Annotated in this window: 99 protein-coding genes and 4 pseudogenes (1 of these 103 running past the window's edge); 64 read left to right on the top strand and 39 right to left on the bottom strand. The window is 45.6% G+C overall.

The annotated features are described in order from the left end of the window. Window positions 1-496: pseudogene (locus tag L5M29_RS09835) on the bottom strand (transposase); the annotation flags it as partial. 456 nt (window positions 497-952) lie between these two features. Continuing rightward, window positions 953-1,390: a hypothetical protein gene (locus L5M29_RS09840; protein WP_113940113.1), complete on the bottom strand. Its 438-nt coding sequence runs from the start codon at window positions 1,388-1,390 to the stop codon at window positions 953-955. Window positions 1,391-1,608: 218 nt separating this feature from the next. On the opposite strand from L5M29_RS09840, the pseudogene L5M29_RS09845 reads away from it, so the two are divergent. The 3 genes and pseudogenes from L5M29_RS09845 to L5M29_RS09855 all read left to right on the top strand — a co-directional run. Beyond that, window positions 1,609-2,071: pseudogene (locus tag L5M29_RS09845) on the top strand (transposase); the annotation flags it as partial. 34 nt (window positions 2,072-2,105) lie between these two features. Beyond that, window positions 2,106-2,264, top strand: a complete 159-nt coding sequence (locus L5M29_RS09850; RefSeq protein ID WP_263167632.1) for a hypothetical protein — start codon at window positions 2,106-2,108, stop codon at window positions 2,262-2,264. A 98-nt stretch (window positions 2,265-2,362) separates the two neighbouring features. Then, window positions 2,363-2,839: a hypothetical protein gene (locus L5M29_RS09855; RefSeq protein WP_263167633.1), complete on the top strand. Its 477-nt coding sequence runs from the start codon at window positions 2,363-2,365 to the stop codon at window positions 2,837-2,839. A 34-nt stretch (window positions 2,840-2,873) separates the two neighbouring features. Here L5M29_RS09855 and L5M29_RS09860 read toward each other — a convergent pair whose 3' ends face one another. From L5M29_RS09860 to L5M29_RS09900, 9 genes are all read right to left on the bottom strand, one after another. Next, window positions 2,874-3,458: a DMP19 family protein gene (locus L5M29_RS09860; protein ID WP_263167635.1), complete on the bottom strand. Its 585-nt coding sequence runs from the start codon at window positions 3,456-3,458 to the stop codon at window positions 2,874-2,876. Between the two features lie 119 nt (window positions 3,459-3,577). Then, a complete protein-coding gene (locus L5M29_RS09865; protein ID WP_063883307.1) occupies window positions 3,578-3,964 on the bottom strand; it encodes a gamma-butyrobetaine hydroxylase-like domain-containing protein in 387 nt (128 codons plus the stop codon). A gap of 194 nt (window positions 3,965-4,158) precedes the next feature. Further along, window positions 4,159-5,487 carry an HslU--HslV peptidase ATPase subunit gene (hslU, locus tag L5M29_RS09870; RefSeq protein ID WP_263167637.1) on the bottom strand — a complete coding sequence of 443 codons (1,329 nt, stop codon included), beginning with the start codon at window positions 5,485-5,487 and terminating at the stop codon, window positions 4,159-4,161. A 19-nt stretch (window positions 5,488-5,506) separates the two neighbouring features. Beyond that, window positions 5,507-6,031 carry an ATP-dependent protease subunit HslV gene (hslV, locus tag L5M29_RS09875; RefSeq protein WP_006083300.1) on the bottom strand — a complete coding sequence of 175 codons (525 nt, stop codon included), beginning with the start codon at window positions 6,029-6,031 and terminating at the stop codon, window positions 5,507-5,509. 144 nt (window positions 6,032-6,175) lie between these two features. Beyond that, on the bottom strand, window positions 6,176-6,751 hold the full coding sequence (locus tag L5M29_RS09880) for a type II secretion system protein (RefSeq protein ID WP_113940110.1): 576 nt from the start codon (window positions 6,749-6,751) through the stop codon (window positions 6,176-6,178). A 180-nt stretch (window positions 6,752-6,931) separates the two neighbouring features. Beyond that, window positions 6,932-7,483 (bottom strand): dihydrofolate reductase family protein, encoded by a 552-nt coding sequence (locus tag L5M29_RS09885; protein WP_263167638.1) that lies wholly within the window; start codon window positions 7,481-7,483, stop codon window positions 6,932-6,934. 15 nt (window positions 7,484-7,498) lie between these two features. Continuing rightward, window positions 7,499-7,774: a hypothetical protein gene (locus L5M29_RS09890; RefSeq protein ID WP_113940108.1), complete on the bottom strand. Its 276-nt coding sequence runs from the start codon at window positions 7,772-7,774 to the stop codon at window positions 7,499-7,501. A gap of 430 nt (window positions 7,775-8,204) precedes the next feature. Then, window positions 8,205-9,389, bottom strand: a complete 1,185-nt coding sequence (gene fliB / locus L5M29_RS09895; RefSeq protein WP_263167640.1) for a flagellin lysine-N-methylase — start codon at window positions 9,387-9,389, stop codon at window positions 8,205-8,207. A gap of 212 nt (window positions 9,390-9,601) precedes the next feature. Further along, entirely contained in the window at window positions 9,602-10,204 is a 603-nt protein-coding gene (locus L5M29_RS09900; protein ID WP_105251242.1) for a response regulator transcription factor, read from the bottom strand. Window positions 10,205-10,416: 212 nt separating this feature from the next. Here L5M29_RS09900 and L5M29_RS09905 point away from each other — a divergent pair, with 212 nt between their 5' ends. Continuing rightward, the gene (locus tag L5M29_RS09905; protein ID WP_263167641.1) at window positions 10,417-12,228 is read left to right on the top strand and encodes a PhnD/SsuA/transferrin family substrate-binding protein; all 1,812 of its coding nucleotides are present in this window, start codon (window positions 10,417-10,419) and stop codon (window positions 12,226-12,228) included. Window positions 12,229-12,235: 7 nt separating this feature from the next. On the opposite strand, the gene L5M29_RS09910 is transcribed toward L5M29_RS09905, so the two are convergent. Beyond that, window positions 12,236-13,147, bottom strand: coding sequence for a LysR family transcriptional regulator (locus L5M29_RS09910; protein WP_219234490.1), 912 nt, complete (start codon window positions 13,145-13,147; stop codon window positions 12,236-12,238). A gap of 111 nt (window positions 13,148-13,258) precedes the next feature. On the opposite strand from L5M29_RS09910, the gene L5M29_RS09915 reads away from it, so the two are divergent. Genes L5M29_RS09915 through L5M29_RS09925 form a run of 3 tightly spaced genes read left to right on the top strand, consistent with a single transcriptional unit; the run spans window position 13,259 to window position 16,022 of the window. Then, window positions 13,259-14,395 (top strand): alkene reductase, encoded by a 1,137-nt coding sequence (locus L5M29_RS09915; protein ID WP_263167644.1) that lies wholly within the window; start codon window positions 13,259-13,261, stop codon window positions 14,393-14,395. Next, complete coding sequence (locus tag L5M29_RS09920) at window positions 14,395-15,033, top strand: ester cyclase (protein WP_198573044.1); 639 nt, start codon at window positions 14,395-14,397, stop codon at window positions 15,031-15,033. The genes L5M29_RS09915 and L5M29_RS09920 overlap by 1 nt, the downstream gene beginning before the upstream one ends. Further along, on the top strand, window positions 15,030-16,022 hold the full coding sequence (locus L5M29_RS09925) for a polysaccharide deacetylase family protein (RefSeq protein ID WP_263167646.1): 993 nt from the start codon (window positions 15,030-15,032) through the stop codon (window positions 16,020-16,022). Before L5M29_RS09920 ends, L5M29_RS09925 begins: the two co-directional genes overlap by 4 nt. A gap of 104 nt (window positions 16,023-16,126) precedes the next feature. On the opposite strand, the gene L5M29_RS09930 is transcribed toward L5M29_RS09925, so the two are convergent. The 5 genes from L5M29_RS09930 to L5M29_RS09950 form a co-directional block, all read right to left on the bottom strand. Continuing rightward, on the bottom strand, window positions 16,127-17,287 hold the full coding sequence (locus L5M29_RS09930; protein WP_263167648.1) for a putative sulfate/molybdate transporter: 1,161 nt from the start codon (window positions 17,285-17,287) through the stop codon (window positions 16,127-16,129). A gap of 314 nt (window positions 17,288-17,601) precedes the next feature. After that, on the bottom strand, window positions 17,602-18,990 hold the full coding sequence (locus L5M29_RS09935; RefSeq protein ID WP_263167649.1) for a tetrathionate reductase family octaheme c-type cytochrome: 1,389 nt from the start codon (window positions 18,988-18,990) through the stop codon (window positions 17,602-17,604). A gap of 55 nt (window positions 18,991-19,045) precedes the next feature. Continuing rightward, window positions 19,046-20,770, bottom strand: a complete 1,725-nt coding sequence (locus tag L5M29_RS09940; RefSeq protein WP_263167650.1) for a DUF3373 domain-containing protein — start codon at window positions 20,768-20,770, stop codon at window positions 19,046-19,048. A 191-nt stretch (window positions 20,771-20,961) separates the two neighbouring features. Next, complete coding sequence (locus L5M29_RS09945) at window positions 20,962-21,291, bottom strand: c-type cytochrome (protein WP_105251249.1); 330 nt, start codon at window positions 21,289-21,291, stop codon at window positions 20,962-20,964. A 482-nt stretch (window positions 21,292-21,773) separates the two neighbouring features. Continuing rightward, the gene (locus tag L5M29_RS09950) at window positions 21,774-22,505 is read right to left on the bottom strand and encodes an SDR family oxidoreductase (RefSeq protein ID WP_263167651.1); all 732 of its coding nucleotides are present in this window, start codon (window positions 22,503-22,505) and stop codon (window positions 21,774-21,776) included. 191 nt (window positions 22,506-22,696) lie between these two features. On the opposite strand from L5M29_RS09950, the gene L5M29_RS09955 reads away from it, so the two are divergent. Further along, window positions 22,697-23,536 (top strand): LysR family transcriptional regulator, encoded by an 840-nt coding sequence (locus L5M29_RS09955; RefSeq protein WP_263167652.1) that lies wholly within the window; start codon window positions 22,697-22,699, stop codon window positions 23,534-23,536. 33 nt (window positions 23,537-23,569) lie between these two features. Here the strand turns inward: L5M29_RS09955 and L5M29_RS09960 are convergent, their stop codons facing one another. The 3 genes from L5M29_RS09960 to L5M29_RS09970 all read right to left on the bottom strand — a co-directional run bounded on the left by L5M29_RS09960 (window position 23,570) and on the right by L5M29_RS09970 (window position 27,072). Beyond that, window positions 23,570-24,346 carry a substrate-binding periplasmic protein gene (locus tag L5M29_RS09960; protein WP_263167654.1) on the bottom strand — a complete coding sequence of 259 codons (777 nt, stop codon included), beginning with the start codon at window positions 24,344-24,346 and terminating at the stop codon, window positions 23,570-23,572. Window positions 24,347-24,578: 232 nt separating this feature from the next. Continuing rightward, a complete protein-coding gene (locus L5M29_RS09965; protein WP_263167656.1) occupies window positions 24,579-26,117 on the bottom strand; it encodes a tetratricopeptide repeat protein in 1,539 nt (512 codons plus the stop codon). A gap of 118 nt (window positions 26,118-26,235) precedes the next feature. Further along, window positions 26,236-27,072 (bottom strand): mechanosensitive ion channel family protein, encoded by an 837-nt coding sequence (locus L5M29_RS09970; protein ID WP_105251254.1) that lies wholly within the window; start codon window positions 27,070-27,072, stop codon window positions 26,236-26,238. A 169-nt stretch (window positions 27,073-27,241) separates the two neighbouring features. Here L5M29_RS09970 and L5M29_RS09975 point away from each other — a divergent pair, with 169 nt between their 5' ends. Together L5M29_RS09975 and L5M29_RS09980 are read left to right on the top strand one after the other, a co-directional pair. Beyond that, window positions 27,242-27,721, top strand: a complete 480-nt coding sequence (locus L5M29_RS09975; protein WP_105251255.1) for a hypothetical protein — start codon at window positions 27,242-27,244, stop codon at window positions 27,719-27,721. A 377-nt stretch (window positions 27,722-28,098) separates the two neighbouring features. Beyond that, window positions 28,099-29,274: a type III PLP-dependent enzyme gene (locus tag L5M29_RS09980; protein ID WP_105251256.1), complete on the top strand. Its 1,176-nt coding sequence runs from the start codon at window positions 28,099-28,101 to the stop codon at window positions 29,272-29,274. A gap of 65 nt (window positions 29,275-29,339) precedes the next feature. On the opposite strand, the gene L5M29_RS09985 is transcribed toward L5M29_RS09980, so the two are convergent. Further along, window positions 29,340-29,552: a YdcH family protein gene (locus L5M29_RS09985; RefSeq protein WP_263167657.1), complete on the bottom strand. Its 213-nt coding sequence runs from the start codon at window positions 29,550-29,552 to the stop codon at window positions 29,340-29,342. 413 nt (window positions 29,553-29,965) lie between these two features. Here L5M29_RS09985 and udp point away from each other — a divergent pair, with 413 nt between their 5' ends. After that, complete coding sequence (udp, locus tag L5M29_RS09990; protein WP_105251257.1) at window positions 29,966-30,724, top strand: uridine phosphorylase; 759 nt, start codon at window positions 29,966-29,968, stop codon at window positions 30,722-30,724. A 102-nt stretch (window positions 30,725-30,826) separates the two neighbouring features. On the opposite strand, the gene L5M29_RS09995 is transcribed toward udp, so the two are convergent. Next, entirely contained in the window at window positions 30,827-31,579 is a 753-nt protein-coding gene (locus tag L5M29_RS09995) for an outer membrane protein OmpK (protein ID WP_263167658.1), read from the bottom strand. 476 nt (window positions 31,580-32,055) lie between these two features. Here L5M29_RS09995 and L5M29_RS10000 point away from each other — a divergent pair, with 476 nt between their 5' ends. From L5M29_RS10000 to L5M29_RS10010, 3 genes are read left to right on the top strand one after another with little or no spacing between them, the layout of a single operon-like run. Continuing rightward, window positions 32,056-32,526 carry an NfeD family protein gene (locus L5M29_RS10000; RefSeq protein ID WP_113940097.1) on the top strand — a complete coding sequence of 157 codons (471 nt, stop codon included), beginning with the start codon at window positions 32,056-32,058 and terminating at the stop codon, window positions 32,524-32,526. Window positions 32,527-32,538: 12 nt separating this feature from the next. Next, window positions 32,539-33,474: an SPFH domain-containing protein gene (locus tag L5M29_RS10005; protein ID WP_105251260.1), complete on the top strand. Its 936-nt coding sequence runs from the start codon at window positions 32,539-32,541 to the stop codon at window positions 33,472-33,474. Continuing rightward, window positions 33,474-34,412, top strand: a complete 939-nt coding sequence (locus L5M29_RS10010) for an SPFH domain-containing protein (protein ID WP_263167660.1) — start codon at window positions 33,474-33,476, stop codon at window positions 34,410-34,412. Before L5M29_RS10005 ends, L5M29_RS10010 begins: the two co-directional genes overlap by 1 nt. A gap of 181 nt (window positions 34,413-34,593) precedes the next feature. Here the strand turns inward: L5M29_RS10010 and L5M29_RS10015 are convergent, their stop codons facing one another. From L5M29_RS10015 to priA, 4 genes are all read right to left on the bottom strand, one after another. Beyond that, window positions 34,594-34,818, bottom strand: coding sequence for a hypothetical protein (locus tag L5M29_RS10015; RefSeq protein ID WP_006083282.1), 225 nt, complete (start codon window positions 34,816-34,818; stop codon window positions 34,594-34,596). A gap of 315 nt (window positions 34,819-35,133) precedes the next feature. Then, window positions 35,134-35,850 carry an SPOR domain-containing protein gene (locus tag L5M29_RS10020; protein WP_168825699.1) on the bottom strand — a complete coding sequence of 239 codons (717 nt, stop codon included), beginning with the start codon at window positions 35,848-35,850 and terminating at the stop codon, window positions 35,134-35,136. A 3-nt stretch (window positions 35,851-35,853) separates the two neighbouring features. Further along, complete coding sequence (argS, locus tag L5M29_RS10025) at window positions 35,854-37,599, bottom strand: arginine--tRNA ligase (RefSeq protein WP_105251263.1); 1,746 nt, start codon at window positions 37,597-37,599, stop codon at window positions 35,854-35,856. Window positions 37,600-37,722: 123 nt separating this feature from the next. Beyond that, complete coding sequence (gene priA / locus L5M29_RS10030) at window positions 37,723-39,918, bottom strand: primosomal protein N' (RefSeq protein WP_263167661.1); 2,196 nt, start codon at window positions 39,916-39,918, stop codon at window positions 37,723-37,725. A gap of 102 nt (window positions 39,919-40,020) precedes the next feature. Between priA and L5M29_RS10035 the strand changes: the two genes are divergently transcribed. The 35 genes from L5M29_RS10035 to L5M29_RS10205 all read left to right on the top strand — a co-directional run bounded on the left by L5M29_RS10035 (window position 40,021) and on the right by L5M29_RS10205 (window position 82,751). After that, a complete protein-coding gene (locus L5M29_RS10035; protein ID WP_263167663.1) occupies window positions 40,021-41,034 on the top strand; it encodes a FimV/HubP family polar landmark protein in 1,014 nt (337 codons plus the stop codon). 181 nt (window positions 41,035-41,215) lie between these two features. After that, on the top strand, window positions 41,216-41,428 hold the full coding sequence (gene rpmE, locus L5M29_RS10040; protein ID WP_063883331.1) for a 50S ribosomal protein L31: 213 nt from the start codon (window positions 41,216-41,218) through the stop codon (window positions 41,426-41,428). A gap of 522 nt (window positions 41,429-41,950) precedes the next feature. Next, window positions 41,951-43,195 (top strand): malic enzyme-like NAD(P)-binding protein, encoded by a 1,245-nt coding sequence (locus L5M29_RS10045; protein ID WP_263167665.1) that lies wholly within the window; start codon window positions 41,951-41,953, stop codon window positions 43,193-43,195. A gap of 186 nt (window positions 43,196-43,381) precedes the next feature. Further along, complete coding sequence (gene csrD / locus L5M29_RS10050) at window positions 43,382-45,325, top strand: RNase E specificity factor CsrD (RefSeq protein WP_263167666.1); 1,944 nt, start codon at window positions 43,382-43,384, stop codon at window positions 45,323-45,325. A 245-nt stretch (window positions 45,326-45,570) separates the two neighbouring features. Continuing rightward, window positions 45,571-46,449, top strand: a complete 879-nt coding sequence (locus L5M29_RS10055) for an MSHA biogenesis protein MshI (RefSeq protein WP_263167668.1) — start codon at window positions 45,571-45,573, stop codon at window positions 46,447-46,449. Then, the gene (locus L5M29_RS10060; RefSeq protein WP_263167670.1) at window positions 46,446-47,048 is read left to right on the top strand and encodes a fimbrial assembly protein; all 603 of its coding nucleotides are present in this window, start codon (window positions 46,446-46,448) and stop codon (window positions 47,046-47,048) included. Before L5M29_RS10055 ends, L5M29_RS10060 begins: the two co-directional genes overlap by 4 nt. Then, window positions 47,045-47,695: an MSHA biogenesis protein MshJ gene (locus L5M29_RS10065; RefSeq protein ID WP_263167671.1), complete on the top strand. Its 651-nt coding sequence runs from the start codon at window positions 47,045-47,047 to the stop codon at window positions 47,693-47,695. The genes L5M29_RS10060 and L5M29_RS10065 overlap by 4 nt, the downstream gene beginning before the upstream one ends. Next, the gene (locus L5M29_RS10070; RefSeq protein ID WP_105251271.1) at window positions 47,682-48,002 is read left to right on the top strand and encodes an MSHA biogenesis protein MshK; all 321 of its coding nucleotides are present in this window, start codon (window positions 47,682-47,684) and stop codon (window positions 48,000-48,002) included. The genes L5M29_RS10065 and L5M29_RS10070 overlap by 14 nt, the downstream gene beginning before the upstream one ends. Before the next feature lie 14 nt (window positions 48,003-48,016). Continuing rightward, entirely contained in the window at window positions 48,017-49,699 is a 1,683-nt protein-coding gene (gene mshL / locus L5M29_RS10075) for a pilus (MSHA type) biogenesis protein MshL (protein WP_263167673.1), read from the top strand. Between the two features lie 6 nt (window positions 49,700-49,705). Further along, window positions 49,706-50,614, top strand: coding sequence for an ExeA family protein (locus tag L5M29_RS10080; RefSeq protein WP_263167674.1), 909 nt, complete (start codon window positions 49,706-49,708; stop codon window positions 50,612-50,614). Next, window positions 50,611-51,924: a tetratricopeptide repeat protein gene (locus L5M29_RS10085; protein ID WP_263167676.1), complete on the top strand. Its 1,314-nt coding sequence runs from the start codon at window positions 50,611-50,613 to the stop codon at window positions 51,922-51,924. The genes L5M29_RS10080 and L5M29_RS10085 overlap by 4 nt, the downstream gene beginning before the upstream one ends. Next, window positions 51,921-53,681: a GspE/PulE family protein gene (locus tag L5M29_RS10090; protein ID WP_113940085.1), complete on the top strand. Its 1,761-nt coding sequence runs from the start codon at window positions 51,921-51,923 to the stop codon at window positions 53,679-53,681. Before L5M29_RS10085 ends, L5M29_RS10090 begins: the two co-directional genes overlap by 4 nt. Window positions 53,682-53,683: 2 nt before the next feature. Further along, the gene (locus L5M29_RS10095) at window positions 53,684-54,904 is read left to right on the top strand and encodes a type II secretion system F family protein (protein ID WP_126491075.1); all 1,221 of its coding nucleotides are present in this window, start codon (window positions 53,684-53,686) and stop codon (window positions 54,902-54,904) included. A gap of 50 nt (window positions 54,905-54,954) precedes the next feature. Beyond that, window positions 54,955-55,449, top strand: a complete 495-nt coding sequence (locus tag L5M29_RS10100) for an MSHA biogenesis protein MshF (RefSeq protein ID WP_263167678.1) — start codon at window positions 54,955-54,957, stop codon at window positions 55,447-55,449. Between the two features lie 76 nt (window positions 55,450-55,525). Then, a complete protein-coding gene (locus tag L5M29_RS10105) occupies window positions 55,526-56,143 on the top strand; it encodes a prepilin-type N-terminal cleavage/methylation domain-containing protein (protein WP_263167680.1) in 618 nt (205 codons plus the stop codon). A gap of 111 nt (window positions 56,144-56,254) precedes the next feature. Next, window positions 56,255-56,785 carry a prepilin-type N-terminal cleavage/methylation domain-containing protein gene (locus L5M29_RS10110; protein ID WP_263167681.1) on the top strand — a complete coding sequence of 177 codons (531 nt, stop codon included), beginning with the start codon at window positions 56,255-56,257 and terminating at the stop codon, window positions 56,783-56,785. A gap of 187 nt (window positions 56,786-56,972) precedes the next feature. Then, the gene (locus L5M29_RS10115) at window positions 56,973-57,470 is read left to right on the top strand and encodes a Tfp pilus assembly protein FimT/FimU (protein WP_263167683.1); all 498 of its coding nucleotides are present in this window, start codon (window positions 56,973-56,975) and stop codon (window positions 57,468-57,470) included. Further along, window positions 57,460-58,014: a type II secretion system protein gene (locus tag L5M29_RS10120; protein ID WP_263167685.1), complete on the top strand. Its 555-nt coding sequence runs from the start codon at window positions 57,460-57,462 to the stop codon at window positions 58,012-58,014. Before L5M29_RS10115 ends, L5M29_RS10120 begins: the two co-directional genes overlap by 11 nt. Further along, entirely contained in the window at window positions 58,014-58,865 is an 852-nt protein-coding gene (locus L5M29_RS10125; RefSeq protein ID WP_263148052.1) for a PilW family protein, read from the top strand. Before L5M29_RS10120 ends, L5M29_RS10125 begins: the two co-directional genes overlap by 1 nt. Then, on the top strand, window positions 58,855-59,334 hold the full coding sequence (locus L5M29_RS10130; RefSeq protein ID WP_263148054.1) for an MSHA biogenesis protein MshP: 480 nt from the start codon (window positions 58,855-58,857) through the stop codon (window positions 59,332-59,334). Before L5M29_RS10125 ends, L5M29_RS10130 begins: the two co-directional genes overlap by 11 nt. Then, window positions 59,324-63,058, top strand: coding sequence for a DUF6701 domain-containing protein (locus tag L5M29_RS10135; protein ID WP_263167687.1), 3,735 nt, complete (start codon window positions 59,324-59,326; stop codon window positions 63,056-63,058). The genes L5M29_RS10130 and L5M29_RS10135 overlap by 11 nt, the downstream gene beginning before the upstream one ends. A 340-nt stretch (window positions 63,059-63,398) precedes the next feature. Further along, window positions 63,399-64,448 (top strand): rod shape-determining protein, encoded by a 1,050-nt coding sequence (locus L5M29_RS10140; RefSeq protein ID WP_105251284.1) that lies wholly within the window; start codon window positions 63,399-63,401, stop codon window positions 64,446-64,448. A gap of 44 nt (window positions 64,449-64,492) precedes the next feature. Then, on the top strand, window positions 64,493-65,497 hold the full coding sequence (gene mreC / locus L5M29_RS10145; RefSeq protein ID WP_219250668.1) for a rod shape-determining protein MreC: 1,005 nt from the start codon (window positions 64,493-64,495) through the stop codon (window positions 65,495-65,497). After that, window positions 65,497-65,985 (top strand): rod shape-determining protein MreD, encoded by a 489-nt coding sequence (mreD, locus tag L5M29_RS10150; RefSeq protein WP_105251286.1) that lies wholly within the window; start codon window positions 65,497-65,499, stop codon window positions 65,983-65,985. The genes mreC and mreD overlap by 1 nt, the downstream gene beginning before the upstream one ends. 2 nt (window positions 65,986-65,987) lie before the next feature. Beyond that, window positions 65,988-66,593, top strand: a complete 606-nt coding sequence (locus L5M29_RS10155; RefSeq protein WP_263167690.1) for a Maf family protein — start codon at window positions 65,988-65,990, stop codon at window positions 66,591-66,593. A 218-nt stretch (window positions 66,594-66,811) separates the two neighbouring features. Beyond that, the gene (gene rng / locus L5M29_RS10160; RefSeq protein ID WP_168825804.1) at window positions 66,812-68,278 is read left to right on the top strand and encodes a ribonuclease G; all 1,467 of its coding nucleotides are present in this window, start codon (window positions 66,812-66,814) and stop codon (window positions 68,276-68,278) included. After that, a complete protein-coding gene (locus L5M29_RS10165; protein WP_263167692.1) occupies window positions 68,278-72,624 on the top strand; it encodes a YhdP family protein in 4,347 nt (1,448 codons plus the stop codon). Before rng ends, L5M29_RS10165 begins: the two co-directional genes overlap by 1 nt. Next, window positions 72,548-73,378 (top strand): carbon-nitrogen hydrolase family protein, encoded by an 831-nt coding sequence (locus L5M29_RS10170; RefSeq protein WP_173247154.1) that lies wholly within the window; start codon window positions 72,548-72,550, stop codon window positions 73,376-73,378. Before L5M29_RS10165 ends, L5M29_RS10170 begins: the two co-directional genes overlap by 77 nt. Window positions 73,379-73,511: 133 nt before the next feature. After that, a complete protein-coding gene (gene tldD / locus L5M29_RS10175; RefSeq protein ID WP_113940074.1) occupies window positions 73,512-74,960 on the top strand; it encodes a metalloprotease TldD in 1,449 nt (482 codons plus the stop codon). Between the two features lie 94 nt (window positions 74,961-75,054). Next, on the top strand, window positions 75,055-76,437 hold the full coding sequence (locus tag L5M29_RS10180; RefSeq protein WP_263167694.1) for a TolC family protein: 1,383 nt from the start codon (window positions 75,055-75,057) through the stop codon (window positions 76,435-76,437). Further along, on the top strand, window positions 76,427-77,401 hold the full coding sequence (locus tag L5M29_RS10185; RefSeq protein WP_173247150.1) for an HlyD family secretion protein: 975 nt from the start codon (window positions 76,427-76,429) through the stop codon (window positions 77,399-77,401). The genes L5M29_RS10180 and L5M29_RS10185 overlap by 11 nt, the downstream gene beginning before the upstream one ends. Before the next feature lie 80 nt (window positions 77,402-77,481). Next, window positions 77,482-78,699, top strand: coding sequence for an ABC transporter permease (locus L5M29_RS10190; protein ID WP_263167769.1), 1,218 nt, complete (start codon window positions 77,482-77,484; stop codon window positions 78,697-78,699). A gap of 1 nt (window position 78,700) precedes the next feature. Next, window positions 78,701-79,891 carry an ABC transporter permease gene (locus L5M29_RS10195; RefSeq protein WP_219253730.1) on the top strand — a complete coding sequence of 397 codons (1,191 nt, stop codon included), beginning with the start codon at window positions 78,701-78,703 and terminating at the stop codon, window positions 79,889-79,891. A 222-nt stretch (window positions 79,892-80,113) separates the two neighbouring features. Next, complete coding sequence (locus L5M29_RS10200) at window positions 80,114-81,001, top strand: ion transporter (protein WP_263167697.1); 888 nt, start codon at window positions 80,114-80,116, stop codon at window positions 80,999-81,001. A 424-nt stretch (window positions 81,002-81,425) separates the two neighbouring features. Next, the gene (locus L5M29_RS10205; protein ID WP_263167699.1) at window positions 81,426-82,751 is read left to right on the top strand and encodes an APC family permease; all 1,326 of its coding nucleotides are present in this window, start codon (window positions 81,426-81,428) and stop codon (window positions 82,749-82,751) included. Window positions 82,752-82,912: 161 nt separating this feature from the next. Here the strand turns inward: L5M29_RS10205 and L5M29_RS10210 are convergent, their stop codons facing one another. After that, a complete protein-coding gene (locus tag L5M29_RS10210; RefSeq protein ID WP_263167702.1) occupies window positions 82,913-85,426 on the bottom strand; it encodes an Ig-like domain-containing protein in 2,514 nt (837 codons plus the stop codon). A gap of 29 nt (window positions 85,427-85,455) precedes the next feature. After that, on the bottom strand, window positions 85,456-85,992 hold the full coding sequence (gene yjgA, locus L5M29_RS10215; protein ID WP_105251298.1) for a ribosome biogenesis factor YjgA: 537 nt from the start codon (window positions 85,990-85,992) through the stop codon (window positions 85,456-85,458). A 437-nt stretch (window positions 85,993-86,429) separates the two neighbouring features. Here yjgA and pmbA point away from each other — a divergent pair, with 437 nt between their 5' ends. After that, window positions 86,430-87,773 (top strand): metalloprotease PmbA, encoded by a 1,344-nt coding sequence (gene pmbA / locus L5M29_RS10220; protein WP_105251299.1) that lies wholly within the window; start codon window positions 86,430-86,432, stop codon window positions 87,771-87,773. A gap of 251 nt (window positions 87,774-88,024) precedes the next feature. Here the strand turns inward: pmbA and L5M29_RS10225 are convergent, their stop codons facing one another. Next, window positions 88,025-90,151 carry a TonB-dependent receptor gene (locus tag L5M29_RS10225; RefSeq protein WP_263167704.1) on the bottom strand — a complete coding sequence of 709 codons (2,127 nt, stop codon included), beginning with the start codon at window positions 90,149-90,151 and terminating at the stop codon, window positions 88,025-88,027. A 245-nt stretch (window positions 90,152-90,396) separates the two neighbouring features. Next, window positions 90,397-91,245, bottom strand: a complete 849-nt coding sequence (locus L5M29_RS10230; RefSeq protein WP_317633248.1) for a substrate-binding periplasmic protein — start codon at window positions 91,243-91,245, stop codon at window positions 90,397-90,399. Window positions 91,246-91,511: 266 nt separating this feature from the next. Here L5M29_RS10230 and L5M29_RS10235 point away from each other — a divergent pair, with 266 nt between their 5' ends. Then, window positions 91,512-91,736, top strand: a complete 225-nt coding sequence (locus L5M29_RS10235) for a ribosome alternative rescue factor ArfA (protein ID WP_131523432.1) — start codon at window positions 91,512-91,514, stop codon at window positions 91,734-91,736. 208 nt (window positions 91,737-91,944) lie between these two features. After that, the gene (gene fumC / locus L5M29_RS10240; RefSeq protein WP_263167706.1) at window positions 91,945-93,348 is read left to right on the top strand and encodes a class II fumarate hydratase; all 1,404 of its coding nucleotides are present in this window, start codon (window positions 91,945-91,947) and stop codon (window positions 93,346-93,348) included. 210 nt (window positions 93,349-93,558) lie between these two features. Here the strand turns inward: fumC and rimO are convergent, their stop codons facing one another. Continuing rightward, complete coding sequence (rimO, locus tag L5M29_RS10245; RefSeq protein ID WP_198573078.1) at window positions 93,559-94,977, bottom strand: 30S ribosomal protein S12 methylthiotransferase RimO; 1,419 nt, start codon at window positions 94,975-94,977, stop codon at window positions 93,559-93,561. 400 nt (window positions 94,978-95,377) lie between these two features. Here rimO and L5M29_RS10250 point away from each other — a divergent pair, with 400 nt between their 5' ends. The 3 genes from L5M29_RS10250 to L5M29_RS10260 all read left to right on the top strand — a co-directional run bounded on the left by L5M29_RS10250 (window position 95,378) and on the right by L5M29_RS10260 (window position 98,088). Then, window positions 95,378-96,094 carry an oxidative stress defense protein gene (locus tag L5M29_RS10250; RefSeq protein ID WP_263167708.1) on the top strand — a complete coding sequence of 239 codons (717 nt, stop codon included), beginning with the start codon at window positions 95,378-95,380 and terminating at the stop codon, window positions 96,092-96,094. A 204-nt stretch (window positions 96,095-96,298) separates the two neighbouring features. Beyond that, a complete protein-coding gene (locus L5M29_RS10255) occupies window positions 96,299-97,072 on the top strand; it encodes an EAL domain-containing protein (protein WP_263167710.1) in 774 nt (257 codons plus the stop codon). A gap of 224 nt (window positions 97,073-97,296) precedes the next feature. Beyond that, entirely contained in the window at window positions 97,297-98,088 is a 792-nt protein-coding gene (locus tag L5M29_RS10260; protein WP_263167712.1) for a class I SAM-dependent DNA methyltransferase, read from the top strand. Between the two features lie 49 nt (window positions 98,089-98,137). Here L5M29_RS10260 and L5M29_RS10265 read toward each other — a convergent pair whose 3' ends face one another. The 3 genes from L5M29_RS10265 to L5M29_RS10275 all read right to left on the bottom strand — a co-directional run bounded on the left by L5M29_RS10265 (window position 98,138) and on the right by L5M29_RS10275 (window position 100,949). Next, a complete protein-coding gene (locus L5M29_RS10265) occupies window positions 98,138-98,995 on the bottom strand; it encodes a hypothetical protein (RefSeq protein ID WP_263167714.1) in 858 nt (285 codons plus the stop codon). A gap of 79 nt (window positions 98,996-99,074) precedes the next feature. Continuing rightward, the gene (locus L5M29_RS10270; protein WP_263167716.1) at window positions 99,075-99,482 is read right to left on the bottom strand and encodes a hypothetical protein; all 408 of its coding nucleotides are present in this window, start codon (window positions 99,480-99,482) and stop codon (window positions 99,075-99,077) included. Between the two features lie 489 nt (window positions 99,483-99,971). Beyond that, complete coding sequence (locus L5M29_RS10275; RefSeq protein WP_263167718.1) at window positions 99,972-100,949, bottom strand: transposase; 978 nt, start codon at window positions 100,947-100,949, stop codon at window positions 99,972-99,974. Window positions 100,950-101,573: 624 nt separating this feature from the next. On the opposite strand from L5M29_RS10275, the gene L5M29_RS10280 reads away from it, so the two are divergent. Further along, window positions 101,574-102,152, top strand: coding sequence for a porin family protein (locus L5M29_RS10280; protein WP_105251308.1), 579 nt, complete (start codon window positions 101,574-101,576; stop codon window positions 102,150-102,152). A 583-nt stretch (window positions 102,153-102,735) separates the two neighbouring features. Beyond that, window positions 102,736-103,611, top strand: coding sequence for a toxin-antitoxin system YwqK family antitoxin (locus L5M29_RS10285; protein ID WP_263167719.1), 876 nt, complete (start codon window positions 102,736-102,738; stop codon window positions 103,609-103,611). A 313-nt stretch (window positions 103,612-103,924) separates the two neighbouring features. On the opposite strand, the pseudogene L5M29_RS10290 reads toward L5M29_RS10285, so the two are convergent. After that, window positions 103,925-104,893, bottom strand: a pseudogene (locus L5M29_RS10290) (transposase). A 401-nt stretch (window positions 104,894-105,294) separates the two neighbouring features. Between L5M29_RS10290 and L5M29_RS10295 the strand changes: the two are divergent. Next, a complete protein-coding gene (locus L5M29_RS10295; RefSeq protein WP_263167720.1) occupies window positions 105,295-105,801 on the top strand; it encodes an Imm26 family immunity protein in 507 nt (168 codons plus the stop codon). 386 nt (window positions 105,802-106,187) lie between these two features. Here the strand turns inward: L5M29_RS10295 and L5M29_RS10300 are convergent, their stop codons facing one another. Together L5M29_RS10300 and L5M29_RS10305 are read right to left on the bottom strand one after the other, a co-directional pair. Next, window positions 106,188-107,291: a phosphoribosylaminoimidazolesuccinocarboxamide synthase gene (locus L5M29_RS10300; RefSeq protein ID WP_263148715.1), complete on the bottom strand. Its 1,104-nt coding sequence runs from the start codon at window positions 107,289-107,291 to the stop codon at window positions 106,188-106,190. Beyond that, window positions 107,278-107,706, bottom strand: coding sequence for a hypothetical protein (locus L5M29_RS10305; protein WP_317633249.1), 429 nt, complete (start codon window positions 107,704-107,706; stop codon window positions 107,278-107,280). Before L5M29_RS10305 ends, L5M29_RS10300 begins: the two co-directional genes overlap by 14 nt. A 234-nt stretch (window positions 107,707-107,940) precedes the next feature. Between L5M29_RS10305 and L5M29_RS10310 the strand changes: the two genes are divergently transcribed. The 5 genes and pseudogenes from L5M29_RS10310 (at window position 107,941) to nrfD (ending at window position 113,455) form a co-directional block, all read left to right on the top strand. Then, entirely contained in the window at window positions 107,941-108,423 is a 483-nt protein-coding gene (locus L5M29_RS10310) for an SRPBCC family protein (RefSeq protein WP_198573395.1), read from the top strand. 104 nt (window positions 108,424-108,527) lie between these two features. Then, on the top strand, window positions 108,528-109,190 hold the full coding sequence (locus L5M29_RS10315; RefSeq protein ID WP_168825635.1) for a pentapeptide repeat-containing protein: 663 nt from the start codon (window positions 108,528-108,530) through the stop codon (window positions 109,188-109,190). Between the two features lie 442 nt (window positions 109,191-109,632). Beyond that, window positions 109,633-111,926, top strand: a pseudogene (phsA, locus tag L5M29_RS10320) (thiosulfate reductase PhsA). Between the two features lie 12 nt (window positions 111,927-111,938). Then, window positions 111,939-112,505: a 4Fe-4S dicluster domain-containing protein gene (locus L5M29_RS10325; protein WP_198573398.1), complete on the top strand. Its 567-nt coding sequence runs from the start codon at window positions 111,939-111,941 to the stop codon at window positions 112,503-112,505. Between the two features lie 2 nt (window positions 112,506-112,507). Then, on the top strand, window positions 112,508-113,455 hold the full coding sequence (gene nrfD, locus L5M29_RS10330; RefSeq protein ID WP_105251317.1) for an NrfD/PsrC family molybdoenzyme membrane anchor subunit: 948 nt from the start codon (window positions 112,508-112,510) through the stop codon (window positions 113,453-113,455). A 106-nt stretch (window positions 113,456-113,561) separates the two neighbouring features. On the opposite strand, the gene L5M29_RS10335 is transcribed toward nrfD, so the two are convergent. After that, the gene (locus L5M29_RS10335; RefSeq protein ID WP_263167722.1) at window positions 113,562-114,305 is read right to left on the bottom strand and encodes a sulfite exporter TauE/SafE family protein; all 744 of its coding nucleotides are present in this window, start codon (window positions 114,303-114,305) and stop codon (window positions 113,562-113,564) included. A 134-nt stretch (window positions 114,306-114,439) separates the two neighbouring features. Next, window positions 114,440-114,754: a met regulon transcriptional regulator MetJ gene (gene metJ, locus L5M29_RS10340; protein ID WP_105251319.1), complete on the bottom strand. Its 315-nt coding sequence runs from the start codon at window positions 114,752-114,754 to the stop codon at window positions 114,440-114,442. Between the two features lie 212 nt (window positions 114,755-114,966). Between metJ and metB the strand changes: the two genes are divergently transcribed. Next, on the top strand, window positions 114,967-115,343 hold the 5' end (the start) of the coding sequence (gene metB / locus L5M29_RS10345) for a cystathionine gamma-synthase (protein ID WP_212600086.1). It continues 787 nt past the right edge of the window; only the first 377 of its 1,164 coding nucleotides appear in the window; it begins with the start codon at window positions 114,967-114,969; its stop codon lies off the right edge, out of view.

The raw sequence follows: 115,343 nt of genomic DNA on the forward strand, positions 1-115,343 counted from the left end.
CTTCTCGCCCCTGCAGATTGCTTGCTTTCAGCATGTATTGCTTTAATTTCACATTCTAAACGCCGCTGCTCAGGTGTCACCACAAGCTCACAGCTTGCCCAATAACGGTAGCTACTCCGGTTCACGTTGAATACGTGGCATAACACTGAAATAGGATATTTATTGCTCTGATTGAGTTTCTCGATTATCGAGAATTGTTCAGCGAGTCCGATATCAATAGAGCGGTAGCCTTTTTTAGGATTTCTTTCTCGAGATTAATTCGTTCAATTTCGCGTTTTAGCGCCCTGATTTCAATCTGCTCAGGTGTCATGGGGGAGGCTTTAGGTGCAAGCCCTTGGCGCTCAATCTGAAACTGTGTTACCCACTTACTGACCGTCGATTTCCCCACGTTCATGGCTTTTGCCGCCGCTTCTTGTGTGTAACCTTGATCAACGACTAATTGAGCGGTTTCGAGCTTAATGGCTGCGCTATATCGAGCACGTTTACTTTTATTCATGTTGTCACCTAAATGGGTTATGAGAGGATCATAACATTTCTTATTAGGTGGCCAAATTCACTATGCCACTACACTTCGTGCTTATTCAAAATCGCTAACGCTTACGGTGGTACATCCCTATTAATTAAATAAAGAATCCGAAAGCTAACTCGGCATCCATGTCTTGCTCACGCGATTTTCTTCAACGCCCTTCAGCAACTTCGCAGGGGAAGGTGAACTTCTGAAGTTTTAGGGTTGTTTGTTAGTATTTAAAAAGAGTACTAACACTCCATTTTTAAAATTTAACAATGGGAGTCTAAATAACAAGAGCTAATTCATATAATAAGGCTGGTGGAGCACGTTTTATATTACAAAAATGAGATTGGGTATCCTTAGATATAAAAACATCGGCCTAGACCGATGTTTTGGGGTTGTCTGATGCAATAAAATTCACATAAACAGTGAGATAGCTAACCACTAATCCCAATATACTGTATAGACATGATAGCCAGCATACGGCTTAGGGGATAGTTGATGTTCGCCATAGGGCCAGCCTGTCCCCATTCCATCTGCTGCGATTCCTTCAATCCATTCTTCCACTTCCGCCAGAGGCGCACAGGTAAGAATATGAATGTTCTCAGCTGCAGGCCATAGCTCATCATCCTCAAGTGCTTCGGACCATTCATCGTGCATCCCAACATAAACACCTTGCACATCTGACCTATGTTCGATTTCTTTCAAGCAACGATAGATTTCTTTGATGGATGGTCGACCATAACCCCAATTATTGGGTGCGATAGACTCTTCATCTTCGTTTTCTAAAAAGTACTCATTTAATGTCACTACCGGACAGTGCTCTGGATCGGCGGTCGATAAGGCGCTTAATTTATTGAGTAATTCCGTTCTCGTTGTCACTGACAATACTCCATTTCTAAGATTTGTTTCCAGCGAAGGTTTAACTGTTTTATCACATATGCAGGGCTAATAATAAATCTGGCCATCCATTTTAGAGCAACAATATAATGCACTTTCAGGTTGCCTACAAAGAAGCTGTTTTCAAGGCACCCAGCTTAAATGGTGTGGTAGTTAACCTCCGACTATGTTTTGATTAAGCATTAAACAAGGAGGTTTATATGCCGCGTCCTCTCAGAACTCAGATAAGCCTTGAAGACACTCTCTGTTACCATTGCTATAGCCGCGTTGTGCGGCGTGCTTTTTAATGTGGCGATAATACCTATTCTGGGAAAAATTATGACCATCGCCGTAGTTGGGTTGAGTCAATACTGTTTGAACTTGAAGCCGTTTTTGCTATCGATGTTGCAGCCTTTGCGGTGATGTCGAATCATCTGCATGTGGTGTTGCCAGCCGATATCGACAGTGCCAATCGTTGGACTGACCGCGAAGTACTTGAGCTGTGGCATAAGTTGTTTAAAGGCGATGAGTTAACGCAAAAATCCGTTTAAGGAGAGCTAGTTGAGGCGCATGAGGTCAGCCGATTATGCGATATTTCATGCCTAAGTTTTCAAAAGAGTGCGATGTTTGAATGAGCTAATAGCAAGACAAGCAAATCAAGAAGATAACTGTACAGGCCGCTTTTAGGAGAGACGGTTTAAATCACAGGCCTTACTTGATGAAGTTGCTGATTTTAAATGGTAGGCCTGATAATTTTCATTCCATTATCCTTGACCATGTGATCGCGGTGTTCGCGCTTCCTTATGCCGCAAATGGCGCCATCGAGCGCTCAGGGATAACTCATTTTTACATCAAAGTCGGCGAGTCACTGGCGTAATAGTCTTAATCGTTGGGTACATTGATCAAAAAGTTATTATTTTATAGTATGTTACTCAATTTTAATGCGTCATTTAACGCAGCAGGAGCTTAGTTCGTATGCGGGAATATGATGGGATTGAAAAGCGTTACCAAAGGCCAGATGCCGATTTAGCTAAAAGTTTGATGATTATCGAAAATTTATTGGGTTTTACGCCGCTAGAGGATAGGTTGGAATTTGATTTGTCTTTTTGGGCTGGCGGTTCAGGTGTATTCGATAAGTTGGCGGTTTCATGTTCAGTGACTCCAGAGCAAATGGTACTCGCTCAAGATAAGTTGAGACTCTATTCCCCAGAGGCAGCGATAGTACTGGATGAATGGCGTGATGATTTTATTTGGCTAGTGGAGGATGAAGACGTTTGTACCGATGTGCTGGTTAGGTCGGCGCATTTTATTAATCAGAATAAAGCGCCATTTCAAGATGTTTGTCTTAAAACGCAGTCCATTTATTTCGCTTACATGAGTGATGTGAATGGCTGGACTGCGGTATGGGGTCAGCAAGATAGGCTCAATTATGCTTATTTCTGCCAAGGATAGCTTTTATCTGTAAGTGATTACCGACAATCGCCAGTTAAGTGTTATTTACCAGTCCGTAATCAAGGGCGTAGCTTTCAAGCTTGGCATCGAGATCATCTAGATCTTTATAAAACTCGTCATCGAGCTTATCGAGTACGCTGTACAGGTCTTGGTTATCGGTTGCGGCTAAACGACGATCTCTGTCGATTGGTACTGGCTTTTCGCCAAACACGGCCTGTTTTGCTTGGTGCAATAAGTTTAACGAGTGGCTTGCTCCCATTTGGATAAGTCCACGTTTAGCGAAGGCGTAATGCTCACCTGAAGAGTTGTCGAAATACTGAATAAATCCACCATTATAGACCTCGCCAGATAAGCAGTTCACCGCATAGTAGTTTTGTTCCTCTGGTCTAAGCGTATAAAAACCTTGATTTTTGTTATGTACCTTTACAACAAGATCTCGCCAAAAGGCTCGAAAGGGACAGGTTTTATCGAGTTCACGCTCTTGTTGGTAGTATTCCTTCGCACGCTCGAGGTTTGCACGTATGCCATTTTTGCAGGGCATGCATAAACCCTCATTTTTTTCGGCGGTACTCGGAAGGATTAAGGTGTTACATTCTTGGCAGGGGATTTTTTCCGACATGGTCTTTCCTTTGATACTCAAGTCAGTAAGAGAACTCACAGCTTCACAAGCTACCCATTGTTAAATTCTCTGTTTCTAGAGTTTACATCGCACAATTAAGCGTCTATGTACCTAACGTACTAGTTGTACTTTATATTCATCGCGATCAGCGGTTCGCGTGAGGCTTTTTCGGCGCGTAGGCGGGCGAGGTATTTTTCCCATAGATCCACTTGGTGGGTGGCGAGATCGTAGAGTACTTTCCACGAGAATAGGCCTGTGTCGTGGCCGTCATCGAAGACGATTTTCACTGCGTAATTGCCGACGGGTTCTATGGCACTGATGTTGACGTTTTTCTTGTGGGTGACCAGCTTTGGATTACCGTGACCATGCACTTCGGCTGAGGGCGAGTAGACTCTGAGCATCTCGCAGCTGAGCTGATATTGCTCACCATTGTCGAAACTGATTTCTAGAATGCGCGATTTACGTTTCAGTTTAAGATCGGTGACATTGGGCGTTGCTGTGGTCATAGGTTGGCTACCAAGAAAATGCTAAGGATAGGATAACGACTCATTAAAGTAACACCTGACTAATGTAACCACTCGCGGCCAAGGATACAAAGGGTAAGCGAGAGCCTTGGTCAGGCTTTTTCGTTTAAGTCACACTTTTGCAGTTGAGTCGTTTACCGCCAAGTTGTTTGGGCTTGGCGGTGAACAGTTTAGTACTAGAGGATAAAGCGGCTGAGATCTTCGTCTTGGACTAAGTTGTCTAAGTGGGCACTGACATAGTCGGCGTCGATAACAAAGGCGGAGCCCGATTTTTCCGATGCCTCGTAGGAGATATCTTCCATCAGCCTTTCCATCACAGTGTGTAAACGACGGGCGCCGATGTTTTCGGTGCGCTCGTTCACTTGCCATGCGGCTTTCGCAATGCTGTCGATACCCGATTCGCTGAATTCAACTTTCACGCCTTCTGTGCCCATCAGCGCGATATATTGCTCGGTGAGCGAGGCGTGTGGCTCGGTTAGAATGCGTTTAAAATCATTGGCTGATAGCGCATCTAGCTCGACACGGATCGGTAAACGACCCTGTAATTCAGGAATTAAATCCGACGGTTTAGACATCTGGAATGCGCCAGAGGCGATAAATAGTATGTGGTCGGTTTTTACCATGCCGTGTTTTGTGGTGACTGTGCAGCCTTCGATCAGCGGCAGTAAGTCACGTTGTACGCCTTCACGGGAAACGTCTGGGCCGGAGGTTTCACCACGCTTACAGATTTTGTCGATTTCGTCGAGGAACACTATGCCGTGTTGCTCAACCATTTCAATGGCTTGTTCTTTTAAATCTTCTTGATTGACCAGTTTGGCTGCTTCTTCTTCGATCAATAGCTTAAAGGCTTCTTTGATCTTCATCTTGCGACGTTTTGCTGGTGCTTGGCCCATGTTTTTAAACAGACTTTGCAGCTGGTTGGTCATTTCTTCCATGCCTGGAGGCGACATTATTTCGACACCAATTTGCGGTTGGGCCACATCGATATCGATTTCTTTATCGTCTAATTGGCCTTCGCGTAGCTTTTTGCGGAAGACTTGACGGGTATTTGAGTTGGGATCGGTTTCAGTGCTTTCCCAGTCGTTTTTCGGCTTAGGCAACAGGGCATCGAGAATGCGCTCTTCGGCATTTTCTTCAGCGCGTTGGCGACATTTGCCCATTTGCTGTTCACGGGTCAGCTTGATGGCGATATCGGTCAAGTCGCGGATGATTTGCTCGACTTCCTTACCGACATAACCCACTTCTGTGTATTTAGTGGCTTCGACCTTGATAAAAGGCGCGTTCGCCAGCTTGGCTAAACGGCGGGCAATTTCAGTTTTACCAACGCCTGTTGGGCCAATCATCAGAATATTTTTTGGGGTGACTTCTTGACGGAAATCCGCGTCAAGTTGCATCCGGCGCCAGCGATTGCGCAGGGCGACAGCAACAGAACGTTTGGCCTTTTGTTGGCCAATAATGTGTGCATCCAGCTCGTGGACAATCTCACGGGGGGTCATTTCAGACATAATATTCCTCACGGGCTGTTTAGTAATTGAGTTCTTCAATCGTTTTGAATTGATTGGTGAATACGCAGATATCCGCAGCAATAGTCAGGGATTTTTCGGCGATTTCTAAGGCTGACAGCTCAGTATTTTGCAATAGTGCAAGGGCCGCCGCTTGGGCATAGTTGCCGCCTGAACCAATGGCGACTAAGTCGTGTTCTGGCTGAACGACATCACCATTACCTGTGATGATAAGCGAGGTTTCCGCATCGGCCACGACTAATAGGGCTTCGAGTTTACGCAGCATACGGTCGGTACGCCAATCTTTGGCGAGCTCAACGGCCGAGCGCAATAAATGGCCTTGGTGCATTTCAAGTTTGGCCTCAAAACGCTCGAATAGGGTGAAAGCATCGGCGGTGCCGCCTGCAAAACCTGCCAGTACCTTGTTGTGATATAAGCGACGCACTTTTTTGGCGTTACCTTTCATAACGGTATTGCCTAGGGAGACTTGGCCATCGCCGGCGATGACAACTTGATTATTACGGCGTACTGATACGATAGTGGTCACAATGAATCCTCTTCTGGCCCGCAGCAAAAGTTGCGGTGGATGATGGGATATATATGGGGATGGATGACAATAATTCAAGTAATCGCGGCAAATGCCAAAGGAGTTTGCGATCTTTCGCGCTCCTTTAGCAATAAAAATAAGCGCTTATTGGGAAAGGGTGGATCGACCTACAATAGTGCGGCCATCGAAGGGATAGTATTTAAGATCCCAGTTTTCACTGCCGAAGCTGCGATCGTCCGAGACATAATTGAAAATGCAGTAAGCATTGGGATCTTTTATGTCGACGGCACCATACCAGTAAACAATGTCGACATTGGGAACTGTGCGCCAAGAGTATTGATCGGCAATGACAAATTCATTATTAGCCAAAAGACCTTGCCATAACTGACCACAATAATCGCCCTGCAATTTAGCACCGGCATCAGCGGTTGCAGTCTCTATTCCTAGTGGAAATCCTGTGGTGGTCGAGTCGAGTTTTCCGTCACCATAACAGGCGAGATCTTGGGTATAACCAGAGTTACCGCCCGCAAGCCAGCAACTGTGATAAAGCTTAACACCAGAGGCAAAGGCCGCAAATGCGGTTTTGGCTCTGGCATCGTGAGCATCTTGGCCTAGGTTTAAAAACCGTGGTGCTGCGACGACGGCCAAGATCCCAAGGATGATAATGACCACAACCAGCTCAATTAATGTAAAACCTTTCGATGACTGCAAACGACTCATATTGCTCACCTATCTGTTAGAGGACAATATTCTAACGGAACTTTGATTTGCAATCAGTAAGTCATTGATAATATTTAGTTGTTTAACATTGTTGTTACATGGCTCTACAGTAAGATGGCAAGCCGCAAAATGGCAAGCCATCACTTCATCTTTCAATGCCATCTGCCGAATGTAAACGGCTTATAAAGCCATTTTGTCTATAACACGATAGCAGGTTTGTACGTAGCCATTGTCGTACTGCTGCGTGTGAATTGGCATTAATTGAATCGCTTGAGCTAAGTCGCCAAAGAGGGGAATACCTTTACCCAGTAAAGTGGGGATGCGAGTGAGCGTGAGTTCCTGAATTAGCCCTGCCGCTAAAAAGCATTGGATTGTTTGGCCGCCATCGATATAGAGATGTTTGAAGCCACGCTCTCTGAGTTGTTTGCTGATATTTACCGCATCGCCATTAAGCACTTGCACGTGCTCACTTAACGCCGACGGTACTGTTACACCGCTGCGACTTAATACAAACACTGGGATATTTACATAGGGCCAATCGCAATCGAAGGAGAGGACTTTTTCAAAGCTTTTTCGTCCCATTACAATCGCATCGATAGTGTCGATAAAGGCATGATAACCAAAGTCTTCATCGGGATTAGTACTGGGATGCAGGTTTAAAAAGTCGATATCCCCATCGGGTGTTGCGATATAACCATCGAGGGTCGTGGCAATAAAAACGGAGGCTTTCATTCATCTTCCTTAATGCTATTTTCGAGCGTGTTTCTCTAATGATTCTTTCAGTGATTGTTGTTGAGCGAGGCAGTCCTGTTTTGCTTTGCCCGACATATCGTTACACGTTTGACCTTTATCTGGGCCTTCCAATATAGCCGCCGCAACATAAACTGCGGCGTCGGCTGCATTGCATTCTTGTTTGCTGTAGGGGGAATTTGTATCACATTTTGAATTAAGTGGCCCAACGCAGCCACTCATACTGGCCAAGACTAAGGTGCTAAAGCTGAGTAATATTAAAGGTTTGAACATTCGCTCTTCCATGATTCTTATTATTTGAGACGGTTGGAAAGTATATAACTGCTTTGCAGACGGAACTAGAATTGGATCGTTCCATTTCCACTTTAGTTGTTATTTAGGAGGAAGGCATTCGCGGATGGAAGCAAAAAATCCCCGAGGGCATAGTTACCCTCGGGTGGAGGTTCAAAAAGCAGTGGATTTCTTGAGCGCCTGCGGGGCACAAAGGAAGGAACCTATGGCTTGATTGTGCGGGCTGATACGATATTTAACAAAGCCAAATGCACAAACTGCGACAGCTTGTCGCAGGCAGGGTGAATTTGTTATGCACTAAGCCCACACGACAGGGTAAATCTATATTGCAAAGTGAAGCTTTACACCTGTGGTATTGCTTTACTTCGTTATATGTTCTCTTCTTGCTATTGTGTTATAGCTGTTTATACGTTTAGATATTTGTTTTTAAAAGGCAAATTGCAGCTGGCACACTGTCTATTCCGCATTCCTCTAATGTTTTGCTCATACTTTCTACAAATTCAGTTTTATGCTGTCGAGCAACCTGGTAAATCTGAAAACACAACACAATATCACTTTCAGATAGTCCTTTATTTTTAAAGGCCATTGCAGATAAATAGCAGCGGATCATAAAACAATCGAGTACGAGTAAACGGAATGCTTCCCAAGATAATTGTTGTGAGTCCGTTAAGGGGAAATGGTGGTGGTAAATTGAATATAAAATGTATCGTTCAAAAAGATCCGTATGATTAATCAGTGCAGGTACTGCATGCTCAGTCCAAGCTTGATTTATTCCATCAATTTGATAATTATTTTCCTCATTACACAATAGACCAACTGCTTGGTTTAGTGAGGTAAATCGTGCGCGTGTACCTCTGGAATGAGTTTTACACAACTCATTGTGGACTGTCATGAAGGCATGCATCTGTGGCTGTGGTGTATAAGGTAAATTTTTATATTGCTCCGTCAGTTCACCTGATTGGGCATATAGTTTCAATTGCTGTAGGCGCTTATCTAGCTCTTCTATTGGTAAGATGTTTTGACGCACCTGGTCACTGGCCTTGATTAATAGCCCTATGGCTAGCAGTACTTGTTCCCAATTAACGTCCATACTGACCAATAGGTCAAGACTGTACTCATGGGTTTTTTCTAGCCACATAGGACTTGGCGTTGAATGTTGTTTTACACCACTGATGCTAGAGTGAAATTGAAATGAGTCAGGGCTAAATAACACCAAACGAGCGACTTCTGGGCAAGATAAATAGAGGCTTTCATATTTATTACCGCCAATGACTTTGTGGATCCTTGGATAAGTTTTACATGTGTGACTTAAGGCCTGTTCACCCGCTTTTGCATGTATATCACAAAGTTTATGTTTGTTAATAAATGGGCATGCACCTTGCGCATTAAGTCTAATGTCGGCCCAATCGCTTGTACTTTTCTTTGTTTCAATAAAAGCGGTCTTTGCAGTTGTTGCGAGCAATGGGTGTTTAATTGTGTTTTTATAGCTCTTTTTATCGAATGAAATTTGCCAATCGTAACAGCAACTGTCTTCGCATTCAGGTCCAACACATTGGAATAGAGTGACATAACTGGGTTTTATAATGAGATTGTCCATCGATAATTTCGTTAAATTCACAGTGATTTAGAACAAATGTAGCAAATCAAGCTCGCTCATGCCAGTTTTGTTAAGTTGAGGTTGGATGTAAGTCAGTTTGGGTAAATTAATATTGAGACCTCATCTAAACAGTGTCGCAGAAATATTTTTTAATTAGATCTTACCTCTTATTAGGATGACTTTTTATTACGCACTTGATATTGGTTCATTATTTATAAGACAGAATTCAGATTGCCTAAGTGCTGCACTAGCTCTGCCATATTGTTCACTTCGAGCTTTTTCATGATTTTTGCGCGGTGTACTTCAATCGTGCGCAGGGATAAAAACATCGCCTCCGATATTTGCTTGTTAGTCATGCCTTGGATCACATGGGCTAACACTTGCTGTTCGCGCTCGGTCAGTTGGTCAAACTTATGTTGCAGACTTTGCTGCTCGAAGGCCGCTTGGCTTTCACGCTGCGCCTTTTCAATCGCTTGTACTAATGCCTTACCCGATACGGGTTTTTGAAAAAAATCGCAGGCCCCCTTTCGAAAGGCGCTTAACGCCATAGGTAAATCGCCGTGGCCAGTGAGAAATATCACGCCTAGCGGGCTGTGGGTTTCCAATAATTTTTGCTGCACTTCTTGGCCGGTGATTTCTGGCATTCGACTATCTAAAATCACGCAGCCCGCCTGTGATAATGCACAGTGCTCAAGGAAGTCGCGGCCGCTGTTGAAGGTTTGCACTTGATAGCCAAATTGTCCGAGCATAAAGCCCAGTGAATCCAGAATCGCTTCATCGTCATCGACTAGATAGAGTGGCAATTTTATTGACATGGTGTTCCTTGTGGGGCGGTAAGCATGCTATCAGCTTAAGCTGGGTACAGAGTGGGCTCAATTTTAAGCCTAGGTCTTGGGAGATACATCACTAAATTAGCCGATTCCCTCTGGGCATAAACCAGAGTTTGGCGGCATTTCACAGCTTGATTTTTATCTGCGAGCTAAAGTCGTTCCATGACAATGGCATATAAGAGTGGGTAATAGAGGCGATGACGATTGACTCTTGGTGTAAAGCGATATTGATGGGATTCTTGCTGAGTATCATTGGGCTTAATCCGTCCTATGCCAACGAAGCGACAGAAGTTAACCATTTTAGAGTCGGAGTGCTGGCAAATCATGGCGTGTTACAGGCCAAGCAGCGTTGGCAACCTATGATGGATTACCTCAGTGAGCAAGTGCCTAATAGTCATTTTGAAGTCGTGCCTGTGGATTTTAATGGCATGCGTAGTCAGTTACTTGAGCATGATTTGCAGTTTATCGTCACTAACCCTGGGCAATATCTGCATCTAAGTAACAATTTCCCGTTGTCTTGGCTTGCGACAATGAAGAGTCGTAAGCATCAAGGCAGTACTTTTACCATAGGTGCGACCATTATTGTCCGCGCCGACAGCCCTATCCGTACCTTGCAGGATTTGCGCGGGCGCAATGTGGTCGCCAGTGATCCGCAGGCCTTGGGGGGGTATCAAGCGGCAATGGGGTTACTGCATAAAATGGGTTTTTTACCCGAACAGTTTTTTGGGCAAGTGCGCTTCCTCGGGTTCCCGTTAGAACCGCTTATCTATCAAGTCAGAGATGGCAGTGCCGACGCCGCAATAGCGCCTTTTTGTACCTTAGAGGAAATGATCGCAACGGGTCTTGTTAATCAGGTCGATTATCGGGTTATCCATCCTGCCACGCCTGCAGGATATGATTGCGAGGTGAGCACTCAGTTATACCCAAACTGGTCATTCGCTGCGGCGGATACGGTTTCTCCTAAGTTGACGATGGCGATTACCCGTGCCTTATTCGATTTACCCGCCGATCATATTGCAGCAATTACCGCCGATACTTTGGGCTGGACTGCGCCCGTGAGTCAGTTAAAAGTGATTGAGTTATTTAAAGAATTACAACTACAGGGAGCATCACCACCACTTTATCAAACCGTATACAAATGGATGGCAAAAAATAAAGAATGGGGTGGTGCACTGTTGTTAATTTTCATTATTTCCACCATTTATCACCTGTGGCTTGAATATAAGTTTCGCCAGAAAAGTGAGTTTTTAGTCAGCACTGAGCGCCAATTAAAGGACAAGGCACTGCAGCTTGAGCGACTGCAAAGTGCGGCGATTCTTGGGGAAATAGGTGCAGGACTTGCCCATGAACTCAATCAACCCATAGCCGCCATTACCCAATACAGCGAAGGTGCCATGCTACAACTGGAAAGGCTTGGGCAAGATAATCCGGAACTCTATGATGTACTCGGTAAAATTAATGCGCAGTCGATTCGCGCCGGAGCGGTTGTGCATCGTATTCGCGGTTTACTCAAGCGGCGTCAGGCCAAGACCGAACCTTTAGATATAGTGCCAGTGGTGAAAGAAGCTTTAGCTCTGTTGCGGCGCGAGCTAGACCGAGCGAATGTACAAGTGAATGTGCGAGTGCAGGGTGAGCCCTTTGAACTGATGGGCGATAGCGTTGGTTTAAGTCAAATGTGGGTCAATTTAGTAAAAAATAGCTTAGATGCGTTAGAAACCTGCGGCGATAATCGTGTGCGTCAATTATGGATCGATATCTATTATTATCCAAATGAAATCAAAGTGTTAGTTATTGATAATGGCGAAGGGCTACAGGGGCAGGCGAGTGAGTTGATGGCATCTTTTGCCTCAACCAAAGATGCGGGATTAGGGCTTGGCTTAGCCATCTGTAAGGATGTGGTCACCCGCCATCACGGCAGCATTCAAATCGAAAACTGTCAGCAATCCACGCAAGCGTTACTCCCTTGGCAACAGGGCTGTGTGGTGACAGTCGTGCTTCCCAAGGAATAAATTACCATTAGGGCAGTGGATAGTTTTGGGAAAACTGGCTGAGCTTTTCTACTAAAAACTCTATGGTGCGACGGACCTTATGGCTGGGATAATCGGTTTGTAGGTATACCAATTGCAGCGGGATCGGCGGGGCTATTTTATCGGCTAGCACTAAGTGGAGTCTGCCTTCGGTCACATCTTGCGCCACATCTAGCCAACTCTTATAGGCAATTCCACGACCTGAGAGTGCCCAGTCGCGGATCACTGCGCCATCGTTACAGAAACGTTGGCCCCTGACTTCGATTTCAACAGGCGCGCCGTTATGACTTAACTTCCATTTCTGCCACGGCTCACCGCCGCGATTTAAGATCAGTACTGCGTGTTGGCTCAGTTCATTTAGCGTGCTTGGTGTGCCGTGTTGTGCCAGATAAGCGGGTGAGGCGACCAGTACCCTTGGGGTCATGGCGAGCTGACGCCTTTTAAGGTTTGAGTCGTCAAGTTGGCCATAGCGCAAAGCCAAATGGATATTTTGGTCGATTAAGTCTGTCATATGATCGCCAAAATACAGCTGCACTGTCAGTTCTGGGGCGCTGTCCATCAATTCATCGAGCCAAGCACGGATCTGGCTGCGACCAATATCCGAAGGTAACGCGAGGCGTACTTCACCCTTAAGCTCACCCCTGTGTTCGGCTAAATTGGCGCTGGCGGTTTCGAGAATCGCCAGTGCGGGTTTCGCCGAATCGAGAAAAATCCGCCCTTCTTCTGTGAGCTGTAAGCGCCGCGTCGAGCGAGCAAATAGCTGACATCCTAGCTTTTTCTCTAATCTTTGCAGCGCGGCACTTGCCGCTGCCGGCGTCATGCCTATTTCTTTACTGGCTGCCGAGAGACTTTCTAAGGCTGCGATACGCAGCGCTAATTGCAGATCGTTTAAATGATACATATCAAATTATTTTTGAAAATGATTTTAATAATAGCCTGATTATCAATATAGATTAACTAATGCACAATTGCACCACTGATGTTTCATCTTAATTTCTGGTTCGGAGTGTGTATGAGTCTATTCATGTCTTACAAATTAGCGTCACTGGCATTAAACAATCGCATTGTGATGGCCCCTATGACTCAGGCGCGTACTACGCAGCCAGGCAATATTCCTAATGATCTGATGGCGCAATATTATGCCCAGCGCGCCTCGGCGGGGTTAATCATCACAGAAGCGACACAAATCTCCGATGACAGTCAAGGCTATTCATTTACGCCGGGCGTGTATACCGCTGAGCAAATTGAGGGCTGGAAAAAAGTCACTGCGGCAGTGCATCAGGCTGGCGGTAAAATCTTTAATCAAATTTGGCATGTTGGCCGTGTATCGCACCCGATTTTTCAGCAGGGTAATGCCCCGATTGCGCCATCAGCTATTGCGCCCGTTGGCACTAAAGTATGGATTGTGGATGAAGCGCATCCTGAAGGGCAAATGGTGGATTGCCCAGAACCTAAGGCTATGGTGCAAGCGGATATCGACCGCGTTGTGGCCGATTTTGCACAGGCGGGAGTGAATGCGGTTGCGGCGGGTTTTGATGGCATCGAAATTCACGGCGGCAATGGTTATCTGATTGACCAGTTTTTACGCACCAATTCAAACCACAGAACTGATGCCTACGGCGGTTCTCAGGAAAATCGCATTCGTTTTTTACTCGAAATTGTCCAAGCCGTGAGTGCGAAAATTGGTGCCAATAAAGTCGGGGTTCGCCTCGCTCCTTACGTGACGTTTAAAGATATGGCGTGTCCTGAAATTGTAGACACTATTCTGTTAGCGGCTAAGCATTTATCGGCATTAGGCGTGGCATATGTACATCTTTCAGAGGCGGATTGGGATGATGCGCCACAGGTGCCAGAATCCTTTAGAGTCGAGCTGCGTAAAGTCTTTAAGGGCAGCATTATTGTTGCGGGTCGCTATGATGTGGCGCGTGCCAATGAAGTGATTGATAACGGTTATGCAGACTTAGTTGCCTTCGGTCGACCTTTTATTGCGAATCCTGATTTGCCTTACCGTTTAATGCATCAATTGCCTTTATCTGCATTCGACAAAGGCCCCTTGTTTGGCGGTAGTGCGGCGGGTTATACCGATTATCCTACACACAACGAAGCATTGAGAGCCGTCATCCGATCCGCTGACGATGAGGTGGCATAATGGATCGGGTTAACACTTTGTATGTTCAGCGCTTACCCGCTTGGCTCAGTTTAAGTCTATGGTTTTCAGGCTTTATAGGTATCGCTATTGTGGGTTTTAGCTTAGCAAGTCTGAGCATGGATGCGTTAGCCGCTCAAGGGGCAACAACACAGGATAGTGCTAAAGTGCGAGCGGCGTTAGTGCCAAAAGTAGCGGCAATGGAAACGATTTCTGATCAATCACCGCAGGCACAAGCTATCGCCCGCGCCGCTTTGTTATATGCCAGTTTTTGGCACACGGGCGATGCAAGTTTTGCCCACGGCGCATTGGCGACTGGTTTTATCGACCGTACTCTGCCCGCTGGCCGCGCACAGGGAATCACGGGTCCACTCGAAGCCTCAAAGGCATTTAGGGCAGCGGTCCCCGATCTCTCTGTTTCAGTTGAGCATTTGCTAGTAGTTGGCGATCGTGCAGTGGTACGTCTGCGTTTTAATGGCCGCTTTACTGGTGTCTTTGGTGAGCAAAAAGGCCAAGGGCAGAAAATCGATTTTCGTGCTGTTGACATGTATCGAGTACGGGATGGTTTCATCACAGATAACTGGCACCTCGAAGATTATCAAACGCTATTTTCTCAATTAGCTGCAGGGACTCAATCATGAATCAACGTCGACGATTTTTAATGGCAGGTGGCGCCATCGCTGCTGGGTTCGGCCTAAGCCAAACGGCGCTTGCTATTGGTTTACCATCATTAGATACCTTAGAAAATGACTCCAAAAGTTCAGGTGGCAGTGGGATGAACAAAATATTTTGGCCAAGTGGTGAGCAGTTAGTGATTTCAATCTCAATGCAGTTTGAAGCAGGTGCTCAAGATAAAAATGCCGAAGGGCCGTTTCCGCCGATGGAAAAGGGCTATCCAGATACCATCACCCCGACTTGGTACGACTACGGTATGAACGAAGGCATTCCAAGGCTGCTGCGCTTGTGGCGTAAGCACAATATCAAGGTGACTTCTCACATGGTTGGGCGCGCCGCTGAGTTACATCCTCAACTTGCCAAACAAGTTGCAGATGAGGGGCATGAGATTTCGGGCCACGGACAAACGTGGACGCCACAGTACAGCATGTCGCCAGCAGAGGAACGCGCCTCCTATGTGGCGAGTATTGAGACGCTGCAAAGGATCACTGGTCAGCGCCCCTTAGGTTTTAATGCCTTTTGGATGCGCCATAGTACTCAAACCCTCAATATTTTGCAGGACTTAGGTTTTATTTATCACATCGATGACCTATCGCGGGACGAACCTTCAATTATCCCAGTAGGAAATAAGCCTTTTGCGGTTGTGCCTTACACTTTACGTAACAATGATATCGGACGTTTTGGTGGCAACACTGCCATGACGGCCGCGGCCTTTTTGCAGGAACTAAAGGATGAGTTCGATATGCTCTATCAAGAAGGTTCGACACAGCGACGGATGATGTCGATCAGTGTGCACGACCGTATTTGTGGCGCTCCTGGACTTGTGACCGCTTTAGATAAGTTTATTCAGTACGCTAAAGGTCACACTAACGTAGGCTTTATGCGTAAAGATGACATTGCTAAATGGGCGCTGGCGCAAAAGGACACACCGACCAATCCTGCAAGAGCATTTTAGCCTGCTGTAGCTGTGTTGGAAGAGGTTTGAATGGTTAACAAAAAGCGCGTTGTTTAACGCGCTTTTTGTTTTTGGGAACCCTTATTACTGCGAGTCGAAAGTGATTAACGCATGGCCAACATGGCCCAAGTGCGGCGACCTTGCTCCAGAATTATCCCCACGGCAAGTCCCGCAGCGGCGTTGATGGCGAGGCAAGTCACCGCGGTTGATAAAATCACAAAGATACAGAAGGGCTTACCATCGATTAAGCGTTTCGACCACGCCAGTTGTAGCCCCGCAGTGGTCAGTAAACTGCCGAGGATTGCCATAGGAATAAGGCTTAATAGCCAAGCGATATTAGTACCCCAGCACAGGGCTATCATTAAGCACGTACTACCAAAAATTAACGGCGCCAGATAAGTGCGGGCGCCAAAATGGTATTGCACCGCAAGTCCGCCCGCACCGTGGCACATGGCCGAGGCACCAAAGGGCGCGAGCAATAAGTTGGCAAGACCTGAGCTAATGGCGAAGTTTTTGGGCGTGAGTTTGGCGGCATCTTCAGGGAATTTCTCCTGTGCCATTACAGACGTGGCAATGACCGCATTGGTTAAGGTTAATGCCAGTTGTGGCAAAACCAACAAAACGGCGGCAGAGGTCCATTCAACTGATGTCGGCCACGCTAATTGAAATGGCGCTGTCATTGCTTGAATATCAAAGTTAGTGGCTAAATTAGTTTGTGTACTTGCTTGCCAAATCATCCCCGCTGCTATGACTAAGGGCATGGCAAGGTAGCGCAGCGGCAAAAATTTACTGATAAATAACAGTACAAATGCCCCCACGCCAACCAGCCAAAATTCACTCATCATCTTAGTGCCCATCCACATCAGTTGCAGACCTATGGCGAGTTGAATGCCAACACTCACAGCTTGTGATAACTGTTTGGCTAACCAAGTGATGGCGCCGCTAAAGGCGAGAATTAACAGGATAATGCCCATTAACATGGCGCTTGCCTGCAACATGCCTGGGGTTAAGCCCTGAGCGATCACCAGTGCAGCGATGACTTTCATCGGTTGTACCGGAATCGGGCGACGGTAAAACAGCGCGCTGAGAATAGCGAATAGACCAAACCCCAAAAATATCCCTTGGGGCGAAAATTGATTGAGGGCAATTAGCCCTAGCACTAAAGGTAAAAAAGTGCCTAAGTCGGCAAAAGCGCCACTGGTTTCACCGAGTAAACGGTTGAATGAAGGATTGGATACTGTTTGGGAAATTTTGCCCGAGGTCATACTGATTGCCGTAATTGAACACGCTATGACTACGCAAAATAAATGCCATAAAAATCAGATGATTTTGGGGGTAAAAAGAGTCAAACTACCGTATTGAGTCACTCAATGAGACAAACTGGGGCAAGGCCGAAGAATGGCTGAGTCTAATTGTCTTTTTGGGTGAGAGTAACAAGATAATAAAAAAAGAGATCTTAGTAAAAACTAAGATCTCAAAGGGTATTACCGGGAACTCGATTTGGTTCATCAGTTGTGTTCACTTCGATGCCTTACTAAAAGTAAGATATCTGTGATGCTCAAATCAGTGAACGATTCAATCAAGGCTGTTTGTGTTTTGGCCCTTGTTTATTTTTCATCGGGTCACCTTGATAACCTAGGGCTTGCCAATCGAGTTTTGTGCCTTTGTTATGGCAGTCGTTACAATTTAATGCTTGCTCCTTTGGTGACACCATATGGTTTATCCGCCACCACATTTCAGTGGCTGCAAAGTCATATTCACCACTATATTTGATACCTTTCTCAAGCATAGTCGTGTTCGCTTCCATTCCTAGTTTTGCCGCTAAGTTCCAATCAAACTCGCTCCAGAATCCCCCATTGCCATAGGTTTTCGGTGTGATAAAAATATTGAGTTTTTTATCGTAAATCTGTTTACCCGTGTGCACCTTGAAAGGATAGATTTTTGCTTTGGCATCATTTATATCCCCAATGGGATAGGTCAATTTAGTGACTGTACTCGGATCCATTTTATCTCCTGCCATATAAGCATTGGCTGTGCCGTTGTACCAAGCGTATTGGGGTTTGACCATTTTTTCCCAAACAAAATCTCCTTTTTTCTTTTGGTAGGTATGCTTACCGTATTGGTCGAGTGTTTCTTTTTTATCATCTCCAGCTGTTGACCAGTCCCAGCGCATTTTTGTCGGTTCGTTTTTAGCAAAATACGGAATATGACAGGTTTGACAGGCAACTGCCGCTGTATGAGTATTGAGTTTTTTGTTCGCGTGCGGCGCTGATTCGTGGCAGTTTTCACAGCCAATATGGTCGACACCACCGGGTGAAACCCCCATAGCATTACCTGAGATCATGTGTTTCTCAGTGGTGTGGCAGTTCTGACATTGAAAGTCATTACCGTCGCTATCCATATGCACATCCGTCGCTTTGTCTGGATAAGACATGGATGAGTCTAAGTCCCCATGTTTTACCGCGTCACCACCGCCACCATAGAAGTGGCAACTACCGCAGTTATCCCGTACAGGTTCGCCAACGTTTTGAGCTATTTTAGTCAGATCGAGTTTTGCCATAGGTTCACCTGCGCCAGCGGGATCTTTAACATAAGTTCCTGTGGTGTCGTGACAAACTAGGCAGTCGACTTTGGTTTTATCTTTAAAGTCAAAGTTACTGTCTTTCCAACCATAACCCGCGTGACAACTGGTACAGCGGGGTTCATTGCTGGAAATGGCAACGCAGAAGTTATTAATGCTGTTTTTCTTACCTCTTACGACTGTCCTATCGGGAAGTTTTTGTTCTAACTCCCAAGTCCAATGGGAGGTTTTCATCACGTCAGTCGCTTGATTTTCATGGCAGACTAAACATTGTGTGGTCACCTGTGAGCCTGTGGTAAACGGGCCTTTAAGTGCCTCTTTATGGGGATTAGCGGCGTAGGCATTTAATGTCATGCCCGCTAAGGCAATGAGGATGAGCTTATTCATTTTGTACTCCCGCCCTCGATGTAACCGAGGGCTGATAGTTGTTATCAATGACGGATTAGAAGTTGATGGTGAGTGAGGCGTTGACATCAAACGCGGTATCAACCACTGGCAACATGGAATAAGCAGAGCCAGCTAGCACATCGTCGATTTTTTGTGGAGCACCCACAGGTGTACCGCTGCCTGTGTACTCGTAGTCGTAATAGAGGCCAGCAAGTTTGATAAACATTTTGGGGTTAATATCAAAGATGTAATAGGCTTCTGCTACATGTCCTCGGGTAGCTAACTTACTACCAATAGGGTCATCCTGTGCCTGGGTAAAAGGCGTCCAATATTCGGAGCCATAGTTATATTCCAGACCCAATTTGCCGTAGGGAGCAGGAATTTGTACGCCGACATAAATACCATAACCGTCTTTGGCTTCGGTATCGTCACTGGTTTTTGGCACCATAATAATCTCAGTACCAGTGCTGTTTAGCTCGGCTTCAAATATGGCATCGGATAACATGCCGCCAAACATGCCTGCGTTACCGTTAGGCTCGGCGCGAGTCCAGCCGAATGATGCAAACCATTTGATATCGTTTGCTTCTTCGCGCGCAAAACCAATTCCTCCTAGATACATGTCGCCGATAACCCCGCTGGGTTGTACTCGGGTAACAAAGTTAAAGTTGTCGAACTTTTGCATATCTTGATACATGGTGGGGGCGAAAATGCCTGCAAGCTGGGTAGGGAAGGCCATGGTGCCTTTAAAGCCGTCATTAACATCTTTGGCGCCAAACAGGGTGAACTGGAGGAAGTTGGTGCCATCGTTGATCGCATCGATATTAAAGCCACCAAGGTGAGTATCCTTGGTGACAATATCACCAAACATTTCGCCATTTCCCCATTGTGATTCAAAGCCTTGGCCGTAACAGAAACGGACGACTTGGCCTTCGATACCTGTGATTTCGCCTAGGTTGTAGCCTAACGTGGCGCCATCGAAGTTGAAGTTGACTAAATGTCCTGAAGGTGTGCCGCCACGCATTTCATTCTCGCGGTAGTGACTGGGTGGACCATAGGTGGAAGGGCGACGACCTATGGAAAGATAAAACTCTGATCCATTAATGTTTTTCCAATCGAAATAGGCGCGTTCAACCCGCAACCAGTCACCACTGGTATTGCCGCTACTGGTACCATCCATAGTGAAAGACCGCCAAGAATCAAATACTTGAACTCCGGTAGAATCACCCCAGTTTTTATACATACTGAGGCGGCCAGCAAAACTGACGTTATTCCATACCTTAGCTTTCAGATTTAACCGCAGGCGAGTGGTGTAAAAAATATCGTTATCTATGTCCTGTACACTTTTGGGCGCGAGCACATAGGGCATCACGCCCTGTAACATGCCATTTTGGAAGGCTGCAGCAAGGTCTGGATTAGCTTGCATCATTTTCCCTAGTGGGGAGTTGAGATCGTTGGGCATACCGAAAGCGCCGGACATGGCTTTGGCACCAAAGTCGTTGAAATTGACTTTGATGGCAGGATTCCAGACAACATCGCGGTAATGTAGTGAATGAGCTTTAGTGCGGAAATCACCTGTAATTTCAAGGCGGTCTAACGATGTGTGTCGCTCGGTTTTGTCGACGCGATTATTGAGATCATCCAATTGCTCGGTAATATCGGCAAGCTTCTGTTTTAACTCGGTAATTTTTTGATTTTCCTGTTGCACATCATTAGGTGTAGCAAAAGATTGGCCTGACATAAACAAGGCATTGGCAACGAGGATTGAGATAAGAGTACGCATAAGGTTTCTCCCAGAGTTGTTCTGTTGGCATGATTGCGCTAAGTGCATTTCGCCAAATTTACCCAATAGGAGTCCCTGAGGTGTGTTCCCCATTTTTCTCGAATTGGGTTTTTAATTTTTAATTCAATGTGTTAGTGAGCAGTTGCAGGGGGGCTCTCTACCATTGTCTTAGGCCATAACGTTGGCAGAGATCAACCGCAGGTTTGGGGTTGGTCCGAGTCGGCGGCGTGGTCATACAAAAATTGCTGTATATCCTTGAGGTCTTGCTCCGAGAGGCCATTGAATACCTCTGGTTTGAATTTGTGCTTATCTTTATCAAAGAAGCGATCCCACTGGCTCATCGTTTTGGCCATTGGCGTGAGTTCACCACCTTCACCGCCTTGGCTATGGCAGGCTTTGCATTCTTTTTTGTACAAATGTTTACCTTTCTTTGGATTACCTCCCTCTGCGGCATACGCATTAATACTCAAGCTGCCGATCACTGCCATGGCAATTGCTATCTTAGTTGACGTTTTCATCATCTCATTCCTTACTTTTTGTGATCATTTACATTTATTTGTTGGTTAACTGCTTTTATTGATTCCACTTTGTAAATTAATTTATCAAATCCTACGGTGTGTAAATTTGAGGTATATCACTTTCATTAAAAAAATCTAATTGATAAAAAGTTCATTGATAAAAATCTAATTAATAATGTTATAGAAGGGTGTGATTATTTTTTTTATTATTTAAAAACAATGAACTAGTCAACGTGCTAAATTAGCGCTGATAACTTTGAGTTTCGAGTTTTGCGCCTAAAGCACAAAAAATGGACTGTGATTAAGCTAACACTTTGTAAAATTTGCACTCATTAAAGTAGTGATGTTGAAACTTAGCAGCTGTTTGGCAGGCTTTATTGGGAAGTAAATAATGCCAGAGTTGACTCTGGCATTATTGATTTTGGGGATAGGTTTGGTTGTCTTTCGAAGCAAGATAACTTAGATAAAAGTAGACTCAGAACGGATTAAGGTTGCTGGCGCGTTGGTGCTAGAACGATTTCGCGTACGCACACATTTTGCGGTTGTTGCCATGCAAACAGCGCAGCAGCGGCGACATTTTCAGGGGCGATAACGCCGCCCATTTCTTCTTTCCAGTCATGGTAACCCGCTTTAATGTCATCGCTGGTGGTATGGCTCAACAACTCGGTTTCTACCGCGCCTGGGGCGATAGTGATAAGGCGTACGTCATCCATGGCGACTTCTTCACGAATGTTTTCTGTTAAGGCGTGCACGGCAAATTTAGTGGCGCAGTAAGCGGCGTGGTTTAGAAAGGTTTTACGCCCCGCCACTGAGCTGACATTAATGATAGTGCCAGTTTTGCGAGCTTTCATGTCGGCTAATACCGCATGAATACCATTAAGCACGCCCATCACATTGATATTGAGCATGCGGCTCCATTCGTTGGGATCTTGCACATCGATTTGGCCCAGTAGCATGACTCCCGCGTTATTGATAAGACAGCCGACCGGGCCAAATTGCGCTTCTGCTTGGGTTATGGCTGTTTTAATAGCTGCGCCGTCGGTGACATCGACGCTGATAGAAAGGCTGTTTGGTAATTCAAGCGCTTGCATTGCTTCAACTCGGCGTGCCAGTAATAGCAGCGGATGGCCTGCAGCGCTAAAGCTTTTAGCCATAGCGGCGCCAATACCCGATGAGGCGCCTGTGATGACAACCAGTGATTTAGTAACTTGATTCATTAGTATTTCCTATTAATTGGAGCCAATGTAAGCCGTAAACAAACTGTTGTTCGGCGTCTTGAACCTGTTAACCAGTATAGGCTGGGGATTTTCAGTCGAAAAATACTTATTCCAGCTGGATATGATAGGCTCAGCCTATGGCACTATTGTTGAAATTTTTGCTGAACTCGTCGGTTGTCGGAGAAGATTAAATGGTCGATTTGCGTTTGCTGCGTTTCTTTATCGCAATTTTTGAAGAGAACAATATTACCTCGGCGGCTAACCGTTGCTTTGTGAGCCAGCCTTCACTGTCTGCTGGGTTAAAGCAACTCGAAGAAGAGCTTGGTGGTCAGTTATTTGAGCGCAGCAAAAAAGGCGTTAAACCTTTGGACAGCGCGCACTATCTATACCCTTTGGCGGTTAAATTAGTCGAGGAGGCGAGTAAGTTACCAGGCTTGTTTATGGCGAAGGCAAGCCGGCAAAAGCTACGTTTGGCTGTGATGCCAGACTTAAGCCAGCGGCGTTTGGCAGGATTTTTACAACAGGTGAATCAAGCCATTGATAAGTTAGATCTTGAACTGGTGGACTATCAAAGCCCTGCAGATTGCCGTTTAAGCATCGACAGCTTGCGCCATGAAGATGAAGTATTTTTTCCGCTGTGGGAGGAGGATTATGTGCTCTGCTTCCCCAAGGATCATACCCTCGCCCAAGTCGATAGCCTACGTCCCGAGCAGCTCAATGGCTTTGACTTTATTGAGTGCCCACCCTGTGAAGCCCATCAGCAAACAATAGGTTTATTGGCGTGCAGCAATATGTCGCTTAATTTGGTCGCTAAGGCTGAGTCAAAATCTCTAGTGATGTCGCTAGTGTTAGCCGGATTTGGCGTGAGTTTTTTACCCGATGGTTTGATTGAAGATGAGCCTAGGCTCAAGCAAGTGAAATTTGATGGTCCGAGAATGTTCCGTCGTATTGGTTTGTGTTATCCCTCCCATCAGGCAGTTGCGCCAACATTGGCGACCTTGTTACGGTATTTAGCCGCTCGACCGAATTAATTCCAAGTTAGTTTTGGGTTATCAGCATTCAGATTAGTGAGTCGCTAAGGGCGATTCAGTGAGATTAAGTGGAGGCTCGACGCCGTAGGATTTAAATAGTTGAGTAATTTCACCTGAGGTGCGCATGTCGTCGACTATCTGGTGAACTTGCTTGGCATATTGATGCTGCGGCGACATGAGCGGAATACTAAAATAGCGGCCATTTTTGCTGATATCTACGTATGCCATCTGTTTGAGTTGGGGATCTTTGGCAAAAAATTGCATCTCATGCTGTTCGGAGGTGATGGCTAAATCGATACGCTCAGCCTTCAACATATTGATTAACTGACCGTTATCATTAACAAAAGACACTTTTAGTTGGTTTTGATTGTCATTAAACTGCGGACAGTAAAAAGCGCCTCTAAGTGCGCCAATGATATGAGGTTTTAGTTCATCGAAATGTTTGACTTCAATTTGTCTATTCGCAAGGGCAAAGTAATAGACGTAGCGCTTGTCGTATCCCAGTAGCATAGGGTCTAGAAAATCGTTGCGCTCTGGTGTCATCGAATGGACAGGGATTAGGTCGACTTGTCCCATTTCTGCCACTTTAATTGTGCGTGCCCAAGGCACATTACTCCAATTTATCTTGTGACCTAGGCGGGCGATGACTTCATTGATGACAGCTGCACCTGGGCCTTTGCACTCACCATTTTCGACATAAATAACAGGATGCCTATCGCGGCAGTGTGCTTGCCAGACAACAGCAGAGGTTTCTGCCCTTGCTTGGGACAGAAATAAGCATGAAATGACAATGATCAGTATCAGCCTCATTCATCTTGCCTATTAAAATGCTCAGTTTTAATTATCGGGCTGGACAGTTAATTCGACTAGGTTTTATTTTTGAGTCGTTTAGCTGCGCAGGTTTGGTCAATAATTGATTGTAGTGCTTATACATCCACTGTGCTTTTTAAGTAATTATAAATTCACTCTATTTTGTAACCAAACGGTTTGGCCTGTTAAATCTGACCAAACCTTTTCTGGGGCTCATTCGCTGCTAGGAAACTTACCTATCCGACTCAAGATAGGGCGTTAATTGGGTTTCAATAGCCTCAATTTGAGTTTCGGCGTAGGCAAGTTCGGATTCGGTTAAACATGATTTTGCGGTGTTTTGATGGAGTCGTTGAGCGCTATTCATCCCGTATTTACCAAAATGACGTAGCAATAAACTAGACCAAATAAACATTTGTATAGGCTTATTTAATTGTTCTGCGCCGTAAATATTGACCAGTTCCCGCATAGCAATTTCATGACCTAGCTCTGCCGATTTGACGTACCAAGCTTCTGCCGCTTGTAGAGCCTCTTGAGTGGGTTTTTCACCACTTAAAAATGATTCAGCCTTATAGAAATAAAAATATTGTTGTTGCTCAGCGGGGATTGGATGCTGATGCAAGAAACTGTCACGTAGACGCTCAGCCTCTCTTATCTCTAAGGTACCTAGTTGCTGACTGAATCTGGCTAATTCTTTTAGATGATCGGCTCTATTGCTCATGGCCGCGAGCTGGTAATACATTAACGCTTTAATCGGTTGGCGACTCACGCCTAAACCTTGCTCATAAATCTTGCCTAAGCCTAGCAGTGCGTCTTCATTCCACTTAAGTGCGAATTCTTCAAAGTCAATTTTAGCCTGTTGGTAATCACTCTCATTTTGTGGCGCTTTCAGTAAAAGATGAGCAAATTCAATCTTAGCGAAGTCATTACCTCTAGCGACAGATTGGCTTAACCAATGGCGCGCCTTGTCATAGTCGACAGCAAAATCTTCACCGTAGAGGAAACGTTTACCAAGATAATACTGGCGGAAATCATCGTCTGCGGCGCGCTCGCTAAGTAATGCCTCTGCACGCGCTAAATCTTTAGGTCCACCTTGGCCAGCAGCAAGCATATGTCCTAGATCATCTTTTGCTAATTCATCACCAGCGGCGGCGGATTTCTCAAAGTATTCCCGTGCTTTGGAATAGTCCGAAGTAACGCGTTCATCATGCCAGTAGAGTGTGGCTAAATGGTAATAGGCTCTTTGGTTTTCTTGTGCGGCGGCTTTTTCGAACCAGTAAATTGCTTGGCTAGCATCGGGATCGAGAAAGGGCTGGCTTAGATACAAGTAAGCAAGCTCATATTGAAACTCGGCTTGCCCCGCTTCGGCATTAGGTTTGAGCTGTTCTGCCTGTGCGATTAACTCATCGAGTGTTTGCGACTCAGAAGAGAGCAAATTAGGTAGTGTGAGCATGGGTAAATATTGAGGCTCTATTTCGGCGGCTTTTTTATACCAATCGTTAGATGCCTTGGGATCGGCGGGAACTTGTGGGAATCGACCGGAATAAAGTTCGGCCATAGCAATGGCGGCAACGGCTAAGCCTTTATCGACTGCCTGCTGAATATAATCTAGGCCAGAGTTGACTTCGCCTTGGTTAATCAGTGTTAAGCCATGATTGAGTAGCGCAGTAGGATCACCTGCGGCAAGTGCTTTAGCTTGCACTTGTTTTTTTTGATATTTAGCGAAAAAAATAAACAGTACAATAAAGGCAATAATTATGAGTATCAACAACATAGTAGTCCATCACTATCGATATTTGGGAGTATAGTAAACGTAAATTTTTACAAGAATGCAAGTTTACAATTTGGGCTAGGCTGATCGACTAAGCCTACCAATCCCATGGGCATTAGCGTTATTTATCTTGCAGATGGATCTCCCTAATGGGGCAGGCAATCTCGATTCCCGCCTGCTTAAGGGTGTTATAAAGAGCGAGGTTCACCTTATATTTATGCTGAAAATAGCTTTGTGTGGGCACCCAGTAACGAACCCCCATTTCAATTCCATTAGCATTAAAACCATTGATGCCAATATTAGGTGTGGTCTCTTGATAAACATAGGGATTATTGCTCAATAACTCAGTAATCACACTAATGGCTCGTTCGGGATCTGTGTTGTAACTGAGATTGAACTGGGTTTCGACTAGCTTATTGCTGAAGGAGTTGTGCAGAATTTCGCCGACGATATGCTTATTAGGAATGCTGATTTGCTCACCTTCCTCATTGGTCAGTATGGTCATGCCTAAGTGGATACGTTTAACAACGCCGCTTTCCCCTTTAATTTCAATAGTATTGCCTACCACAAAAGGGCGGGTGACGATAATAGTCACGCCTGCGGCATAGTTCGCTAGCATACCTTGTAAGGCTAAACCTGCGCCGAGGGAGGCGGCACCAATTGCTGCAACCATAGGGGTAATACTGATGCCGATTTTGCCGAGGGCGATAATCCCGACCATGACTATGATCAGAATGCGGATAAGATTGCTGACAAAATTGCTTAGGGTGATATCGATATTGTGTTTGTCGAATTGCTTAGCGACTAAGCGTGATACTTTACTGGCTACCCATAAACCTAACAAAAAGATCAGCAAAGCACCTACGAGTTGAAAGCTGTAGGTGACTAGAAACTCGGTGATGAGTTGATAAACGCCTTGTAGTTGCTGCAATTCTTGATCGAGTCCAGGTGTTATCATTATGATATCCTTGTAATAAAATTAACTGTGCGATTATAGCGTAGAAATTTCACCAAATACTTTTCGCCCTTCATGTGTGAAGCGTATCATGTAATCGTGGTTGGTTTAATGAGTCGATAGGGGGAGTCAGGTATGCTGTTCGCCTATCCAATAATGGAGTCGAGTGTTTATGAAAACGCTGTTGTTATGTTTGTCTTGTCTGTTAACCCCAATCTGGGCGTATGCTGCGAGTTATGTTGCCGGAGATGCGATAAATCCCATTTCACTTCTCGACCAAAATGATAAAACCATTAATGTGACTGATGAGACTCAAGTGCTGCTCTTTAGTCGCAGCATGAAAGGCGGTGATGTGATTAAGGATGCACTTACCCCCTTGAGCGCGACTCAAATGCCAACGGGTTTAGTTTATGTTGCCGATATCAGTGGTATGCCTTCTTTGATCGCTAAATTTGTAGCTGTGCCACAGATGCAAGATTTACCTTTTGCGATTGGGTTAGATAGGGATGGTGAGATCAGTCGTTTATTACCTGATAACAAAGATATGGCCACTATGATATTGCTCAAGCAGCGTAACATTTTGGACATTGCCTATTTTGATTCCAGTGAAGCCTTGAACCAAGCCCTCGCAAAACTCAATCAGCCGCAGTAACAACTCGATTTAACGGACGTATTTTAAGGCATCCATTAGTCTTCTTTTCGCTGTGTGATTGTTACTTCAAGATAACTGTTTTTAGATGGATATTTTGGCTCCAGCCAGTCTATCCATCTCCCTTCCGATAACGTCGTAAAAAATTCACTTTTTATTCTGATAATGAACACAAATTTACCTTAGGGTTTGTGTGCATAATTATTTGTTTTATAGCGCCTTTTTTTGATGGTTCAGTTCCTTAAAGAGTTGGGGAATAAAAAGTTATTAATTCAGCATAAAAATTCGTTGCGTAAAGCGAAAAAATATCGTTTACTGCGCACGTTTTTAATACATCACTCTTACTGTTATCTATCTGACCCAAAGGAGACTCTGGCCCAATGAGCCAATTTCAATCTATTGATGTTGCTGACTATTATGATATGGACACATTCAAGCGTATTGAAGCGTTTGCCAAAGACAAAGCAACCCCGTTCGTAGTGATCGATACCAGTATCATAGCGAAACAATACGATGACATGGTTAATAGTTTTCCTTACGCCAATGTTTATTATGCAGTTAAGGCAAACCCCGCGGCCGAGATCTTATCTTTACTAAAAGATAAAGGGTCAAACTTTGATATTGCCTCGATTTATGAGCTAGATATGGTCATGAATGTCGGTGTGACAACCGATCGAGTCAGCTATGGTAATACGATTAAAAAGCGTCAAGATGTGCGTGCATTTTATGAGCGTGGCGTGCGTATGTATGCATCTGACTCAGAAGCCGATCTGCGAATGATCGCTGAAGAAGCGCCGGGTTCACGTATTTATGTGCGCATTCTGACCGAAGGTACAGATACCGCGGATTGGCCGTTATCCCGTAAATTCGGCTGCCAAAACGAAATGGCCTATGAGCTATTAGTATTGGCACAGGAATTAGGCTTAGAGCCTTTTGGTATTTCTTTCCATGTGGGTTCTCAGCAACGTGACATAGGTGCTTGGGATTCCGCTATTGGTAAAGTGAAAAGTATTTTTGACCGTTTGCGTGATGAGCACAATATCACCTTGAAGATGATCAATATGGGCGGCGGTTTCCCTGCTAACTATATTGATAAAACCAATCAATTGGGTGTGTATGCCGAGCAAATAACTCACTTCCTGAAGGAAGATTTTGGTGATGATTTACCACAAATTATTTTGGAACCAGGTCGTTCGTTGATCTCTAACGCGGGGATTTTAGTGTCTGAAGTGGTACTGATCAGCAAAAAATCTTACACGGCTTTAGAGCGTTGGGTGTTTACCGATGTGGGTAAATTCTCTGGCTTGATTGAAACGATGGACGAGGCGATTAAGTTCCCGATTTATACTGAGCGTCAAGGCGAGCTGGATAAATGCGTGATTGCCGGCCCAACCTGTGACAGTGCAGATATCATGTATGAGCACTATAGCTATGGCTTACCAAATGACTTAGCCATTGGCGATCGTATGTATTGGTTAACCGCAGGGGCTTATACGACGACGTATTCAGCAGTATGCTTTAACGGTTTCCCACCGCTGAAGGATTACTATCTGTAAGCGATTGTGGTGATATTAATAAGGGCGCTTAGGCGCCCTTATTTGTCTTTAGAGTAATAGTGGGATTACTCGTGGGATTTGAGGATCTGATAAATTTCCTCTTTTAAGTGTAACTTTCTGCTTTTGAGTTCTTTCACAGTGGGGTTGAAATCACTGGCGACACGTTTTTCCAGTTGTTTGATTTCCTCATCTAACTGATTATGCTCTTTAAACTTACGTTGAAAATGAGCATCTTGGGTTTTCAGGGTGGAAATTAATTCTCTGTACTCTGGAAACATCGGCATTCTCCTTGTCGTCATTTACTACACTTCAGGTTACGCCTTAACCCTAACCTTATACTAAGTCGTTAAACGTGACTTAGATCACTTTTAGCGGTCACTTAGATTAATACTAATGGATGATTTATTTTAATCTATTTTAAATCAGTGCTTTAGGCATTTGTTGCCACAGACTCTGGCATGAGTTTAGGATCTGGTTCACACTTTGTTTGGTATAAATCAGACTGACATTCGAAATATGGGCAAATTTGCTATCTTGTGAGCAGATGCTGGTGTAGTTGGTAATTTCATTACGACTAAACAATTACTTCTTGCCGATAATTCTGTGATCAAGTTAACCTTCACCGCTTCGATACTAGGTTAAAGTCGATTTTATAAGAATTTAATTATCAAAAATGAAAGGGGTTTTCACAATGGCTGATGTATTTCATTTAGGTTTGACCAAAGCGATGCTCGATGGTGCAACCTTAGCAATCGTTCCTGGTGATCCAGAGCGTGTAAAACGTATTGCCGAACTAATGGACAATGCGACGTTCCTTGCTAGCCACCGCGAGTATACAAGTTATTTAGCGTATGCCGATGGCAAGCCAGTAGTAGTGTGTTCAACCGGTATCGGTGGTCCATCTACTTCTATCGCAGTAGAAGAACTTGCACAATTAGGTGTGAATACCTTCCTGCGCGTAGGGACTACAGGCGCAATCCAACCTCATGTAAATGTGGGCGATGTGATTGTGACTCAAGCTTCAGTGCGTTTAGATGGCGCGAGCTTACATTTTGCACCTATGGAATATCCAGCGGTTGCAAACTTTGAATGTACCACTGCTATGGTTGCGGCGTGTCGCGATGCTGGCGTTGAGCCACACATTGGCGTAACAGCTTCTTCTGATACTTTCTACCCAGGCCAAGAGCGTTATGACACTGTCACAGGCCGTGTAACGCGTCGTTTCGCGGGTTCAATGAAAGAATGGCAAGATATGGGCGTACTGAACTATGAGATGGAGTCTTCCACTTTGTTCACTATGTGTGCTACTCAAGGTTGGCGTGCAGCCTGCGTTGCTGGTGTGATTGTAAACCGCACCCAACAAGAAATTCCTAATGAAGCCACAATGAAGAAAACTGAAGTGAGTGCGGTTTCTATCGTGGTTGCAGCAGCGAAAAAATTGTTAGCTTAATTTTTAGTAAGCTAAGCAACACTCCCCTGCAAAGTGAGTGCTCAGAATAGAAAAGGTGCCAATGGCACCTTTTTTGTTGTTTTAAAACTATGCCGATACCGATTAGAAATGGTATTGAGCAATCACAGAGTAAGTGTCTTGATCGACGCCTTTCACACCGTATTTATTGGTCCACAGATCGTATTCGATACCCACCAATAATTTATTGGCTTGATGATCCCCGAACAGACTCTTACCGAGATCGTATTTTAGCTGTGGGTTGAAATGGAAGTTTTCCTCGTAGCCGTTATCGTCGGTGGCAAATACCCAGTCGATAAAGCCATCGAGTACTATGTTGGCAGATCCAACAGGGATATCGATACGAAATACAGGAGTGAACTGCCAGCCGTCACTATTGTTACCAGTGCTCATACCATCGCGGCGATAGGTATTAAAGTTAAGATAAGTGAAGTATGGTACTGCTACATCAACCCCTAGACCGTAAAGTAGGCTATGGACTGGGCCTTCACCTTCTTCATAGGTTAACGCTAGAGACAAGTCTGTTATTGGGCCAAAGGCTATTTTTTCGCCAAGAATTTTACTGGCACTAAAACGTGGCGAAATTTCACCATAGGTAGTGCTTTCCATGTCCGTGTCATTACCTTTGAAATAGATAAAATCTTGGAAGGCAAACCAATCACCGTATTTCCAGCCGCCAGCCGTTTCCAAGGTGATAGTGGCTTGTTTGTCCGATGGCGCTAAATCGTAGTCTTCGCCATAGAGGGCTGTTGCACTGAAATCCCACCACTGTACTAAGTCACCCGCAAATGCTTGAGGAGAAAGCATTAGTGCTAGGCATAGGCATGTTTTTTTCATTGTTATTTCCTGTTGTATAGGTCGAAGTTAATTCGTGTCTTACTCAATCCGCTCTCTGACCTATGGCATGGTTTGATGGGTAAGTTCAAACCTAGCGCGAGTGTACGTCAAAGGACTTGCTCAAAAGTGGGGGCAATATATGCAAAAATTTACATTTATTCAAAGTTTTTATCGAATGTTGTTGTCAAAATCACATAATCATTAGTGAGGAATTTTATTTTTAGATAATTGATTTTTAATGTTTTTTATTGTTATTGCGCGGCTTGTGGATTGGGGGCTTGCTATCTTTTTGAATTGATTATGCTTAATTTTAAAACAACCTAACGGCTTTCGTGGGCGGATATGGGAGAATGAGGATTAAGTCATAGGTGATTGAGTGTGCGTTTTGACAGGGTAAATTTTGACATATTATGTCGATTATCCGAAACTCTGCTGTTATAGTGCAGTAAAGGACACTCTCATTTCAGGGGGGAAATATGGAGTTTTCAAATCCGATTTTAGTGTGGGCAGTGATTGGTTTAGTGTTAATGCTCGCCGAAATAGTGGTTCCAGGTGGCATAATAGTGTTGCTGGGTGCGGCTTGTTTAGTCGTGGCAGGTGCGTTAGGCATAGGACTGGTCGAAGGTGTCGTGCAGAGCATGACCCTGTGGTTTATCTCTGCCATTGTGTTGTTATTGGCTTTCAGACAAGTCACTCAGAGGCTCGTTGGTGGTGATTCCCATGTGGATAACACGGATGAAGCAATCGAACTATACAATCAAATTGTTCGCGTAAAGCAGACCATAGGTCCTGGGCAAACACCTGGGCGGGTGGAGTTTCAAGGTAGTGAATGGCCAGCGCTTGGCGATGGCAGCATTATCGAGGCGGGTACCGAAGTCAGAATTATTTGTCGTGAAAATATCGCTCTAGTCGTTGAGCCTATTTCAATAGAAGCTTCCAAAAACTAAAGGATGGAATCTATGTTTGTATTTACCTTAGTCATTTTATTTATCTTTTTTATTCTTTATAAGTTGATGTTAATTGTGCCGATGCGTGAAGTGCATGTCATTGAGCGTCTTGGCAAATTCCGCGCAGTATTAAGCCCTGGATTTCATTTTTTGATCCCTTTTTTCGATCGCGTCTCCTACCGTCACGATACCCGTGAGCAAGTATTAGATGTGCCGCCACAGAGTTGTATCTCCAAAGATAACACTCAACTTGAAGTGGACGGCTTGGTCTACCTAAAAGTGATGGATGGCAAATTGGCGAGTTATGGTATTGAAAACTACCGTAAAGCAGCGGTGAATTTAGCCCAGACCACTATGCGATCTGAAATCGGTAAGCTGAGTTTGAGTGAGACTTTCTCTGAGCGTGATAGCTTAAATGAATCAATCGTGCGGGAAATAGATAAGGCTTCCGAGCCATGGGGAATCAAGGTATTGCGCTATGAAATTCGTAATATCACGCCTTCACGCCATGTGATCCACACTCTTGAGAAGCAGATGGAAGCTGAGCGTCGTAAACGTGCCGAAATTACCTTAGCGAATGCCGAAAAAGCCGCGATGATCAATATGTCTGAAGGTGAGCGCCAAGAGGCCATTAACCTGTCAGAAGGTCAAAAACAGAAACGGATTAATGAAGCTAAAGGTACAGGTCAGGAGATCGCTATCATAGCCAAAGCAAAATCCGAAGGTATGGCAATGATCTCGCAAGCATTAGCCGTCAATGGCGGTACAGATGCGATGAATATGCTATTAAAAGAACAGTTTATTGCTCAAGTTGGCAAGATCCTCAATGATGCACAAGTCTCTGTTGTTCCCGCTGAAATGGCAAAACTTGAAGGTTTCTTCGAAGGCATGGAGCAAGTCACTCAGACTATGAGTGGCCAGAATAATCTTGGCAAAGGAGCGCGATAATGAATATTCCAGTAGATACAGATTTGATTGTGATGGCGATTTGGGGCCTGATATTTGCCATTTTTGTGATTAAACTATTTCAATCGATCTGCCTAGTACCCACTAAATCGGCTTTTATTGTTGAGCGTTTAGGTAAGTATCACAGTACGTTAGATGCAGGGTTCCATACCTTGATCCCCTTTGTGGATAAAGTGGCTTTTATTCATGATTTGAAAGAAGAAACCATTGACGTACCACCGCAGGAATGTTTCTCGAGCGACGAAGTAAACGTTGAAGTGGATGGGGTGATTTATATCTCTGTGACTGACCCAGTGAAGGCCAGCTATGGTATTACTGATTATCGTTATGCAGCAATTCAGTTGGCGCAAACGACGACGCGCTCTGTCATCGGGACACTTGATCTTGATCGTACGTTTGAAGAGCGTGATGTGATTTCAGCCAAGGTAGTGCAAGTCTTAGATCAAGCGGGTGCCATGTGGGGAATACGCGTGCATCGTTATGAAATTAAAAATATTACACCACCTGAAACCGTTAAAAATGCCATGGAAATGCAAGTAAATGCCGAGCGTGAGCGCCGTGCATTATTGGCTAAGAGTGAAGGTGACAAACAGAGTAAAATTAACCGTTCTGAAGGGGTTAAAGCTGAAACGGTAAACCGTTCTGAAGGTGAGATGCAGCGCCGGATTAACGAAGCCGAAGGTAAGGCTGAGGAAATTTTAACCATTTCTCGTGCGACGGCAGAATCGATTGAACGTCTCGCCTCTGTTATTGCCGCACCGGGTGGTCACAATGCCCTGCGGATGCAACTCGGTGAGCAATACTTTAAACAGCTCGATGGCTTAAGCCAGAAGAATAGTCGAGTCGTATTGCCGGGTAATATGGTGGATTTCGATTACTGGATGAATAGCATAGGCTTAACGGAAGAAAAACCGAGCTAAGGCTGTGGTTAAAATCTGAAACTAGCTAGTTCATTAAGGTCAAATACTCAGGTGTTTGGCCTTATTTTTTGGCTGTAATTGGATACTGAGTTATGAAGAGTGGGTGGGTTAGACAGCTTCTGTTGAATGAACCGCCAGAAGCTGCAGTTGGGCATAGATAAATTTTTCATTGAATGGAAGGCTAATAAGCTAGGCGTTCATGAATTTGGGAATGGGCGTGGGTTTCAATGAGCTTGGCAATTTGGTTTTGTTCTAATTGCTGAAGCGCAGAAATTTCGTCATAAATCTTGTCTTGAACATCCAGCGGCATGCGCACATGTTCCATAAACATCCTAATTCCCAGCATGTCGCCACTCTTGAACAGTTGGCTGAATTCGGTGGCCTCTATCTCGATTAATGCATTCATAATACTTCACCCTGAGGTTGGATTTGACACAGATACAGCGGTCTTGCTGTTAATTAAGAGATACGCCTAAGTTTGATCTAGGTCAATTAAACTGCATATTAATCTTTCTTAATAAAGGATTTTGTTGTTTGTAAATAATAGGTTATAAATTTAGTAGATCAACAAGTTTGAAATGAGTTGTTGTTTAAAACTGAGTTTTTATGGGCGGACAGAGTCAATGAGTGAGCCATGTCATACGGATAAAAAAATAGCGACGAGCGATAAAACGCTGGCCGCTATTTATTCTTAATAGTCTATCAGGAGTAGGCTAAAGCCTTATTTAGGAATCGCCAGAATCTGGCAACCATTAATCCCCGCTTTTTGCAGTGTATGACGTTTACGCTCTGCATCACGTTTACGCTCGAAGGGGCCTAAAGCAACCTTGTACCATACGCCGGTTGTACCTTCGACTTGTCTCACTTGCGCCTCTAAACCTTGGAAAGCGATGACAGCTTTCATCTCGTTCGCCTGTGATTCTTGGCGGAAAGAAGCACACTGCAACTGATATTGCATCGGTGTTCTGCTCGCAACAATATCGGGAATATCGACCTCAACATGCTTATTTTCAAGCTCGTTGAGATAGGTCCATTCTTCCTTTGGTTGTGGTGGCAGAGCATTTGGATCTTTCTTTGGCGGAACAATAAGCTCAGCAGTTTCAGTTGTCTCTACTGGGATAACGACCGCTTGGCGTTCAGGTTCTTTGACCTTAGGAGTAAGCACTGCTGTCTCTTGAGGCTTAACTTGTACTTCCGTTTTCTTGGCTGGAGCGGGTATCGGCTTCACTTCTTGCTTAGCATTATCTTTAATGCTTGACAGGAAATAGACGAAACAACCCACAGCGAGTATGACAAAGCCTATCAAGGTCAGCGGCAGCTTCTTACGCGGCGCCGATTTAGATTGTGAAGGCTTTGCTCGAGTTGGGCGAGTCGCGCGGATTGGGCGCGGTTTAGCGCCCGACTGCGGCCTTCTATTGGCATAATCGCGATTACTCATGGCTTACATCCGCTCTAAGGTTTCAATACCGAGTAGATTTAGGCCTTTTTGTAACGTACGAGCCGTCAGTTGCGCGAGTAATAAACGGCTGTTCTTTTGCGCGTCATTATCGGCGGCAAGCACTGGACAAGCTTCGTAGAAGCTAGAGAAAGCACCCGCTAATTCATATAAATAAGCACACAGTACGTGCGGCTGACCTTTATCAACAACACGATTGAGGATCTCACCGAACTGCGCCAACTTATTACCGAGATCTTTCTCTTTTTCATGCTCAAGCACGATTTTCGCTTGGCTGAGATCCAGATCGGTTACTCGCTTGAATATGCCCGCAACACGGGTGTAAGCGTACAGCAGGTAAGGTGCGGTATTGCCTTCGAAGCTGAGCATTTGTTCAAAGCTGAAAATGTAATCACTGGTACGGTTTTTCGACAAATCAGCATATTTAACGGCGCTGATCCCAACGACACGGGCGATTTCAGTCAGCGTGGCTTCATCCATATCAGGATTTTTGCTACGAACGAGTTCTAGCGCGCGCACATTGGCTTCTTCTAACAGGTCAACTAACTTAACGACACCGCCGCTACGGGTTTTGAATGGACGGCCATCTTCGCCGTTCATAGTGCCAAAACCTAAGTGTTCTAATGACATATCTTCACGGACAAACTTAGCCAGCTTGGCTAGGCTAAAGACTTGTTGGAAATGCAGTGCCTGACGTAGGTCAACAAAATACAGTACGCGATCGGCTTTTAACACGTTCGAGCGGTAGCGCATTGCCGCCAGATCTGAGGTGGCATACAAGTAGCCGCCATCTGCTTTTTGGATGATAACAGGCAGTGGCTCACCTTCTTTGTTGCGGAAGGCTTCTTGGAACACCACTTTGGCACCGTTGCTTTCGGTTAATAAGCCTTGGGCATCTAAATCTTTAACTACTTGTTCTAGATCGGCGTTATAGGCACTTTCACCGTGCACGTCGGCGCGGGTCAGGCTTACACCTAAACGGGCGTAGACTTCATGGCAGTGGCTCAACGAAATGTCGTTAAATTCGCGCCACAGTTTGTTGCAATATTCGTCGCCAGATTGCAGTTCAACCACTAACTGACGAGCGCGGGTCGCAAACTCTGCCGATTCGTCGAAGCGCAGTTTAGCAGCGCGGTAAAAGTTTTCTAAATCAGACAGTTCAAGTTGAGCTTCTTCGCCATTTTTGGCGCGTAGCTCTTCCATATAGGCCAGCAACATACCAAATTGTGTGCCCCAGTCGCCCACATGGTTTTGACGGATAACCTTGTGGCCTAAAAACTCCAATGCACGCACAACACTGTCACCAATGATGGTTGAACGCAGATGGCCTACATGCATTTCTTTGGCGAGGTTGGGTGAAGAGTAATCGACAACAACGGTTTGTGGTGTCGGTAACTTAATGCCTAAATGCTCATCGTTGACGGCATTTTGCAGTTGATCTGCTAAGGCGCTGTCGTTGATGAAAAAGTTGATAAAGCCTGGTCCTGCAATTTCAACCTTAGCCACAAAAGCCGAAGCCGGTAAGGTATCTATGATCAGTTGGGCTAATTCACGTGGATTCTTGCCTGCGACCTTGGTTAGCATCATGGCTAAGTTGGTTGCCAAGTCGCCATGACTCTTATCCTTGGTTCGATCTACCTGAATGCGTGCTTCAAAGTCAGCAGGCACAATACCTTGTTGTTTAAAGGATTCTAGAGTTTGTTCAAGTAATGATTGGATATGTGATTTCATGGGTTCTAATCGGCACTAACTTTAAGAGTGAATACAGGGAATAACCGCATATTTTAGCCGTTTGTGGTTAACAATTGCTATCTTCCCGATGATTTTTTATCAAATGATTGTCAAATACTCGACTCAGAGGAGATCCTGCGGATCTCTGTCTAAGCTCCATCGGCAGCGTTTAGCTTCGATAAGTTGTTCTACAAGCGGATGAATACGTTCAAACTCTTGTTGCAAGCGATTGCGGTTTTTAGCTTGGAATAAGAGTTGGCGGCGGAACTTGCCAGCTTTTTTATCTAAAGGTGCAGGCATAGGGCCAATCACCTCAAATTCTTTATCTTGGGGCAAGAGCGCGGCGAAGGCGTTGAGAAAATTATCGGCATCACTGGCTAAATGCGCTTCGGCGCGCACCAACACCATGTGCCATGCTGGCGGCAGCAGTGCCTGTTGACGTTCTTTGAGTTGGCTGCGAGCAAACTCGCCATAACCGCGGTGCAGCAAATCCCGCAAAATGGGATTGTCGCTCTGGTGAGTTTGCAATAATACCGTGCCGGGTTTATTGGCGCGCCCTGCACGACCTGCAACTTGGGTATAGAGTTGCCCAAAACGTTCGGGCGCGCGGAAGTCGGCGCTAAATAAAGCACCATCGACATCAAGTAGCCCAACAAGCGTCACATCAGGGAAGTGGTGACCCTTAGCTAGCATTTGCGTGCCGACGAGGATTTTATATTCCCCCTTATGAATCGCATTTAAGTGGGTTTCTAATGAGCCTTTTAGGCGGGTCGTATCACGGTCGATGCGCACCACGGGATGTTTCGGAAACTCCTGTTGCAGCGCTTCTGCGAGCTGTTCTGTGCCTATGCCTTGGCCCATCAACATAGTGCTGCCACATTTGTGACACTGCTTGGGGATAGCGTATTGATTGCCACAATGGTGACAGCAAATTTCGCCAAGGGATTGATGTACAGTGAAAAACGCGTCGCAGCGGTCGCATTCGTGTAAATGCCCACACTCGTGGCAAAGCAGGGCTGGTGCGAAGCCGCGGCGATTGAGAAACAACAAGACTTGGTTGCCTGCGTCTAAATGCAGGCGGATTTCGTTCAGTAGCGGTACTGACATACCGGCTTTCAGCGGCATATTTTTAATATCGATAATGCCTTGGCGCACTTTTTTAGCTGCACCTGCGCGTTCACCCAGTTGTAAATGATGGTAACGTCCGCTTAAGGCATTTTGTAGACTTTCGAGTGAGGGCGTCGCTGTGCCCAAAATCACCGGAATCGCTTCTAAATGGCCACGCATAACTGCCAAGTCGCGGGCATGATAACCAACACCTTCCTGTTGCTTGAAGCTACTGTCGTGTTCTTCATCGAGTATGATGATGCCGGGATACGCCATAGGTGTGAACAAGGCTGAGCGGGTGCCGATAATGATTGCAGCCTGACCACAGCGGGCTTGGCGCCATGCTTCGAGTCTCTGATTGTCGGTTAACCCTGAATGCAAAATGGCAACATTGACTTTGAAGCGGCGCTTAAAGCGATTGATTGTCTGGGGTGTTAAGCCGATTTCAGGCACTAAAATTAACGCTTGTTTGCCTTGCTTGAGGATTTCTTCGAGTACAGCAAGATAGACTTCCGTTTTACCCGAACCGGTAATGCCTTCTAATAAAGTACAGTGATATCCTTGTTGCAGATTTAAAGTGGCAACGGCGACGGCTTGTTCTTTATTGAGTTTATGTGGCGTTTCGTCCATTTCGAGTGTGGTGCGCCAGTCGAGGTTAAGCTCGGCAATTTTTTCATGGCGTGCCACCCAGCCTTTATCTTCTAGGGCTTTAAGCGCCGCTTTACTGATGTCTAAGCTGATAACCTCTTCTTGGGTTAAGCTGGCGGTTTTGAGTAACTCGAGTAGTTTTTTCTGTGCGGGTGCGCGTTTAACCACTTCGGGCGCAATATTTTGGCCTATTTCAGTTAATTGCCAGAATTGGATCTTTTGTGGCGCGGCATCTAGCCCTTTACGCAGGGCCACAGGTAAGGCTTGGGTTAGCATCTGCCCTTGGCTGCAAAAATAGTATCTCGCAGCCCAAAGAGTTAATTTATAAAGTGATTCAGGCAGTAAAGGTTTATCGTCGATAAACTCGAGCACAGACTTAATTTGCTTTGGGGCTAAGCTGCAAGACTCAGTGATACCTGTGACTAACCCGATCAATTGTTGACGACCGAAGGGAACTTTAACGCGCACACCTATTTGCGGTGTACTAGGATAGGATTCGGGTACGCGGTAGCTAAAGGTTTGCCGCATAGGCACAGGTAACGCAACTTCGACAAACAATGACATATGCAGGCAAGTCTTAGACAAGAATGTGGTTTAGTGTACTCAGCGCGGCTGGCTAGGGCTAGCCCTAATGATGGTTTACCAAGGATAGTTGAGAGTAAATAAATGGCTAATATAGTGAAATCATTAGGTCTACTCGCGTTAGTGTGTAGCGCACCGAGCATGGCACAAGTCTCCCATGTGAGTGTTAACAGCCGCATGTTTGAGTTAGGCGGTTATCCAAAACTCAGGGTGAATGTGATTGCGGACAATCAAGACATGTCGCGCTTAGAGTTTGTGGTGCAGCAAGCTGGCGGCGAAGAAAAGTTAATGGTTGAGGAGCTTAATCGCTTTTTAGTTTTGCTCACTGGCGTTGAAGATGTGAAGGATAGCAGCGCTAAACTCTTAGTGAGAGAGTATCGCCTTGACCGATGGTATGACGTCAAAAGTATTAATTTATTCGGCGCGGCTAAACCGGCCTCTGCCGCGTTAACGACAAAAGCGGTTCCGGACACTAAAAATACCACCACAGCGGGCACCCCCAAAAGTGCGGATAAAGTGGGCATTAAGCCTGTAACAGTGGTGACAGAATCAAAGCCACATGTAGAGGTAACGCCCGCAGCGACTGTTGTTACTGCTGCAAATACTCAATCCAAAGTACCAACGGTAGAAGTGGTGACTGGCTTTAAATTTCCTGAAGCCGCGAATAAACAAAATACGTCGGCTACTGAGATAAACGCCTTCGCTAAAACCTCTGAGACGATTGCTGTTGAAAAAGGGGCTGTTGAAAACGCTGCAACTGAAACAGTGGTTCCACAAATAGTGAAAACGGCAAATAATGAGCAAAAACAGAATATTGCTGAAACGGCCTCACAGACGCCCGAACATTGCCAGTTAACGTATCTTGCTGGCGAGACGTTGTGGCGTATCGCCAATCGATATGCCAAGGATTGGGATGTGAGTGTATATGGCGCTATGTTGGCGATTTACGAGGCAAATCCTGTGGCTTTCTCGAAGAATAGAATCAATGCACTCAAGAGTAATGCGGTGCTATCTTGTCCTTCGAAAATGATTTTGGATCAGCATTCTGATGCTAAAGAAGCGCGGGCGGTATTTGAGGCTAAAGAAGCGGGAAAATAAGCCGCTTAACTAAAGTCAAAATAGACACAGATTAACCGGCAAACGCTCAGATAATCTACTTGTATCCCTTGTAGGTATGCTGTACCATTCTGCGCCCTAAACATATTGTTATTAACATGCATGTGGTGTCCGACTACGGGTTGGAAGAGCGACATGGCCTTACACTTTTGAGGTAACCCCAATGAAACCAGGTATCCACCCAACATACGCTATCATCACTGCAAACTGTACTTGTGGTAACGTTATCAAAGTAAACTCTACTGCTGGTAAAGATCTGCATTTAGACGTATGTGGTGCTTGTCACCCATTCTACACTGGTACACAAAAAGTTGTTGATACCGGCGGTCGTATCGACAAATTCAACAAGCGCTTCGCAGTGCTTGCAAAGAAATAATTGCGATTGCATTGTTTCTAGAAAAGGCGCCTATGGCGCCTTTTTGCTTTTTGTTATTCGTCAATTTTCTTTATTCTGCTTATTCTACATATCTAGCTGGTACGACTTCACTCAATAAATAGTCAACTTATTTTGTATTGAGAGTTCAAGTGTATAATTCGACTTATTTATAGCAATTAACTATAAGATAAATATGCTAGTCGCCATATATTGTAATTTAACCAACATTTTTGAGATTAAGTCGCTACAACTAGCGCATTAACTACAAAATATATGTTTGTTTCCTACAAAAAATATTAAGAAATGCAGCTTTATTATAGGAGATAAGTTTATAAAACTAAGCTTAGAGGGTCTATTTGGCGGCTAAAGTGAAATTTATGAATCTCTTATTTATAAATTCCCCTTATTGGCGTATCTTACCCCGACCAGCCAGACTATTAACATCACCCTTTGGTGAGACTAGATGTGTGTTGGTAGGTCTTACTCTCATAAATTATAAATGTCGCATTTCAGGATTTTAAAATGTCAGATATTCGTCAACAAGCACTCGATTATCATGAATTTCCCATACCAGGCAAAACCGCAGTTTGCCTTACCAAACCCGCCGAAACGAGTCACGATCTCGCCCTAGCTTATAGCCCAGGTGTGGCTGAGCCAGTACGCGAAATCGCTGCAGATCCTGACAATGCGTATCGTTATACCAATAAAGGTAATACGGTTGCCGTGATTACCAATGGTACGGCTATCTTAGGTTTAGGGAATTTGGGCCCTTTGGCTTCTAAACCTGTAATGGAAGGTAAAGCATTATTGTTCAAGCATTTTGCGAATATCGATTCGACAGATATTGAGATTACGCATAATACGCCTGAGGAATTTATCAATACTGTTGCTGCGATTGCTGACACTTTTGGTGGTATCAATCTTGAAGATATTAAAGCGCCCGAATGCTTTGTTATCGAACGTGAATTGATTGCTCGTTGTAAAGTGCCAGTATTCCATGACGATCAACACGGCACCGCAATCGTGACTGCGGCGGGTATGATCAATGCGCTGGAAATTCAAGGCAAGTTGATAAGCGACGCGACTTTTGTGTGTATGGGTGCGGGTGCTGCTGCCATCGCTTGTATGACTATGCTGGTAAAATGCGGTGCGAATCGCGCCAACATTTACATGCTAGACACTAAAGGTGTTATTCATTCTGGCCGTACAGATCTTAATGAATATAAAGCACTATTTGCGAATGATACCGAGAAACGCACGCTTCTTGATGTTATTAAAGGCGCAGACGTATTTTTAGGTCTATCAGGTCCTGACGTCATTGGTGCAGAAGAAGTCGCGCTGATGGCCGATAAGCCAGTGATTTTTGCGTGTTCTAACCCAGATCCTGAAATCAAACCTGCACTTGCTCATGCAACGCGTAGTGATTTGATCATGGGTACGGGTCGTAGCGACTATCCAAACCAAGTCAATAATGTATTGTGTTTCCCATTTATTTTCCGTGGTGCATTGGATGTGCGTGCGTCTTGCATTAATGATGAGATGAAAATTGCGGCAGTTCATGCAATTGCATCACTGGCAAAAGAGTTAGTGCCTGCGAGTGTATTGAAGGCTTACCCTAATGTGACGTCGCTGAGTTTTGGCCCTGAATATGTGCTGCCAAAACCTATGGACCCACGTTTATTGCCTAATGTTGCCCGTGCTGTTGCACAAGCGGCTATCGACTCTGGTGTGGCAGCGATCACCACTTTACCTAAATACGCCGACTAGGCTAAAAGTGGTAAAAACATTAAAAAGAGGCTAATTAGCCTCTTTTTTGTTTTTAAGTGGACATTAAAGTCACAGCGTCTTAGTTGCCTTTTAGGTTATGCTACTGAATAATCAACGGACAACTTTTGTTGAACTTCTGTTAAAATCGCACAAATAATTATAATAATCCTGCAGGATAGCGGATAGATGAAATTCACCCGAATGTTAACTACAAAATTAACCAGCTTTTGGTTAATGTCATTAGCCGCTATCGCCTTCGTATTTTTGCTGAGCGCTATGATGAGTTTCGTGCAGCTGACCTATAAATTTCAGCAGCAAAAAGTCGCTGAACTCGAAACTATGTTAGTGGATCAGTTCCAACACCAACCTGATTGGGAGCTAGAGGCTTGGCTACCGCCCATGCTGCTTGCTTACAATGCCGTTAATTTTCGGTTGACCTTGAAAGATGAAGTATTATTTGCCTATGAAGGCAACCTTTCTACGCAAAATGCGATGGTGTATGACCATGTGCTAGAGCCGACATCAGGCTTGCGTATGCAGTTAACCTTGACTCAGCCCTTTGAACATTACACTTTCAGTTGGTATGAAATTCTGATTTTGTTGGTCGGTATCTTAGCCGTGGCTGCCTTAGTGCGTTTTGGTTATTTATGGTTTTCACAGCAGCTCGATGGCATTGAAGAATTAGCCTTACGCAGTCGATTGATTCTGCAAGGTAAGCATGAACAAGCACTCGCTACCCCCGGAAATGGTAAACCAAGGCTGATTAACCGTGCTTTGACTAAGTTGTTAGAAGAGTTACAGGACGCACAAAAGGAGCGGGGGCGTTTCGACAAATTCATCCGTTCTAATACCTTTCTTGATGCGGAAACTCGCATTGGTAACCGACTCTTTTTGAATAATCGTCTCGACGCCCTTAGTCATAATCAGGCTATGCTTGCCCACGGGGTGATCTATTTATTAGAAATGGATGATCTGGATTTATTGCAGCAATCCCAAGGTGAAGCAGTGACGAAAGAGCTATTAAACTCGACAGTTAATGCGATAAGTCAATTGCTGCAAACTCAAGCTAATAGTATTTTTGCCCGTCGCTCCCATAATCAATTTGCCATAGTCGTGCCGCAAATCTCCTTAATTGAAGCGGATCAATTTGCCAGCAAATTACTCAAGATATGTCTAAGCCAGCCTTTGCCTGATGTTGAGAATCGCGATAACTTTTTCCACCTCGGATGCGCTTATTTTACCGCAGGCGATAATGCGGCTCAGTTAATTGAAGAAGCCGATATGGCTTTGAGGGCGGCACAATTACAGGGGAATAGTAATTGGTTTATGTATGATAAAGGCGCGATTGATGAAGAATTTGCCAAAGGCTCAGTGCGTTGGCGAAGCTTTTTAGAAAACGCATTAGTGCAAAGGCGATTTTTCCCCTTTAGCCAGCCGATAATTGATTCAGATGGTAATGAGCACCATAAAGAGATATTTACGCGGGCTCGGGATAATCAGGGGGCGTTAATCCGTGCCACACTGTTTATTCCTATGGCGAATAAATGTGGCTTAATGCCACAGGTCGAACGGCAAATTATTGAGCGGGTATTGTTATTATTGTCGAATGAATTAGCAGACGGCATATCGAATGCTCAAACAGTTAAGACATCAGCGCCGCAGATATACAGTATTAATCTGAGTTTGGATTCGCTAATGAGCCGAGCCTTCACTCAATGGCTAAAAACGACGCTATTAGAATATCGCCATCTAACCACGCGACTGATTTTCGAAGTGTCTGAAGATATCGTTATTCAACATCAAGAAAAGTTGCAGCCTAAATTAGATATGATCCGTAAAATGGGCGCGAGATTATGTGTCGATCATGTGGGTCAGCAGGTTGTCGGTACTTATTACATTCGAGAATGCCATTTTGATTTAATTAAGTTACACAGATCCATCGTGCGTCATATTCATTTACGACCAGAAAACCAATTATTTATTCGCAGTTTGATTGGCGGTTTATATCGAACGGAAGTACAAGTCTGCGCCGAAGGGGTAGAAGTCTTTGAAGAGTGGCAGACACTGCAAATCCTCGGTGTTGGCGCAGCGCAAGGAATGTATTTCAGTGAACCCATAGAGGCTAAGTAAGGGAAGTTCAGTGTTTGGGTGATTAATGTCGTCTTAGAGACAAATAGATCCTATTATTCACGTATTTATCTATAAAATACGAGCATTTGCGGCTAAACTAGCCAGTGCCAAAAATATGACGTTTGCGGTTTTTATTCTGTATCGAGCAGGTCATAGGTCAAGGAGCACTGGAGAGTGGAGTGACAGGAAGTTTGTGCAAAAGAGACTACTCAAGCTTTTAAATTCAGTTGGTTATAGGCATCTTTATGGAAAAAAGTCTTATAGGTCGATTAGCCTTTTGGCAGAAGAGAACAGAACCGACTAGCCTTGGTGTCTATGTCTGCGCCGATAAATTATGGGTTTACGCACCTGCCCAAAAAGAAAATGCTGAGCAGTGGCTACCCTTTGAGCTGAAAGATGATCACTGGTCATTGGCGTTTGCTGCTGTGGCTAAATCCTTTCCTAATGCACAGTTACAGCTGATTTTGGCTTCAGGCCTTTATCAATTACTGCTGACCGATAAACCGAATGTCGATACTATCGAGTTATCCCAAGCCTTGTTGTGGTCAATTAAAGACATGGTCACGCTACCTGTACCGCAAATCCATTTGGATTACTTTGAGTCACCCATTCCGAGTAATAAAATCAATGTTGTGGTGGTGGATAAAGCTAAGCTAGTGAGTATGGTGCAGGCCATTCATGAACAAGATTTACAACTTTTCGGTATTAGTATCGAAGAGTTAGCCGTGACTAACCTATTTAATGATGACAACCAAGCGCGTCTGGTGGTAAGCCATAATCCCGGTCAAGAATTGCTACTGACTGTGGTTAAGCAAGGTCAGCTGTATATGCAGCGTCGCGTACGCGGATTTACTCAATTGGATAAGACTCAAGCGGATGAGTTAAGTTATGGCATGGCAGACAATTTAAGCTTAGAAATTCAGCGCTCTATGGATTATTTTGAAAGTCAATTGAGACAGGCTCCGGTATCTTCTATCGAACTCCTCGCCGATGGTGCCGTGGATACTTTAGCTAAGTTAGTCTCGGCAAACTTCAATCAAGCTGTGAATGTCATTGATAAAAGCTGTGTTGGCGCGCGAATGGCGGGATTAGCCTTTGCTGAATTTTATCGAGGTACAGAGTGATTAAATACCGAGTCAATCTTTACACTCCTTCATTATTGCCCCCGAAGCAAAGATTAACCTTTGCGCGTTTAAGTGCTTACGCCTTGGTTTTTGCGATCTTATTTGCTGTTTTAGGTGGTTATAGCTATTGGCAAGTCAGTGAGTTACAACAGGCCCAGCAGTTGGCTGCCCAACAAAAGCAGCAATTCGATACCCAAAAACAGGCATTAGAAGCACAAATTGCTGCGCGTAAACCCGATGCCGATCTTGTTGCGCGAGTCGATTTAGCGGCACAACAGTTAGAGCTGAAGCAATTACTCATGGGAGAATTGAGTCTTAGGACTTCTTTAACTAGCCGTGGTTTTGCGCCAGTTCTTAAAGATTTAGCCGTCGTGTCGGATGCGAGTGTTTGGCTTAGTTATATCGTCATTAATGAGCAAGATTTTATGTTCGAAGGTTTTGCCGACCATCCTCAAAGCATTCCGCAGTGGATTGGCAAACTTAAAACTACGCAGACTTTAAAGGGGCAAGCTTTCTCGTCGATGAGCATGGATCGCGGTGAAGATAAACCTTTGGCCTTTACCTTGAAAAGCGATAACAAGGAGGAAGCCGCGCAATGAAGCAAAAGTTAGCCCAATTAGGACAACAGTTTGATGCGCTAAGTCGCCGTGAGCGAGTGTTGATCTCAGTCGCCATTCTGGCCGTGGTCGGCATGCTGAGTTATTTACCTTTAGAGTCCCTGTGGAAAACCCATGTGGCTGTTTCACAACAGCTAAAAGCCTTAGAGCAGGAAAACGCGATTTCGGCTCAGCAGGTTGACTTGTATCAGCAACGTTTAGCGTTAGATCCCAATCAAGATTACCAACAGCGTTTAGTGTTGTTGCAGCAACAAAATCAAGCCCTAGATGCCCAGCTCGATGAGCAGATGGTGGATATGGTACCGGCAGACTATATGCCGCAGTTGCTGGGTAATTTACTAGGACAAGTGCAAGGGATTAAATTAATTAAGTTTATGTCGATAGCGCCCATCCCTTTGTTACCCGTGGGTAAAGAGAAAAAACTCAATCTATATAGCCATGGTATTCGCTTGAGTCTAGAGGGCGATTATTTTTCTGTGTTGCGCTTTGTTGAAGCCGTTGAGGCCATGCCAGATAAACTTTATTGGAAGCGTCTCGACTATAAAGTCGCAGAATATCCAAAAGCGACCGTTGAGATTGAACTTTATACCTTGAGTATTAATAAGGACTTTATCAGTGTTTCTAAATAAGTCTTATATTATCAGTGTGTTGTTATTGGTTAGTAGCCCTATGGTATCTGCTGAATCGCTGCGCGACCCGACTTTGCCCGGTAAAGGCTTTGCTGTGCAGGGTCATGCGAGTCAAACGCAGGATCAGGCGCTTGTACTTAACAGCATAGTAAGCTCAGGAAACACGGCTTATGCTGTGATAAATAACAAGATATTGTCAGTTGGTGACAGCGTTCAGGGGCTGAGTATCGTTAAAATTACCCCCACTTATGTATCGCTGTCTGATGGACGGAAATTGACATTGTTTCAAGCAATAACAGAGAGATAGGGAATACACCTCAGATGAAAGCGATTAAATACTTTACACCTCTGCTCTCACTTTGCCTTGTGGCGTGTCAGACCACAAATAGGCCACAGCCGGAGGCGAGTAAGGCGGAATTAGCGGCCTCAATGGCGACGGCAACGGCATCAACTACGCCACCGCCTGCGACTATGCCGGACGCGGTTCAGCGCGAATTGAATTCAGGCGCATTGCTATCAGGTTTGACCCCCACGTTGGAAACTGAGCGTCGTTTCGATGTATCAGCCCACGATGTTGATGCTAAAGTATTTTTTCCAAGCTTAGTCCAAGGTACACCGCTGAGTGTTGCCGTACATCCCGACGTGCAAGGTACGATTTCATTATCCCTTAAAGGTGTGACGTTAACTGAAGCAATTCAAGTGGTTGAAGATATCTACGGCTACGAAGTCAGTCGCGAAGGGCGCATCCTAAGAGTGTTTCCTGCTGGGATGCGTACCGAGACGTTTCCGCTGAATTATCTCTATATGGAACGCGATGGCTTATCTGTGACGTCAGTGAGTTCAGGACGGATTTCGGATAGCAATAATTCCAATAGTAATTCGAACAATAACAATTCAAACAATAGCGGCTCGAATAATAACAATAATTCGAACAGCAGTAATGGCAATAACTCGAGCAGTAATGGCGGTAGCGATAGTAGCAACGGTACTTTTATCCGTTCGCGTACTAAGACAGATTTTTGGGGGGAGTTGAAAGAGACATTATCCTCGATAATCGGCGAAACAGGTGGCGGTCGTCAGGTTGTTGTTACGCCGCAGGCGGGTTTAGTGACCATTCGTGCTTTTCCTAGTGAATTACGTCAAGTGCGTACTTTCTTAAATTCCGCAGAAAGTCATTTGCAGCGCCAAGTGATTTTAGAAGCGAAGATCCTCGAAGTCACCTTATCCGATGGTTATCAGCAAGGTATCCAATGGGATAATGTGCTGGGACATGTTGGCAATACGAATGTGAATTTTGGAACATCAGCGGGCCCTGGTTTAAACGATAAAATCACCTCGGCGATTGGTGGTGTGACCTCGCTGAGTATTAAAGGTTCTGACTTTACGACCATGATCAATCTGTTAGATACCCAAGGCGATGTGGATGTATTGTCTAGCCCAAGGGTGACTGCATCGAATAACCAAAAAGCGGTGATCAAAGTCGGTACTGATGAGTACTTTGTCACCGACGTTTCATCGACCACAGTTGCGGGTACAACGCCTGTGACCACTCCACAAGTCGAGCTTACGCCATTTTTCTCGGGCATTGCCTTAGACGTTACGCCGCAAATTGATAGTGACGGTAATGTGTTATTGCACGTGCATCCATCCGTTATCGATGTGAAAGAGCAGACTAAAGACATCAAAGTGAGTGACGCTTCGTTGGAGCTACCTTTAGCGCAGAGTGAAATTCGTGAGTCTGATACTGTCATCCGCGCCGCCTCCGGTGACGTAGTCATCATCGGTGGCTTGATGAAGAGTGAAAACATTGAAGTGGTATCGCAAGTGCCTTTGTTGGGTGATATTCCTTTCCTAGGTGAATTGTTTAAAAATCGTAGTAAGCAGAAGAAGAAAACTGAGCTGATTATTCTGTTAAAACCTACGGTAGTTGGCGTTGATACCTGGAAAACTGAGCTACAACGTTCTAAGACCTTATTAGATCGTTGGTATCCGGAGACAAAGTAAGCTTCTATGTATCAGAAGCATTTTGGCCTAAGCCAAGCCCCATTTTCACTGACACCCAATACCGGATTTTTTTTCGGCCTGTCGCCACATGTGGAAGCCTTGCAAGTGTTGCAAACCGCGCTGCAAACGGGCGAAGGCTTTATCAAGGTGACAGGGGAAGTGGGGACTGGCAAAACGTTGATTTGCCGCAAGCTTATCAACGAGTTGCCGAGTCAGTTTCATTGCGCATATTTGCCTAATCCTTATCTCACTCCTACTGAATTACGTTGGGCGGTAGCGAGTGAGCTGGGCCTTAAATACACCAGCAATATCGACCAGCAGCAACTCACTGGACTTATTCAACAGCAGCTTTTAGCCTTGAGCGCCCACGGGCACGCCATCGTATTGGTACTCGATGAAGCGCAGGCATTGCCGGACGACAGTCTTGAGGCGCTGCGGTTATTCACTAATCTGGAAACCGAGACACGCAAATTATTACAGGTAGTGTTATTTGGGCAACCCGAGCTCGATGACAGGCTTAAACGCCAAGAATTTAGGCAATTAAGACAGCGTATTACTTTTAGCTACAACCTTCGCCCACTGACATGGGATGAAACCGACGCTTATATTCGCCACCGATTAGCTATCGCTGGGCGTGCGGGCGAATCACTCTTTACATCACGGGAAACACGTCAGATAGCCTATGCGTCCCGAGGGATCCCCAGATTGATCAATATTCTTGCCCATAAAGCCTTGTTATTGAGTTTCGGCGAAGGCGCTACTCGTGTGCAAACCTCCCACGTTAAAGCCGCAATTCAAGACACCGAAGATGCAAGTGTTCGCCGATTATTATCGTGGAAATGGTTGCCTTTTTTCACGTTGATGACAGTGGCTTTCGGTTTGGGATTACAACACTTTTTCAGGGGTGTTGTATGAGCGTGATCAACAAGATGCTGCAGGATCTCGACAAGCGTCAGCAGGGGCATGAGCTCAGCAACGTGGCTCAGCCACAGGTGCAATATTTAGCTCGCAGGCGGACTCCGTTTAATGGGCTGCTGCTCTGTGGTGTGTCATTGCTATTCGGTGGCGGCGCGGTTTATGGCTGGCAACTTTTCATGGCAAAGCCTGCTGAAGCGACTATTTCGGCTCAAACAAATGGGCAAAATGAATCTACTCAGACTCAAATCGAGCCTGTGCAGGTAGACAAGATTACTTCGAGGCAGCCTCCAGCAAGCGTCGTTGTCGTCGAAGAACCGCTTAACGTTGCGACTACACAGGAGTTTACGACTAAGAGTGAAGAGCTTGAACCCAGTGTCGACGACGTTGTACTTAATCAGCCGCAAGAATTTGAATCAGAAAACGAGGTTGAACAAGAGTCACAACGGCAACAAGATGAGAGCTCAGCACTCGCAGATGACCTAGTCGATACGGCAAGCGAGCCAAGCCATTCACAGTCAAATCGTGTGACATCGAGTGTGCGAAGCGCCGAGGTCACTGCTGCCGCACCCTCTGCATTAATGATGTCAGAACGTGCCAGTGTTGCCGCCGATAATGACCGTAACGCGAGCAATGAGCTTAAAGTACAAGAAGTTAAAGCAGATGCTGGCGCTAATCGACTCATGCCCCAAGAGCAAGGGCAAATGGCGATTACTGAGGTGAAGTTGACCCCAAAGCAGCTGGCGCAGAAGCGGTTCACATTAGCGAATGAGGCTGAAAGGGATGGCAAACTCAAAGATGCCATTAGTTATTATGAGCAAACATTAGGCTTTGATCCCAGTATGCATGAAGCGCGCAAGCAGTTAGCTGCGCTGCATTATGGGCAAGGTCAATTAGCCAAAGCCAGTGAAGTGTTACAGCAAGGCATGCTGTTATTCCCACAGCAGTTAGACTTTGCCTTATTGCTTGCTCGGGTTCAGCAAGCCTCTGGCCAGGCTGATCTCGCATTAGTGACGTTAGCTAACATACCTGACACGCATCCACTGGCGAGACAAAAGTGGATGGCACAATCGGATTTGGCGCAAAAGTTAGGACAGTTTTCGTTGTCAGAACAAGCCTATAGACAATTATTGCAACAAGAACCTCAACAGGCTAAATGGTGGATGGGGCTGGCCTATGCGCTCGATTCGCAGCAGCAATTTCCCCAAGCACGCCAAGCCTATCGGACTGCTTTAGGCCATAGAGGCTTATCGGCGCAGGCGAGTGCCTTTATTGAACAACGTTTGACTCAGCTAGGAGATAGCCAATGAAACCCAGATTAAAAATGCGTTTGGGCGATCTGTTAGTTCAAGAAGCCATTATTACTGAAGCGCAGTTGCAACAGGCGTTGGCCGAGCAGCGCAATACGGGCAAAAAACTGGGCCGAACCCTCATTGATCTACAATCAATTACCGAACATCAGTTACTGCAGTTCTTGTCGCAACAATTGAATGTGCCTTTGCTGGATATCAGTAAAATGCCAATCCCTGCGGAAGTGGTGCATCTTATTCCTGAGGTGCAAGCACGACGTTTCCGCGCTTTAGCGGTTGAAGACCGGGGCGATAGCGTATTGGTTGCAATGAGCGACCCCGCGGATTTGCAGGCGCTCGATCACCTCGAAATGCTTATCGCACCTAAGCGTTTGAAGTTAGCGGTAGCGCCCGAGCAGCAACTGCTGCAAGCGTTTGATAACTTATATCGCCGTACAGACCAAATTGCACAGATCGCCGGTAAGCTCGAAGAAGAATACGCCGCCGATGAGATGTTCGATTTAGCCAGCCTCACGTCGGGTGACAGTGACAATGAAACCACAGTGGTTAAGTTGCTGCAGTCGATTTTTGAGGATGCGGTGCAAATGCGCGCCTCGGATATTCATATCGAACCCGGTGATAAAGCCTTACGTATTCGCCAGCGTATCGATGGTCAGCTACATGAAACGATTCTGAATGAAGTTAATATTGCCGCGGCTTTAGTATTACGACTTAAGTTGATGGCGGGTCTCGATATTTCCGAGAAACGTTTGCCGCAGGATGGTCGTTTTCATATGGAAATCAAAGGTCATCATATCGATGTGCGTATGTCGACTATGCCGATTTACCACGGCGAATCTGTGGTGATGCGTTTACTCGATCAATCGGCGGGTTTATTGACCTTAAACGAAACCGGTATGCCGCCTGCTATTTTGGCGCGTATTCGTAAACAGATTAAACGTCCCCACGGCATGCTACTGGTCACAGGTCCAACGGGTAGCGGCAAAACGACCACCTTGTACGGTATTTTGAGTGAGCTCAATACCGCCGACCGTAAGATCATCACGGTCGAAGATCCGGTCGAATATCAATTGCCGCGGATCAACCAAGTACAAGTTAACCATAAGATTGGCTTAAACTTTTCAAATGTATTACGCACCACCTTACGTCAAGACCCCGATATCATTATGGTGGGGGAAATGCGTGACCAAGAAACCGTGGAGATTGGCCTTAGGGGCGCATTAACGGGTCACTTTGTGCTATCGACCTTGCATACCAACGATGCGGTCACCAGTGCGCTGCGTTTACTCGATATGGGCGCTGCGAGTTATTTAGTTGCTAGTGCCTTAAGGGTGATTATTGCCCAGCGTTTAGTGCGCCGTGTCTGCCATAACTGTGGGGTAGAGTATCAACCGACACCGCAGGAAAAAGCCTGGCTGAGTAGTGTGAGCCGTAAAGATTTTACCCATGCGAATTTTAGAATTGGCACGGGTTGCCAGAGTTGTAATGGCAGTGGTTATCGTGGCCGTATTGGTATTTTTGAAATTCTCGAGCTAGATGAAAAGATGATCGATGCTATGCGTACTGGTAATCCGCAGGATTTTGCCAGAGCCGCGTTGCAGAGCCCTAACTTCACCCCACTCGCTGAGTCAGCTTTGCAATATCTGAGCGAAGGCATGACGACGATTGAAGAGGTTGCTAAGTTGGTGGAAGACGTGAGTGAATCTCAGATACCTTTGTCGAAGGATATTATCAGCCAACAAGGCGTTGAGGCGTAATTATGCCAATTTATCAATACCGTGGACGCAGTGGTCAAGGTCAATCCGTTACGGGACAATTGGATGCCGCGTCGGAAAGTGCCGCTGCTGACATGCTATTGGCGCGTGGCATTATCCCCCTTGAAGTCAAAGTCGCCAAAGTGGCTAAGTCGTTCTCATTGACTAAGTTATTTGGTGGCAAAGTCGCGTTAGAAGAATTACAGATTTTTACCCGACAAATGTACTCCTTGACCCGTTCTGGCATTCCTATTTTGCGGGCGATTGCAGGCTTATCTGAAACGGCGCATTCCCAGCGAATGAAAGATGCGCTTAATGATATTTCAGAGCAGCTCACCGCAGGGCGACCCTTGTCATCATCTATGAATCAACATCCTGATGTGTTTGATTCTTTGTTTGTTTCTATGGTGCACGTGGGGGAGAACACGGGTAAGTTAGAAGATGCCTTCATTCAACTTTCAGGTTATATCGAGCGTGAGCAAGAGACGCGGCGACGAATTAAATCGGCCATGCGTTATCCCATGTTTGTATTGATTGCGATTGCGCTCGCTATGGTGATCCTCAATATCATGGTGATCCCTAAGTTTGCCGAGATGTTTTCTCGCTTTGGCGCCGACTTGCCGTGGGCGACAAAAGTGTTGATTGGTACATCAAATCTATTCGTGAATTATTGGGCGCTGATGTTGGTGGCGCTGATTGGCACTATTATTGGTATTCGTTACTGGCACCATACGGAAAAAGGCGAGAAGCAGTGGGATAAGTGGAAGTTACACATTCCCGCTGTCGGGTCGATTATTGAGCGTTCGACTTTAGCCCGTTATTGTCGCAGTTTCTCTATGATGCTCAGTGCGGGCGTACCGATGACGCAGGCCTTAAGTTTAGTGGCCGACGCGGTAGATAATGCCTACATGCACGACAAGATAGTCGGTATGCGCCGTGGCATAGAGTCTGGCGACTCTATGCTGAGGGTATCGAATCAGAGCAAGTTATTTACGCCACTAGTGCTGCAAATGGTGGCTGTGGGTGAAGAAACGGGGCAAATCGATCAATTACTCAATGATGCGGCAGATTTCTATGAGGGCGAAGTAGACTATGATTTAAAGAACCTCACCGCGAAATTGGAGCCAATTTTGATCGGTTTTGTGGCCGTGATTGTCTTAGTGTTGGCCTTGGGGATATACCTGCCAATGTGGGATATGCTCAATGTGGTCAAAGGCGGTAAGTAAGCGATATGGATAATATTTATTTCCTATCTTATACGTGGGACTGAGGTTAAATGCAGACTCAGCAAAAGGCTGAAAGCGATCTATTACGTATCTATGGACGTATGATCGCCATTGGAATTGTGTTGGTTATCATGGCGGTGATCGGAGCTAAGTACTTTTTTACGCTACCGCAAATAGCGGCTCGTGGATTGGAAGTGGAACACGCCCGTTTTTTAAATGTGCTAGTGATGGTGCGTTCCCAGTGGTTGTCTTTGGGTAAGCCGGCGCAATTGCAGTTGAACTGGGAGGTGTTTGATAATCTCTCCCCAGAAACTGAGTCGAGTGTTGTCGATATCAATGATTTAGGATGGCCACAACCTAAGCACCTAAATGATCAAGGCTGCCAAGATTTGTGGCAAGAGTTAATGGGCGCTGAAACTGATAATTTGGGTCTAGAGGCGGATTATTTGGCTAAGGATAATAGCTGCCACTATCGATCTAAAAATGGCGATAGTTTAGGCTATCAACTGAACTCTGGCAGGGTCATTTTTTTGACTGCTCCGTAAAATATTGTTAACTCAATGGCTTTTTAAAATTGATTTAACTGTTAGAATAAAATTTCTGAGGTCTGGGGACATATATATGAAAACTAAGCAAACAGGGTTCTCATTAATCGAACTTGTGATTGTGATTGTGATTTTGGGTTTACTCGCCGCAACGGCGATCCCACGATTCTTAAATGTCACCGATGATGCTGAAGATGCCAGTGTTGACGGTGTTGCGGGTGGTTTATCGACTGCAGTTAGCTTTGTGCGTTCTCAGTGGGAAGTTGATGGGCGTCAAAATAGCAGCGTTATCCTCGACGGTACGTCAGTTTCTCTCGATCCACGTTTTGGTTATCCTACAGGGACTTCCGTGACGGATGTGACAGCGATGACGGATGCGAGTTGCCAACAAGTATTTAATACCGTGCTGCAGAGCGCTCCTCGTAATGTGATCTACACTCAAGATGCGCGTAATCAACGTTATACCGTGCGCGTGATTGATGGTGCAGGTGGTAGCGCTAATTCGATTACAGGCACTGTCGTTGCTGGTTTAGATTTATGCGTTTATCACCAAGTGGCTTCACTGGTGCTAAATCAAACGAATGGTGTACCCACTCCTGCCCCTGATTTAACAACGGTAGGTGCTAAGGGAATTGTGTATAACCCAGGCACAGGCAGAGTGTTAAGCTTCACTCAAACACCATTTGTACCATAGGCCGTAATTAATAGTTTTATTTTGTTCATGTTTTAAGTAGCTTAGTTCAGAAGTGACTTAACTTAATTAGTACTCACACGAGTACTCACTGATAAAGAAAGGTAGTTTGATATGAAAAGACAACAAGGTTTTACCTTAATTGAATTAGTCGTAGTGATCATTATCTTAGGTATTCTTGCTGTCACAGCGGCACCTAAGTTTATTAATCTGCAAGGTGATGCACGTGCTTCAACTATTCAAGGAATGAAAGGGGCTATTCAAGGTGCCAATAGCTTAGTTTATTCAAAAGCTGCACTAGCAGGTAAAGAGACAAAAGCAACTGATACATTGGATATCGCAGGTACTAGCGCAACTACCGATCATGTCGCCATTGTTTATGGCTACATGGACGCTACTCAAGCAGCCCTAGAAGCAGGTATGGATGTTAAATTTGATCTTGCCACTGCGACCTCAGGTACCAATGATTGGATTATCGATGCAACTACAGGTACCCCTAACACAGCAACCATTCGTCAACGTGGCGCTCCTGCTGATGTAGCTGCTGCTGGCTCTGAACCAGCGAAAAGCTGTAAGATTGTTTACACTGCAGCAGCAAGTGCAGGTGCCTTGCCAACGATTACTGTTACAGATAATGGTTGTTAATTTGAATTACTGGAAAAGGCCTGCCTAGCAGGCCTTTTTTTTAGGTAAAATGCAGTTGTTACATGATTTTAAAGAAATGAGTTTGCCAATAATTTGCCGACATTTATTTGCGTTAATCAGATAGTTGGCAGAAACTGAAGCTAGATTCTAGCGCCTAGATTCTCACCATCAGCAACCAAAGCGAGTGATGCTTAAATTCTCTATGTCAAAACAGGCCGGATTTACTTTAGTAGAATTAGTAACGACCATCATCTTGATTTCAATTCTTGCTGTGGTTGTACTGCCACGCCTGTTTACTCAGTCTTCCTACAGTGTGTATAGTTTACGTAACGAGTTCATTAGCGAGCTGCGTCAAGTACAGCAAAAAGCGCTCAATAATACCGACAGGTGTTTTCGTGTAACCGTTTCTGGCACTGGCTATCAAGTGAGTCAATTCTCTACCCGAAATGGGGCGGTTTGTTCTGGTCCCGCATTATCGCCAAACCCGCTTTATACCCAAGCTTTTCAAGGTGGTGCTCAATTAGTGCTAGTAGGCCCTAACAGTACTAATATCAGCAACTTCAGCCTCGATTTCGATATCGATGGTAGCACTTCGTTGGCTTGTAATGGGCCATGCATTAATGTGATTGCTAATGACACTGTGATGATTAACGTCTCCTCCGAGGGCTATATTTATGCGAATTAATCCTCGGTTGCTATTGGGCAAAGCATCAGTAAAAGCATCCCAAAAAGCCAAACCACAGCAGGGTTTTACCCTTATCGAATTAGTGATTGGCATGTTGGTGATTGCCATTGCGATAGTGATGCTAACCAGTATGTTATTCCCCCAAGCTGATCGTGCGGCCAGTACCTTACATAGAGTACGCAGTGCTGAGCTTGCACATTCGGTGATGAATGAAATCTGGGGCAAGCGTTACGATCAAAACACCAATGCCAATGGCGGCACGCCCGCCTGTGGTAGTCCGCTCGGTAGTAATTGTTCAACGTCATTAGGCCCTGAGTTCGGTGAGAGTCGCAATAACTTTAACGATGTGGACGATTACAACGGCTTAAATGAAACCGCGACTATGCTCAACTCAACCCAAACCTATGCAAATGCTTATCCTAACTATCGCTTAAGCGTCACCGTTGCTTATGGCGCAGTGTCCAATACTAAGCTAGTGACGATTAATGTGACTACGCCCGACAACGAAGTGATTACTTACAATATGGTGAGGAGTAATTACTGATGGCCTCACCTTTATCTACGGTTAATAAAAAATCCACACTAGGTTTTACCTTGGTCGAGATGGTCACCGTTATCTTGATTCTGGGGATTCTCGTGGTCGGGGTGAGTAGCTTTATTATTTTTGGTACGCGGATTTTTGTGGAGTCGAGTTCAGTCGATCAGGTACTCAGTCAGAGCCGTTTTGCCGTTGAGCGAATGACCCGTGAGCTACGTAGTGCTTTGCCCAACAGTGTGCGTCTTAATAGCGATTCGCTGACCTATCAATGTGTTGAATTTGTACCGATCGAGGCCAGCACGACTTATCTTGCTATGCCAATTATCCCCGCTGCGGCCGCGAGTACTGGCATAGTTATTCTAGATAATACCGCGAGTGCGATTCGCGTGAATCAATTCGCTTGGATCTATCCCTTGGTTGACGCCGATGTGTATAGCAGCGCGAGACAAAAACGAGCACAGATTAAAACACCTCCTCTGACCTTGGCTAATCAAGTGACACTGACTTTTACTGCGCCAACACGTTTTGCCGAAGCATCACCACGACAAAGGATCTATTTTGGTTCGAGTCCTGTGAGCTATTGCTTTGAAAAGGGGGCAAGCGGTAATGATTTGCAAATAGTGCGTTATGCTGGTTATAACTTTAATACCGTTCAACCAAATCCAGCCACTATGGGCACGGGCGTGCTAATGGCGCAAAGTGTGGCAAATGTTTTAAATAATGGTGCTGATTTACCGCTGATTTTAACGCCATCTAGCCTAGTGAATAATGCCATGGTGCATTTACAACCGCGGTTTAATGTAAATGGTGAGACGTTCCAATATCGACATCAAGTGCAGGTGATCAATGTCCCTTAATTCACATTGTCGCTCGGTAGGGCGTAACTCAGCATCCAGATCATCACTATCAAGATCGTCCTCTCACGCTCTGCCTGCGCGTCAACACGGCAGTGCATTGATTATTGGCGTATTTGTGATCACTGTGATGTTTCTACTGGCGTCAGCCCTGATCAATATTGTGCAGGATGGGGATACTGGATTAACCCAAGAGGTGTGGGGGACTCGTGCCTTTGCTGCCGCGAACAGTGGCGCCGATGCCGCATTGGCAACATTGTTCCCATTAAATGGTTTAGTTGGCATTTGCCCTGCAACGAGCACTTGGAATCCACCTAATGTAACTGGTTTCCATGCCTGCACTGTGACCTTGACGTGCAAAGCCTATGCGGTAGGTACCACCACCCAATATCGAATCAACAGTAAAGCAGTATGTGAAAGCGGCGAGACCCGTGTTAGCCGACAAGTTGAGGTAGAAGCTCGTGGGAATTAATCTTTTTTATCGTGCCATATTGGCAGCACTTATCTTGAGTTTTCCCTCGTCAGTGATGGCATTCGACCCTATTGACCAGACTGTTATTTTTGCCAAGGTTGCTCAAGGACACCATGGTGATAATTCTAATGTATGCCATCAAATATCATCGGCACAGCTGATGATAAACGGTAATGGCATCATTAATGGTACTGGTGGTGCTAGATTAGATTATTGTTCGAGTAACGATGGCAGCGGGCTTGCTGATAACAGTTGTGATAACGGGTCTGGTGGAGTGCGAAAATGTACTATTGATGGCAGTGATATTCGAGGGTTAAATTTAACTGGGAACAACGCTTTTTTATCGAGTAGCGGCGCTGGTGGCGGTTATGGTTCTTGTAATACTGGCGAGCAATTAACGCTTGGTGGTAATGGGCAAAGTCAGTTTAGCAATGTTTCGCTTTATTCTGCTTGTACTCTGACTCTATCGGCAACTCAAAATGAGTATCGATTTAACGCTATCGCTATTGGGGGTGGCGCGACACTCGTTTTACCTGAAGGGGACTATTGGGTAGATAGTTTTACTTTGAATCAAGATGCTAAGGTGATTTTGCAAGGCAATGTCCGCATTTTTATAAAGCAACAGTTTGAATTAAATGGCAGTAAATTCAATGAAAATAATGCTGCTTCTGCTCTTATTATCGGTTATAGCAATATTCAGCTAAATAGTGATGCTGTACTCAATGGGCGAGTTTATAGCGATGCAACATTAAGTCTAAATAATAACTCGATTATCAATGGCCGAGTCACCAGCCGTTATTTGGTTATGAGTAGTGGTCGTATTAATGATTATGTACCGGTATTACAGTGTTTTAATGACACTTTCTCCCAAAGTGCATTAAGTAGTGATTGGGTCGTTTCCCGTAGCAGCGGCACTTTTACTCCATCTATTCGGAGTGGTCGATTACGCTTAACCGAAGCTAAATCTGACCAATCTACGGCATCTACCTATCAAAGACTCTTTCCTGGAAAAGCTAACTTAGTGGAGATCCAGTTTGATCACTATGCCTATGGTGGCAATGGTGCCGACGGCATTGCGGTAGTGTTATCGGATGCTTCTATAACGCCGCAGCCTGGCGCCTTTGGCGGTCCATTGGGTTACGGTTATAAACCTGGTATTAATGGGTTCGCGGGTGGTTGGCTTGGGTTTGGTATTGATGAGTTCGGTAACTTCTCTGGTGAAGGCGGTAGTTCTAATGTCGGCCAGCGACGCCAGTCCGTTGCGGTTCGCGGTTCGGGTGTCGGCACGTCAGGGTATAATTATTTACGCGGCGCTTGTAGTAATGGCACTACTAATACGAACGGTAGTTGCTTATCGCCTGCGGTAGACGGCAATAATGTGTCGCCTGCGCACAGGTATAAAATCACAATTGATTCGCAAGCCGCGAATCAATCTATTGTGAAAATTGAGCGTAATACAGGTTCTGGTTTTGTGACTTTAGTTCCCGCATTTAACGCCGCAGCACAAAATGGTCAGGCGGCCATTCCAAGTGATTTTTTATTGTCTTTAACGGGCTCAACGGGGGGCTCAAATAACAACCACGAAATCGATAACGTGCAAATTTGTGCGTTAAAATCGAATCCTATTGGTGCTCAGATCGATCATTTTGAGTTTGATCATACGGGTCAAGGTCTGACCTGTAATGCTGAGACGGTAACGATTAGAGCCTGTGCAAATGCGAGTTGTAGTCAACTCTTTACTGCACCTCTTAGCGCAATCTTATTACCTGATTCTGCGGCAGATGGCGTATGGGTTGGCGGTAATCAAGTGAGTTTTAGCGGTGGCACGGCGCAACTGCAACTGAGGCGAAATACTCCCGGTGTAGTGACTTTAGGCGTGAAGGGCTCTAATCCCACCACTAAACCATTAAGCAAAACCCTTTGCCGTATTGGTAATGGTGGTTTGAGTGAAAACAATTGTTCACTCACCTTTGCCGACAGTGGTTTTGTATTCGATGTACCCGATAAGCGTGCGAATCGCCCCGAGCAAGCGTTAGTCAAAGCGGTGAAAAAATCCGATGTGACGAAGCAGTGTGTCCCAAGCTTCCAAAGCCAGACCAAAACGCTGAATTTCTGGAGCAGTTACCAAACGCCAAGCGCGCCTATCTCGCCTAAAGCCGTCACCATCAACAATACGGCAATTGGCACCTCGAGTGCCTCGCCTACGGCGGTGAATCTGCTGTTTGATAGCAACGGACAAGCAAGCATTTCAGTCAATTACCCTGATGCAGGTAAATTACAATTAGATGCAAAATATACAGGTACTGGTGATGAACAGGGCTTAGTCATGGCAGGTTCAGACCAATTTGTCAGCGTACCAGCGGGATTGTGTGTTAAGTCTGTAGATGCCAATGCTAGCTGCTCAAGCGCGAATATGACGTGTAATGTTTATCGTAAAGCGGGTCAAACCTTTGGCATGACGGTGCAAGCGATGGCATGGGAAAAAGATGGCGATCCGGACTTTTGTTCGGGCAACTTACCCACGCCTAACTTTAGTGATGCGCAGATGAAGCTTGCCAGTAAAGTCGTTGCGCCAAGCATTGCCAACGGCGGACTTGATGGGGCGTTAGGCGTGGCATCCTACAGCCACTCGGTGCAGGCCAATAATCTCAATACCATCAGCAATCAGACCATCAGCGAAGTTGGAGTATTCCAAATTGCAGCGCAGGCTAGCCCAAATTATTTAGGGACGGCAAGCAGCTTAAATATTCCAATTGGATATTCAGCTAATATTGGCCGTTTTGTGCCCGATAGATTTTTAATCAGTAACGTATCGGTCATACCTGCCTGTGGCGGCTTTAGCTATATGGATCAGCTGTTCCCTATGTCGATGGAGCTCAGTGCTTTAAATATCGCGGGGGATATAACGAAAAACTATTTCCCGCCATTTTCCCTCGCCACTGCCAAATTAGTGGGAGAAAACAACAATAATGGTGTCGATTTACAGAGTCGCTTAAGTGCCTTACCTATAAAGGCTGATAGTTGGAATCAAGGTGTGGCGACGGTCGATGCTTCTTACCAAGCTAACTTTAGTCGGGTGACCCCAAATGTGGCGACGAATCTGTATCAGGATGGCCCCTTCGAGCTGCTCGATATTGGCGTGCAATTGATGGATAACGATCCTCGGCCGAATGGGCTTTACAGCTATGTGGCCTCACCAGACATGGATGCGGCATCAACAGGTACTTGCACTAACTGTAATGCTAAGAAAATCAGCACTCAAACCCTTCGTCATGGCCGTGTGGTGATGGATAACACCTATGGTCCTGAGACAGAAATACTGCGTATGCCGACTCGAGCCGAATATTGGAATGGCAGCAGCTGGGCCTTAAATACTGCCGATAACTGCACAACGGCAGTGTATGCCTTGGGTTCGCAGGTTGATCATTCCGCTCTGGGTTACAATTTTGATCCCGACTTAGTGGCGGGACAAAGTGTTGTGCGTTCTGGCGGGACTGCAGCATTCCGAGCTGGCCAATTTGAGTTGCTCTGGCAAGCCGTTACAACAAGTGGGTTGCCATACCGCGGCCAAGTGACGGCGCCCTTGGATGTGCCGACATGGCTAGAATGGTACTGGAATTGGAATGGCGTATCGCCAACAGCGGTCACTGAACCGCGGGCAAGTGCGTATTTTGGTCGTTATCGAGGGCATGACAAAATAATCTATTGGCGTGAGGTAAACTAATCTGAGTTATTTCTCTTATTAAATTGAACTCAGGCTTTCCCTTGAAATGGGCTGCCATTTTACTTATTGGAAGTCGACGAAAACGCTTGTAACAGATTCTAAATGCAATGCCTTAGTTTGATATTTGTTGCTGAATTGTATGTTTACTCGTTTTTTGTTGCTGATATTTTCGTCAATAAACAGTATTTTCCGCTTAAATACTGTTTTTTACGTGGCGATTTGAAAAAAAATCACTTCATTAGCGATTGTTAACCTCCTCGGTCTTGTGGAATCAGGGTGGCATTGATAAAGTTAGCTGATTTTTCTTTTCTTCTGACTCCACAGAATACAGGCTAGTTACATGTTTAAGAAGCTACGCGGCATTTTTTCTAATGATCTATCGATCGATTTGGGTACAGCTAACACATTAATTTATGTTCGTGGCGAAGGCATAGTCCTCAATGAGCCTTCTGTTGTTGCTATACGTGGTGAGCGTAGTGGCTCCGGTCAGAAATCTGTTGCCGCGGTCGGCACAGAAGCTAAACAAATGCTAGGCAGAACGCCTGGCAATATCCAAGCTATCCGCCCAATGAAGGACGGTGTTATTGCAGATTTTTATGTGACGGAGAAAATGTTGCAGCACTTTATTAAACAAGTGCACAACAATAGCTTTTTTCGTCCAAGTCCACGCGTGCTTGTGTGTGTGCCCGTTGGTGCCACTCAAGTAGAACGCCGTGCTATTCGTGAATCAGCCATGGGCGCTGGTGCTCGCGAAGTGTATTTAATTGAAGAACCAATGGCAGCTGCGATTGGTGCGGGTTTACCCGTATCTGAAGCGACCGGCTCTATGGTGGTGGATATTGGTGGTGGTACCACTGAAGTCGCGATTATTTCACTTAATGGTGTAGTGTATTCGTCTTCGGTACGTATCGGCGGTGATAAGTTTGATGATGCGATCATCAACTATGTCCGCCGTAATTACGGGAGTTTGATTGGTGAAGCTACGGCTGAGCGTATCAAGCACACTATCGGCACTGCTTATCCTGGCGATGAAGTACTTGAGATCGAAGTCCGTGGCCGTAATTTGGCAGAAGGTGTACCTCGTAGCTTTACACTGAACAGCAATGAAATTTTAGAAGCCTTACAAGAGCCATTATCTGGCATCGTAAGTGCTGTGATGGTGGCGTTAGAACAATCTCCACCAGAATTAGCTTCAGATATTTCTGAGCGCGGTATGGTGTTAACTGGCGGCGGCGCTTTATTGCGTGATTTAGACCGTTTATTAATGCAAGAAACCGGAATTCCTGTAATGGTGGCGGACGATCCATTGACCTGCGTAGCACGTGGCGGTGGTAAAGCCCTCGAAATGATTGATATGCACGGCGGCGATCTGTTCTCCGAAGAAACCTAATTTAACTTCGGTATGGGGCGGTTAATCACCGCCTTAGCTTTCCTATGAAGCCAATTTTTGTTCGTGGTATTTCAAACCAATTCCGTCTGACACTGGCAATTATTTTGTCGGTGGCTTTGCTCGTGGCTAATCATCGCCTCGATCCTGTACGGCAATCGTTATCCTCTTTTTTTAGTCCATTGCAGTATTTAGCGAGCGTACCCGGTGTTGCGCTTGACTGGTCGTCTGAAAGTTTTGCCACCCGCAATATGTTAGCGTTGCAGAATAAAGAGCTGCTCAGGCAGCAATTGCTGATGAGTGAACGCTTACAGCGTTTCGAACACTTACGCCAAGAAAATGAACGTTTACGCGCACTGTTGGGCTCACCAGCCTACCTTGATTCGCGCAAAATGGTGGCTGAAGTATTGGAGGTTGCTAGCGATCCTTTCCATCACTATGCGGTGCTAAACCATGGTTCACGCAGTGGTGTATTTGTTGGGCAGCCTGTGGTCGACGCCCAAGGGGTTGTTGGCCAAGTGGTACAAGTCAGTGAAATGACCAGTAGGGTGTTATTGCTCTCCGATGTATCACACGGATTACCTGTGCGTATCACCCGTAATGATGTGCGCCTTGTTGCCAATGGTACGGGTGAGCTAGATGAAATAGAGCTGCGCCATGTGGCCAAGAGTACCGATATTCGTGTCGGCGATTTGCTGGTCACCTCAGGTTTAGGGAATCGTTTCCCGGAAGGTTATCCGGTCGCGCGGGTTATGGAAGTGTTGACTGAAGATGGTCAAAGTTACGCTCGAGTCACCGCCCAGCCTTTAGCGGCGTTAGATCGTATTCGTTATTTATTGTTGATTTGGCCATCCCCCGATTCTGGTGTGACTTTACCGAGTCAGCCTACCGTGCCTGCTGCGGATCATTCATCGAGCGATAATGTACCAAAAGCAGATAGCGCTGTTCCTGCTGGCGGAAGTGTCACGCCAGCAGAGGCTTCTAAACCTGTGACCGCGCCTGCGACCAAACCGTCAACGGAAACCACTCCTCCTATGGCTGAGGTGCATTAATGAGTTTTCAGGCCGCCAATGGGCGCTTTATTGTTTGGGTGACATTATTTATCGGCGTGATCAGCCAGATCATGCCTTTGCCAAGTGCTGTTGATGCTTGGCGTCCAGACTGGCTATTAATGATTGTTCTCTATTGGTCTATCGCATTACCCCACAGATACAACATCTTAACCGCATGGGTTTTAGGCCTAGTATTAGATATTTTATTGGGAGCCACCTTAGGAGTGCGCTCTTTAGCCATGTCTTTGGTTATTTATATCGCTATCTTGCATTGCCAGCGTTTGCGAAACTTCCCTCAATGGCAGCAGTCGTTAGTGATCATGCTACTGATTTGTATTTATCACTTAGTGATTTACTGGGTGGAATTTGTGATGCAAGAGGCTGTTTTCAAAACAGATCTATTTTTACCTGCGATTTCAGGATTAGTGATCTGGCCTTGGATATTTTGGATTTTACGTCGGGTTCGACGTCATTATAAGGTTCGTTAACTGTGGATTTAGTTTTAGCTTCAACTTCGCCACGTCGTAAAGAATTATTGGCACAGATTGGATTCGGTCGTCCTGAGTTTAGTTTCACGCAAGTGGCACCGGATATTGATGAAACTGTGCAACAGGGCGAAGCGCCAAGGGATTATGTACGACGTTTAGCCGCTGAAAAAGCCCAAGCTGGACTGGCATTATGCGCAGATATGTCACAGCCTGTTGTATTAGGTTCTGATACTATCGTAGTGCTTGAAAATCAAATATTAGGTAAACCGCTAGATGTGGCCGATGCTAAGCAAACGCTCAGTGAACTGTCTGGCCGAACGCATACTGTGATGACGGCTGTGGCACTGACCTACAAAGCAGGCGAGTCTGACTCAACCTTAAAAACCTCAGTGCGCTTAGTTGAAACACAAGTGCGTTTTTGCGCTTTATCGACAGCTGACATTGAGGCTTATGTGGCTTCAAAAGAGCCTATGGATAAGGCGGGCAGTTATGGCATTCAAGGGCTCGGCGGTTGCTTTGTGGCTGCAATTGAAGGCAGTTATTCTGGCGTTGTAGGTTTACCTCTGGTTGAAACGCGTGAGTTGTTAGCCGAAGTTGGCTTTATTTAACAGCTGCTGGTTGCTTATATTGCGATTTTAGCTTGAGGTTAGAATGAACCTTATTGGCGTTTAGGGCTCTGAATCGAGTACTCCAATGACGTTGACCTTGTTCCTTTGTTCGGTTTTCATGCTTAGAGAGTTTGTAACTTCGATTAATTAATCTAGTTTCCCGAATGGGGTGAGTCGTGAATACCAGTCGCTTAAATCCAAATAAAATACAGCGCAAGATGGGTTCAGAATTACTGATCAACGTAACTCCATCTGAGGCGCGCGTTGCTTTAGTTGAGCATGGTGTGCTGCAAGAAGTCCATATTGAACGCCGGATGAAACGGGGTTTAGTGGGTAATATTTACAAAGGTAAAATCAGCCGTGTGTTACCCGGTATGCAAGCCGCCTTTGTCGATATTGGCTTAGATAAAGCGGCTTTTTTACATGCGTCCGACATAGTACCGCACACTGAGTGTGTCGCCGATGTTGAGAAAGGTCATTTCGTTGTTCGTGATATCGCCGAGTTAGTCCGTCAAGGGCAAGACATTATGGTGCAAGTGGTTAAAGATCCGCTGGGCACTAAGGGCGCACGTCTAACGACCGATATTACGCTGCCTTCCCGTTATTTAGTCTTTATGCCAGGTTCTAGCCATGTTGGTGTTTCCCAGCGTATTGAACTTGAAGAAGAACGCAGTCGTCTCAAACAAATTACTTTGCCCTATGTTGATGATGACGGTGGTTTTATTATCCGCACTGCCGCCGAAGGTGTAGGGGAAGATGAGTTATCCCAAGATGCGGCATTTTTACGCCGAGTTTGGTCAAAGGTGAGTGAACGACGTAAACGTAGTGGTGTGTCGCTCCTGTATCAAGATTTAGCCTTACCTGTGCGTATTGTGCGTGATTTTGTCGGTACTGAGCTGGACCGTATTCAAGTGGATTCTCGCCGCACTTTTGCCGAGTTGCAGTCTTTTGCGCAGGAGTTTATGCCAGAGATTGCCGATAAGATTGAGCACTATTCAGGACCTGCGCCTATTTTTGATCTCTACGATGTGGAGAACGAAATTCAACGTGCACTCGGCCGTAAAGTCGAGCTCAAGTCTGGTGGCTATTTGATCATAGATCAAACCGAAGCCATGACGACTGTGGATATCAATACCGGCGCCTTTGTGGGGCACAGGAATCTTGAAGAAACCATCTTTAATACCAACCTCGAAGCGACCCAAGCGATAGCGAGGCAGTTACGTCTGCGTAATCTCGGCGGCATCATTATTATCGATTTTATCGACATGATGACGGCGGATCATAAGGCTCGTGTTCTTAGTAGCTTAACCAGCGCTTTGTCTAAGGATAGGGTGAAAACCAATGTGAGTGGTTTTTCGGGGTTAGGTCTAGTCGAAATGACCCGTAAGCGTACCCGCGAAAGTTTAGAGCATGTCGTCTGCGGCGAATGTCCGGCCTGCCATGGCACGGGGAGCATGAAGACAGTCGAGACGGTTTCCTATGAGGTCTTTCGCGAAATAATCCGTTTAAACCGTGCCTACGATGCTGATGAGTTCCTGTTGTATTGTTCGCCTGCCGTGTATCAAAGTCTGCATACCGATGATAATCATCTTATTGCTGAACTTGAGGTTTACATAGGTAAGCGCATCCGTTTGCAAAATGAGCCTATGTACTCACAGCACAAATACGATGTGGTGATGATGTAGTGGCTACGCTTTTTACTGCAAAAAAATTTAGCCGTTTTTGTTGGCAATTTCTGGCGCTTATTTTGGTCTTGTTTGCGCTTGCCGTCAGTTTGATCCGTGGCTTATTACCGCAGGTTGATGAAGTTCGCCAGCAACTGGTTAATTACGTAAAAAGCGAATATAAAGTCGATGTGCAAGTGGGGGAGTTATCCGCCCATTGGCAGGCATTTGGCCCTGCAATTAACATCGATGACTTAGTGATCCCGCCACAGGAACAACTGCCTGTGACCTTGATGATCAAGAACGTACAAGTGAAGTTAGATTTTTGGCAATCGCTGCTCACACTCACCCCGCGAATCGAAGATGTCAATTTTGAGGGTGTCCATGTCGCTTTAGACATGGATAAGCTTACTGAAAACGATCCCGCCACAATTAATAAAGCCCCGCAACTCGATTGGCTTTATGCCCTGTTACTCAAACAACTCGATAGATTCTCCTTAACCAATGCCACTGTGCAATTGCTGAGCATGCGCCAAGAGTTTCGCCCGATCCATATTCGTCATTTGAACTGGCGCAATCAGGGTGAACGTCACCGCGGTGCGGGAGAGTTGTATCTTGATAGTGATGCCTCTAAGCATGAGTCTCTCGGATTACAGTTAGATATCAAGGGCGATGGTGCAAATCCCGACAGTTTGACTGGGCAGATTTATTTGGCGGCTAACTCTTTGGATTTAGGTGAATGGGCTTCACGTCAGCCTAATCCCTATGATTCCACTCAAAAGTTACCCTTAGAAGGGGTTGTCAATCTTAAGGCTTGGCTTACGTTTGCCGACCGCAGCATCAGTTCTGCTATGGTTCATTTTGAGCCGAGCTGGCTGCAATGGACATTAAAGCAAGAGCCGCAGAGATTTGAAATTCAAGCGGGTGACATTGTTTGGCAGCCAAAGGCGACGGGTTGGGAAGTGCAAAGTTCAGGACTGGATTTTGTCACCAATGGTGAGCATTGGCCTGCATTAACGCTGGCCGCGAAGCGTCAAAACGATGAATTATTTGCCTATGTGAATCAAGTTAATACTCAGAGTCTATTGCCGCTGTTGCCGCTATTTCCTGGAGTCGATAGAGCCGTATTACGTCAATGGCATGCGTTAGCTCCCGAGGCTAGTATTGGACCAATCCGCCTGTATCAAAAAGCCGACCAGCCTTTGCTCGCCAGTACCGAAGTGAAGCAGTTGCATTGGCAGAAGGTTGACGGTATTCCCAATACTCATCCTGTAGATGTAAACCTGCGCTGGCAAGATAAGACGCTGTATTTCTCTTTACCTGAACAAGTGTACACCCTCGATTTTGGTGATGAATTTTCGGCGCCATTAGTGTTCAATGGGGCGCCAATTGATGGTCAATTCGATACTGAACATCTGAGTTTAAATGTGCCTCAGTTGCAGTTTGAAAACGAAGATATCGGCGTTGATGCGGCATTGAATTTGGACTTTAGCGGTGCTGCACACATGGCGCTGGCGGCCAATGTTCGTATCAACAATGTGGCTAATGCCGACAAGTATTTCCCCAATAAGGCGATGGGTGAATCACTGGCCGAGTATTTGGATACTGGGCTTAAAGCGGGTCAGACCCAAGATGCGCAAGTTGTTTGGCGTGGTCCGTTAAGTGGTTTTCCCTTCGACGATAATAGCGGCGTATTTCAGGCAGCATTTACCTTAACAGATGCCAAATTTCAGTTTCAACCCGACTGGCCTGCGGTCACAGATCTGTCCCTTAACGCTTTGTTTGAAAATACCCGCATGGATCTTTGGTTAAACCAAGGCAAGCTGATGAATGTGGATGCCACAGGGGCCCATGTATTTATTCCCGCCATTGGTGAACAGACGCTGCTAAGGATTGAAGCCGAACTTGCTACTCAAGGCAGTGCGGCGACTAAGGTGTTACAAGCCTCACCTTTGGCGAACTCAGTAGGTAAAACCTTAGATGTCGTGCAAGTGCAAGGTGCTGTCACTGGCACTTTAGACATCAGCATTCCACTGTATGAAGGTGAAGCTGAAGATATTCGTGGTCAAATCCGTTTTGATAACACACCTGTATATATTGCTCAGCCAGGGCTTCAACTTCATGGCGTGACTGGTGTTGTCGACTTTGCGAATGAGGTTGTGACAGGAAAAGGCATCAAAGCGCGCTTGTTCGAACAACCGCTTAGTTTAACTTTCGACACTCAGCCTAAAGGTAAAGATTTTGGCCTTAATCTTTCGCTGAAAAGTCGTTGGGATCTCAGTCGTCTCCCCGATGAATTGCACAATCCCTTGAGTGATTTTTATCAGGGCAAAATCAGTTGGGACGGTGCTATGACTATGCTATTTACTGAGCAAGGTTATCAAATCCAAGCCAAAGTGACTTCGGATATGCTGGGGACGCAACTGTTACTCCCTGGATACTTTGCTAAACCCGAAAATGAACCACGACCTTTAGTCGCCGAGTTTGTTGGCGATCAAGATAATGCGACGCTCGATGTCAAACTTGCCAGTCATGCCGAGTTTATCGGTGGTTTCGATGCCGATAAAGGCGCAAATTTTAGTTATTTTGACTTGTTATTGGGGCGTTTATTTGGTGAGGATGAAGCCAGAAATACGGAACAAGGTCATATTCAAATCGATCTCGGTAAGGCCAAATTAGCCGAATGGTTACCTGTGATTAATGCCTTTGTTGGTCAAGAGAAAATACCGAAAACGGGCATTTTAGTTGATGATATTCCACATAAAAGTTTATTTCCCGCGGTGGCGAGTATCGATTCTCATATCGGTCGGCTCGATCTTTTAGGGCAAGAACTGACGGAGCTTAGGCTTAATGCTAAGCCTAACGAGACGGGATGGCGTTTTAATACCGTTGCCAACGAATTTGACGGTTGGATCGATTTCTATCCAAATTGGAAAACTCAAGGTCTCAAAGTTGTGGCGAATAAATTCTATTTTTCACCTGAGTTAAAGCCGAACACGGATGCCGATTTTGCCAGTGATCAAGTGCTCACTAACTTGCCGCCAGTTGCAGTGAATGTGGAAGATTTTCGTTTCTTCGATAAATCCTTTGGAAAGCTCGTTTTGCAGGCGAGCCCACAAGCGGCAGGATATAAAATTCAAACATTGTCTTTGACTACGCCCAATGTCAATTTGCAGGGCAGTGGCATTTGGCAGCAACAGGCTGGACAGAATAAAACTGATCTCAGTGTTGAGTTAAATGCCACTCAGTTTAGTTATCTGTCTGCTCAATTGGGTATAGAGCCTGGCGTTAATGAAGCCCCCTTGAAGGTTAATGCGGACTTATCTTGGCAAGGTGCTCCCTATGCCTTCTCCCTCGAAACCTTAAATGGCAAGGTGAAATTCAACTTAGGCAAAGGCCACTTATCTCAGGTGAGTGACAAGGGCGCGCGGATTTTCTCCCTGTTCAGTTTAGATTCTCTGGTGCGTAAACTGTCGCTGGATTTCACCGATGTCTTCGGTCAGGGCATGTATTTCAACTCTTTCAATGGCAATCTGCAGATTGATAATGGCGTGGTGAAAACCACAGACACTGAAATGGATGCCATCGCGGGTAATATGAAGGTGCGTGGCTATACGGATCTCACCACTGAAAGTTTGAATTACGATATCCGCTTTGTGCCACAATTGGCCTCAAGTGTGCCGACTGTCGTATTGCTCAGTACCAGCGCGTGGACACTGGGTCTGGGGGCCTTTGCCCTGACAAAAGTGCTTGAGCCTGTGATTGAAGTGATTTCAGAAATTCGTTTTCGGGTGACTGGGACTATGGCTGAGCCCGTGGTCGAAGAGTTAGAGCGAAAGAGTAAAGAGATTGAAATTCCAGAATCTATTTTACCTGTGGTTGGCGTTGAGCGCTCAGCGGTGCCGACCGAAGCCGCGAGTCATAACGCCGATATCACTCAGCCGGTAGAGACTAAATCGACCGAGGCTCAATTAACAGGAGCTAAGCCAACTGAAACTAAGTTAACTGAAGCTCAGTCAACTGAAGTCAAACCAAGCAACGCTAAATCTGAGCCACAGCTTCAAGCAACACAACCAGAAGTGCTCGAGCCACAAGACGTTAAGCCTGAAGAGGCCAGATCTGAAGAATCAAAGTCAGAAGAGCTAAAGCCAGCAACAGATCAAATTAAAGCGCTCGATTTAAAGCGGGAGCAACCTCAAGCGACGCCTTCGCCTGAAGCGCCAAACACGCCTGCCACACCAGAGAATCAGCCAGCAGTAGAACCGATTAAGCAAATTCAGGGAGAGCAGAATGCACATCAGCCTGTTGCAATGTCAGAGCAGTCGCGACGTCAGCGCCAATCTGCAGTTTATCGAATCGCAGCTTAACGAACTCAAACGGGATGCCGATGCGCCCCACTTAGTCGTGTTACCCGAATGTAGTTTATTGTTTGGTGGCCACGAAAGTCAGCAACTTGCCTATGCGGGTGATGTCCATCAGAGTCCGCTCAAATTGGCGTTAAGTGAACTGGCCGCCAAGTATCGGGTGTTTATGGTCGCGGGGACTATTCCGGCGTTGGCTGAGGATGGTCGTGTCTATAGTCGCAGTTATCTGTTTGATGATAAAGGTGATACTTTAGGGCATTACGATAAACTGCACCTTTTTGATGTGGATGTTGCCGATGGTACAAAACAATATCGCGAGAGCGAAACCTTCTGCCCCGGTGATCACATTAGCGTTATCGATACACCTTTTGGCAAAATTGGCTTAACCATCTGTTATGATTTACGCTTTCCCGACTTGTTTAGGGCGATGCGTCTTGCGGGTGCCGAGATTATTACAGTCCCTTCTGCCTTCACTAAGGTGACGGGGGAATCCCATTGGCAAGTATTGCTACAGGCCAGAGCGATTGAAACCCAATGCGTTATTCTTGCTGCAGCTCAGTGGGGACAGCATAACGAAGGCAGCCGTGAAACTTGGGGGCAGAGCATGATAGTCGGTCCTTGGGGGAATATTTTGGCTGAACTCAAAACCGGTACAGGTTGGGTACAGGCTGAGGTCGACTTAACCGAACTGCACAGTATTCGCAGTAAAATGCCCGTCATGCAGCATAATCGTTTCCTTGAACCAAGCTTGAAATAATGTGCCAGTAGCCAGCAGACGAGTTGAAATGCTGAATTTGCGCTTGAGTCGATACGCAGCATTAACACATAGAATTAGTACACCGAATTTACACTCAGAATATCAAGATCCCTTGGGGTCAAAGAGAGCATAGATGCCATTTTTAGCACAAGTAGAGCAAAGTTTATTGAAGAATGGGTTAGCGTTAGATGGCCTGCAAACCTATCTAAACACCATACATCAGCACAAAATCGATTATTCCGATCTCTATTTTCAAGGTAGTCGCCACGAATCTTGGGTGCTGGAAGACGGCATCATCAAAGACGGTAGTTTCCATATTGAACGCGGTGTGGGCGTGCGGGCCATCAGCGGTGAAAAAACCGGTTTCGCCTATGCCGACGACATCACTCCTGCCGCCTTAAGCGCTGCAGTACAGGCTGCCCGTGGCATTGCTAGTGCGGGTGAGCAGACTCAAGTACAAGCCTTTAAACGTCAAAAAGCATTGGCGTTATACGACAGCTTAGATCCGATTGCGGCGATGGAAGAAGTCAAAAAAATCAACCTGCTGAAAGAAGCCGATGCTTTTATTCGCAGTCTAGATAGCCGGATTATTCAAGTGGTGGTTAGCCTTGCTGGTGTGCACGAAGAAATCCTCGTTGCTGCGAGTGATGGCACTCTTGCGGCCGATATCCGTCCTCTGGTGCGTTTTAACTGTAGCGTGATTTTGGAAGAAAACGGTAAACGTGAACGTGGCGGCGCTGGTGGTGGTGGTCGTCATGACTACGGTGTTTTAATGGCAAGCGATGACACAGGTTTACCTATGTGTTTCGCCTTTGCCCGCGAAGCCGTGCGTCAAGCGCAGGTCAATCTAAATGCCATCGATGCGCCAGCGGGTGAAATGCCAGTGGTGTTAGGTAATGGTTGGCCCGGCGTATTGCTGCATGAAGCGGTTGGACATGGTTTAGAAGGCGACTTTAACCGTAAGGGCAGCAGTGCCTTTAGCGGCAAAGTCGGCCAGCAGGTTGCGTCTAAGTTAGTGACTGTGGTCGACGATGGCACCTTGCCTAATCGTCGTGGTTCACTGAGTATCGACGATGAAGGTGTACAAACCCAAAGAACCGTATTGATTGAAGACGGTATTTTAAAGGGTTACATCCAAGACAAACTCAATGCTCGCTTAATGGGTGTTGCGCCAACGGGTAACGGTCGCCGCGAATCCTACGCACATTTGCCTATGCCACGTATGACCAATACTTATATGACGGCCGGTGAGTCAGATCCCAGTGAGATTATTAAGTCAGTGAAGAAGGGAATTTACGCCCCTAACTTTGGCGGTGGTCAAGTCGATATCACTTCGGGTAAGTTTGTGTTCTCAGCATCCGAAGCCTATTTGATCGAAAATGGTGAAGTGACTCAAGCCATTAAAGGCGCTACTTTAATCGGTAATGGCCCTGAGGCTATGAGCCAGATTTCTATGGTCGGTAACGATATGGCTTTAGATCAAGGAGTGGGCGTTTGTGGTAAAGATGGTCAAAGTGTGCCTGTGGGTGTGGGTCAACCGACCCTAAAACTCGATAAGCTCACCGTGGGCGGAACAGCATAAAACCTAGAACCTTACGTCTATGGGTTCTAGTCGCTGCCCACCATGAATGTTATCATTCGCAAAGGAAGTTAGAGTAACTACTCTAGAGGTGTTAATGAAACTATCACGTGTGGTATGGCTGTGCCTATTATCATTGCCTTCGGCTGGCTATGCCCAGCCGATTAGCTTTACTGATGCTTGGCAGCAAGTGCTGAAGGTGAGCGACAAGTTGCAAGCGCAATCGCAGGAAGTTAACCGCGCTAAGGGTGAACAAGAGGCGGGTGAGAGCTTAAATTTGCCCTCATTAGACATTCGCGGTAACTATATTCATTTGGATAAACCGATTGAGTTTGATCTGAAAGAATTAAATTCTGTGATTTCTATCCCGCCATCGCTTGGCGGCATTATTGCGGGTATTCCGCCGCTGCCCTTAAGTGAACAAGATATTTTTAGCGCCAGCTTACAGGCAATGTGGCCGATTTATACGGGCGGACAGATCACTGCGGCTCAAGGTATACACGCGGCTATGGTGGCCGAGAAGCAACAAGAATTACAATTGGCTACTCGTGATTTATTTACCCTGCTGGTGGATAGATATTACGCTGTCGATGTGACGTTGGCATTGGTGAATACTCAGACTGATCTGGTTGGCTCGTTAGCTAAGCATGTTGATCATGCTTTAGCACTAGAGCGCGAAGGGCAAATTGCTAAGGTTGAGCGCCTCAATGCTCAGGTCGCCCTAGACAATGCTAAAGTCAATTTAGGCAGTGCTCGTCGGCAACACGAAATGGCAGTGATCGCGCTGGCACGTATGCTACAGCAAAGTCAGGTGAGCACAAATTCTCCCTTATTTGTACTGCCACAGGCTCCTTCATTCGCTCAACTCAGCCAAATTACCCTGAGCCAACATCCGGCGCTCAAATTGCTCGAAGCGAAAGAAACGCAAGCGAACGGTTTAATAGCGTTGGAAAAAGGTAAATACCATCCAACGGTTTTCCTCTTCGGTAACTACACCTTGTATGAAGAAGACACACTCTTGACGAGCATCACACCTGACTGGATGGTTGGGGTTGGGGTCAATGTGCCACTGATCAGCCGCGATGGCCGTAGCGGTAAGGTCGAAGCGGCGAAAAGTGCACTCTTACAAGCTCGTTATACCAAGGCACAAACTAAACAAGACTTGAGCCTGCTGGTGGATCAAAGCTATCGCCAATTATTACAGGCCGAGGAAGAAGTGACGGCGCTCGATACTTCGCTAGAACTTGCTATTGAAAACCTGCGCCTGCGTGACATCGCCTTTAATCAAGGGCTTTCAACCTCTATCGACAGAGTCGATGCGGAGCTGAAACTGAGCGCAGTGAAAACTCAGCAATTGGCTGCCCGTTATCGTTACGTGCAAGCCTATGCGAGATTAATGGCCATTAGTGGACAACTAGATGAATTTATCGGTCGTACCATAGGCCGCACTCAAGAGCAGGAGACAAACAATGCGCGCTAACAGAATACTTGCCCTTGTGGCGTTGGTCGCATTAGGCCTTATCTTAGCCTATGGACTCAAGCTCGCTTATAGCCCGCAGCCGAGTTTGTTGCAGGGCCAGATTGAAGCCCGTGAGTACAATGTTTCGTCCAAGGTGCCAGGCAGAGTCGAGCAAGTGCTCGTGCGCCGCGGTGATAGTGTTGCCCAAGGGGATTTATTATTCGCGATTCGCAGTCCTGAGCTAGATGCAAAGTTAATGCAGGCCGAAGGTGGCCGTGATGCCGCTAAGGCGATGCAGCTAGAAGCCAACAACGGTGCTCGCAGTCAAGAAGTGATGGCAGCCAAGGAGCAATGGCTCAAGGCGCAGGCGGCAGCAACACTCGCTAAAACCACTTATACCCGAGTCGAAAATTTATTTAACGAAGGTGTGGCTGCAAGACAAAAACGCGATGAAGCCTTTACTCAATGGCAAGCGGCAAAATACACAGAACAAGCGGCCTTAGCCATGTACCAAATGGCCGAGGAAGGTGCGCGGGCGGAAACCAAAGTGGCTGCGGCAGGTAATGCCCGTAAGGCTGAAGGTGCAGTGAAAGAAGTTAGCGCCATTATGGAAGATAGCCAAATGCGCGCACCTAAATCGGGTGAAATCAGCGACGTGCTGTTACAGGCGGGTGAATTGGCTCCCAGTGGTTTTCCGATTGTTAGTTTGATTGATATGCAGGATGCTTGGGCCGTGTTCCAAGTGCGAGAAGACCAACTTAAACGTTTCAAAAAAGGTCAAACAATTCAATTAACGATTCCGGCACTCGGGCAGGATGTGGATTTTACTGTGTCCCATATCAGTGTGATGGGTGAGTTTGCCACTTGGCGTTCGACCGAAAGTGGCCATGATTTTGATATGCGAACCTTTGAAGTGGAATTGCGTCCAAACCAGCCGATTACCGATCTGCGTGTCGGCATGTCTGTGCTGCTGCGTAGTGAGTAAAAGTCGTGACTGAACGTACGCCTCACGCCAACGCGGCGGACAAGATTAAGGACGAATCACAGCCATCGAGCATAAGCTTTATGGCGTTGCTCACAGCGTTAGTTCGCCGTGAGCTGCGTGCCCTATGGCATGACCCTTGGCAGTTAGCGCTGATAAGTTATATTCCACTACTGGGGATTTTATGCTTATGGTGGTTGTTCAGTGCAGGTTTGCCAAGGCAACTGCCCGTAGCGATTGTTGACCAAGATCATAGTCAATTGAGCCGCATGTTGACCCGTCAGCTTAAGGCAAACCCGGTTACCGATCCGCAAAGTTTTACCGACTTATCCTCGGCGATAAGCGCGATGCAACAGGCGAAAGTCTACGCTATTGTGATTTTTCCCTATGATATGAAAAAGGATTTACTTACAGGCCATAAGCCTACAATTGATGTGCGCTACAACAGTCAATTTTTGCTGGTGGGTAAGTTACTCTCAAGCCAAATTCAGCTGAGTTTAGGCGACGGATTACAGCAAGTGGCGGGTTTAAAGCAGCTCGCTAATGGTACACCGAAATCCCAAGTCGCAGTGAATTTAAGCCCAGTCAAAAGCCAAACAACAGCCCTGTTTAACCGAAATAACAACTACATAGGTTTCTTAGTACCGCCAGTGCTGATTGCGCTGTGGCAGTTGTTATCTATGTTAGTGATGGCAAACAGTTTAAATCGAGAGCTGCATTTAGCGCCTACCACTCAGGCCGATGGCATGTCGAATATCTTAACTGAACATTTTTGGCCTAAAGTGTGGGCGAAAATGGTGCTGTTTACGCCGATATTGATGCTGCAGGGCGGCTTTATTTTAGCTTGGCTGTATTTGTATCTTGCTCTGCCGATGGGGGGGAGTTTAGCCCTATTATTGCTCGCGCAATTAGTCATGTTATTGGCAGTCTGGAGCTTAGTGTTATTAATATTTGTAGTGATGCGTGACAGTGCGCGGGTCATCAGCTTTTGTACCGCTTTATTTGCGCCAGCGTTTGCCTTTATGGGCATTACTTTTCCGACTCACGAAATGCCGCAATTAGCCCAGTGGTGGCGACTTATCATGCCATCGAGCCATTATATTGAGTCCCATGTTAGTATCGTGAGTTATGGCGCTACTTGGCCAAGTGTGGCGAGCCAAATCACTAGCTATTGGGGCTTTATCTGTCTGATACCTTTGATATATTTCCTGTCGCGTAAATTACTGCCTATCACAGTTAACACCAATGCTTCAGTGACGGTTTATGACTCGGACGCAGCTATATCTGCGAAGGGGCAATAGGATGAATTTATCCAATAGCGAACACGCAAACACACCACGTCAGCTCAGTCTGTGGCGACTGATCCTCACTGAGTTTAAGGCTATTATTAGCGATAAAGCGATCGCAGTGACCTTATTTGGCGGTGTACTGTTTTATTCGGTTTTGTATCCTTTGCCCTATCTGAATCAAGTGCCGACTGAGCAACAACTGATCGTGGTGGACTTAGATCATTCTTCCCTAAGCCGTCAATTGATCCGTCATGCCGATGCCAGCGCAAAAATTCAAGTCATAGGCCAAGTCGGTTCGATTACCGAGGCGAAGCGATTTATTGAGACGCGTAAGGCCCACGGCTTACTCGTGATCCCTGAAGGATTCCGCCGCGATTTATTGCTCGGTAAAGGTGTGACGCTAAGCTATGGCGGTGATGCTAGTTACTTTTTGATTTATTCCGCGGTTGTTGAAGGCTTAGTTAGCGCAGGAATGGATGCGGGTAAGCAAGTGCAATTGATTGGCATGCTTGCTCAAGGACAAAATCCTAAGCAGGCCCAAGAGAGTTTAAACTCGCTTCATCTTAACAGTGTGCCTGCCTTTAACCAGAGCCTAGGTTATACGCCCTATGTGGTACCTGGACTGTTCTTGCTGATTTTGCACCAAACCTTACTCATAGGTACTGGCATTTTAGGGGCTGGGCAATGGCGGCATAAAGGGTATTGGCAGCAGGTGTCACCGGTGCAATTAGTCTGTGGTCGTATTCTTGCTTTCATGTTGATTTATATCTTCTTTACCAGCTTTTATGTGGGCTATTGTTATCACTGGTATAACGTGAGTATTCAAGCGAGCCTTGGCTTAGTTGCGCTGTGGTTATTGCCGTTTTTACTGGCTACCGCCGCCGCAGGTGTTGCCATGAGCACCTTATTCACCCGCCGCGATTTACCCACCCAAGTGCTACTGCTGATCTCTATGCCTATTCTATTCGTGTCAGGTTTTGTGTGGCCGATAGCGCTGATCCCAGAGCCTTTAGTACTCGGCTCACAGTTTATTCCGGCCGTACCCGCGATTATGGGTATGCTAGAGCTCAATCAAATGGGCGCAAGTTGGGCGAGTGTGATGCCAAAATGGCTGCAACTCTGGGGCTTATTTGCGGTCTTTTTCGGCCTAGCGATGTTGGGGATTAAGCGAAGAACGAAGTTGTTGCTGATTGATACCCATTAGTTTTTAGCGATACCTTAGATTTATATTTATTGGCGAGTGTTAATCGTTTACTGAGGACGTTATGACGTTTTACCCACCCCCTCATAAAAGTTGCTGTTCATATTATCCAAATCTTGCTCAATCCACTGCATTTAACCCTGTTGTTATTTAACCCACCGTAAAAACTGGGCATCTGAAAGCGCACTCGCTACAATCGCCGCAATTGTGATTATAGGAGTCGACATGAGTACATCTTTACTTAACGCACCAACGGGTTTGCAGGCAAGAGTGATTAGCTTGGTTGAGCAAAACTGGTTTGGTCATTTTATTTTGACATTGATTTTAATCAACGCGGTGCAGTTAGGTATGGAGACCTCAGCCAGCCTGATGGCGCAATACGGTACTTTGTTGATGAGTCTTGATAAGGTGCTGCTGAGTGTATTTGTCGTGGAGTTATTGCTACGGATTTATGCCTACAGGGGGGAATTTTTTAAAGACCCTTGGAGTGTGTTCGATTTTACCGTGATAGTGATTGCACTGATCCCTGCATCTGGGCCTCTGGCTGTACTGCGTTCGCTACGGGTGTTGCGGGTGCTGAGAGTGTTAACAATTGTGCCATCAATGAAACGGGTCGTGTCAGCTCTGTTGGGTTCACTTCCAGGATTGGCATCGATCGCCACGGTATTACTGTTGATTTATTATGTGTTTGCGGTGATCGCCACCAAAATCTTTGGGGCTACGTTTCCGGAATGGTTTGGCACCATTGCTGATTCGTTTTATACCCTATTTCAAATAATGACGCTTGAAAGCTGGTCTATGGGAATTTCGCGGCCAGTGATGGAAGTTTACCCTTATGCTTGGGTATTTTTCGTGCCATTTATTCTGGTGGCTACTTTCACTATGCTAAATTTGTTTATTGCGATTATCGTCAATACCATGCAAACCTTCAGTGACGAAGAGCATGCATTAGAGCGTGAGCAGGACAAACAAGTCTTGGAGCAGGAACAAAGACAAATGCACGAGGAGTTGAAAGCCATCAGACTCGAGCTACAACAATTACAAACCTTGCTGCGCAGTGCTGCTGGTGATTCTTCTAATGTATCGACAAAGGGAGATCTTGGTTCTGATTAAAGCAGATTGAGGATCGTGAGCTGATATCAAGTCTTGTACTTGGATTCTGTCGTTTTTCACTAAGCCATCACAGATTGCGGATCACTTAATATTTTTATTGGGTTGTCTTCTTATTGGTTTTGGGGGAGAATGCGCGCCGAAAAAATAACCGAGATACTCAGTATCTCGGTTATTTTTTATTTATGACGTATGTGTTTTAAAACAATTGAGGCCGGTAAACATCCGGAAATGATATGAGGTTCAGTTGAACCTATTTTACTGAGGAAAGACCAATGGGGCTGTTGTGTACCGGATTGTCGGTAGTTGTTGTAAATCAAGTTGTTGCGTTAGCCATTAAACCGAGAGTGCAGACGGTTAGCCGCAAGCAAAAACTAATTGCAGATGCGTGCTTAGGTGTTCAACCCTGTACAATGGGGGTGTGCTGATGAGCCAACAAAATCCGGGTTTGAAGCAGACCCTCAACTTATGGCAAGTGGTGGTGATGGGGCTTGCCTATCTCACGCCTATGGCCGTTTTTGACACCTTTGGTATTGTTTCCGAGATCACCTCTGGCCATGTGGCTACGTCTTATCTATTCGCATTGGCGGGGATTTTATTTACCGCGTTTAGTTACGGTCATTTGGTACGTAAATATCCCTATGCGGGTTCAGCCTACACTTATGCTCAAAAAACCTTTAGCCCGAATGTTGGTTTTATGGTGGGTTGGTCATCGCTGCTGGACTATATGTTTATGCCAATGATCAATATGTTGCTCGCAAAAATCTATTTAACCGCCATGTTTCCCAGCGTCGAACCTTGGATCTTTATTTTCGCTCTTGTGACCATAATGACCTTGCTTAATCTTAAGGGGATTGATCTCGTCGCGAACTTTAATGGGGTGATAGTGTTTGCACAGATCGCCATTATTGTGGTGTTCATTGGTCTAATGGCCTATAGCATTTCCCTCGGTGAAGGCGAAGGTGTCGTCGCGAGTGTGCGACCATTTTATGCCGATAATATGGCGATGGCGCCATTATTCACAGGGGCGACGATTCTGTGTTTCTCCTTCCTCGGCTTTGACGGGTTAAGTTCACTGACTGAAGAAACTAAAGATGCTCAACGTGTTATTCCTCGCGCGATTGTGTTGACGGCTTTGCTCGGTGGCGTGATTTTTGTTGGCGTGTCTTATTTTTTGCAGCTCTATTTTCCCGATATTTCCCGCTTTCAACAGCTTGATGCGGTATTGCCTGAAATTGCACTCTATGTGGGTGGTAATCTATTCCAGTCCATCGTATTAGTCGCGACCACTGTTGCTGTATTGGCATCCGGTATGGCTGCCCATGCTGGGGTTGCACGGATTTTATATGTGATGGGGCGGGATAATATGTTGCCACGTAAAGGGTTTGCTTATATCCATCCTAGATGGCGAACCCCTGCATTTAATGTCTTGTTGGTGGGTGCGCTTGCGCTGTCTGCCGTTTCATTTGATTTGGAAATGGCGCTAGCCTTAGTGAATTTTGGCGCTTTAGTCGCTTTTACCTTCGTAAACTTATCCGTGATTGTGCAGTTTTACCTAAGGGATCGACGTAATAAATCTTTTAGAGACCACTTACAATACTTAGTCTTGCCATTGTGTGGCGCCGGCACTATTGGCGTGCTTTGGGTGAACTTAGAGCCACAATCACTAGAGTTAGGGCTTATATGGGCGGCTGTGGGAGCGGTGTATTTGGCTTTACGGAGTTTCCGTTTACGCCGCGCAGTAGAGCTATAAAATTAAGAGTTATAAAATTAGTGAGAGTCATGGCTCATAGATGCACAGCTATAACTAAAGATGTGTAGTAGATCTAAGGGCTGTGGGTTGTCATCCTCTAATAAAATATTCCAATAAAAAGACCCGCATTCGCGGGTCTTTTGTTATCTATCAGTTCGTTATTATTGCAGCAACACATTGAACTTAAGCAAGGTTTCAACGCCACTTGGTGTATTCACAGTTAGTACCACTTGGCTGCTAGCGGTTTCAGTATTCTTGAGGAAAAAGTCCGTCAAGCCTGCATTTGCACTATTTGTTTTAGGGACAGTATAGGTCGTTGATAGCAATTCCCCTTTATCCGCATCGATATTAAGCGTTGTACTAGAGGGCATAATTTGATCGACACTGTCGTAGAACTTTACGGTAAATTCGGATGTTTTCCCTGCAGGAATTGCCGTTAAAGACTCAAGATTGTTGAGAGTATTTTGACCTAGGCGATCTTCATATACTTTGACACCATCTTGCCATAGGGAGAAATAGGCTTTTGAGCCAGACATTATCATCACAACTGCTTTACGAACATAAGTCTTATTCGCTTGTCCTGTCCCGCAGAGTGCGCCTTGACATTGAGGGCCGTTAAACTTGCCATCTGCACCTTTATAGGTGTCGCTAGCGAGGTTATCGAAATAGCGTTCACCACTATCATAGGCGAAGTTTTCGTTATCATCGCGAAAGGCTGTCGGCAAATCGCTAAAGCCTGAGTTGTGGAAGGTTTCTACATCTAAGCCGTTACCACTGCAAGCCACAGGAACGCCATTTATCAAGCAAGCTTTTGCAATGGCGCTACCATCGGCCGAATCAAATTGGTTGTTACCATTGGTGTCGAAAAAGGTTTCGTGACCTAAAGCGTAGGCTAATACTGTTATGCGATGGTCTTGAGGTCTTGGATCGCTTGATGTCCAAGTCACACTGCAGGCCCCATTTTGGGTTAAGCAGCTTGGCTCTATTTGGCCGCCTTCACTGGTAAAGTTAACTGTTGTGTCATTTGGCGCAGGGTTGCCAAAACTGTCAGACAGTCTTGCTGTCACTGTGACTTTCTCACCATCAATATTACCCGCTTCAGGGTTGGCATTACTCGTCGCTAAACTAAATCCAAGCTGTTGCGGTAGACCAGTATTCACGGTTAACTGTTCAGATTGGCTAGTGATGACTTCTTTAGTATCAGTATCAACAGCAGTGGCGACCACGCGCACAGGCGTGGGTACTGTGCCGGATAATACGCGCACACTGGCGATACCTTGGGAGTTTGTCAGGCTTTGCGCATTCGCAGTGCCATTGGCAAAACTTAAACCATCCACAACCGTATCTAAGGTAAAGCTGACATTCTGTTGCGCTGCGGGTTGGCCATTGGCGCTGGTGACTTTGAAGCTGACTAAAGAGGATTCGCTTGAACCTGTGCCGCCCGCACCTTTGATGCGAATTTGTGCAGGCTCTGCCGACTCAAAACTTAAGCTGGCAAGCGTTTGACGTTGCAGAGTAAATGGGAAATTCGCCGTTAACGTCTGATTACCAGCCACGGTTGTGGCGATGATTTGGTCGCTACGTTCACTGTTGCCACTGCAACTAGTGTCTTGGAAGGTCGAGCTCGCATTACCCGATAAAGTCGTAACTGGGGTATCGAGTGTGGCGCTATTGTTTGTGGTGCAATCTGAGCTAAAGCTGATGGAAGAGGGTGTTTGTACTCGCGTAACCGTGCCGTCATTGGTCTCTAATACTAAACTTGCACTTACACCAAAACTACCGCCTGCGCTGATTTTATATTTGCCATTGGCATCGGCCGTTAAGGTGCTCGCCAATTGACCTTCGGTAAAGACAGCACCATTGAATGAGCCGAGTTTCAGCGTGCCTTCTTGATTGACGGCATCTTTACTCAACACTTCATACAAACTGCTGGTTTGCAGCAATTTACCTTGATAGTCCACTGTTACTGTGAGGGAGTTTGCCCCTAATTCAGTTGCGCTTGGCGTATAGGGTATCTGCGCAATACCTTGAGTGTTGGTCAGTGCACTGGCAGGATTGAGCGCCGCTGAACCTGCAGTAAAGGTGACTTTAGCGCCTTCGATACCTTTGCTTTCGCTATCGAGCAATATGGCTTGTAATTGCACCGACTCATCGACTTTAAAGTGAGTGACTAAGGCTGAGCTGTTTAAAATACTGGTGCTGAGTTTAGGTGTTGCAATGGTGTTACCATTACCTGAACCAACGAACTCGTAGTTACGGCTTGCAGTTAATGCGTCTGCATCAGATGGCGTATAGCTCGCCGTTACGGTACCAGCTTCTGCTGTTAATGCTGGGTTAGAAACGATGACTTCAGCAACGCCATCTGCATTGGTGAGTTTTGTTGCTGGCGCAACAGTACCTAAGGTCGCAGCGAAGCTAATCAGTTGGCCGCTAAGTTTACTCGAACCCTTTTTTAAGGTAGCGACGGCACAAAAACTCGTATCGGAGGCAAAGCTTAAATTGGTGGTTGCATCGGCGCACTTGCCGTTAACTACAGTTTTATAGCCCAGCGTTAAGCTGTAGCTGTCTGTTGTTCCGTCAGTGTCGGTGCCATCAGCGGCGCCATTACAACCACTGAGCGCTAATGCGCCCAGTAATGCCCAAGAAAATACCGATAACGTTTTGCTAAGTCGCATAAGCAACATCCTTGTGGGGCTGAAGTTAATTAGTCTTGGATTTCGCTGCGTAGATATTTAAACAGCTCTTTAGATGATTTTGATTCTGGGCCTTTGGCCAGTTCTTTGGTGGCTTGACGCACCAAAGTACGCAGTTTTTGTCTGTCTAATTGCGGATAATGCTCGACGACAGTTTGAATCTCATCATCACCTTGGGTGAGTAAGCGTTCACGCATTTTTTCGAACATTTGTAACTTAGCGGTCTCGTTGTTGTTTTTATTCAACACGATAGCGAGTGAAGCCTTGATTGGCTCAATATCAAAATTACGCATCAATTTGCCGATATACTGCATGTGGCGACGATACGCCTCAGTATTGACCTTGATTTTGCGTGTTTGCAGGATAGCGTCGTACAAAAACTCATCCAGCTCGATTTTATCTAGCTGAGTCTTGCTCAGTGAAACAAGCTCCATACCGACTTTTTGCACGGCTTCGCTATCACGCTTGTCCGTTGTTTTGCTGCTGACATAATCTTCATCTATGTCGTAGGGCTGTTTAAAATGTTCTGAATCACCAACAATCTTCATATAGATAAAACCTCAAGTAAATAACTGGCTAATAATAACATCTCCAGCCAAAAATCGCCTAGGTGAATGTGTTTATACCCAAGCTACCTGAAGATACGAGTTTCAGAGCGCATAGGGTGCTTCAATTCAAGGCGCAGCAATGACAGAATGTCGGCTACCTTTTGAATTGATGCAACACGGAAGTGGAGTGCCCTAGGCGCTCCGTCCCGGCGGGTTTTAACGCACTTTATGCTGTGTTGGTTATTTTTAACTTAGCCCGCTAGGCCTGCAAATAACCGCCTTGCCTAAAGTGCGTTAAACTCCCGCTGAATCCTGCATCTTCAGGTTGTTTGGGTATAGGATACGCTCTCAAGCCTAAGTCAGCCGCGAATAATTAATGTGAATGGGATTTGTGTTTGTTATGCTACGGCAATTGCCGACAACGAAAGAGTAGCTTTGTGTCTTTGAACAGAATCGATAGTGAATTGGGCGCGCTGAAAGATGCGGTGGCCGTGGCGCTGGAATATGCCAACAAATTAGGAACGAACGCTGCCGAAGTGGCGATCAGTAAACAACAAGGTTTGTCGGTTTCTACCCGTTTAAAAGAAGTTGAAACCGTTGAATTTAATAAAGATGGTGCCTTAGGAATTACGGTTTACCGCGATGGTTGCAAGGGCAGTTCATCGACGTCGGATTTAAGTCCAGAGGCCATCGCCTTAGCGGTGAAAGCGGCCGACGATATCGCCCGTTATACTTCTCCCGATCCATTCAGTGGTCTTGCCGATAAAGCCTTGATGGCAAATCAGATCCGCGATCTTCAACTGTATTATCCACAAGATATTTCCCCCGATGAGTTAGCGCAACTGGCGATCCGCGCCGAAACTGCGGCGCTCGATGCCGATCCACGTATCAATAATTCCGACGGCGCCAGTGCCAATGCTCACACTGCGGTTAAAGTGTATGGCAATAGCCACGGTTTCTTAAACGGTTATTGCAGCTCGCGTTATAGCTTGAGTTGCAGCGTGATCGGTGAAGATAGTGAAGGCAATATGCAACGGGATTACGATTACACTATCGCCCGTAAATTCAGCGAGATGCTTGCACCTGAAACGGTAGGTTTAAAGACCGCAGAGAAGACAGTAAGTCGCCTTGGTGCGCGCAAGATCGCGACGACGCGTTTACCCATTTTATTAGCGCCAGATATCGCCACAGGGTTAATCGGCCACTTTATCGGTGCTATCAGCGGTGGCAGTTTATACCGTAAATCCAGTTTCTTATTGGATTCGATCAACACCCAAATCTTCCCCGATTGGTTTAATATCGAAGAGCAGCCGCATTTACTGGGCGCATTGGCAAGCGCGAACTACGACAGTGAAGGCGTGGCGACCCAAGACAGACGCATTATTGACCGCGGCATGTTAGAAACCTATTTGCTGACCAGCTACTCGGCGCGCAAGTTAGGCTTAACCAACACGGGCCATGCGGGCGGTATTTATAACTGGACGCTCGGCCACACAGGCCAAACCTTCGACGAATTGGTGAAAGACATGGGCACAGGTTTGATTGTGACCGAAGTCATGGGCCAAGGCGTGAACATGGTAACGGGCGATTATTCCCGTGGTGCGGCGGGTTTCTACGTTGAAAACGGTGAGATCCAATATCCAGTGGAAGAGATCACTATCGCGGGTAACTTGAAAGAGATGTTCCGTGGCGTGCAAGCCGTGAGTAAGGATTTTGATTTGCGCTCATCGATTCGTACCGGCGGTATCTTGTTATCTGAAATGAAGATTGCGGGTAACTAATCCATAGTGTCACTCGTTCAGTCGTGCTGCATAGTGCGCTTAAGTCGTCTCAGTGCTTTAGTGCCTGTGCTTTAGTGTTAGTGGCATGAATGTGGTTTGAGCATAAAAAAGGGCAAGCGATTAATCACTTAATCTGCTTGCCCTTTTTGTTTAACGTTCGGATTAGATCTGTTCGACCTAAAAAGCCGTGCCGTTAAAAACCATGTGGTTAAAAACTATGTTGTTAAAAATAATACCTTTAAAATCGGTCATTAAAATGCGTAGCTTGCGCTGAGTTCGAACGAGCGACCTGCACCGGCAATCTGGTTAAAGCCATTGGTATTATCGGCCTTAAATTCAGCCACACTCACGCCGCCCAGTGGCAGCTCATAGTAGCTGTCGAACAGGTTATTCACGGCGAAGGTGACAGTCAGATCCTGCCATTTCATACTGCTGTTCAAATTGAGCAAGGAGTAACTGTCGGTTTCATTTTCAAGGCGGCGGTCATCTACGCGATCTTTGGTCGCAACCCATTGCCATGAAAGACTGTTTTCCCACTGACCTAACTGATGTTGCAGTGCCAGCTCAGTTTGCAACGGCTTGATTTGATATAAAGGTTCATCACCTTCATCTCGCTCGCCACGGGTTACATTCACTTTGCCTAACACTTGCCATTTACCTGTGCTGGTTTCGGCAAACTGATAGAGCGCATTAAAACGTGCGCCATAGAGATTGGCATCTAAGTTAGTGAATTGGAGAATATTGCGTTTGCCATCAGGCGAACTGGTGCGATTGAAGCTACCAATGACTTCGGCATCGACATAGTCAGTCACAGCTGTGTACCAAGCTGTGGTCGAAACTTGCCAGCTATCATCGTTATATTTGTAGGCTGCGCTCAGGGTATGGGCGGTTTCTGGTTTAAGATCCGGATTACCCACATAACCATTACCATCACCATACCAACCTATCATAGTGGTCGCCATAGTGCCGCGGCCCCAGCTGTAACGTTCGTATAGATTCGGAGCACGATTCTTGCGGGCTAAACCAAACTCAAGTTGTTGATTGGTAGATAATTGATAGCGCGCCAGCAAGGTGGCATCGATCAGATTATCATCACGTTTTCTGTCCATCGCATTAAAGGCTTTTGCCGCTTCTGCGTCGACATTGGGCATGCCCATCATAGGCATGTTGCTATAGGCTTGGACTTCACCGGTATTGGTGGTGACATACTCAAAGCGAACGCCCGCCGATAACCACCAGCTTTGACTTAAATCTTGCTGCCATTCGCCATAAACGGCAGCGCGGCGGCGTTCACCATCGTTGATGTTGATGTAGTCATTGGGCGCCATCATAGTGTCAGGCACCGCAGGCCAAACATCGTCGAGCTGGTAGCTATAGTATTCTTGGCCGACCAGTAAGGTGCTGTCATCACCCATTGGCAAACGCCAGTGCAGTTGATAGCCGTAGTCATCACCTTCAGTGTTCATTGGCATCTTGCCGGTTTTTTCTGGAGTGAAAAAGCCCATCTCGTGTTTCACGCCGTGCCAGTTTACTTGGGCACTGAATTCACCGTCATCGTCGAGTTTGAGTTGATAACGGGCGAGGGCACCGTAACTCTTGTTATCCGTCATATCCATATATTGGTTAGCAAAACCTTGGAATGGGATATTTTGGTGGGTCAATTTTATGGCAACTTCTTGAGTCTCATCGCGCCATGCGGCGGTCAGAGCATGGTTTTGTGCGCGGTACAGGGTATCGATGACTTTATCGCCATTGCCATCTTTATAGCTGTTGGCATCTTCATAGGCGCCTTGGTAGCTAAGGCTGACATTTTTGCTTGCGACAGTGGCGTTGGTGCCGAGTAATAAAGTGTCACTCACACTGCGATATCCAGTTGAAATATCGCCACTATTCCACTTGATAGCCTCGCTTTCACCAAATTTAGGGTTAAGGCTGCTAACCTTAATCACGCCCGCAATATTGTCGCCACCGGCACTGACTGGCGATACGCCCGCGATAACTTCGGCTGTGGTGATTTGATTGGCGGAGATATATGACAGTGGTGGATTCATTTGGTTGGCACAGGACGCGGTAATGTCTGCGCCATCAACCAGCACTTTGATGCGATCGCCCATCATGCCATTGAGGATAGGTAGGGCCGATACGCCGCCCGCTTCGGAGAAATCGACTCCTTGCCCTTTCAGTAGATTTTCAGCCGAGCCTAAGGCGTTACGGTTTTCGGTCTGTTGGCCATGTACCTCTAAGCGTTCAATATTGGCTAATTCGCTGTCGTCAGCCATGGCCTGTGGCGCTAGCGATAAGCCCATGGCGATTGCGAGGGATGAGGAAATTACTGAAGTTTTAAACGGGTGAGATAAATACGCAGAATTTGCAGCCATCTTATTGTCTTCCATTCACTTGGATTAATTGCGCTGCATTATAAAGAGCATCTCAGTGTGGCAGGTGCGGCATATTGTCGCAGAGGGTAACAAAGCGAGTTAAAACATCAGAATATGGCTTGATCAGAAGACAAGTTTTCCACTTTTTAATCAGTTAGGCATGATTCTCTTCGCTCTTTATTGGTACCTCAATTGATAAGAGGTCCAATAGAACTCTGCGTTAGCGGTACTTTTTGTGATTTAAGCTAGCCAAAATACTTGCTATACAAGCGCTGAGTTTCACCTTGGGAATCCATGGCGGCTAGTGCTTTGGCAAATTCAAAGACTTTAGAATCTGGTGTTAACACTGTGGGACTGTTATCAGGGCTGATGGGGATATCGGCGCGATAGTTGGGGTTGTGTCTACCGCGGTAGTGGCGGCTTTTTTTCGAGAAACCGAGATACATTTCCTGCGGTAATTCGCTGTAGTAATAGTGGAGTTTAAACTGGCTTTGGTCGCGATTTTTAAGGTAATAATGCAAAGTGGTTTGATCATAAATAAAAAAGTCCCCTTGGTTTGAAAGTAAATAATCCAAGGCTTTAGGGACGGTTAGCTCAGGCGGTTTGCGTACCTTGATTTTGTCGGGTAAGCCGCCAAAGTCATAACTGCCGGGGGCGATTAAGAGGGTCATCTCATAATGGGCTAACTGTTCAATGGAGCGAATATCGGCGGCGCCAGCACGGCTAATGCCAATCGCACGTTGTGAAAGTCCATTGGGGATAAAATGCGTGTATTGAGCCCGCTCTTCGGTGAAATTAAGGCCGGGATAAAAATCGATATTGCCGAGTTTGAGATCCCGCAGAATACGTAATTTAGGTGCGCGCACCACATTGAGTTTGCAGCCAATCTTGTCCGCCGCCGCTTGGTAGAGTTCGTGATAAAATCCCGTGTTATTGGACTCGTCTCCGATAAAGGGTAAGCGTTCGCTGGTGCGATACCCCATAGTCATCACGCAGGAGTCTGAACTGGAAAAAGCACTGGCAAGCGGGGCTTGAAGTGTTATCAGTAAGAGCAGTGCGCCGAGCCAAGGTTGAGCGACTAACACGGATGCCAAATTGATCTCCTTATCTGTCGATTACAAAGTGTAACCTGAGTGCCAATAAAGGTTATGGCAAAATCCACTCACTAAACCTATTAATAAAATCTTATTGATTATTAAGCTAATATATTATTTTTATTTAAATAATCTATCATACTTTCCTACTAGTCAAAGTCATTTTTTATGTTGGAGTGCACAAACTCTGTACATCTGATTTGATTGCGTTATAGTTTGCGCTGTTAGGCTATGGGCTTAACTTTCATTAAGCAGTGAGGCATAAAATGACTAAGCAAAAACCGCAAAATATGCCCTTAGAACACGAAAGTGGTCGAGGCACCATTACCGACAACGCACTAAAAGCGTTAGTGACGAGTCCCTTGTTTAGGACCCGCACCGAGAAAGCGAAAAAGGGCAAAGGGTCATACGACCGTAAAGCACAAAACCGAAAGGGGCATCAGCACAAGGGCGATGCCCCTTTTGACTTTCTAGGTCTGCGCTTTTGTTAATCTGCTTTTTACTGTTTTAGTTCGCTGCTTTAGTCTGCTGTGTTAGTGCCTCGTTAATCCTGCCAATTCATGCTCCTCCACCTGCCTTTACGCCAATCTTTACGCTTAAATCAGCCTTATTATTGATACTCCTTGTTGGAGGTTAATTGTACTTTCGCCCTGAGCGAGTATGGTGAACGCTTAGAGCGTTTTAGCGAAGGAGATGCACATGGCACAGCAATATCGAGTTGAACACGACACTATGGGTGAGGTGAAAGTCCCCGCCGATTGTTATTGGGGCGCACAAACCGAGCGTTCGCTGCAGCACTTTCGTATTGGTGCTGAGGCATCTATGCCTGTCGAAGTGATCCACGCTTTTGGCTATTTAAAGAAAGCCGCCGCCATTACCAATCAACAACTTGGCACTTTGACTCAAGCTAAAGCTCAACTGATTGCCCAAGTGTGCGATGAGCTGATTGCAGGCGAACTCGATGCGCAATTTCCTTTAGTGATTTGGCAAACGGGTTCGGGCACGCAAACCAATATGAACGTCAATGAGGTGATTGCCTATCGTGGCCATGTGCTCTCAGGTGGGCAACTTATCGATGCGGTTAAATGCTTGCACCCCAATGATGATGTTAACCGCTCGCAATCCTCCAACGATACTTTTCCCACCGCCATGCACATTGCCGCCTATCGCCAAGCGGTTGAGCTCGTTTTGCCCTGCATGAGGTTATTGCAGCAGAGCTTACAGAAGAAGGCCGAGGAGTTTGCGCAAATCGTTAAAATCGGTCGCACACATTTTATGGATGCAACACCGTTAACGTTAGGCCAAGAGTTTTCGGGTTATGCCGCGCACTTAAGTCATGCCATCGAAGGCATTGAGCACAGTCTTAAGCGTGTGGCCGAGTTAGCCTTAGGTGCGACCGCCGTCGGCACTGGGCTGAATACACACAAGGATTACGCCGTTAAGGTGGCGGACAATATCGCAAAACTCACGGGCTTGCCCTTTGTGACGGCGCCGAATAAGTTTGCTGCCCTTGCTGCCCACGATGAATTAGTCTCCCTGTCGGCGGCCTATAAAGTGGCGGCGGTTAGTTTAATGAAGATCGCAAATGATATTAGGATGTTAGGTTCTGGCCCGCGCTGTGGCATTGGTGAGTTATTACTGCCTGAAAATGAACCCGGTTCGTCGATCATGCCGGGAAAAGTGAACCCAACTCAGGTCGAGGCTATGACTATGGTGTGCGCGCAAATCATGGGTAATGATGTCGCCGTTGGGATTGGCGGCAGCAATGGTCAGTTTGAGCTCAATGTGTTTAAGCCGATGATTATCGCCAATGTGCTGCAATCTGGGCGCTTATTGGGGGATGCTTGCCAATCGTTTCGCGATCATTGCGTGGTCGGCATAGTGGCGAACGAGCCACAAATCGCGCTGCATGTGGAAAATTCACTCATGTTAGTGACGGCGCTGAATCAACATATCGGTTATGAAAAGGCCGCTAAGATAGCCAAAAAAGCCCATAGCGAGCATAAGACACTGCGCCAAGCGGCATTAGAACTTGAGTTTGTGACGGCAGAAGAATTCGAGCTTTGGGTTGATGCCAATAAGATGTTGGGGCCCGATGCTTAATGCTTAATTCATAACGTCTCATTCTAGCTGCTGATAAATCAGCGAAATTGAGGCTGGCAATGAATCAATATCGCGGGCCAAGACAGTGTGAAGAAACAGTGGAGTAAGGATGCTGAAGCATTCGCAGTGTTAATGCTTACGAAATGATAAAAACAAAAAGCGAACCAGAGGTTCGCTTTTGAGTCATAGCCTGTCCTGTATCAGAACGGCTTAGTCTTGGGTGTCAGCGTCTACCACTTCAGCCCACAGATCGTGTTCATCTGAATGGGTGATGCGGGCACGAACCAACATACCGGGCTCAAGTTCAGTTTCACCATTGATAAACACCATGCCGTCGATTTCTGGTGCATCGGCGAAGCTGCGGCCAATAGCGCCTTCTTCGTCTACATCATCAATCAGAATATCTAAAGTACGGCCAACGAAACGGGCTAAACGCTCGGCGCTGATCTCGGCTTGGAGTTCCATAAATCTGTGGTATCTGTCTTCTTTCACTTCTTCGCTGATAAGCTCAGCGATGGTGTTGGCGACAGCGCCATCGACTTCAGAATACTTAAAGCAACCTACGCGATCAAGACGTGCTTCTTTTAAGAAATCGAGCAGGATTTGGAAATCCTCTTCGGTTTCACCAGGGAAGCCGACGATGAAGGTCGAGCGGATCACTAGATCTGGACAAATTTCACGCCAGCGTTGAATCGCTTCTAACTGACGGTCAACACGGCCTGGACGCTTCATCATCTTGAGGATGCGCGGGCTAGCATGCTGCATTGGAATATCCAAATACGGCAGGATTAAACCTTCCGCCATTAGCGGGATCAAATCGTCAACCCATGGGTAGGGATAGATGTAATGCAGACGCACCCAAGCGCCCATTTTACCCAGTTGGCGCGCTAGGCTAGTAATGTCTTGCTTGACTGGCATACCGTTCCAAAAATCGGTACGACCGCCTTTGTCTTTGCCGTAGGCCGAGGTGTCTTGGCTGACGACTAGAATTTCTTGTACGCCTGATTCCACTAAACGCTTAGCTTCATCTAAGATGCTGCCCGCTGGGCGGCTGTCGAGATCGCCACGTAGCGAAGGAATAATGCAGAAAGTACAACGGTTGTCGCAACCTTCTGAAATCTTTAAATAAGCGTAATGCTTAGGCGTTAACTTAACCCCAGTTTGTGGGATTAATGAGGTGAAAGGGTTGTGCTCTGGCTTAGGCACATACTTGTGAACATGCTTCAACACCGCTTCGTAGCTGTGTGGGCCAGTGATTTCTAACACATCTGGGTGCACTTCGCGGATTTGGTTTTCTTTGGCGCCAAGGCAGCCAGTGACGATCACTTTGCCGTTTTCTTCTAAGGCTTCACGCACAGCATCTAGAGACTCTTCCACCGCAGCATCGATAAAGCCGCAGGTATTGACGATAACTAAGTCGGCATTGTCGTAGCTGTTAGTGACTTCGTAGCCGTCGATGCGTAACTGAGTCAGAATACGCTCTGAATCCACGAGGTTTTTTGGGCAGCCCAAAGACACGAAACCGATGCGATTCCCAGTGGTAACAGCATTAGTGCTTGCTGCTTCTAATGTTTTGACTGGGATATCAAGCGTGGTCGTTTGCTTGGGTTTAAAAGTTTCAACTGTCATGGTTTCTCGCTGAGGTATAAGCCGCCTTAAAAAAGTTGGCGGATTATACCTGAAGTGATTAAAAGGTACAGTAGCTTTGGCTGAAAAGTGTACAACTGGGGCGCTGAATATGCCAGTTAACCCTATGACCTATTCTGGGTGTGGATATAGGCATGTCTGCCAAAGATCCGCAGTTGATCCCATCGAGATAAAAAGATCTAAAAATTTTTCAGAAAAATTAACCCCTTTTAAATTTTCGCCCGTTTGTAGAGTCACTATCTGAGGTTCTAGGTTCTAGGTTCTAGGTTCTAGGTTCTAGGTTCTAGGTTCTAGGGCCGTTACATATTGACACTGGTTTTTGCCCCTTTAGCTGATAGCTTAAGTTGGCAATGATATTAAGATTTCATTTTTGGAGTAAGTTATGAAAAATTCTCTTTTAGCGGTATTGGTTGCGGCGGGTCTCTTTTCTAGCGCATTGATGGTGCCCCAAGCGCTCGCGGCCGAGGTGGATTTCCCGCATATCGAAACTATGGGGGTGAGCCAAATTCAAGTCGAACCCGATATGGCGGATTTGAATGTAGAAGTGGCCGTGACCGAAAAAACCGCTAAAGCCGCGAAAGATAATTCCGATGCCGCCGTCGCTAAGTTTATCGCCCGCTTAACGGCTGCGGGTGTGGCTAAGGATCAAATCCAGAGCGCCAATTTAAATCTGCAACCGCAATACACCTATGTGCAGGATAAGGCCCCGGAACTCACGGGCTATACCGCTAGCCGCCAAATTACCGTGACGGTTAAGGATCTGGCTCGATTAAATACCATTTTAGATTCGGCCCTCGAAGAGGGGATGAATCGGGTAAACAATATCGCCCTTAAGTCGAGCAAAGAGGCTGAATATATCGCCAAGGCCCGTCAGGCTGCGATAGCGGATGCCAAGCAAAAAGCTGAATCTCTGGCCCAGGGCTTTGGGGAAAATCTCGGTAAGATCTGGCAGATCCGCTACTACGATCAACGCCCTGTGCAACCTGTCATGTTGCGTATGAACGCCAAAGCCGATTATGCGGGCGCCGTTGCCGAGAGCTATCAATACGGCCAAGTGAGCATAGAGGATAGAGTTGAAGTGGTTTATAAACTGAAGTAAATCAATCAGAAGCATGTGTTGATGGGTGAGCGCTTATTAGGGTTCATCCATTGATATTTTTATGCCGCTTGCAATCCTTTTATTATTGGAAATAGCAATCTTCACACTTATGTGATTGAACTTATCAGGATGGTGGACAGTAAAAACTGGCAAAGTTAAGCATTTATCCTCACACTAGTAAGGTTAATGTTTAGGAGGCCGTTTATGGATTTTCCCGCTCGAATAAAGCAGCAAACTTGTATGGATTGTTTAAGTGGTAAGTCATTAGGATTTGAAATTCGAATGGCATTTCAACCTATTATCCATTGGCCAAGTCGTCAGATTAGCGGTTATGAAGCCCTCGTCAGGGGCCCTGAAGGTGAAGGTGCTGCATGGGTGTTTGAGCGGATTAATGAAAATAATAAATACTATTTTGATCAGGCTTGCCGGGTTAAAGCGATAGAAACCGCTTCAAAGCTGGGACTCGATAAGATGCTCAGTATCAACTTTTTACCTAATGCCGTATATAACCCCGAAACCTGTATCCGCGCGACGATTGAAGCCGCTGACATCTATGGATTTGATATCCGTAAAATCATGTTCGAAGTGACCGAGGGCGAGCAAATTGTTGATAGGGCTAAATTAGTCCGTATCTTTGAGAGCTATGCCAAACGTGGCTTTATCACGGCTATTGATGATTTTGGCAGTGGCTTTGCCGATTTAAGTTGGCTAGATGCCCTGCGCCCTCAAGTATTAAAACTCGATATGACCTTAATCCGTGATATCGATCTAGATAACGAGAAACAGCTGGCGGTGGCTGAAATACTGCGCATTTGTCGAGAATTTAATACAAGAGTCTTGGCCGAAGGCATTGAGACTGAAGCTGAACTCCATTATCTCGCTGGAATAGGGATTGAGTATTTTCAGGGTTATTACTTTGCCAAACCTAGGCTTGAACATTTAACTACCTATGAAGAGTTGAGTTTTTGTGTGCTATAGCCGAGATGGTTCGACGTATTGCACTATCTGGCTATTCTTTTGTTTTGTGTTTCTCATCGAATTGGAAATTGCTGCTTTTGTCCTTGCGGGGTTAGCACCTCTAGCTGTGGCGCCCCTGTGGGAAATGGCAGTTTCACTGCCTTGTGGCAATTGTTTGTTTCTGATATCGGCTAACTGAGATATCATGCGCCACCCTTAATTGCCCATGCCACCTATTCGCAGCTATGTCTTCCAACGCGCTTTATACCGATCTCTCCGGCTATTACGATTTAATGTGCTCCGATATCAACTATCAACAACAGAGTGCGAGTATCCATAGATTGCATCAATTTTTGGGTAATAATGGCAAACAGCACCTCGATTTAGCCTGTGGTACTGGCCCCCATGTGCGGCATTTTATCGACCTTGGTTATCAGTGTAGTGGCTTAGATATCAATCAGCCTATGCTCGATATGGCCATGCGCCGCTGCCCTGAGGCTCAGTTTGTACTGCAGGATATGACGGCCTTTTATGTAGAGCAGCCCGTTGATTTAATTACCTGTTTTTTATATTCCATCCATTACAGTGCGGGCATCGAACGCCTTAAAAGCTGCATTGCGAGTGTGCACCGTGCCCTTAATGAGGGTGGATTGTTTTGCTTTAATACGGTCGATAAACACAGGATCGATAACACCGCTTCGATTAAGCATTTTGCCGAGTTTGATGGGCATCACTTCGCCTTCGAATCTGGCTGGCATTACAGTGGACAGGGGGAAAAACAGTCGCTAAATCTCAGTATTGAGAAGAGTAAGCAGCCCTTCAGTCGGCTCACTGATTTAGCGCTTTATGCCGAAGATAGCCTGCGCCAAACCGAGTTATGGCAAGACCAACATGCCATGGTTGCGACTAGCTTTACTGAGCTACAGGCATTATTAGCGCCCTATTTTGATGTGCATGTTTTTGAACACGATTATGAACGAATCGTCCCGTGGGATTTAGCCTCCGGCAATGCGCTATTTGTCTGCGTGAAGATTTGACCAAAAGGGGAAGCGCTTCTTCCCCTTTTTATTATGTATGATTTTTAATTCATACATTGCATTTTAAATAGTCTGTCAAAGTTGATTTCCATAACTTTTCATTATGTTCAGTATTTAATTGTTGTTTGTGTTGCCCATGTTTAAGCATATAGTCAGGTTGATAGGTAGGCATTCCCTTATCCATAAGGTAAGAGCAAGCTTTTAATTTATTTTCCGAATCGATAAACTGAGCTAAGTGTTGCTCAAAATTTTGCTGTTCCAAAGGACTTAATGTCCAGATAGAATCTTTCATCACAATATTAACGATTCCATGGGCAGTCTTATCGCTGACTCTTAATGTATCGAAATAAGCATATGCACTCGCAGAATAATAGTTATATATCGCTAAGTCATATTGTTGTTTATCAACACATGATTTTAGTGAGTGATATAAAACCACCGGAGTCATTTCATTTGATATAGCGTCAGCATTTAGGCAAGAGATGGTACTTTTGGGGCTTGCATATTCGGGAACTATGACTTTATCTTCATGTTTAACTTCACTTGGAGTGCAAGACGGAATGGGGCGTTCATTTAATACTCTAATTTCCCAATCGCTTGATATGCTCGTTCTATGTTGTGCTGAAATTTCATATCGCATGCATTCCTGTGCGACCAAAGGGTAAACCTTTGACTCTGAGCCTTTACCTCTACTCGGGCCGGTTGTTATTACATGTACCGAATGATACCCAGGTTTGATGTTTTTCTGGCGAATATTAGACTCGAAAGAACCATCAATCGCAACTATTTCAACATCATAGTTATTAGTGTCAGAAGCTAAGCTTTGGCTACCATCAACGATGGCATATGGTGTAGATTTACAACCAGCTAGAAATAACAGAGCGATAATATAGTATTTTCTAATCATAAATTTCTAATTATGTATTAAATTGAGTTGATATTTCTGACTATTATTTAAAAATAATAGTCAGTTGTTTTTTAAAATCTCAATTGTTTTTTAATAGCTCATCTTTGGGCGCTATTTTTGCTGTGCCGTAAAATTTTACTGGCACTCTATTTTTATTTGAAGGTGATGGTGTAAAACTTTGTTTTGGCATTGAGTCAATTTTGGCTTGTGTCATAAAACCTTCAGGTGTTGAACTAATTAAAGTCCTTTCAACTTCTTGGCCATTTGAGTCAATAACAGTCATAACAGTCCACTCCCCTTTACCTTGAGGTAACCATGTAGGACGTTTTTTCAACATTTTTATATTGCTACTATGAATCCAATACTGATTTAACTCATCTGGTTTAATTTCTATAACTTCTGAAGTGAACTCGGGTACTATCTCGGGAGCTGTAGCTTGGCAGCCAAATAGACTAATGGTTAATAGGATAAAGCTAACTCTTTTCATTTTATTCTTCCATGTATAAGTAACATTAAACTGTTTTTAAGTCCTATCTTGAAAAGCGAGTGGCCACACCTCAAACCATAAAAGCCGTAGACCACAGGTGAAGTAGTTTTCCACTATTCGTTGTTTTTGTAAATGAAATGTTGGTATCAATTTGGCTGGAGTGAATGGCGCTATCCCCATTTTTTAGAGGCTAAATTTAACTATAAATCAGGCCACCCATAACGATAAATCAGGCCACCCATAACTATAAATCAGGCTGGATAAATCAGGCCACCCATTATAAAACAAGAACATTAGGCACTTTCGGTTAGTATTGAAGTGACTAAAAGTCACTTAAATACTAAAAAGCGAGCGAGGTATGGCTTCAAAGGATGATGACTGACTCAATTAACCTATTTGGCTGAAAAACGAAGATTTTTAGTAAAAAAATCCCAACCCATTGTCTTGTTGGCGGTCTTGAAAGGAACGGTCAATGAAACAGGCTTGAAATCAGCCAGCGTTGAGGTGCTGACAGCATTTAGCAAAGTGCCGTCGTCGTTTTTCTAAGTGTTCGCAGTAATCAGTCAGTTCTTGCAGCGTACCGACTGGGCCATGAAATAGCTTACCAAACTCGGTGGTAAGTTTAAGCCAATTGTCTTGGGATATATTTAACCTAGTCAGTAACTTGGTACTATTTTCACTGATGGCACCACGCTTGTCGTTGCGGATGAGCTGTCCTGTATCATCAACTAACTCCAGATAATCCTTGAGCTCAAACGCGATTCCATTGGGTTGGTTATCACGTTCATTGCCAATAAAAGGCAGTAGATTGTTGGGCTGTTCACCTTTCAATGCCGCCCGAATACGCAGTTGAATACTGGTATGGTCGGATTGTTCCAGCGTACCAGCCATTTTGGCTCTGATAGGATTCAAATCAACATAGGTCATACAGGCTAAAACGGCGGCTTCATCAAGTAGAGCCTGTGACTTAAAGCGACCTTCCCAAAAACGACCTGTACAGTTATCTTCTTGATTTGCTTGTCTTGCTATCGGCTCGTTTAAGCAACGCATGAACCAACTGATATCACATAAACGGCTACGATATATCGCTATGGAATGTTTTAATCTGTTGACCTCATAGGCCTCAACCAACTCGCCTTTAGCAAATTTTTGTGTTAATTCATCGCCTTTAAATAGCTTATGCCATTGCTCAAGCACCTCTCTGTCGCTCCAGCGGTTTGCTGTCTCTACATCAATGCGTAAAACCACATGTAGATGATTGGACATCACCGCAAAGGCCGCCACATCTATGGCAAAAACGGCTTCGAGTTCAAACAGTAGCGACTCTACCCAAGCGCGGCGATGGTCATAGTTTTTACCTGAGTAATCATCATCGCCACACAAAAAAGCACGTCGAACGACACGACTGCAACAGTGATAAAAAGGGGTGTCTTCAAGACTAATTTGAGTTCTGCGAGGGCGCGGCATACCAACCTCCTTGTTTAATGCTTAACCAAAGCATAGTCGGAGGTTAACTACCTCGCCATTAACGATGGATGTCCATTTAGTATCCGCATTTAGTATCCGCCATTAACGATGGATGTCCATTTAGTACTTAATTTTTCATCAAGAGTCGACCAAAAGGGGAAAGTACCAGTTTCCCTTTTGGATATTCCTTGCCAAATAACGTCCATGTTTAACAATCAGTTCGTCATCCATAACTCTTGTTTATAACGCTGCCGCACAGTATTCCCGTTAAAGCTTGCTTTAATAAACTTGCTTTAATAAGTAAGTCGCACAATATAAATGATAATGGAATTAATTAAATGTAATGATTTTGTATGTTTATTTTGTTGCCTATGAAATAGTTACAATTTCATAGGCAATAAATACATTAAGACAGAATTAGCACGGCTTTAGTGTAAGTATGAAAAAAGTTTCATGTGTTTTATAAAAATAGTTAACTTGAATTTAAAATATTAAAATAAATCTATACTGTTGATAAGTAAGGTTATTGTTTTCATTATGTATTGATCTGAGTGTGGTTTTGCGAGGTTGGCATTATTTTTGTAATGTCCTTAGTGTATTTAAATAATTAACTAGGAGTACTTTATGAAAAATCCCATTCTTACTTTAGCTGCCATTATTTCTTTAGCCTCTTTTAGTGCATATTCTCATGCTGATAACATGAGCAACAGTGATGCCGCAGAAAACGGTATCTATGTCGGCGCTAACTACGGTTATTTAAAAGTCGATGGCGATGATGATTTTGATGATAATAGTGATGTAATGCAGGGCCTTGTTGGTTATAAGTTTAATAAATACCTCGCTCTTGAAGGTAGTTACATTAACTTTGGTGATTATGGTAATGGTTTAGCAAATGCCGAAACCGATGGTTATACGGCAGCCCTTAAAGTCATGCTTCCCATTGCAGACCGAGTTGAGCTATATGCTAAAGGTGGTCAGTTATGGTATTCGACAGATTATGACGTCGTCGGATTTTCTGGCAATGACGATGGCGAAGGTGTATTTGCGGGTGCTGGTGTGGCATTTAAAGTCACAGATCGATTTTTAATTAATGCTGAGTACACTTGGTATGATGCAGATATTAATGTAGATAGCGTCGCCAATGGCGGAAAAACCGATACAGACTTTAATCAAGCCAGTATCGGTGTTGAATATCGCTTCTAATTAGTAATCTCATCAACAATTCATAATTATTAAGGCGTGATACTTTAAGTGTCACGCCTTTTTTACTTTTTCTTGATGGTAGATGTTATTGGATTTAATAAGAAGTATTGGCAGCCATTTATAAACAACAATATAATTCACTTTCCATTTTTTGCCTACAATCTGTTATGGCGAAAATTGCTTGAACGAGTACCATTAAAAATGATGGGACGATATATGGTATAAAAGTCAAACTAATTCATTAAAAAAGGCGTTTTTAAACATGCAAACCCCACCGATTTTAGGCATGGGAGGATTGCCTATCGTCATTAGGACGATGACAATCAGTACATTTATATCGAAAGCGCTGTTCTAAAAGAATAAAAACCTGGTATCGTCTTACTATGGTAAAATACAGATAATTCATGGTGATAGTCTCTTACATCTATGGTTAACATAAGTATGCTTTTGAGTAAGCTATGGTTAAAAATAGAACTGATAGATTGAGATTTGCACTCTTGGGCGTTAATCTTGCCTCTATTCTTCGATTAGATTGTCGCACTTCGGAGTTGAATTTGAGTTATCTTAATTATGGTATAGTAAAATGAGTAAAAAAATATTTACAGGAAAAGTAACAGGTCATTATAAAAATGGTCAACTAAGGATTGAGGAAAATTATGAAGATGGAAAGTTAAATGGTATTCGTAATAGTTATTATGAAAACGGTCAGTTAGAAAAAGAAGAAAATTATAAATATGGAACGTTAGATGGTATTTGTAATAGTTATTATAAAGACGGTCAGTTAGAAAAAGAGGGAACTTATAGAAAAGGCAATAGAGAAGGCATTTATAAGCATTATTGGTCTAATGGAAAACTAATGGAGGAAAAGTTTTATGTAAATGGGAAAGAAGAGGGTATTTGTAAAAGCTATTATAGAAACGGTCAGTTAGAGTCGGAATTGACTTATGAAAATGGGACTTTAGAAGGTGTTTGGAAATATTATAATGAAAATGGTCAAGTAACAGTACAAATTTTTAAAAATGGGAAAGAAGACGGTTTTTATCGAACTTATCATTGTAATGGTGAACTAGAGAATGAAGCATTGTATATAAATGGAAAATTAGAAGGTGTTTGGAGGTGTTATAATGAAAATGGTAGATTAACAGTGGAAAAAACCTATGTTAATGGTATTAGAAATGGTCTGTTTAAATATTATAATGAATACGGTAAATTAGAGGCGGAAGGCGTTTATAAAAATGATCAATTAGATGGTCTTTATAAAGCCTATGATGAGGAAGGAATATTGCAAGCTGAGGAATATTATAAAAATGGAGAGCGAGAGGGGCTTTTTAAGAGTTATCATAAAAATGGTATAATAGAAGTAGAAGGAACTTATGAAAATGGTAAGAAAGAAGGTATTTGGAAAAGCTATAATGAAGATAGTCATTTAATTCAAGAAACGACTTATAATAATGATTAGTTAGATGGAATCTTTAAAAAAATTGCAGCAATTGACAATTAGTGTTGGAAGAAATAAATCTTGTCCTCCATTTGTAGCGAAGATATAAATCAGGCCACCCAATATAAAACAAGAAAATAATGTACTTTCAGTTAGCATCCAAGTGACTAAAAGTCACTTAGCGGCTAAATAGCTTGCGAGGTATTGCTCCAGAGGATGAGGACTAACTCAATTAGCCTATTTTGCTGAAAAACTTAGATTTTTAGTAAAAAATACCTAAGCCATTCTCTTGTTGGCTGTTGTGAAAGGCATGGTTAATGATGCAGGATTGAAATCAGCCAGCGTTGAGGTGCTGACAGCATTTGGCAAAGTGCCGTCGTCGCTTTTCTAAGTGTTCGCAGTAATCAGTCAGTTCTTGCAAGGTTCCCACAGGGCCATGAAATAGCTTACCAAACTCGGTGGTAAGCTTAAGCCAATTGTCATGGTGGATATTTAATCTTGTCAGTAACTTGGCGCTATTTTCAGTGATTGCACCTAGTTTATCATTTCGAATAATTCGATCGGTATCATCCACCAATTGAAGGTAATCTATTAATGAAAACGTAATGCCAATGGGTTGGTTATCGCGTTCATTGCCGATAAAAGGCAATAGATTTTTGGGCTGCTCATCTTTCAATGCCGCCTGAATTCGAAGCTGAATACTGGCATGAGCTGATCGCTCCAGTGTATCGGCCATTTGGGCTCTGATGGGATTCAAATCCACATAAGTCATACAGGCTAAAACGGCAGCTTCATCAAGTAGAGCTTGATTCTCTATAAAAGAAATAGGTAAATCGACCTTCCCAAAAACGCCCAGTACAGTTATCTTCTTGATTTGCTTGTCTTGCTATCGGCTCGTTTAAGCAACGCATGAACCAACTGATATCACATAAGCGGTGCGATAAATGGCGATTGAATGCCTTAATCTGTTGACCTCGTCCGCTTCAACCAACCCACCTTTGGCGAATTTTTGCGTTAATTCATCGCCTTTAAATAGCTTATGCCATTGCTCAAGCACCTCCCTGTCGCTCCTGCGGTTTGCTGTCTCTACATCAATGCGTAAAACCACATGTAGATGATTGGACATCACCGCAAAGGCCGCCACATCTATTGCAAAAACGGCTTCGAGTTCAAACAATAGCGATTCTACCCAAGCGCGGCGATGGTCATGGTTTTTACCTGAGTAACGATCATCGCCACACAAAAAAGCACGTCGAACGACACGACTGCAACAGTGATAAAAAGGGGTGTCTTCAAGACTAATCTGAGTTCTGCGAGGGCGCGGCCTACAAACCTCCTTGTTTAATGCTTAACCAAAGCATATTCGGAGGTTAACTACCTCGCCATTAACGATGGATGTCCATTTAGTATTTTGGATGTCCATTTAGTATTTCCATTTAGTATTCTTTAGTATTCTCATGCACAAGTCAGAGGGTATGAACAAGCGGATATTGAACATTACAAAACGTTAGATACTTCTCAGCGTGGAGTCTACACAGAAGACGGTAAATTTAATGCTGGAGCAGGCAACCGTGCTCGCTCTTACGACCCCAGCAGATTGAGTGATCCTAATGATAAGAGGGCCAAAGCGTTTGATGAAAACTATAGAAATAGAATGTCAACACATTCATCTTCGAAGAAAAAATGCTAACTTGGTGGGGGCGTATGAAAAAGATTGATGTAGGTACTTGTTTTTACATTCCGCTTGAAAGCGGTGAGTTTGGTTTCGGATACATTGTTTATGATGATCGGTTTCTCATTGTGAATATATTTGATTTTAAATCAATAAGTTGTAAGGAAATTGCCTCTGCTTTTGATCGGCCACTTTTGATTGAAGGGTGGCTAATTGATGTGGTTGTTTTCGCTAAAATAAAAAATGCAATGTACCCAAAGTGGGAGTTACTACGTAAAGTTATATATGACAACCCTAAGTTCCCTGTAAACCCTATAGTAATATATGGGCTGCCAAGCAGGCTCAAATGCCTAAATTATGTAACTGGCGACACGTTTGACGCTGTGGATAATGATATAAATATTTATCCTAGATTTATCACGAGGCATAGTGACTATTACTCTGCTTTCGTGAGGTTAAAGTATTCTGGTGTTCAGTTTGATAATCTGCGGTTTGATGAAAAGCTTGATTGCTATATACCAGTTCTCAATGGTCTGTAATTTTTTACTATTAGCAGAGGTTGTATCAATACTACATAGTTAGACATGTTGGCTGTACAGATCTAGTTATCACCTTACACCGAAACAATTTAACGAGCCGCCCATTGTTAAATTTGTAAAGTGTCTGCTTGTGAAAAGGCATACAGATTACTGAAGAGTTGGTTGAATTAAGCATTGGCATGTAAGTGACCGTTGACGGCATGGATGCCGTCGTCGAGCCCTCATGGATGAGTTCATGGCGTGTCACTGGAATGACAGTGCTTAATCATCAGCGGTGTATTGGTTAAGTTTTTGAATGACTTAAACAAAAAGGCGCCTAAGCGCCTTTTCTACTATTCAGTTATGGGTAAACCACCCAAAACCTCAGATTTGATTACAACTCTCTATTACACAATCAGATCATACTCATCTTTGAGTATCTTGATGATATCTGCCTTTGGATTCGCTGGCAGCGGGATTGGAGCGCCAGTCACTTTCTCGGCAACGCCGGTGTAAGTGCGTGACACTTGCATCATGGCCTCAAGTGGGAGGTCATTGTCGCGGGCGAGGGCTTCACGCTCTGGCATTCTGTCTTTATTGAGCAGTACATCAGGATCGGGGAAATGATTTAGCAGGAATTGGCGGAAACCTTCTTTGGAGTTTTCCAAAATCTTGCCATCGCGGTAGGCGGCGCCGTCCCAAATACGTGATGAGTCTGGAGTACCGACTTCATCCATGTAAATCAGTTTTGAATGGCCATCTTTATCGGTCACATAACCGAACTCAAATTTAGTGTCGACAAACACTTGGTCAAGTTTTGCCAGCGCGGCTGAAATCACTTTAAAGCCATCCTTTAACAGCTTCTCGTACAGGTCGATATCTTCTAACTTTTCAAAGCCAAAGGCTTGGTAGTTGGCTTCGATATCGCTGCGGCTGATGTTCACGTCATCTTGGGCTGGCACGCCTGGGATGCCGGTTAAAATACCCTTAGTCGATGGGGTGATTAACAGCTCAGGGAGCTTTTGATCTTTCTCTAAGCCTTCTGGCAGTGTGATGCCACAGAATACGCGCTCGCCCTTAGAGTAAGCGCGCCACATTGAGCCTGTGATGTACTGGCGGCAAATGGCTTCGACTTTAATGGGGCGGGCTTTCTGGACTATCCATACGAACGGGTGCGGGATATCCAAAATATGGCTGTCGGCTAGGCCGTTTTCGGCGAACAGTTTAAACCAGTGGTTAGAAATCGCGTTTAATGCCGCGCCTTTACCGGGAATGCCTTTGAGGCCACCTTCACCGTGGAAGATACAGTCGAAGGCCGAGATACGGTCGCTGATCACCATGATGGCGAGCGGGGTATCTTCGGGGACGTTATAACCCTTGGTTTTGATTAAACGGCGGCTGTCGGCATCGGTTAGCCAGTAAACGCTGCGAACCTTGCCGCTGTGGACTGGGCTGTCGGTGCGGATTGGCAAATCGTTATTCACGGCTAATACGGAATCAGCAAGACTCATGACGAGTATTCCTTAGGATAGAGAGTGTAGGGATAAGGTTTTTATAAGTGTCGGTTTGCAGATGGACTATGGCGTTAGCAACAGCCAGATTCATTGCAACCGCTTTATTATTCGCACTTGGCTTAGGGCGTAAAGCGCTCAGCCAGTTTGCGGGATTTGATGTTAAATCTTGAACAGCAAAAGGGGTATTTTCGGGCGGTGTTTGAATTGTGTTGGGTGGAGATAATTCAAGGGAGGGAACAAACGCAGGGCAAGGTTGGCACCACAGTGAAAGTGGTCTGCGAAAGCGGGCTGGGCCCGTGCCATTTTGCTCGAAAATGCTAACCATTAATCCGAGAGAACCTTGTTCTAGACTGCCGCGAAAAAGTGGCGACATTCTACCTTTTTTGACAAAATTTGCCACGGCTATTTGCATCGCTCTTTGCACAGATCTTTACACTGCTCTGTTATAGTTCTGTGGCTTGAATCTAGCGGGCGTAAGGATTTGCAAGGGAATCACGCGCTAACACTCAGTACTGAGCATGATGGAGGGCTGGTGTTCTGCGGACGAGCTAATGTTGAAGGGCTGTATTTTAGCGCGCTGATGTGCGAGCTTATGACGTAGCTGCAGCCGACAAGACCATCAAGCCAAATATCCAATGGAGGGAATATGAGCACAAGTCAGCATGTACATAATGATAATCAACGAGAGCTAGTATTAGAGCGGATTATCGATGCGCCGCCAGAAAAGCTGTTCCGCGCGTGGACCGAGCCAGAACTCCTCAAAATTTGGTTTACGCCAAGGCCGTGGACTGTGGCTAGCGCGAGCTTAGATGTGCGTGCCGGTGGTTCAAATGTGATCGTGATGCGCAGCCCTGAGGGACAGGATTTCCCGAATCGTGGCGTGTATCTCGAGGTGGTTGAGAATGAGCGCATCGTATTTACCGATGCCTTTACTGAGGCTTGGGTGCCGTCCGATAAAGCCTTTATGACGGCAACCATCATGTTTGAACCTATAGATGGTAAGACCAAGTACACTGCGCGGGTGCTGCATTGGAATAGCGAAGATAGGCAGAATCATGAGGATATGGGGTTTCATCAGGGTTGGTCTAAGGCGACCGATCAGCTTGAGGAACTCGTCGCGAGCATTTAGCCGGTGAGTCTTAAGCCTCGTATCAGAGAGTAAACAATAAGCAGTATCTAGCCCAATTGCCCTGCATATTTTATTGCTGGGGATGGGGCAGGATTAGAGGTGTTATGTCGTCACAGAAAGAAGTGCCTGTACTTAAACAATCAGTGCTTGCGCCATCGCAACTCGCGCAAAGCGCGGCTTTGCAGGGCAATAGTTTTTTATCAAAACAGTTCAATGGTTTGTCGGAATTAGCCCAAGATCTACAGGGAATCGAGTTCGAGGATTGCTGCTTCCAAGACTGCCATTTTAGCGAGAGCACTTTCCGTAAGTGCAAGTTTATCGATTGCCGCTTTGTGCGTTGCAACTTAAGTTTAGTAAAAGTGCCCCAGTGTCAGTTCAGCGGGGTGGAGTTTGAAGAGTGCAAGTTAGTCGGTATCGATTGGACCCGAGCCGCGTGGTCGCGTTTATCCTTTGCCGCGCCCTTTTCCTTTAAACAATGCATTCTAAATGATTGCTCATTTTTAGGTTTGTCCCTCGATGAAATTATCATCGAAGAGTGTAAGGCCCACGATGTCGATTTTCGCGAGGGCAGTTTTAATCAAGCCAATTTCACCTACACGGATTTTAGTCATAGTCTGTTTGGCCGAACTCAATTATTGGAGGCGGATTTCAGCGAGGCATCCAATTACGATATCGACATTTTTAACAATAAAATCAAAGGCGCTAAGTTTAGCCGCGACGAAGCGATTCGGCTGCTCAACTGCCTCGATATAGAGTTAATGGATTAATGCGATTGTAATCAGTTTGCGCCCGCTAGTGAGATGTTCTTATCCTGCTAGGGTTATCGTAATTGACTGTAATGTCAGTTTTCTTCTAAGCCGCCAGTGTCCAAACTGGCGGCTTTTTTCTGTCTTCTCCGTCGATGTAAAGCCTGTTCCCAATAAGCCTGTTGATCTTATTCACGTATTTCAAGGTCAGTCTTAGGTTTTAGTTGCGGTAGATCACACCGAGCTTCCCCATGTGGTTTACCACAATACCCACCTACCTCTTTCGGGATAACAATCTCTGTGGATGAGCAGTGTATTCAGTGTATGCCGTGTATTTTGAAGATATGGTGGCGCTGTTTTAACGCTTTATAACTAAAAAAGTAATCAAATCAGTGAGCAAACCTCTGCTCGATGGCGTCAAATGTGGCGACTGACGGGTGGGATGAGCGTGATGGAGGTAACCATGATTGAGCTTAATAGGCGAACCTTTTTAAAGGGAGCAGGAGCGAGCAGCGCCACGTGTGCGCTGGCCAGTCTGCTGCCAGTCTGCTGCCGGGCAGCTTAGCGGCATTAGAGAATAAGCAGCTAAAGGGCATGGGCAAAGACATTGCCAGTATTTGTGAAATGTGTTCGACTCGCTGCCCGATTTCGGCGCGGGTGATTGAGGGCAAAAACGTCTTCATTAGTGGCAACAAGGCCGCTAAATCCTTTGGCGGTAAAGTGTGTGCCCGTGGCGGCGCAGGCCATAGTTTATTGTACGATCCACAGCGTATCGTTAAACCGTTAAAGCGGGTCGGTGAGCGCGGCGAAGGCAAATGGGCTGAGATCAGTTGGGATGAAGCTTATAAATTAATCGCTGAAAACCTCAATAAAATCAAAAAAGAACATGGCCCAGAAGCCGTGGCATTCTCGTCAAAATCTGGCTCACAAGAAAAGCATTTGTTTCACCTTGCGACCGCCTTTGGTAGTCCAAATACCTTTACCCACGCGTCGACTTGCCCTGGTGGTTATGAAATTGCCGCTAAGGCTATTTTTGGCACTAAGGTCAAACGTGATTTAAGTAACTCTAAATACATCATTAACTTCGGCCATAACCTGTACGAAGGCATCAATATGTCCGAAACCCGCGGCATGATGGCGGCGCAAATGGACAAAGGTGCCAAGCTGGTGGTGTTCGAGCCAAGATTCTCCATTGTGGCCGACAAGGCCGATGAATGGTACGCCATTCGTCCCGGAACAGACGTGGCCGTCGCCTTGGCGTTATGCCATGTATTGATTGAAGATAATCTTTACGACAAGGCATTTGTCGCGCGTTATGTGGAAGGCTTCGAAGCCTTTGCCGCCGAAGTGAAAGCCTATACCCCTGAATGGGCTGAAACCATCTCCGATGTGCCTGCCAAAGACATTCGTCGTATCGCCCACGAATATGCCGCTAAAGCACCCCATGCTGTGGTCGATTTTGGTCACAGAGCCACCTTTACCACCGAAGAGTTTGAGATGCGCCGCGCCCTTTACGCCGCTAACGTCTTGATTGGTAATATTGAGCGTAAGGGCGGGATTTATATTGGCCAGAAACCCGGTGATTACAACAAGCTTGCCGGTGAAGCGGTTGCGCCCGTATTGGCAAAACCTGGCGTGAAAGACATGCCAAAACCAGCAGCGAAACGTATCGATCAGGTGGAAGAACAGTACGCCATGATGTGGACATCGGGCGGCGTTTACCAAACCATTCTCGATGCCACGTTAAGCGCTGTACCTTACCAGTTACACGGCTGGGTGATGTCACGCACTAACCCAATGCAAACCATGACAGACAGAGCACGCGTTGTTGAAGCGATGAAAAAGCTCGACTTTATCGCCGTGTGTGATGTGTATATCAGCGAAACCGCCGCCTATGCGGACGTGATTTTACCTGAATCGACTTATCTTGAACGTGATGAAGAAATTGCTGATAAGTCAGGTAAAAATCCGGCCTATTATGTGCGCCAACGGGTCGTTGAAACCTTAGGTGATACTAAGCCTTCTTGGCAGATCTTTAAGGATGTGGGTGTGGCTATGGGCCTTGGCGAGTTCTATCCATGGGAAAACATGGAAACCCTGCAAATGCTGCAGGTGAACCGCGACACTGACCTGCTGCGCCGGATCAAAGACGAAGGTTTTGTGAGCTTCGGTAAGCCAATTATGTTGTGCGAGCCTAAGATGGTTGCCGAGTTTATTAAGGCATACCCCAATGCGCGACCTGCCGATGAAGACGGCACTTACGCCAGCGCACTGACCTTTAAAACCCCTAGTGGCAAGATTGAACTCACTTCCGCGAAAGTCGAAGCCATGGCACCGGGCCGTGGGGTGATCAAGTTCCGCGAAGTGAATCTTAAAAAAGCAGATGAGCTGTACTTTATCCAAGGCAAAGTGGCGGTGCACACCAATGGCGCAACCCACAATGTGCCTATGCTCGCTAACCTGATGTCGGATAACGCTGTGTGGGTTCACCCTGTTACTGCGGGCAAATTAGGGATCAGCAATGGCGACCCAATCCGCCTCACCAGCAGTGTTGGCACAGAAGAAGGCCATGCCTTAGTCACGCCGGGTATTCGCCAAGATACTGTGTTTGCTTACATGGGCTTTGGTTCTAAAAACAAAGAGTTGGTCAGAGCAACGGGCAAAGGTATCCACTGCGGTAACTTACTGCCGCACGTTACTGCTCCTGTGTGTGGCATGACAGTGCACACCACGGGCGTCACGCTGGCAAAGCGCTAATCGGAGGCTTAAATGAATAAACGATATGTAATGGTGCACGACGAGAATAAGTGCATCGGCTGCCAAGCTTGTAACGTGGCGTGTCGCAGTGAAAATGGCGTACCCGAAGGCGTAACTCGTCTGCAAGTGCGTGTGGAAGGCCCCTTTGGTGAGATGCCCAATCTGCATTTCAAATATCACAGGGTATCTTGCCAGCAATGTGAAGATGCACCCTGCGTTAAGGTGTGCCCAACAGGCGCGGCCTATGTGGGTGAAGACGGCATTATCTCTATCCATACCGAGAAGTGTGTCGGCTGTATGTACTGTGTGGCAGCGTGCCCTTATAAAGTGCGCTTTATGAACCCAGAAACCAAGGCGGCGGATAAGTGTAACTTCTGTAAAGACAGTCGTTTAGCACGGGGCGAAGAGCCAGCGTGTGTGACAGTGTGTCCAACCGATGCCTTAGTGTTTGGTGATGCCAATGATCCAAGCAGTGAAGTGGCCATCATGCTCAACACTAAAATCACTTACCAAGATAAAACCCATTTGGGCACAAAACCTAGGGTATATCGCGTTCCTACCAAAAGAGGGGGGATTTGATTATGAACAATACTTGGGGCGACATGGCGCAATATGATCCTGTCACTTGGCACTGGGTCATCGCCGTTTACCTGTTTATGGCGGGGTTATCCGCGGGCAGTTTATTGATTGGCATTGGTTTACGCTGGGCGAATAAGGAACTCAGCGCGGGAGCTGAAAGCAGCATTCTTAAGGCGGCAGCCATTATTGGGCCTGTAGCAATTAGCTTAGGTCTAGCTTGCTTAGTGTTTGACTTAACCAAACCATTCCACTTCTGGTTGATCTTAATTCACTATAACTTCCAGTCTGTGATGGCAATCGGGGTACTGGCGCTGCTGGCGTATTCTCCCTTAGCTTTTGCGTACGCCATTATTGTGCTGCGGGATGACTTACCAAAATGGGGTTTGGGTTTCCTAACACCTATCGCTAAGTTACTTATGCCATTTCGAAAGCTGATTGAAGTATTGTTGTTTGTCCTCGCCATTGGCGTAGGGGCTTACACTGGCTTCTTAATTTCGGCGATGAATGCCTATCCTATGCTCAACACTGCGGTACTGCCTGCGCTGTTTTTAGTGTCAGGTCTATCGGCGGGCGCTGCGGCAAATGCGGTACTGGCGTTGCTGATGTTTAAGACGGACAGCCACGACAAAACCTTAGTGAAGATGCACGGTTTAGAATTGCCTGTGATGGCGATTGAAATCCTGTTCCTGTTCATGTTGTTCTGCGCCTTGTACTTCAAGGGCGGCGCGGCGGCTGCGGCCTTAGCATCGTTAACGTCTGGGCTATGGGCAAGCGTGTTCTGGATAGGCGTTGTCGGTATTGGCTTTGGTATTCCATTGCTGTTTATGCTGCTACCCGCCGCGACTCGCCACACTAAGGGCGCGATGATCATGGTGGCTTGTGCGAGCTTAACGGGCGTACTCGCCTTAAGACACTTTATTGTGTACGCAGGGCAAAGCTATTTAAGCTGAGTGTAAGCTGGCTTTACATATTGATAGATAAAGAAAAAGCACTGGCAATGTCAGTGCTTTTTTATTGTTTGAATCTTCAGATGATTTGCCATTACAAGCGGGACGCTTATTGGGGTAATAACTCGATAACCGACTTCATCGTTAGCACTAAGGCGCTGATACTGCACAGGACTAACGTCGCCATCTTTGTCTTCTCTTTATCGACACGGCCCACTAATCGTCCTGCGACTAAGTAACCTAAAATCACTGAGGGGAGCAGCATCAACGACAGCCACAGATGTTTTAATTCTAATAAGCCAGTGATCGCTAAAATGATCAGTGCAATCATGGAGCTAAAAATGAAAAAGGCCGACAGGGCAGCGCGAAACTGCGAGGCATCTTTGCCTGCCAACAAAATCGCCATCGGCGGGCCACCAATCGCGGCGATATTGCCGAAGATCCCTGAAACCACGCCCGCACCGAAGAGGGTTTTCTTATTCACTGGCAGGCTGAATTTATACAGGCTGAGGATCACTGCGACAGTCACAATGGCGGCGATGGATAAACCGAGTATGGGTTGAGGCGCAAACAGCAACAGGCTCGCGCCGATAAAACCGCCGGGCACGCGGCCTATGAGCGCATATTGCAAGCCATTGAATTCTAAGTGACCGCGTTCACGCACTAAGGTCAGCAGGGCGATGGAGAAACCCATAGCAATAACAGGCGCAGGTACAAGTTGTGGATCGACGATATACAGCAAAGGACTGGCGACAACCGCAAGCCCAAACCCAATAAGACTTTGGGTTAATGCGCCCAGAAACACGACCAGCGAGGCTAAGGCGAGTGTCTGTGGATCTATCATAGAAAACATAGGATTTCCTATATCCCAAACCAACTCAAGATGGTGAAATTTAAAGTTTGAAGTCGCTTGGGTATAAACAAAAAGGGATCGTTAACGATCCCTATTGATGAGCACTGTGATATGACTTTGAAAGCGACGAGTCGCTATTCCATGTCTTCCCACTCTATTCCCATTTGATCCATCAACAACTTGGCTTCGGCGGGAATGCTGTCTGGGTTATCTTTTGACAGATCTTCATCGTTGGGCAATGGCTGGCCAGTGTAGGCGTGCAAAAATGCCTCACACAACAGCTCGCTGTTGGTGGCGTGACGCAAATTATTGACCTGACGACGAGTACGTTCGTCCGTGAGGACCTTAAGCACTTTGAGCGGAATAGACACAGTAATTTTTTTTACTTGTTCATTCTTCTTGCCATGTTCAGCATAGGGGCTGATGTATTCCCCATTCCATTCAGTCATTGACTCACCTGTTATAACGCTAAATTCGGGGCAGATTTTAAACCCTTACAAAGAACAGTCAAATTATTGCTACTATTTCTTTGTGATTGCAAACAGATTTCTTTATGTTCAGACGTCTAAACGTCTTCACGCCTATTGACGATGGCGTTGGGCTTAGGTACATTTAGACGTCCAGACATCTCTATCAGTCTACCGAATTTAGGAGTCCACCCATGGCAGAGCGTCAATTAGCCACACTGGCTGTGCGTCAGGGTATCGAAAGCGATACTCAATATGGCGCAGTTGTGCCACCGATTTATTTGTCGACTAATTACGCCTTCGATGGTCATAAAAATCCCCGCGAATTCGATTACAGTCGTTCAGGCAACCCAACGCGCTGCATTTTAGGCGAAGCATTAGCGCAATTAGAAAAGGGTGCCACTGGCATAGTGACCTGCACTGGCATGGCGGCCATCACCTTAGTGACGACTTTGCTCGGCCCCGATGACCTATTGGTTGTGCCCCATGATTGCTATGGCGGTTCCTACCGTTTATTTACCAACTTGGCGAAGAAAGGCCAGTTTAAGCTCATTGTGGTCGACCAAACCGA

The sequence above is a fragment of the Shewanella sp. SM95 genome (assembly GCF_025653595.1).
Lineage (GTDB): Bacteria > Pseudomonadota > Gammaproteobacteria > Enterobacterales > Shewanellaceae > Shewanella > Shewanella oncorhynchi.

Bases quoted from the DNA above. Each gene is read 5' to 3' on its own strand.
- L5M29_RS09850 (WP_263167632.1), top strand. From the start codon at position 2,106: ATGAAGTTGCTGATTTTAAATGGTAGGCCTGATAATTTTCATTCCATT.
- L5M29_RS09855 (WP_263167633.1), top strand. From the start codon at position 2,363: ATGCGGGAATATGATGGGATTGAAAAGCGTTACCAAAGGCCAGATGCC.
- L5M29_RS09860 (WP_263167635.1), bottom strand. From the start codon at position 3,458: ATGTCGGAAAAAATCCCCTGCCAAGAATGTAACACCTTAATCCTTCCG.
- L5M29_RS09865 (WP_063883307.1), bottom strand. From the start codon at position 3,964: ATGACCACAGCAACGCCCAATGTCACCGATCTTAAACTGAAACGTAAA.
- hslU (WP_263167637.1), bottom strand. From the start codon at position 5,487: ATGTCTGAAATGACCCCCCGTGAGATTGTCCACGAGCTGGATGCACAC.
- L5M29_RS09880 (WP_113940110.1), bottom strand. From the start codon at position 6,751: ATGAGTCGTTTGCAGTCATCGAAAGGTTTTACATTAATTGAGCTGGTT.
- L5M29_RS09885 (WP_263167638.1), bottom strand. From the start codon at position 7,483: ATGAAAGCCTCCGTTTTTATTGCCACGACCCTCGATGGTTATATCGCA.
- L5M29_RS09890 (WP_113940108.1), bottom strand. From the start codon at position 7,774: ATGTTCAAACCTTTAATATTACTCAGCTTTAGCACCTTAGTCTTGGCC.
- fliB (WP_263167640.1), bottom strand. From the start codon at position 9,389: ATGGACAATCTCATTATAAAACCCAGTTATGTCACTCTATTCCAATGT.
- L5M29_RS09900 (WP_105251242.1), bottom strand. From the start codon at position 10,204: ATGTCAATAAAATTGCCACTCTATCTAGTCGATGACGATGAAGCGATT.
- L5M29_RS09905 (WP_263167641.1), top strand. From the start codon at position 10,417: ATGACGATTGACTCTTGGTGTAAAGCGATATTGATGGGATTCTTGCTG.
- L5M29_RS09910 (WP_219234490.1), bottom strand. From the start codon at position 13,147: ATGTATCATTTAAACGATCTGCAATTAGCGCTGCGTATCGCAGCCTTA.
- L5M29_RS09915 (WP_263167644.1), top strand. From the start codon at position 13,259: ATGAGTCTATTCATGTCTTACAAATTAGCGTCACTGGCATTAAACAAT.
- L5M29_RS09920 (WP_198573044.1), top strand. From the start codon at position 14,395: ATGGATCGGGTTAACACTTTGTATGTTCAGCGCTTACCCGCTTGGCTC.
- L5M29_RS09925 (WP_263167646.1), top strand. From the start codon at position 15,030: ATGAATCAACGTCGACGATTTTTAATGGCAGGTGGCGCCATCGCTGCT.
- L5M29_RS09930 (WP_263167648.1), bottom strand. From the start codon at position 17,287: ATGACCTCGGGCAAAATTTCCCAAACAGTATCCAATCCTTCATTCAAC.
- L5M29_RS09935 (WP_263167649.1), bottom strand. From the start codon at position 18,990: ATGAATAAGCTCATCCTCATTGCCTTAGCGGGCATGACATTAAATGCC.
- L5M29_RS09940 (WP_263167650.1), bottom strand. From the start codon at position 20,770: ATGCGTACTCTTATCTCAATCCTCGTTGCCAATGCCTTGTTTATGTCA.
- L5M29_RS09945 (WP_105251249.1), bottom strand. From the start codon at position 21,291: ATGATGAAAACGTCAACTAAGATAGCAATTGCCATGGCAGTGATCGGC.
- L5M29_RS09950 (WP_263167651.1), bottom strand. From the start codon at position 22,505: ATGAATCAAGTTACTAAATCACTGGTTGTCATCACAGGCGCCTCATCG.
- L5M29_RS09955 (WP_263167652.1), top strand. From the start codon at position 22,697: ATGGTCGATTTGCGTTTGCTGCGTTTCTTTATCGCAATTTTTGAAGAG.
- L5M29_RS09960 (WP_263167654.1), bottom strand. From the start codon at position 24,346: ATGAGGCTGATACTGATCATTGTCATTTCATGCTTATTTCTGTCCCAA.
- L5M29_RS09965 (WP_263167656.1), bottom strand. From the start codon at position 26,117: ATGTTGTTGATACTCATAATTATTGCCTTTATTGTACTGTTTATTTTT.
- L5M29_RS09970 (WP_105251254.1), bottom strand. From the start codon at position 27,072: ATGATAACACCTGGACTCGATCAAGAATTGCAGCAACTACAAGGCGTT.
- L5M29_RS09975 (WP_105251255.1), top strand. From the start codon at position 27,242: ATGAAAACGCTGTTGTTATGTTTGTCTTGTCTGTTAACCCCAATCTGG.
- L5M29_RS09980 (WP_105251256.1), top strand. From the start codon at position 28,099: ATGAGCCAATTTCAATCTATTGATGTTGCTGACTATTATGATATGGAC.
- L5M29_RS09985 (WP_263167657.1), bottom strand. From the start codon at position 29,552: ATGTTTCCAGAGTACAGAGAATTAATTTCCACCCTGAAAACCCAAGAT.
- udp (WP_105251257.1), top strand. From the start codon at position 29,966: ATGGCTGATGTATTTCATTTAGGTTTGACCAAAGCGATGCTCGATGGT.
- L5M29_RS09995 (WP_263167658.1), bottom strand. From the start codon at position 31,579: ATGAAAAAAACATGCCTATGCCTAGCACTAATGCTTTCTCCTCAAGCA.
- L5M29_RS10000 (WP_113940097.1), top strand. From the start codon at position 32,056: ATGGAGTTTTCAAATCCGATTTTAGTGTGGGCAGTGATTGGTTTAGTG.
- L5M29_RS10005 (WP_105251260.1), top strand. From the start codon at position 32,539: ATGTTTGTATTTACCTTAGTCATTTTATTTATCTTTTTTATTCTTTAT.
- L5M29_RS10010 (WP_263167660.1), top strand. From the start codon at position 33,474: ATGAATATTCCAGTAGATACAGATTTGATTGTGATGGCGATTTGGGGC.
- L5M29_RS10015 (WP_006083282.1), bottom strand. From the start codon at position 34,818: ATGAATGCATTAATCGAGATAGAGGCCACCGAATTCAGCCAACTGTTC.
- L5M29_RS10020 (WP_168825699.1), bottom strand. From the start codon at position 35,850: ATGAGTAATCGCGATTATGCCAATAGAAGGCCGCAGTCGGGCGCTAAA.
- argS (WP_105251263.1), bottom strand. From the start codon at position 37,599: ATGAAATCACATATCCAATCATTACTTGAACAAACTCTAGAATCCTTT.
- priA (WP_263167661.1), bottom strand. From the start codon at position 39,918: ATGTCATTGTTTGTCGAAGTTGCGTTACCTGTGCCTATGCGGCAAACC.
- L5M29_RS10035 (WP_263167663.1), top strand. From the start codon at position 40,021: ATGGCTAATATAGTGAAATCATTAGGTCTACTCGCGTTAGTGTGTAGC.
- rpmE (WP_063883331.1), top strand. From the start codon at position 41,216: ATGAAACCAGGTATCCACCCAACATACGCTATCATCACTGCAAACTGT.
- L5M29_RS10045 (WP_263167665.1), top strand. From the start codon at position 41,951: ATGTCAGATATTCGTCAACAAGCACTCGATTATCATGAATTTCCCATA.
- csrD (WP_263167666.1), top strand. From the start codon at position 43,382: ATGAAATTCACCCGAATGTTAACTACAAAATTAACCAGCTTTTGGTTA.
- L5M29_RS10055 (WP_263167668.1), top strand. From the start codon at position 45,571: ATGGAAAAAAGTCTTATAGGTCGATTAGCCTTTTGGCAGAAGAGAACA.
- L5M29_RS10065 (WP_263167671.1), top strand. From the start codon at position 47,045: ATGAAGCAAAAGTTAGCCCAATTAGGACAACAGTTTGATGCGCTAAGT.
- mshL (WP_263167673.1), top strand. From the start codon at position 48,017: ATGAAAGCGATTAAATACTTTACACCTCTGCTCTCACTTTGCCTTGTG.
- L5M29_RS10080 (WP_263167674.1), top strand. From the start codon at position 49,706: ATGTATCAGAAGCATTTTGGCCTAAGCCAAGCCCCATTTTCACTGACA.
- L5M29_RS10085 (WP_263167676.1), top strand. From the start codon at position 50,611: ATGAGCGTGATCAACAAGATGCTGCAGGATCTCGACAAGCGTCAGCAG.
- L5M29_RS10090 (WP_113940085.1), top strand. From the start codon at position 51,921: ATGAAACCCAGATTAAAAATGCGTTTGGGCGATCTGTTAGTTCAAGAA.
- L5M29_RS10095 (WP_126491075.1), top strand. From the start codon at position 53,684: ATGCCAATTTATCAATACCGTGGACGCAGTGGTCAAGGTCAATCCGTT.
- L5M29_RS10100 (WP_263167678.1), top strand. From the start codon at position 54,955: ATGCAGACTCAGCAAAAGGCTGAAAGCGATCTATTACGTATCTATGGA.
- L5M29_RS10105 (WP_263167680.1), top strand. From the start codon at position 55,526: ATGAAAACTAAGCAAACAGGGTTCTCATTAATCGAACTTGTGATTGTG.
- L5M29_RS10110 (WP_263167681.1), top strand. From the start codon at position 56,255: ATGAAAAGACAACAAGGTTTTACCTTAATTGAATTAGTCGTAGTGATC.
- L5M29_RS10115 (WP_263167683.1), top strand. From the start codon at position 56,973: ATGCTTAAATTCTCTATGTCAAAACAGGCCGGATTTACTTTAGTAGAA.
- L5M29_RS10120 (WP_263167685.1), top strand. From the start codon at position 57,460: ATGCGAATTAATCCTCGGTTGCTATTGGGCAAAGCATCAGTAAAAGCA.
- L5M29_RS10125 (WP_263148052.1), top strand. From the start codon at position 58,014: ATGGCCTCACCTTTATCTACGGTTAATAAAAAATCCACACTAGGTTTT.
- L5M29_RS10130 (WP_263148054.1), top strand. From the start codon at position 58,855: ATGTCCCTTAATTCACATTGTCGCTCGGTAGGGCGTAACTCAGCATCC.
- L5M29_RS10140 (WP_105251284.1), top strand. From the start codon at position 63,399: ATGTTTAAGAAGCTACGCGGCATTTTTTCTAATGATCTATCGATCGAT.
- mreC (WP_219250668.1), top strand. From the start codon at position 64,493: ATGAAGCCAATTTTTGTTCGTGGTATTTCAAACCAATTCCGTCTGACA.
- mreD (WP_105251286.1), top strand. From the start codon at position 65,497: ATGAGTTTTCAGGCCGCCAATGGGCGCTTTATTGTTTGGGTGACATTA.
- rng (WP_168825804.1), top strand. From the start codon at position 66,812: ATGGGTTCAGAATTACTGATCAACGTAACTCCATCTGAGGCGCGCGTT.
- L5M29_RS10170 (WP_173247154.1), top strand. From the start codon at position 72,548: ATGCACATCAGCCTGTTGCAATGTCAGAGCAGTCGCGACGTCAGCGCC.
- tldD (WP_113940074.1), top strand. From the start codon at position 73,512: ATGCCATTTTTAGCACAAGTAGAGCAAAGTTTATTGAAGAATGGGTTA.
- L5M29_RS10180 (WP_263167694.1), top strand. From the start codon at position 75,055: ATGAAACTATCACGTGTGGTATGGCTGTGCCTATTATCATTGCCTTCG.
- L5M29_RS10185 (WP_173247150.1), top strand. From the start codon at position 76,427: ATGCGCGCTAACAGAATACTTGCCCTTGTGGCGTTGGTCGCATTAGGC.
- L5M29_RS10190 (WP_263167769.1), top strand. From the start codon at position 77,482: ATGGCGTTGCTCACAGCGTTAGTTCGCCGTGAGCTGCGTGCCCTATGG.
- L5M29_RS10195 (WP_219253730.1), top strand. From the start codon at position 78,701: ATGAATTTATCCAATAGCGAACACGCAAACACACCACGTCAGCTCAGT.
- L5M29_RS10200 (WP_263167697.1), top strand. From the start codon at position 80,114: ATGAGTACATCTTTACTTAACGCACCAACGGGTTTGCAGGCAAGAGTG.
- L5M29_RS10205 (WP_263167699.1), top strand. From the start codon at position 81,426: ATGAGCCAACAAAATCCGGGTTTGAAGCAGACCCTCAACTTATGGCAA.
- L5M29_RS10210 (WP_263167702.1), bottom strand. From the start codon at position 85,426: ATGCGACTTAGCAAAACGTTATCGGTATTTTCTTGGGCATTACTGGGC.
- yjgA (WP_105251298.1), bottom strand. From the start codon at position 85,992: ATGAAGATTGTTGGTGATTCAGAACATTTTAAACAGCCCTACGACATA.
- L5M29_RS10225 (WP_263167704.1), bottom strand. From the start codon at position 90,151: ATGGCTGCAAATTCTGCGTATTTATCTCACCCGTTTAAAACTTCAGTA.
- L5M29_RS10235 (WP_131523432.1), top strand. From the start codon at position 91,512: ATGACTAAGCAAAAACCGCAAAATATGCCCTTAGAACACGAAAGTGGT.
- fumC (WP_263167706.1), top strand. From the start codon at position 91,945: ATGGCACAGCAATATCGAGTTGAACACGACACTATGGGTGAGGTGAAA.
- rimO (WP_198573078.1), bottom strand. From the start codon at position 94,977: ATGACAGTTGAAACTTTTAAACCCAAGCAAACGACCACGCTTGATATC.
- L5M29_RS10250 (WP_263167708.1), top strand. From the start codon at position 95,378: ATGAAAAATTCTCTTTTAGCGGTATTGGTTGCGGCGGGTCTCTTTTCT.
- L5M29_RS10255 (WP_263167710.1), top strand. From the start codon at position 96,299: ATGGATTTTCCCGCTCGAATAAAGCAGCAAACTTGTATGGATTGTTTA.
- L5M29_RS10260 (WP_263167712.1), top strand. From the start codon at position 97,297: ATGTCTTCCAACGCGCTTTATACCGATCTCTCCGGCTATTACGATTTA.
- L5M29_RS10265 (WP_263167714.1), bottom strand. From the start codon at position 98,995: ATGATTAGAAAATACTATATTATCGCTCTGTTATTTCTAGCTGGTTGT.
- L5M29_RS10270 (WP_263167716.1), bottom strand. From the start codon at position 99,482: ATGAAAAGAGTTAGCTTTATCCTATTAACCATTAGTCTATTTGGCTGC.
- L5M29_RS10275 (WP_263167718.1), bottom strand. From the start codon at position 100,949: ATGCCGCGCCCTCGCAGAACTCAAATTAGTCTTGAAGACACCCCTTTT.
- L5M29_RS10280 (WP_105251308.1), top strand. From the start codon at position 101,574: ATGAAAAATCCCATTCTTACTTTAGCTGCCATTATTTCTTTAGCCTCT.
- L5M29_RS10285 (WP_263167719.1), top strand. From the start codon at position 102,736: ATGAGTAAAAAAATATTTACAGGAAAAGTAACAGGTCATTATAAAAAT.
- L5M29_RS10295 (WP_263167720.1), top strand. From the start codon at position 105,295: ATGAAAAAGATTGATGTAGGTACTTGTTTTTACATTCCGCTTGAAAGC.
- L5M29_RS10300 (WP_263148715.1), bottom strand. From the start codon at position 107,291: ATGAGTCTTGCTGATTCCGTATTAGCCGTGAATAACGATTTGCCAATC.
- L5M29_RS10305 (WP_317633249.1), bottom strand. From the start codon at position 107,706: ATGCAAATAGCCGTGGCAAATTTTGTCAAAAAAGGTAGAATGTCGCCA.
- L5M29_RS10310 (WP_198573395.1), top strand. From the start codon at position 107,941: ATGAGCACAAGTCAGCATGTACATAATGATAATCAACGAGAGCTAGTA.
- L5M29_RS10315 (WP_168825635.1), top strand. From the start codon at position 108,528: ATGTCGTCACAGAAAGAAGTGCCTGTACTTAAACAATCAGTGCTTGCG.
- L5M29_RS10325 (WP_198573398.1), top strand. From the start codon at position 111,939: ATGAATAAACGATATGTAATGGTGCACGACGAGAATAAGTGCATCGGC.
- nrfD (WP_105251317.1), top strand. From the start codon at position 112,508: ATGAACAATACTTGGGGCGACATGGCGCAATATGATCCTGTCACTTGG.
- L5M29_RS10335 (WP_263167722.1), bottom strand. From the start codon at position 114,305: ATGTTTTCTATGATAGATCCACAGACACTCGCCTTAGCCTCGCTGGTC.
- metJ (WP_105251319.1), bottom strand. From the start codon at position 114,754: ATGACTGAATGGAATGGGGAATACATCAGCCCCTATGCTGAACATGGC.